This window comes from Flavobacterium sp. Root186 (assembly GCF_001428525.1).
Taxonomy (GTDB): domain Bacteria; phylum Bacteroidota; class Bacteroidia; order Flavobacteriales; family Flavobacteriaceae; genus Flavobacterium.
Genome location: NZ_LMHW01000017.1, coordinates 230,687 through 321,999, shown reverse-complemented (window position 1 = coordinate 321,999; position 91,313 = coordinate 230,687). Strand labels below are relative to the sequence as shown.

The following is a 91,313-nucleotide window of genomic DNA, read 5'->3' as shown; positions in this document are numbered from 1 at the left end:
TTATGAGTGGTGTACGTCTTTCGCGTGCTTACATCGAGCAAATGCTGAAAGCCAATTGGGGGAGGATCATTTTTATCTCCAGCGAATCGGGTGTACAGGTCCCTGCGGAGATGATCCAATACGGTGTTTCCAAGACTGCCCAGATCGGTTTGTCACGAGGGCTTGCCGAAATGACCGTCGGTACGGCAGTTACAGTAAATACTGTTTTACCCGGACCAACATCGACGCAGGCTATCACCAATTTTATGAAAGCAACCGCTGAACAGCAAGGCATCAGCGATACTGAAATGGANCGTAAATACTGTTTTACCCGGACCAACATCGACGCAGGCTATCACCAATTTTATGAAAGCAACCGCTGAACAGCAAGGCATCAGCGATACTGAAATGGAAAAAGTGTTTTTTACAACCATGAGGGGAACGTCATTATTGAAGCGTTTTATCAAACCGGAAGAGATCGCCAATCTGGTGACCTACATTGCCAGCCCCCTTTCAGCGGCCACCAATGGCGCTGCGCTTCGGGCCGATGGCGGGGTAATCAAATCTGCATTCTAAATAATTACTAATAAGCATTTATAAATAAACATCATGAAAACAATTGGAATTATTGGCGCGGGCCATATCGGGCAAGCAATTTCCATGCAAAAGCTGAAAATCAATGTTCCTGTTTTGATCAGCAATAGCAAGAACCTGAAACCATCAAAGCTCTTCATGTGAAATTAAGCAAAGGTGTGAAGCAATGCGAACTACTGAGGCTGCTGTTGCAGATATTGTAGAACTGGCGCTTCTTTGGTGGGAAGTAAAGTCTCTCACTGGGCTGATCAGCTGGAGAAGCAAAATCGTGATCGATATCATCAATGAGTTAATTGAGGGGGTAAAATCGCTGAGTTGGGCAACGCCTCAACTGGGATCGTACTAGAAAAATTACCGTGCGCGCGAATCGTGAAAGCGTTTAATACACTTTTGCTGCAAGAATCGCAGCAGATCCGTTGATTGGTTAAGGTCTTCGTGTCGCTTTTGTCGCCAGCACGTTCGGCATGCAAAAACTGAGGTAGTTGAACTGATCAAATCCATAGGTTTTGCTCCGATTGACTTGTGCACACTTGCTCTTGGAGGCATGCTTACCGAAGTCAAAGGCGTCTTTTCAGGAATTGACTTGGTTAAACTCTAAATTCAAAAATACTGGGGGCACAATTGTGTTCCCCTGTTTTTTAGTTAATTGTTTTGTGTCATCTTTTAATCGGTTTTAAACATACGGCGTATATTTTGCCTTATATAATTTTGAAAGTTTGCTGTCGGACAAAAGGGATATAGCGGCATGAAGCTTCAATTTGGTTTGGTAAATAAATTACCAAGTTGATGTTTAGTCTGGTATTTTAAAAGTCATTCTGTGCTACGATTCTGTCACAAATCCCGTATGGCGAAACTTATCAGCGACAGGATTTTGTGAACAGATTAAAGAAGAAAAGAAAACTCAAATAATGGTCAAAAATAACATTTAGCAAATACTGTCTGAATACACAGATTTTTTGGTTCTAACATGACATGCCTTAAAAAAAAATGCTACAAGAAGATAATAGGCAAAAGATTAAGTCTTTTTCTTTTTTTCTTTTTAGTCTCCCCCCTCCAAGTTTTTAAGCTCGCAAATTTTGGTGTTTTCGTAAAATACATTCCACTCGCAAACAGATTTTAAGATGGGCAATAAAGCCAATCCTTTTTCCGTAAGTGAATATTCAACACGAGGCGGCAGTTCTATAAACTCTTCCCTAAACAAAATTCCATCTTCTTCCAGTTCATTTAATTGCTGTGTGAGTACTTTCCTTGTAATTAGCGGAATGATGGCATCCAACTGTCCAAACCTAATTTTTCTGGTATGGATAGTGTGAATAATAATAGGTTTCCATTTGCTTCCTAACGATACCATAGCCCTGGTCATCGGGCATTCTGCGGCGAAAAATCTTTGATCTCTCATAACACTTTTAATTTTTTGGTTACTTCAAAGTAACTAGTTTGGCGTATTTACTGTTTCATAAAGATACTATCAATAGTATCTTTGTGAAACAAAAGTAATAAAATAGTTTTAACAATTAAAATGTATAAAATGAAAATAGGAATTATCGGTGCCGGAGCTATCGGCACAACGCTCGCAAAACACTTAACCGGAGTTGGTTACCAAGTAATTATCAGCAACAGAAGTGGCGGGAATACGCTTATAGAAAAAATAAAACAAATCGGCGGCAATATTACCGCAGGTTCGGTGCAGGAAGCAGCCCAAGGTGATGTCGTATTTCTTGCAGTACGATGGGAAGACGCTCAGGAGGCATTATCTAACATTTCATTAGAAGGTAAAATCCTGATAGATGTTACAAATGCCAGTTTACCCGAATTTGTATCGGCAGAACCGGGATCGAAAACATCTAGCGAAGTGGTAAGCCAATGGGCAAAAGGTGCAAAAGTAGTTAAAGCTTTTAATACTTTATATGCAAATGTGCTGGCAGAAAATCCACAGGTTGCCAATGGAAACAGGGTGATCTTTTATTCAGGAAATGATGACGATGCAAAAGATGTTGTGTCGGGCATAATTAATAGCATTGGATTTGCCGGCATTGATTTAGGTACCCTGCACGAAGGCGGAAAATTGCAGCGATTCCCCGGTGGATCGTTACCAACATTAAATCTTATCAAATTAAAAAAATAATTTAAAACTAAAATAATGAACAGATTAAAAAACAAAGTAGCCGTAATTACAGGCGGAAATAGCGGTATCGGATTTGGTATTGCCCAGGAATTTAAAAGTGAAGGTGCTAAAGGCGTTATCGTTGGTAGAAATCAGGAAACTTTAGATAGTGCTGTTGCTCAGCTTGGCGATGATTTTTTAGCTATAAATGCAGATGTAACCAACCTTGCCGACCTGGAAAGAGTGTTTAAGGAAACATTTGAAAAATTTGGTAAAATAGACGTGGTTGTAGCCAATGCAGGCGGCGGAACTGTAGGTACTGTGGCAACTATTGGCGAAGCCGAATTTGATAAAACTATTGATTTAAACCTGAAAAGTGTTTACTTCACTGTTCACAAAGCACTACCATATATGAATGATGGCGGTTCTATTATTCTTATCGGATCGAATGCAGCACATCGTGCCTATCCGAACTTTACGCTTTATGGTGCTGCAAAAGCTGCCGTAATCTATTTTGCAAAAGGATTTTCAAGTGATCTTTTAGACAGAAAAATTAGGGCAAATGTTATAACGCCAGGTACAACAGACACACCGGCATTTGACAAGTTTGTTCCCGCAGAACAAATTGAAGCTTTAAAAACACACTTTGCGGGAGAAATGCCAATAGGCAGAATCGGGCAACCAGCTGACATTGGCAAAACTGCGGTATTTCTTGCTTCTGATGATTCCTCGTTCATGCTTGGTGCTGAACTTCTTGTTGATGGCGGTATGACCTATTTGTCTAAATAATTAAAATATTTTTAAAATGAGTAAATTAAAAAATAAAGTAGCTGTAGTTACAGGTGCTTCAAAAGGGATAGGTGCTTCTATCGCCAAACACTTTGCAGCAGAGGGTGCAAAAGTAATTGTCAATTATGTCTCCAGCAAAGAAGATGCTGACAGTGTGGTAAAGGAGATCACCAACAATGGAGGCATAGCGATTTCGATACAGGCAGATGTTTCGAAAGAGGCTGATGTAATCCGACTTTTTGAAGAAACAAAGAAGGCTTTCGGTACTTTGGATATTTTGGTAAACAATGCGGTCTTTCAACAATTTTTACCTATTGAGCAGGCATCACCAGAAGCTTTTCATCAGCATTTTGACGTTAATGTTCTGGGACCTGTACTTACTATTCAGGCATCTTTGAAACTGTTTAGAGATAATGGCGGTACTATCATCAATATCAGTTCGGGTGCAAGTAAGTCACCAATGGCCGGAGTTTCTTTGTACTCGGCAACCAAAGCGGCATTAGATGCCATAACGATTTCCTTGTCGAAAGAACTGGGTGCAAAAAAAGTTCGTATCAATTCTATTTTGCCGGGAGCTACAGAGACAGAAGGTGCAACTAGTGCCGGTGTTACCCCGGGCAGTGAATATGAAAAAATGTTTATTGCCAATACGCCGCTTGGTCGTAGAGGCCAGCCCGAGGATATCGCGAAAGTTGCTGTTTTTCTAGCTTCAGATGATGCGGCGTGGATCACAGGAGAACAAATTTCCGTTTCTGGTGGAATGTATGGGTTTTAAAACCCTATGCTAAAAAATGTAAGGACCGGGAAAGGAATTACCGTTTCTCAATTATTTATGATTACTATTGCCTACTAAAATGTTTCTAAACATAAGTTTTTTTCCAAATCCCTGTTTCTTATTGAAGCAGGGATTTTTTGTTGCATCAAAAGTTTTACCAATATGTAAAAATATGCCTTGCAGTGAAAGTACACAAAGAATACTCGTGAAACTGCTTCATCCGCAATACAGTTATAATAAACAGTTCCATATAAGGAATTGCTAATAAATATGAGGATTTATTGTCCTTTTCGGGTTCTATGGTCTCAAAGGTTGCACTTTCATCCTCATTGTTCTTTAGGGTATCATATCAGTTTCAAATCCCTTTGATGGGTCATTCTCTATAAGGTCCTTTTCTATGTCCTTCACCGTTATGTCTTTGGGGCCGCTTTGGGGTTCCTTATAAGGGTTCTGCGGGTCATAGGGGCTGGGTGTTTTTGGCTGCGGTTTTTGGGTCTTTGATCGGGTTTTGGGAATTAAGGTGGTGCTTGTGGTAATTTTTTGTTGTATGGGAAGTTGTTATTCTATTTTTTTTAATTAGATTATTGGTGTTGTTTTTTTTTAAGGAGGGTATGGGGCAGGTTGGATGGTATTTTTTTTGGTTTAATATTTTTTTCTGGAGCTTTTTCCCGCTATCCATTCCAATCTTTTGTGCCGAACCCCGGCACAAAAGGATTTCCACTGCACACGAGCGAAGCGAACTGGCGAAGCAATCGGGGCTAAAAGGTTAAATCCATTTTTTATTAAGCCTATTGCCCTAATCAGCTGTAATAGCCGTTAGAAGTAGTGCTACCATTTTAAATTTTGCGACCAATCGTCTTCATCGGATATTTTTTTTTCGGAACAATAGTTACAATTATATCTAATTCGAAAATCTGTGATTGGCAATGCCTCTTCGTGGGCATAAGAAAAATAATTTTGCAATTTAGAATAGCGTCTTATAAACGTACCACACTTTGGGCAAAAGTTCGCTAGATATTGGTCACCTGTAATTTTGCTGTGGTACTCACGGATCGCTACACCCTTTTCTCTGGCATAAGTAATTTCTGTCGGACTAAATTTCTCTGGCCCAAATAAAAATTTATTACCTCCATCCTTCATTGCGGCAAACTTCATTGGGCTGTAGCAATTCCAACATTTCCCATCAACTATTGACATAATATATTTTTGCTGAAAATTATCGCAGACATTACATTTTGGGTTCAAACAGAATTTAACCAAATTAGGTTTAGTCAGTTTCTCTTCTATAAGATAGATATCGTCGTCAGATTTAAGATTTATCTGGATTAATATAATTTTGTGTTCAAGATAGTAGTTTAAGACACTCTCAGTTGGCTTATGGGTAACTACAATTTCAATAGCCGCAAAAATCTCATCATTTTCATCTAAAAGCGCTATATCTGGTTTGCAATATTTTAAATCATATTCTAATCTCACCGATTTTAGTTTCCTAGTGAAATTGCCTGTATGTTGCTCCCTACAAAATTCACAACGCCAATTAAAATTAAATGGAACATCAGCTTCTAAGTATTGGTTTAATTTTTCAGCTGCTAAAGTTTTGAATCCAAAATGCAAAGCTGTTTCAGGTTGACAATTTGGCATCAGCGATTTATGCGCAAAATGAGGTCGTTTTGTGCGTGGACCAACTTTTCCGCTTTTTTTGAGTACCAAAACGTTATTACAGTTTACACAATAATACTGGCTTCCTTTTTCAGCGGACAGTGCGGTAAAAAGTTTTCCTTGTGAGTCTTTTGCAATTGTATATAAAATTTCATTCATTGTAACTGTCTTCATAGCATTACTGCAAGCGTCCTTGTACTGCAGCTAGTTTGGGATTAAATTAAGCCCTATCTTTGGATTTGCCACCCGAGATAAGGAACAGGCAAAGCACATCATCACAAATATAAAACCAACTCTGTATTGAGCCAATTACCCAAATTAGCAGTAGTAGTTGATATGGGTAGTTGTTTTAATATTTTATCAAACATCTGTCGGAAGTTCTGGTTCAAATTTATGATAATATGCACGATCATTCCAAGGGAAGATGCTCATCTCGTCACTTGCTAAAAATTCATTTAGACTATAATCTTCATCATGAACAAATATTGTATCAATTCCATTATCTTCATAATTAAAAGTGTAATATGGATATTTATAATCTAATCTTTTAAAAACATTTAAGTCTCCATAGAAATATTTTCTTTTTTCCTCAATTTCATTCGTAATTAAATCTTTAATACAAGAAGCTAAAAGGTCTCCATTTTTATTATACACTTGTACCCCTTTTCTATCTAAAATGCCTTTATAAACTATTGTATATATTAATCAAAAAAAATCCCAAAAAAATTGGATTTTGGAGTTTTTTTTTAAATAAATACTTTAGATCTACAGAATATGCCTCGCTTTTCCAAAACTTTCTATTTCATAATAACGTACATTAAATTCATCTGAGGGCATCTTATTTCGCATTAATTTATAAAAGTTTTCATCATGAGAGGATATTACAATCTGACGATCATATTTTGTAATCATCGTGCGGATTAAATCTATGAAGGAAAGCATATTAATATCACTTAAGTTTTGAATTGGATCATCCATAAATATAGTATCAATCTCGTCACTTTGCTTTTCAAATGCATTTGCTAAAAAAATACTTAGCGACAAGACATTTAGCTGACCAGCACTTAGATATAAAGAGGGATCAAGTTCTTCATCATTACTCACAGCCTTTATATCCAATATAGGGCCTTTATCTGTGACTTTTGGATTAATTTTGATCTCATTAAGATTTGGATGAGGCTCAATTCTGGAATAAATCTGATTGATTACGTCTTGATTAAAATAATTATTAATTTCATTATTAATATATTTTTCTGAAGTTGTTCGAGCGTTTTTAACTTTATCTATCGCCAGATCCAAGGGGCCGATCTTTTCCTGCCATCGTTTAATATCCCGTTCTGTTGAATTTTTTAAAACATTTTTTTCAATAACTTGCAAATTGATTAACAGCTCCTCAAGATCTTTCACTTCAGCTTCAACATTATCAAGATATTTTTGCAGTTTATCTAATTCCTTTGTAAAAAAATCCTCTGTAGGTTCTGATATTTCTGAGAAAGAATTAAAAATTAATTTGTATTTGTTGATTTTTTGATGATTTTCAGCAATTTCATCTTGTTTGGCAAGGCGAAGACCGGGAATGTCCGCTTCCGAAATTTGGACTGAAGATGCATTGATGTTATTTTGTATTTCTAATATTTTATCAATATTTTTCTTTTTTTCATTTTGAAAAGATGTATGTTCTGTTGTAACATCCGACAGCCTGCTATTTAATATTTTTTTATAAAATGTGTCGATAGGCAAATTTAACTCTGACATAATTTGCTCGGCTTCTATCAAAGTAATGTCAGCCCGAGAAATTGCTATAGTATTTTCACTTGTAGAAACCTTGTTTTTCAATATTGAAATTTTATTGTCTAAAGTCGAAATTGCATTATTTCTATATTGTACTATGTTTTCTAACCGTTTGCATTTTATGCTTATTTCTAATAATTTAAGCTGCATATCAGATTTAATCTTTTGAAAATCAAAATCTTTTTTATTATCCGTTTCATCAAGATCGGGCTGTAGCACTGAAAGACTCTTCTTGACTTCGCGCTGTGAATTTTCCAAGCTGTTTTTGGTGTTGCTAATATCAACCGTGATCTGTGCTCTCTGTGTTTGAAGCAAAGTAATTTCATTCTGAAAAAGTTCGAGAGAATGTTTTATATATAGAGCAATTTTTTGGTTTGGAACTGCTAATTTTTCCAAAAGATCTTTTTCACTTGCAAGTGCAGTATTCAGGTCAGCTTTCAATTTATCTGTAGCGGTAACTGCTGATTTTTGTTGTTCAATTTTGCTAATCAAAATAGAGACATCAGTAAATTTTGTTGCGCAAAGAGGACAGTGATCAGCATCGGTATTCTTTACATATTCTTCTCCCCAAGATATTAATCTTTCAAAGGTTTCATCTAAAGATGAAGACTTGTTGAGATCTGAATGAAGTTTTTCTATTTCATTTTTATTTGTGATAATTAATGATAGTATATCGTTGCGCTCTACAAGTTCCTTAGAAAGTTTTTCCTGATCTGTTTCAGGCAAATATTCATAATTTCTTTTTTCTTCAATTGCGTGAAACTGGCTTCTTTTGTCAATTTGAGCACTGATCTTTGCCTCATTTTCTTCAAAAGAATCGTTAAGCTCTTTTAATTTTTTTGTAGTTTTTTCTGTTTCTTCTTTCCAAAAGTTATATTTCTGCAGTTCAGTGTCCCATTCAGATAAGCTTTTGTCTAAGCTGTCACGTTGCGTAATCCAATCTTTGAGTGTGGATTGTAATTCCAGTATTACCCTTCGGGAGCCTTCTAAGTAATGAAAATGTTTGTCAATATCGAGACGGCTGTTTTTTACAATTTCTTTTTGATCCGAAATTGTTTTATAAACGACATCAACAAGATCAATCAATTCGAGTAATCGAGTGAGTTTTTGTTTTGAATTTAAAAGAAAGGATAATTTGGTATCAAGTACTTTACCTGCATCTTTGTGAGATTTAAGATCAGTGTGCAATTTTGCCAATTCAGATAATTTACTGAAATTGTCGTCTAATATTGGTTCGTTTTTTTTCCATAGCAGATAATTTGTGAAATCCTTTTGAAGATTAAGCAAGACAGCGATTTGCTCGCTACTGTTGCGTTCAATAAGTTTAGCACGTTCTATATATGTTTGTGTTGTAGCTAAAATAGCCTGATAAGACTCCTTGTTTACATTATTTGTCAGTTCCTCGATTTTTAATCCTGTTTTTGAGTTCTCTGTAAGATCTTTTATTGATTTATTTAAAGGCAGTATCTGATCTTCGGCATTTAGAAAATCCTTAATTTGTTGTTCGGCCAGGGTTATGCTTCCATGAAGGTCAACTTTTTCCTTTTGCAGCATATTTACATAGCTGTCTAAATCACGCAGAATTGAAATTGCATTCTCTCCTTCTGGCCAAAAGTTCTGCAACTGCAAGAACCGCTGATCTGGCTTAGTATGACGCAGAAACTCATCGATTTGGTCTTGAGTTAAAATATTAGTTTTAACTAATCTGTCCAGTACTGGCTGATCGTAATCAGAAGTTAGATAGCTGACAGTTTTATAATCGTATTTAAAATCTACCCTAACTCCTTTACGTTCGGTGGCAGTTCGTTCAATAACTTTCTGATCATCAGTGCTAATTTTAACAGAGCCACTTCTTCCTTCTTTAAAACTTTGTCTATTGGTAATTAATATCTTGTCTCCGCTCGAATAGTCCCTTCTGTTTATCTCATGGCCAAGCACATCCGTTTCAAATCTTCTTATTTTGCTGGCATAACACCATTCAACAGCATCAAAAAAAGATGTTTTGCCATAACCGTTTGGTGCGTAAATTACCATCAGATTCGATAGCGGTCCGGTACCAGAAAAACTAAATTCTTGGCTTCCTTTATATATGCGAAAGTCGTCAATCTTAATGTTTTTAATTTTGCTCATCAGTTAAGATATTGATTAGATTTTGTAAATTATCCCTATTGGTCATCGTCCCAATTGCTTGTATCGCCTGAGCCACTTCAGGATGATTGGCATTAATGACCTGCTCAAGTTGATCTGTGGATACTTGACGCAGCGGAATTTCGATATCGATTAATGTTTTTCCTATTAAGGATTTTATATAATCATCATTAATTTGATTGTTTTCGATCCTGCATACCATTTTTCGTGCAGAAAATTTATCTTGTAGTATTATCTGTTTAAGCTCTTCAGGTACATCTTCTTTTACCAAATACAGCAAGTATAAATTCCAGCGTTCTGCATGACTATCTCTTTTGCTTTGAAAACTTACTGCAATGTGATCTCTGAGTTCTTTATATTTTTTTTCAAGCTCTGCGGCAGTTTCGTAAATTATTGAGAAGACATATAAATTGATACTTCCGGAAGGTTTTTGCCAGCATTCAGTTCCTGAGGTATTGAAAAAGTCATCAAATTTGGAGAGTTCTTCTATTGTTTGTCTGGATTTAACTAATTGCATCAGTGAAAATTTTCGTTAGGTTATCGGTTATGTCTTCAAGCGATTGACTTGAAGTGACTTTTCTGCTTAGTTCTGTGAAACTGAGTATACCGCAGTATATAGATTCAGCAATATTTAAGCCTGCATCAGGTGGGCCTGCAATATTAAATACAATTTTTTTCTTATCTTCCGGACTAATCACATTAAGGCCAAACATTGTGTTATGTGAATGAAAAATATGGCACTGATTATTTTGTAGCGTACCGGCAAATGATTTTTCCAGAATATACTCTTTAGCAATGTCGAAGTATACCTTTTCTTCAGTAAAATAGAACTGTAATGTCAAGTTTATGTCTTGCGTAATTGGTGTTTCAACTCCTGGAATTAATTTTGAAACTTCAGTTTTAGGAAGAGAGATGCAAATTGCATTTACATTTGAATATTCGCCTTTAAGAAATTGCACGTAGGTCAAAAATTCTAACCATGCTCTCCATAATTCCTGGTTTATTGCTGTCTGGCTTTTCAAATAACCTATAATCTGTTGTAATGTTCCGGAACGTTCCGGTACCATCAGCTTTCCACCGAGTCCTACTGCAATATTTTGCGGAGAAGTTTTCTTTGCAACAGCTTTAGCTTGGGCCTGTCCAAGACCTTTGAAAGGGTCAGATGTGTAATCAAAGGCCGCAGATACATAATTAGTGAAGTCTCCTAGCTCATCATTTTTAATAGCAACATTGTTAAGTATAAGGAAATCTTTAGCTTTTTTTATACTTACCGAGCATAAATGATTTACATCCTTGTACCTAAGTACCGCAGTAACGTATTGATTACAATTGAGAACTCCAGACCCGGAAAACCCTCTAAATTCCTTAAGAAGAGCAATACCATTGGTTTCCAGTACAATATCATGAGTATGTTCAATGTCTATTTTATTAAAAATAGTGCCTGCAATTTTGGACCCCACTTTCGAGCCATCTACTGTTGCAGGAAAACCAAAAGACGACCACTCGGTACTTATTAAAGGATCTTCATCGCATAGAATTACTATATTTTCGGAATTAAATTCTTCGGTAATTAAAATTGCCAAATCATTAATTTTGCAGGAGTCTTTGACGGTGACTTTAAATTTTGCATTTTCCCTATTTTCAATATAAAATGTCTGGTCAGCAAAATTTTCAACTACATGCAATGATGTCAGCAGAAGATTTTCGGAGATAAAAAAAGCTGTGCCTTCTGGAATACTCTCGCTGTTAAGTACTTTCCAAGTACAAATTGCTAAGTGATTAGTCTCTATCATTAAAGATCAATTTTATTAGAAACTTCAGTAGTATAATTTAATTTTTCTTTCAAATTATCATCGAAAATACCTGCCAAGTTTTTTGGAGCATAATTAAAAAACAATTTTCTGCTGGTTAAGTTTTCAGGAAGCGGTCTGTTGATTATAAAAGCAAGTGTCTCTATATCAGGATGAGCATGAGAAGGATGTTCGCCATTTGTTGATATGAGGTATAGTGGACTATCTATGTAATCATAAAGCTTTCGAGGGTTGTTGGCTAAACTGCCATGATGACCCACCTTAACAGCATCAAAGAAAAGTTTGTCCTGACCCGGGTATAAAAGCTGCAACTGCTCTATAATTGGTTCGGCATGGGCATCTGCTAAAAATAATATTTTTTTATGGTCAGCTTCCAAAATAAATGAAATTGAACTTCCATTCCCAACAGTCCTATCTGCTTTATACTTTGCATTTTTAACTATAGATTCAATAATTTCGGGCGTGAAAGAAGAGATTAAAGAACCTGTAATTTCGCCTTGATAATTTTCAACTTCTCCTTTCTCAATCGATTTAATATAAAGCTCGAAAGCATCATCTATAAATTCACTGGCAGATAACGTAACTCCAAATTCTTTCAGTCCTCTTTTAAATGCACTTTCAAGCGCTTGTAATTGTGTTTTATTAGGTCCGAGAAGAATTATTTTGACTCCTTCTTTAATCAATACTTCGGTTTTATGCTCGATACATACTGCCTGGCCTTGGAAATCGGTATTCCAGCTGTAGTCTCCTGACAGTAATTCTTTGCCTAGTTTAGATGCTTGTTTAGCTCCGATTTGGGTTCCTCTAGAAGTATCCTGAGGATTTTGCGAAGCAATAAAATTTTTAAGCGGGCCTTCTTCTAATGGGCTTAGTGGTTTCAGATTCTGTTTTTCAAATTGCAAATGCCTGTAAGCATTATGCCAGACCTGATCAATTTTAATTATCTTAGCACTTGAAGCTGATCCATTATCTTTTATAAGTTTTGCTGCGCTGCTGATATGGTCTTCATCATAATGAGTAATAATGAATCTGTCAATGATTTTTCCCTTTGTATGGTGATCTTCAAGCAATGGGAGCAATCCGGAAGTAAAGTTAAAACCACAGTCTACAAGTATATTTGTATTTGGTTGATTTTCATTTTTAGCAATATCAATTAAAATTGTATCTCCATAAAGAGCGGGTAAAAGATGTATTGTAAGCATTAGATTCAATTAGTTATAGTGGTTGCTAAATGTAGTATTTTTTTTATTCTCCAGCATTTTAAAAAAAAAGTATTTTATTAGAATAAACTTACTATTAAAAGCAATAATGTTAAATAAATGATTAATTATGGCTTGGAAAATTAGATTTGAATTACGTTCTTTAGAAAAAACGATGACCATTATTTTTAGAATAAGTAAAGCATGTTAGTGCAATTCAGGCAGGAGTACTGTAATTAAAATTGAAGTTTATTTTACGTTTTCTTGATTATGTGATGCTGAGTTTTTATTGCCTCGAGTTTTTTTAAAGCAGGCTGCTAAACTTCCAGTAAATTTCAAAGGTTAATTTTATAATCGATTTTTTAGATTATAGATTTTTTAAACTACAGGTCTCACTAATTTTTAAGTTATAAATATTAGTTAACGTTTCTTTTATTAGTTTAAATCATGTAGGTTTTTTTCTTTTTTTCGACTATTTTTAGAACCTCAAAGGAAATATTATGGGAAGGAAACTAACAACAAATTCAAGACTTGTAAATGAATTATTTGCTAATTATATTAGTACGTTTACGGCTTTCAGTGAGCTTATGAATAATTCTATTCACGCAAAGGCTACAAATATTTGGATTGATATCGCATATGCCAGGGAAGATGAAATTACCCCTTCATTGATTAAAAAGTTAGTAATTAAAGATGATGGTATCGGCGTGCACGTAACTGACTTAGAGAGAAAACTATTTGATATCGGTACAACAAATAAAGACGGTGGCAAAGGTATTGGAAGATTTGCTAGTTTTCAATTAGGTAAAGAAGTATCTATAGAGACGGTCGGTTATTCGGATAAATCTAAGAGTTTTACAAAGTCTCTAATACCGTTGCATTTTGATATGTTCGGCAAGAACCTAAATGTGTCTGATATAGATGTAGAGTCTAATGAGCAGGTTTTAGAAGGGAAAAGTCATAAAACATATTATCAGGTCACAATTAATGATTTTTATGATAGTGTCATCACTGATAAAGAGCCAAAAAAGAAAATTATAGATAAATTTCTTCAAAATAATATCCAAGATGCCATCTTTGAAAAATATTCCCTGAAAATTTTTAATAAAGATATTATTTTTCATGTCAATGGGAAAAAGATGGAGCCTTCGCACTTTATAATTGACAGTCCTGTAGCTAAAATATTTCCCTTTACAGATCAAAAAGGAACGGAACATAAAGTTGTGTTTAATTTTATTCAAATAAAAAAGGTTGATAAAATAAAAGTGTTTTTGACGACAAACAATGCTGGTATTCAAACTATTGGCAACGGTTTTGAATTTGATGCACAATGGCTCAGTCCAAAAATAGGAGGATGGTATGTTTACGTGGAATCTAACACACTTCCAACAGATCTTTATAGGAATATTGACTTAGACGAAATGGATGAAGATTGGAAAAATTTTCGTCAATTCGTAAAAGACAGCGTTAGTGAGTTTTATAGAGCACGAAATGCAGAATACGATAATTTCAGTTTAAAGTTAAAGAACGACGAGTTTTATCCTTTTAAAGACAAGTCCAGTAGTTCGAAATCTAAAGAGGTAATCTTTGATAAGCTTGCTTTTTTAGTTGAAGATAAATATCATTTATTAAATGAAAATAATAAACTTAGGGAAATTATATATCCTTTAATTGACCGTACAATTTCGAATGGAGAACTCGATAATATTATAAAAAATATTCTGCATCTCAATTCCAAAACCATAACTAAGTTTACTAATCTTTTAGAAAAGACAGATTTAGAAAGTGTAATTGAATTTTCAGATAAAGTAGCCAAAAAAATTGAAGACCTGGAGTTTCTTGAGAAACTTGTTTATAGTGAAATTTCTAAAAACGTGAAGGAAAGAAAAGAACTGCATAAATTTTTAGAAAAAATGTTGTGGGTTTTTGGGGAGGAATTTAATCAAAATACAAAAGCACTATCCGATAAAAACCTTGAGAATAATTTGTTAAAATTAAGAGAAGATTGTTTGTCATATAAACCATCAAAGAATGACGATAATATTAATACCGAGATTGAAACACCATTACGGTCTATAACTGATCTTTTTTTATATAATGAAAGAATTCTAGATTATAAGAAAAGGGAAGTTCTAGTAGTTGAACTTAAAGCTCCCAGAGTGAAAATTAGTTCAAAAGAATTACTTCAGGTAGAAAAGTATGCACGAGAGATTGATAAGAATAATTCAATAAGTCAAAATGTAAGTTTCAAGATTCTTCTTGTAAGTTCAGCTATTAATTCAGACACCGAATTTAAACTTGAAGGTATAAGGAAAAATAATGATAACCCTTATTTATACTTTCAAAGTTCTACTGGTAAAATTGAAATATGGGTTATGAGGTGGTCTGATTTAATCGAAAATGTAAAAAGAAAGCTGAGCTATATGTCATCTGAGCTGAAAACAAAAGATGTAGACGTGCAGCAAAAAGCAGCTAAAGATTTTGAAGAAGTAGATTTTGGAAAATATAATTCAACACTCAAAAAAGTTTCTGTTAATTAATATCTCTTATGAATAATCTTTGAGGTTTCAATTTCTAATGGAATTTAAAATTAAAAGGATAAATCTTGTTTAAAAAAAATATTTAATGATTTTCTTGTAGTTATTATTGCTTTATGCTGTTAGGTAATGGTAAACTGCAAAATTAGCGTATTATTGCCCTTATTGAATGCTTTTAAAGAGATTAACTTTTTTTTGATTAGTCGAATTATTCTTGAATGCATCTTAGGCAGACTTGCAGCCGGGGCATTTAGGGGCTGGATTTTTTTGCGATCTTTAGTGTACCGGGAAATGTTGCCGGAATCTTATTCGGAGTGATAAGCATTGTTAATTGTGTATAATAATATTTTTTAGGAGGCCTTCCGCTTTACGTTCCAATCTTTTGTGCAGAACCCTGGCACAAAAGGATTCCCACTGCTATCGTTGCTAAGGTTGCGACGAGGACCTATTTGACCATCTAAATAGAAAAACATTTGAGTTCTCCTGCTATTAGACGCTTTTTTCGATTTACTAATTTTAATGTTTAATTCTCTGTACATCAACACCAGTTTTTAAAGCTCATCAATCCTTATCATCTGAATTTTATCATCGTTTATACCAAGCATCTCAATTGCGGTGGATTTAAGATTTAATTTCTCGTCTTGCGAGTAATAGCTAATCTTCCAATTTGTATCTGGTAGTAATTGTTGAACCTTCTTAAAATAGGGCCAGTCAACCTCTCCAAGGGAATGCCCTAAAATAATTACTTCATTAAAAGATTTAATATTATCGAAATAAGTGGAGTTGCTATCTAAAATCGAGGCGGAATTTTTTATTAAAGCATAAAATGGATATCTGGCAGCATTTTCGGAATCCGTAAATAAAGTTTTGTTAGAGTCTCCAAACTCATCAAGCTCTTCTTTTGCAGGATCCTTTTCCTGTAACATACCATGACCAAAAATTAGTTCAGAGGTGTAATCGTTGGCTTTATTATGGATGTATAGAATTTTACTAATAGGAACCGAATAAAGCACCTCTAAAGTATCCGTGTAATTAAAGTTTATAAAATTTGCATCTTCTTTAATTTTAGCCAATCCTTTTTTTTTAGCTGGAAGTTCAAGTTCTTCTATCCATTCTCTAAATGCATCTTTAATATCATCAATCAAATGCTCAACTTCTTCATTTATTTCATCTTCCAAACCAAATACTTCGCTGGGCTTGAAGCTTTCGCTGTGAACATCAATATTGTTTAGGTCACCTAGTAGGTTTTCGTATTGAAATGTCGCTAAATCATTTTCGAAGTTCTTCCATAGATATTTATCGTCTGTTCCGAATAAAAAGTAATTTTCAATTTTATTCTCTAAATCTGGGAAATTTTGAATTACAAAATTGTGAAAATCGGCATAACGTGTTTTAAAACCATTAAATAGGTCAAAGCCATTGCCGATAATATATAAAGTATGCATGTTGTTTATTTTTTGATTAAACAATTAGAGATTAAAAAAAACATGTTTTGATATTACAATTTATCTTTTTTAATAAATGATTTCACAGTGCATTTTCCTAAAGTTAAATTGAAAGTAATATTATCTTTAGACAATCTTTGTTGGCCTGATGGAAGAGTTTGTAATTTCCTAAGAAATTGAAAAATTTCATCCACTACAGGATCGTATAATATTTTTCCTTTTTCAAAATCAAAGGACTCTGTTCCAAATGAAGCAATCAAATTATCTGTTGTAAGATCATAACTTTCGGGATCTGTATTTTGATACTCCTCTAAGATAAATCGTGTTTCAACTCCAATCAGATCATATTTTTCTAAGACAATACTATTTAAAATAGCAATATTGTGACCAAATTTTTTCTTCTGTACACTTGGATAAATTATAGCCTCGATATTATCTTTTGATTGAACTGGATAAAACAAAAATTGGGAGGATAGCTCAGCACTAAAAAGATAATCTCGTGGTCGGCCTCTGGATACTTCAAGACTAAAAACATCGACAAAGAAATCCTCCAAGATGTGGAAGACCTCTTGTAATTGATTTTCAAAGACAGGATTTATAGTTTTATCTTTTTGGATTAAATTACAATTAACCATGGCACCCTCTTTCAGTTTGAAATGAGATAGGGTAATTACATCGCCTTTTTTTGGTTTCATTTCCCAATATGCTTCTGCTTCATTAATACCACAGTAAAGTACTTGCTGTTTGGGTAAATTGCAACGACCATAATTACATAAGTCAATAGGAGGCGCAAGAAGTTGAGAAATATCAGTTAAATAACTTAATTCAGAGTCTTTTAAAATTTGATTATTTATTGAAATGCGAACCATTCTTTCTGGAGGATCTTTTCGATAACTGCCGGGTTTAATATTAAAAAAAGTATGAATGTCATTTTGTAATCTGACAAAATCTACATTTGATAAATCATGGGTTTTGCCTAAAAGGGTTCTATAATAGTTAACTTTCTCAAGAATTTCTTCTGTACTATTTAGATTTAGTTCTTCAGTATTATATTTGTTATTGGCTACTTTTTCTATCATATTCGTTATATTTTCGGAAAGTGAAATAGCATTACTTCGACTTGAATTTTCTTGTCGCCATCGTCAGGTAAAGTAAATTCGTAATTAATGGAATGTTCATATGTGTCCTTGATATGTCTGCTGTAATTTTCGTGCTTAATAATTTCAGTTTTTATTTTGCTTACTACAGCTGTCATTTCTTTTTGGTCGACAAAAAATATTAATGCTGTTTTAGTGTCTCTATGTGTCAAGTAACCTAATAATTGGTCAATGCCTTCAGTTAATTTTTTTTGTCCTTTCCAAAACTTGCATTCAGCAACAAAGAGATTAGTTCCGTCTTTTGCATACTTTAGAAGGATGTCTGTCTTTCCTTTTTTATTGAACGCTTCCCCAACTCCTGTTGCAGCTTCATATCTTGTTTCAAGAAACAACAAGAAAATATCTCGTAAATCTTCTTCATGCTTATCCTTGTAAATTGAAGGTTTTCGTTCAATTGCTTTTCCAACATTATACAAAACTTCTCTAATATCTGCATAAACTTCTTGTTGAAGAATTGGAACTTTTTCTTTTGCGACTGTTTTACTTGTTTCTGTTGCTGGGGTTGGAACTGCTTTCTTTGTAATAGTCGGCGGAAGTAAAAATTCTGTAGATTTTGGATTAACTTTCAGTCCGATTTTTTCGAAAAAATCAAACTTTTTTGATACAACTCCTTTTCTGTTTTCTAAAGCTTGCTGAATTAAATTTTCAAGTCTGTCATTCCAAGGTTTAGTTTCAGCATTTATTATAGGTAAGTTTGTGCTTACAGTGCTGATAATTTCGTTTACTTCTGAAAAATAAGCATTCTCATCAAACTGCGTTAATGTGATTGTCGCCTTAATATTAGAATTACCAATGACAACATTATCCTCAAGATAAACAATCGTGGATCGCGAAGGCATGCAGTAAAATAACTTATAGTTTCCCTCAAATGGAATTGTCACAATAATCTCAAGAACATTCTGATAAATCAATTGTCCCCAAGAATTGTACATTTTTTTGGTTGTTTCTTTTGGCTGTGAAGGTTCTGGCTGCCCTATAGCAATGGGATAAATAGTGAATTCAGATTTTAGCCTTTCAACAAGTTCGGAAATATTCGTATTATCAGTTATTTCCAATTTTTCAATTCGTTCGAAAAGCGATTTTCTGTATTCATTTACAAAATCACCTAAATAATATTTTCTGAATAATTCGCTCATCGTTTCCTATTTTTTATTTGTCTTTATACAATCACTGCTTATTAACTTATAGCAACCATAAAATGGGTCAATATGACTTTTAGCTGGTTTGTATATTAGTAAGATTTTTAAGCGAATATAAGAATAAATACCAAATCTTTTCAGCTGTGCATCAGTGCTTTCGTTAATTAATTCCAGCGGCCTGTTCTACAGTTATAACTAGGTTTAGAGGACTGTTTTTCGAATTCACCCCAGTGCTTACTACTTTTTCTTCCGACTTTTCTTCATCTATAGTATGCCAATTGCTTCCCTTTTGCTTTTTATCAAAGACACGGTATGCTTCTGTTTTTTATTTCAGGAGCAAAGGTAACTCCGTGTCCTTAACCCAAAAGCAAGGCCTAGCCTTTCAGGTCTTGGCAAAAAATCTCCACCCATCCGGGTTGTATTTTTTGCCAGAGCCTTGCTTTTGCCGAACACTCACCTTTTTATGCTCATGAAACAAAACATAGCATACTGCGGCTCTTTAGACGAATAAAAAAAAATGTCAGAAATGAGAATTGAAATATTGAAAAAAGCAATGATGAAACAAAACAGCGCCTGCTCTCATTGCCGAATAAAATTTCAAAAAAAAAGTAAAGTAAAAAAAGTGAAAATCAAAGTAAAAAGTAAAAATGCGGGGCGGGAAAAAGAAAGTAACAATTTAAAAACTTAAAAATCAGAAATCATGAACATTACAGGAAGATTGACAAAAGATGCGAAAGTAAGCACCTTGTCAGACAGCAGACAGGTAGTAAATTTTTCAGTAGCCATCAACGAGAGCTACAAAAACAGAAAAGGCGACAAGGTGGAGCAGACCACCTTTTTCGAATGCGCCTACTGGATAAGCCCAAGGGTTGCCGAGTGGCTGACAAAAGGCACGGTGGTGGAGCTCACTGGCATGGTAAGCGCAAGGGCGTGGACAGGGAATGACGGGGAACCGCGCGCAGGGCTGAACTTCAATACCTCCAATATTAAACTGCACGGGGGCGGGAAGAAATCCGAAGGTGCGCAGGAGGTGAAAACGGGGCAGACTTCAGAGCAGGGAGAAAACAAAAAAGCCACCTTAAAAGAGCCTGAGGACGACATCCCGTTTTGAGCAGGCATTAAAGGGTTCTAAACAATTTTATTTTTTCAAACTTTAAAAATCAAATATCATGGCACATAATATCAATTACAACAGCGAGACAGGAAAGTATTCTTTTTTCAGCGTAAAGGAAAAAGCATGGCACGGGCTCGGACAGATCGTCGAGCAGTACCCGACAAGCGCAGAAGCCATCAAACATGCAGGGCTTGATTACGAGGTGGCTAAAAGCCCTTTATACACAAAAGCATCGGGCATTATCCAAACTAATGAAGGTATTGAAATGGGCAGTACTGAACTGGTAGTACCTGACTGCTTTGCCACTATCCGCACTGACAGCAATGCTGTTTTGGGCGTGGTTGGGAAAGACTACCAAATCGTGCAGAACCGTGAAGCGTTCAGCTTTTTTGATGCCATTGTAGGCGGGGGCGACGGCATACTGTACGAAACCGCAGGGGCACTCGGGCAGGGAGAGCGCATTTTTATCACGGCAAAACTCCCTGATTATATCAGGGTAGGGAACGGTGATGATGTGACCGAAAAATATATATTCCTGACCACATCCCATGACGGAAGTGGAAGCATCACGGCGGCTTTTACGCCCATACGCATCGTATGCCAAAATACCCTTAACGCTTCGCTTCGCTCAATGAGCAACGTGGTGCGCATCCGCCATACCTCGGGGGCAAAACAGCGTTTGGATGATGCCCATAAAGTAATGGGACTAGCGGATAAACTCAGCACTCAGTTAGAGGGCATCTTTAATGAATGGTCTAAAGTAAAAGTAACAGACAAGGAAGTTAAAAAGCTTATTCAGTTGGCTTTATGTCCCAATACCGAAACACTCACTTTAATTAAAAAAGGGGCTGATGATGAAGTGTCTACCGTGTTTAAAAATACCGTTGAGGATGCTTTTGCGTACGCAATGACTAGCGAATCACAGCAGATGCCGACAACCAAAGGCACGCTTTTCGGGGCTTACAATTGCGTGACGGGCTACTATCAAAATGTACGAAAATACAAAGACAGCGAAGCCAAACTGCAGTCCATTGTTATGGGAGGAACAGCCCAGGGAAAAGCCCAAAAGGCATTTGAACTGTGCACGGCTTTTCAGGCAGATGGCGCAGAAATCCTTAGCTTTAATTAGCTAAAAGCAGGCGGTCGCCTTCGTGGCGACTGCCTTTAAAATCAATTTTAAAGGGTGCAAATAATAGATGAAGATTTGCGCAATTGAAATAATACAAAAAAGAAGAATTATGGCAAGGCAGGACAGTAACAATTTTGAGTTTATACTGTATCTCTATAATGAATTTGTCAGCAAACACCGCAGTACAGGCAAGGAAGCACGGGTGTATTGGCATATTTTGGACATGTACGTAGAACTGGGACTTTCAAAAAAAAGCCAGACAGCCGAAAAAAAGTACGCCCAAAAGCTTGTAGCCATCATAAGGGAAGCGGTCGGGGAATGGAACACCCATCTGCTTATCTTAAAAGGGCAAGAGGGAGAAAAGGAATATCAGGAAAATATGAAAAGCTACATCGAACGCCTCTACAGGTTAGGGCACGATGAGAAGAGCGTCATGGAATCAATCATTAAAAAATTAAAATTAAATTATGGAAACGACAACTAATTTTTTCAATCAGATAGCACAGTTGCAGATCATAGGCGATTTGCACATTACAATAGCAAAAGGGACAGAGGACAAGCTTATCGTACTGGTTATGCTCCAAAATGAGACGTGCGGGGACAATGCCAAGCACAGCATACCGCCACTAAACCTAAGAGGAACGGCCGAAGAACTCGACAGCGGTTTTTTTGAGAATATCACTACGCCCATGCAGTCCGCCTCGGGTCTAATGGTGGACATGGAAGGCTATATGAAACAGCTAGAAGATACCAAAAAACAGTCGGCTATGGAAAAAGAGAAAGCCGATAGCAAGAAAAAAGAGCAGGAAGCCAAGGACAAAAAATTCAGTGATGCCATGGCAAAGGCGGACGAACTGGAAAAAGAAGGGAAATTCCGTGAGGCATGGATAAAAGTGCCCGAAATACATGAGTTTCCCTTTAAGGCTGAGGAAATACGCAGACGAAAATCTGAATTATCAGCCCAATTTGCGCCCGATCTGTTCGGCAGTACAACAGAAACCGCAAAGAGCGAACCGCCCCGAGAGGCTCTTTTTCCCGAGTATGCTAATGATAGTAGTGATGCACAGGAGCATGAAACGGACGAGGAAGATACGGACGCAGAGGACATGGAAAACTGGGAAGAAGACCCCGAAGAGGAACGATACTAATCTAAAATACAAATCATGTTATTAGCGACACAATTACAGCGGGTTTTTATACTCAAAGACAAAGGGCAGGAAATCAGGCTTTCCGACCCCGAGCCAAGATGGAGCACCGAAGCGGTACTGAATTTTTATGCCCCGACCTATCCGATACTTACCACCGCCAAAATATCAGCCCCTTTTATCAGGGATGATGCGGTGGAATACCGATTTGAAACGGTAATGGGAACAAAAGGCTAACCAAAAATTTAAAGCCATGAATTATGCAAAAGACAATCCTATCGGGAACAGCGAGACTGTCCGTGCAAAAAAGACAAAAACAGGTTCACGCACAGCTCGCAGGGTTTATGGGTTGGATGCAGAGACCCAAGGACGCAGGCGAGGTGCAGAAAGACAAGCAAAGGTCAGTACCTGCGGGGATGCTACCGATGGTTTTCTAAAGGTTTCATTTCTGCCCAGAATACAAGAGAATAAAACGCTACAGGCTGGTCAGGATATTTCCAAAATGGAAAGTGATTTTTATAGCTCTCTTGACAGTCTAGCAGGGCGTTATAGTATTATGCCGATGGCGACCCGTCATTTTGAATATCCCTATAATATGGCATTGGCTGTATGGGATTTACAGGAAAAGCTCAAAAAAACTGTGGGCAACTTTTCCGAACTGCGTGCAATTCAGGATAGCCACAGAACGTATCTGCTCAGCGAGGAAAAATACACCACAGGCACAACGCTGTATTATATCCCAATTGAAGCGATTTACCAAATGCTCAGAGAACCGAAGCACAAACAAAATGCGCACCTGCTTTTATCGGTCTGCTCGTATCTGTATAATATTGCAGATGTGCCGTATTACAGACAGCAGGGCAGTTATCTGTACTGGCTCTATGAAATGCACAGGGAATGGACAGAAGAGGAGCAGGACAGGGAAGAAAACGAGCGGTATATTCGGGAGTTTGTCAAGGCAGAACTTATCGGGGACTGTATCGAAAAGAAGATTTTCAACCCCATAAATTTAGCCGTGTTTGAAGAGCGTTTAAAAGCGTTTAAAAGCCGTGATGACTTTGATAAGCAGTGTTTGGATATAGGCAAAAAAGCTTTTGCCATATACACCGATTATCCCAACGAGAGCATTTTTCGAAATGCACCAACACGTGACGAGGAGCAAGACGAAGAAACGGAAAACGAGAGTATCGGGATGGAAAAGTACATTTCCTTTATCTCCGATACCAAAGGATGGCTGTATGAAAGCATAGAGGAGAGCATCAACAGCGAGTTTAACGAGTACGGTGCAATGGACGAGCCGACCATTTTAAAATGCTTTGATGGTAGTGAATTGACAGAGAACAGCCTTGATTTTGAAAGCCGTCTGTTTAAAGTTTTGGACGATATGTGCGCTTTACTGTATAACTATAAACAGAACGAAAATGAATAATTCAATGGATAGAACAGAGGATTTCGGGACGCTCTACCACCCGAAATCCGCCCTTGTTTTCTATGAAAGTAAAGGTTTAGATAAAGAAGTATATGTAGAGCATTTTGACATGGATAGAAACGGCACGCCTATCAATGCTCATCCGCTCACAGAGCGTGAAGCAGGAGCACTCGCAAAAGCCCTTATGACCGAAAAGCAGAAGCAGACCGCCTTTTTGAAATCAGGTGGGATTCTGCCAACAAATATCCTGCATATTAATCCGAGCAGGGACAAAGGCGCTGTGATATGGTACACCAAATCCCAAAAAAGACCGCTTTATTTTATAGAGGGCTTGGGGATTCCGAGCGGTCAGGGGTTTGTGCCTCCCATGGTCTGGCAGGCGAGCAAAAACAGCCTGCGGGTATTTGCGCTTTTAAGTAACAGGAGACCTACGGAAAAAACACCGCTGTACCATGCACCATTTTTTAACATTTATGAGGACGGCAGGGTATGTATGGGTTCAGTCAGTATTGAGATAAAAGAATCTGCCTGCGTTGAGGAATTTACAAAGGCGTGGGAGGATTATTTCTTTAACAGCTACTTCAGCCACCTTATGGGAGAGAACAGCCCTGTAAAGAGCAACTGTGTGACCCTGTGGACAGACCTTGTTACATCGGACAGAACCTTTCCTACAGTATTATTGAAAAGCAGTAACAAAACACTTAAAAATTTATTGTCATGAAAACAAGCAAAACCAAAATGCATTTTACAGACGCGTATCTGATTAGCCCCACCAATCCCATTACCGTTAACCTTATTGGTGCAGGCGGTACAGGCTCAAAAGTGCTGACCGCCCTTATGGAAATGAACCACAGCTTTACAGCGCTCGGACATGCAGGGCTGTCGGTACGCCTTTGGGATGATGATATTATCACAAATGCCAATCTTGGCAGACAGCGTTTTGCGCCAAGTGAGGTCGGACTTAACAAATCCGTGGCACTTATCAACAGAGCCAACCGTTTTACGGGCACAAACTGGAAAGCGGAAACCGTAAAATTTGAGAGGGACAGCTTTGGAAAACTGCCCGAAAATGCAAAGGCACCAATTTATATCACGTGCACTGACAGCGTACGCTCCCGTTTTGACATTGCTGAAATATTAAAATACAGCAATCAAAGGTATCACAGGGACGACCCCAAATACTGGATGGATTTTGGCAACAGCCAGTATACAGGACAGGTCATCCTGTCCACTATTGGGGAAATCCCACAGCCCAAGTCCGAAAAATTTGAAACCGTGGAGCGCCTGCCTTTTGTGACAGAGGAATTTGGGGAGCTTTTACAGGAATCTGAAACGAAGGACGACACGCCAAGCTGTTCACTTGCCGAGGCACTAGAGAAACAGGATTTGTTTATTAATTCTGCTTTGGCGCAGATGGGATGCTCGCTATTGTGGAATTTGTTTCGTGAGGGCATGACAGCAAACAGGGGATTTTTCCTGAATTTAAAAGATTTCCGATCACAACCCATTCCAATATAAGCCCGAAATCGGGCGGCAAAAAGACACTCCTTCCTCTCGGGCGGAGCATCTTTTTGCGTTTAAAACGGTGGAGCGCTTTTGCCAAAATGCAGTGCCCGCTATTTTACCAAACCCGCTGCGGTTTTTTTTAAGGGATGTTCAGCATCCCTTTTTTTGTTTTTGGACGGGCTTCTTTTCTTTCCGTCAGCGGCCAAAGAAAAGAAGCAAAAGAAGACCGCCTTATTGTCCTGGCCTTTATTTTAATTGTACAATAGGCTCTTTTTTCCAGCGTGAAAATTCATTAAATAAGTGCTCTATTTTTTCAAACTCGATAAATGCAATGAGTTCTTCTTTGCACTTTGCTTTAAAGCCCCTGATACGTGTAAAATCCTTTAACGGTATATCGGCAAGATCACGAATAGTTCTGATCTCTAAGACTTCCAGTACGCTCTGAAGTCTTCTGCTAAAAGCAAATGAACTGTCGTAAAGCAGTTTCTGCCTTTCTTTTTCCGCTTTTTCTTTTCTGATTTGAGAAGGGGTGGGATTTGGATTTAATTCGTGCTTTAGCTTTTGAAGTTTTTTTTCGTAATGATCGATTTTACACATCAGTTCGGTTGTTGCTTTTACTTTTACTTTATTGCATGTTTTCTCGTAAAGCTACTCCACATACTGGGATGTAACCCCGTATTGTTCTGCCGCCTTGGTCAGGGGCATCTTTTCAACGAGTAGTTTCTGAAGTAAATCATATTCCTTTTCAGAAAGTACCTGCTTGGACATTTCTATATAAAACCTGTTGGTGCGGTCAATAACATTAGGCATAACAATACAAGTTAAATCCTTATTGCCAAAATAGGTTTTGGCTCTTGCAGTTCAATGCTAAGATACTAACGTTAATTGAGTTATGCAATGTATTTGCAGGAAAGGCTTAAGCTCAGGAAACAAAACAGCCCAAAGCAATGCTCCGGGCTGTAATACTTTTTAATTTCTAATTTTTTAATTGTTATTAAAATTTAAGGTGCATACTGTTTATCACCTTGGCTTTTACCAGATCTGAATTTTTAATCTTGAGTGTCTGGTGTCTCCCTCCGTTTTTCTCAAAAATCTCAATTAGCAGCAGTTTGTCATCCGCTATTGTAAATTGGTCAAAGAGAAACACATTTTGGTCTGTGGCTTTTCCGGGAATCTCATCAAGGGTTTTGTAAATGCGGAGCGGCACAATTGGCCTTTGCTGCGAGGCAGTTCGTCTGGCTGTTTTTTTATCTATCACCTTGAAACTCATAAAGTCAATGCTGAAAGGTGCATTGGTTTGGTTTTCAAGCTGCGTATGGAAATAGTATAGGCCGTTGTGAATATAGATTCCCTTTAGGCTGAACTGAGTACCGAAACTCTCCGATGCAATGTGTTTTACGATTCGCTTGTTGTTTTTGTAAATAGTTTCCAGGATCAAACCTGCCAGTGAGGGCGGTGTTTTTCCAAGCTCCTCAAAAAGAACATCGCTTGCACTGACTTTGTCGGAGTTCTTCCGCATCGCCATAAGATCATAGCTGAGGGTAGGCGGGTTGGCGCTGTACTGCACATTAAAATTGTAAAAACGGCCGTCATCTGTAATCACCGAAAAGTTGGTTTCCTCTTCAAAAGTCTTGACCGATGCCTTGACGCGAAGGACGTTTTCAGCATCCTCGGCCTTTGAGGCAATCAGGTATTCACTTCCAAGATCCACGTATCGGATAGCGGACGGGAAAATAAGATGGGAAGTTTTGTCATAAGTAACCTGCATATGGTAGGGCGGTATCGTTCCTAAATCAAGGGTCGTGGCTTCGTTTTCCTGCGCAGACGCAGCCAATGAATATGTTATTAAAAGGGCTGTTGCCCAAAATAGTTTAAATTGATTTTTCATAATTAATTTATTTTAGATTGCTTTTATTTTTTGGAAACCAGATACACCTGATGTCCTGCTTTTAAGGTCACCTTAGGCGTCCTCACTTTTTTGGCGAAATAGCCCGAGATGCCCTGAACCACCCCGCGGCTCAGGTCAGCGGCCACCTGCTGTCCTGCAGACTGTGTCATCATAAGGCTCGTGCCGGACTGTTGGCTCATGTTGCCCGCCATTTCAGTTAGGGCACTTCTTTCGGCAGAATAAGGAACTGGCACTCCCTGCTGGCCGTCAAGGTCATAAATAGTAATGTCTACCGGAATAATGGAGCCCTTCAGTTCGATGGAAGTGACTTTCAACTGCAGGCGGCCTGCCTGTATCTTCGCATTTGCCGTCACTATTGTGCCCGTTGCTATGATACGACCTGATATCCTTGCAGGCTCCAAAAGACGAAGGGAAACACCTGCCTCGCCAATAATAGTTTGTGTTTGGTGCACGCAGGCTTTGACGCTGTTTTTTGGCTGAAGCGTTTCTTGCATCGAACCTGCTGAATTAAACCCTCTGCCCGTGTTCCATTCTGCCATAAAAGTGCTATCGGACGCACGTTGATAAAGCGAGGAGACTTTGCTTTTTTTTTCAGGAACCAGTGCCGAAAAATTCTTCTCTTCTGATTCCGTCTTTGCTACTGCAGTGTTTTTGCCTGCACTCTCGACAGGAGCGGAGCCTGAGGGAAGGTATTTAGCTGCCATCTGATAGGATTTTTCCATAAGTGCCAGCTGGTCATCAACCGTGGCAGCTTTGGGAACTTCCTTTTGCGCGAGCTCCTGCTTCAGGTCCTCGAGCTCTCGGCGCAGTTCCTTGGTTTCTCCGTTGTCCTGCTGATAGAAAGAACCCAGCGTGCTTTGGGCAGTACGGTAAGTGTTTAGCGCCGGATTGTTAGTTTCTTCCGCGTCATCGGGCATTGATTGTTTCTGCTCAGCGTTATCCTCATTCCAGTAATCGGACAGCGTCGTTAAAGCGTTCTTTTTTTGCTCTTCTTTGTCTTCGAGTATTTCCTGCTCATACGCTTTCTGTTTGTCTGCCTGCAGTACAGATCCGCTTGCCTGTGGCACGCTGTCGTTCAGACCAATGCTTTCGATCTGCTTTTTATCCTTCGACGACTTAAAGATCAAATACATACATCCGATACATACAATTCCCATCAGTGTGAAAATTAGCGGTTTTTTAATACGCTCGACAGTTGTCTTTTTTTCATCAGGCAGAAACGAGGAACTGTTTTGTCGAGCCTCTTCTGAGAGAAGGGTTACCTTTTTTTTATTTTCTTTCATAATCCTATTTTTTTTTAATTGGCTTGAGGGAGTCCTGTAGAAACGCCGGACTTTCTTTCCGTGCCGAGGCAGGATTTTCGATATGTTCTACAGCCATATTGTTTCTCGCGTATGCAGTATCGCGGCATACGTTGAAAATGACAACTGCGGTCAGCAGCACGTACGCTGCAAAAAAGTACAGTATTACCTGATGTTGCCTTTTTATTGGCATTGCTTCCCAGTTCCTGTCAAGCCCTTCCAGCCATTGGTTTATATTTGCTCTCAATTTATTCATAACCTTGTTATTTTTGTTCTCAAAGCTTAAAACGCTTTGGACATTTATCTGTTTTTTGGTGCTGTTCATCATTGACCAAGGCGACTGCCTGCGAAGCGCTGGGCGCAGATATAACAGACAGGTTTGTCAGTTCCGTTTTTTTCTGCAGCTGTCCAAATTGGTCCTTCCTTGCCACCTGCATTCTGTTGAGAGAAAATTTACCGTTCAGGTATTTTACCAGCATAATGCATCGTACACTGGGCTTGTCTTCACCTGACCATTGCAGGTAGCCTGTCAGCAGCAAGTCCTCTTTAGGCAAACTGTCTTTTCCATTTTTGCAGTTTTCAAGGTATTCGCTGATGCTGTCTTTTAACTTTCCGGCATGCGCACCCTGCGTATGGAAATAGCCGTTAAATCCTTTTTCAGTCAGGATTCTCGCAAATGTGTCTAAATCTAATAATGCTTCCATAAGATTTTTTTAGCGTTCGATGACTTCTATATCCCTGTTTTCAACCACCGCAAACTTTTCAATATTAAAACCCTGCGGGTTATTGTCCGAGCGCACCGAGTTTACCAGAAGGCAGGATGTAACCAGACTGCGGCTGGTTACATTACTCGAACGTATGATAATTTGCCTTGCATAGCTCCGCACCACATAGGGGTAAGTCTCGAAATTGCAGACCACGCTGTCCATCTCAATACGCTGCTGTACATTGCCTGATATAATCCGGTTGTAATAACCTTTTTCCAAAAGGTCCTTGTAGTAGTTAAAGGCACTTTTATCGGCAAGGCTAAATGCCCTTTTCATATTGCTTTCAATAGCATTTTTGTCCGGGGCGAGAGTAAAGAAGAGCTCGTGAAAACGCCTTACGTGCTCCCGGGCTTCCACAGGACGGTTGATCGAGGCGTCCTGAGCGAGTGCGAGCATGAGCGATTTGCCATTGTCCAACACATAAATTTTCTGGCGCTGCTGCTCGGCGAAACCATACGATCTCCAAAGCGCGTATCCGGTCACTGATGCACAGAGCACGGCAAATACGATGGCATAGAGCCTTATCTGCCGGAAACTGTTTTCTATATTTCTGAGTGTTTTAAATTCCATTTTTATCGAATGTTTATTGGTTACTTATTCATCAGCCTTCCAGCAATGTTGCCTGCGGTCGAACCCGCTCCAGCGCCTGCTATATTTCCGGATTTCATGGCGGTCTGATGGACATTTTTTAAAAAGTTTCCTCCGCCGGTAGAGTGTATCACCCAGCTTGCTACTGTTGGAATGGTAAAATAGCCCACTATGCCGATAATCATAAAAATGATGTATACGGTGTTTGAGGTGTCGGGCACGAAAGTGGGATCGGCAAGCATTTCTATGTCCCTTTCAGTGATAAGGGACTGGATCCTGGCCAGCATCGAGCTGAACAGGTCCGCTACTGGAAGCCAGAGATAAACGCTGACATACCTTGTAATCCACTGCGTGAGAGTTGACTGGAATCCATCCCAGACTGATATGGCAAATGCGATAGGCCCCAGGATGGACAGCACTATGAGAAAGAAAGTGCGTATGGTGTCGATCACCAGCGCTGCAGCCTGAAATAGTATTTCGAGCAGGTTACGAAACCAATCTTTTATTATTTTCTCTATCTGATAGGTCTGCCTGTCCATGTACATTCCGGCCATAGTCCCGATGTCCGAAGGCGACCAGCCCAGCTCGTCCAGTTTCTTGTCGAACTCCGCGTCCGATACCATATAGACGGTTTCGGGATTGCGGATCATCGCTTCATGCTCCAGTAGGTCTTTTTTTTCCTGCAGATTGTTCAGGTCCAATACCTGATCTTCCAGAATGCTATGTGTTCCCTGAACTATCGGGCTTAATACGGCATTGATTGTACCCAGCACGATCGTCGGGAAAAACATGATGCAGAGACCCAGTGCAAAAGGGCGCAGAAGCGGGTAGACATCAATAGGTTCAGCGCGGCTGAGTGCCTGCCAGACTTTCAAGGCCACAAAAAACAGCGCCCCAAGTCCTGCCAGTCCTTTGGCCACCGCCGCCATATCGGCGGACAGTGGCAGCATCTCATCATACAGCGAGCGAAGGACCTCATGAAGATTATTGAATTCCATATTACCAGTATTTTTGGTTTGGGGTGCCATAAAGCTCAAGAACCCTTTTGGTGCTGTTCTGCTTTTTAGCTCGCAGGATACTCACCGATATATTCTTATTGGTGTAGTAGCGCACCAGGCTGTGGTATTCTTTTACCTCTTTGTATACACGGTCGATAATGTCCATTCGCTCTTTATCACTGAGTGACAGGCTCGAGGAGGTGACAATCTGTTTGAGTTCTTTCAAAAGCTCGGTACTCTCTCCCAGCAGCGCCGAATATCCCTTGGCAATGGCGGTGAGTTCTCTTGCCGAAAAGTTTGGATCATTAAGCATCCTTCCGAAATTCTGCACATACATTTCCGATACATCGCCCACCAAAAGGACGGTCTGCTGTACCTTGCGAGCGTCTTTTACCAGATTGTTAATCGCCTGCAGTTTGTCGTAATATTCTTTGCCCTGCTTGTATACCTTTTCGACTTCCTTGAAATTTTTGACCACATTGCTGACTGTTGAGGAAGTCTGTATGATCTCGTTGGCGCTGTTGAGAATCCCCGAGGCTAGATTAGCCGGATCGGTAACCACAAACTGGGCTTTTGCTGGCGCCGAGGCAAGCATAATTGCCGCAGACACCATAAATAGTATTTTTTTCATTGTTATCGATTTTTTAATTGTTATTGATTATTGATTTTCCTGTTCGCGGCGCCTGCTGGCGATCTGCTTGATGGCGAGCTCTACATTGCCGCCAAGTTCAGCGGCAAGCTGTATCACCTCCATTTTTTCTGTTTCTTCTGTCGTGTACGCGAGATATTCCTCAGCGGAAACTTCTGTAGCATAGACAGCCGAGTGCGTCCCTCCAAGCCCGATCCATACTTCTTTGTAAAGACGTGATGCATCGTTGTTCATATTAATGGATAACACCTGCGCTTTTTCCTTGTCTGTTAGTCCGAGCATGGCCTGTATATCATCAAATTTGTTCATGTATTTGCGCTGATCCAGAAGTATCTTGCAGTCCGAATTATTGATGATGCTTTCCTTAACAATAGGGGATTGGATAATGTCATCAACTTCCTGGGTCACCACAATGGCCTCGCCAAAGAACTTCCGGACAGTCTTAAATAAATACTTTATATAATTCGCCATACCTTCCTTTGCAATAGCTTTCCAGGCCTCTTCAATCAGGATAAGTTTTCGAATGCCCTTAAGCCTTCGCATCTTGTTGATGAACACTTCCATAATGATGATCGTTACGATTGGAAAGAGAATTTTATGCTCTTTGATCGCATCAATCTCAAAGACTATAAAACGTTTGGAAAGCAGATCCAGTTGCTTATCGGAATTCAGCAGGTAATCATACTCGCCGCCTTTGTAATAAGGCTCCAGTACATTAAGAAAATTGGCAATGTCAAAGTCTTTTTCCCTTACCTGTTTTTCTATCAGCACGTTTCGGTAATCTCCCTGAACATACTCGTAAAAGCCATTGAAAGACGGAAAGGTGTCATCTCGCTTGATCTTTTCGATATAGCCACTTACGGCATTGGACAGTGCCACTTCCTCGGAGCGGGTGGGAGGCTCGTCATCACGTTTCCATAATGTCAGTATGAGCGTCTTGATACTTTCTCTTTTTTCAATATCGAAAACTCCGTCATCGGTATAGAAAGGGTTAAAGGCAATGGGATTGTCCTCGGTATAGGTAAAATACACCCCGTCTTCGCCTTGGGTTTTTCCATTGATCAGCCCGCACAATCCCTGATAGGAGTTACCGGTATCAACCAGCAGGACATGGGCGCCTTGTTCATAATACTGCCTCACCATATGATTGGTGAAAAAAGACTTGCCGCTTCCCGAGGGACCGAGTATGAACTTGTTGCGGTTGGTAATGATACCGCGTTTCATCGGCAAGTCGGAAATGTCCAGATGGATAGGTTTTCCCGTCAGCCTGTCTGCCATCTTGATGCCGAAAGGCGATGGGGAATTATGGTAATTGGTTTCTTCTGTGAAGAAACACAATGCCGGTTCAATGAAGGTGTAAAAGCTTTCCTCGCTTGGAAAATCTCCTGCATTGCCGGGCATACCCGCCCAGTACAGCGCCGCCGTATCAGTAGTATTGTGCCTTGGCTTACATTCCATAAGGGCCAGAGCGCTCCCACAGTCGTTTTTCAGCTGTTTGACTTCGGACGGGTCGTCCGACCATGCCATGATATTGAAGTGTGCGCGGATTGACGACAGCCCAAAGGAATGCGCTTCATTCAGATAGCGTTCTATCCACTGTTTGTTAATCTGATTGGCACGGCTGTAGCGTGCCAGCGAGTGCATGTTTCGGGCGGACTTCTCAAACTTCTGCAGGTTCTCCTCACTGTTGTCCAAAAACAGATACTGGTTGTAAATGTGATTGCAGTTCAGCAGCAGTCCCACAGGAGCTGCAAAAGATAAACGGCAGTCGCTGCGGTCTGTGGACAGTTTTTCATATCGCGTATCAGCTGATACCGATGAGGGAAGGTCCTCTGTGTCGGAAAGTGTATGAAGGCACAGCCTGTTATTTCCTACGCGTACCTCTTCACTGCCCAGCACAATATCCTGCATCGAGGTACCTGATTCCTTTGAAAGGGTTAGGTACTGTTCCAACAGCCCCGGCCTGCCTTGTTCACCTAAAATATCTTCTTCGCTCATACGGCTGATTTTGACAAATCCGCAGTCGTTTATAATGCGCTCAAACTGAGCGACGGCTTCCATAAAACGGTTAACTGTTTCTTTATCCCTGATTTCTTTTGGTATCAGTACACCTTTGCATAGTGAGGAGAAATTGCTCTGCATCCGCATACGCTCTTTAGTGGTCTTGGTAAGAAACAGATAACAGTAATCGTTGAGGAACGGGCGCTCATTAAAGTGCCGCTGATAAGACCTGGCCAGAAAACTCTGTACATCCTTGTCCATTTCAGGATCATAGTTCTCCCTGATGTACCAATCCTGTTTATGGACAATTGTAAAATCGGGTAGGGTCTTAATAGCCTTATGCCAGGCAGAATGAATCGCTTCATATTCGGCCGAAGCCACAGTGAAGAGTTCAGGCAGACGGACTTCAAAGCAGGCGGTAATATCCGCATCCTTAGAAAGGATGCAGTTGTTCTCTACTGCCAGCAGCGGAAATCTGCTTTCCAGTGTTGTGGTCTTGGCTGCGTTTCTCATACGATGCTGGATTTAGCGGTTGATCTTAAATAACGTGGTACTGGCTTGCGGCAGATGATGTAACGGGGGTGTCTTTTTTTTGCCCCAATTTTCATCAGTCCGTGTTCCCCGTACTTTCTGTTCAGCGAGAAGGTCTGCCAGACAAGTAGCGAGCTGCCGCCTGCGCTGAGAAAAAGACAGATATAGGAACTCGTCCCGGCCATGTATAAAATCATGACCAGGATAAGTATTCCAAGCAGCCCTCCTGCGAAGATGAACAGGTACTGTGCCTTGAGTCCCCTGAACTCGACTGTTCTTCCTATGCCTTTGTTGATGTTGTAAGTATTCATAGGCAAGGTTAAAGGAAGAAGGAGCGAAGGATGGTAGCCGCGACAATAAGGAAGATACAGGCGCCGAACCAGCTCGCCGCGGTTTTTGAGGTGTCGGGATCTCCGCTGCTGAATTTATTGTACACCTTGACCCCGCCGATCAGACCAACCACAGCTCCAATGGCGTAGATGAGCTGTGTAGCAGGATCAAAATAGGAGGTAACCATTTGGGTGGCTTCCGTGATGCCTGCTGTTCCGTTTCCCTGCGCCGATAACTTTAAGGATGACAGTAGTATGATTACTGCCGGCAGGAATTTTTTTCTTTGTTTTTGCATAATGAAACACTTTAGATTGTTACTGTATTCCCGCTCTACGCGGGCTCTGGCAACAAAAGTGTAATGAATATCGAATGCCTGTAGTGAAGTGGCTATCTGTGGAATCAGTTGACTAGCTGTGGCGCTATTCTTAGTGTTTGGGCATAAAAAAAACGTCAGACATTTTAAGTTTGACGTATTTAGTTAAACGAGAAAAGGAGTATGCCCTTTCAGACATACTCCCCAATATCAAATTCATTTAAATTAATGTTCCGCAGATAGGAAGATCTTGAATCCTTTTCAAAAGAAAGGCTCCCGTCCAATAGTTCGGCTATTTTTCGGGAAGCACTTTCTATGGAATTTTCCAGCAGGCTGAATAATTCGGTTCCTTGTATTTTCTGAACTAACGCTATCGCTGTTTCCTGTTGAGAGGGCTCCAATTTATCTTTTTGAAGCAGCATCCCCACGGAGCTTAGTTCCTCGAAGGTAACCCCTTGGGCAAAACCGTCATCTGCGCCGGATATTCCATACCTGTTCCATTCTTCTTCTTCCTGTTCAAAATCAGGCATATTACTGAAAACTTCATCCAGTTCTTCCTGCGGAATTTGAACAACTATGTTTTCATTTTCGTCGTATTCAATGTCAAAATTATGGGGATCCACCTCTGTTTCCTCGATTTGGCTTTCATTGGCATTGTTTGGGACTGAAAGGCTTCTTACAGGCTTGGGCTGACCCATAATATCTGGCAGGTTCGGGTTAACTTTTTCTTTTTTCGGCTGCTGTTGCCTAAACCTATTTTGAATGATAATCTTGTCCTGCATAAGAAGGACTATGACTATTAGCAGGCATATCACAATAACTGTTTCCATAATCAAAGAATTGTTTTTTGTTTTTCAATATGCAGCGTCTCTATATCCTCTCCAAAATCCTGAAAATGCTGCGTTAGTACATTATACATGTAATCTGAGATTGTGATTTTTCCATCGCCGAGAATAAAAACAATACGGGATATCTTCCTGTGAAAATCCTCACTGATATATACCGACTTGCCGTTTCTGGCTATAAATTCTGTTGGTTGTAAAAAAATGTCTTTGTATTGCCCGATTTGTACAGGCAGCTTGGTTTTCTTAAATAAATTTTTCATAATCATAATATTAAAAAATGGGTTTAAACTTTTCATTAAAATCTTCAGTAATTGCTTTCTCAAATATTTCAAAATGATGTTCGAGAATATTGTCGAGATAAGCATACAGCGGTATCTGATCTTTCCCTATTACCTGAACAATGCGGGACAAACGTTCGTGATATTCCTGACGTATGTAAATACTCTTCTCTCCACGCTTGGTCATTGAGTGGGTTTTCAAAAAGTGGCTCCCATAACTTCCGTCAACACTTTTCTTTGCTCGGTTCTTTTCCCTTTGTACAGGTTTAATCGACAGTGACTCTTCCTGTTTTACATCTATCTTTTGTGTCTCTTCCATTGGTTCAGGCGGAAACTGTATCCCTTCTTTTTTAACGCCGTCAACCATCAGGTCCATCATCAATTCTTCATTAATGTCCGGCGGGGTTTTTCTCTTATTTTCCTTTTCCATAAATCTACAATTGAATAATTTTTAAAAATTCGTCTATGAAAAGGTCTAATTGACATGCTTTCATCAAGCGTTCATCTGGAGGCATTATCGTGGAACGGAAAACGGTTTTGCTGTCTGCTTCACTTTCTTTGCGAAAACGTGTGCTGCTTTTGATTTGGCTTTGCATAAGGCTTAAACCTAATTGTTCAATAAGTTGGTTATACACTTTATACAAAGGTGTGCTTTCCCTGCCGTCAACCTGGTTCCAGAACAGGTTAATAGTTTCTATGGAAGTTTCCCCTTTTTTCATAATCACATCCTGCAAAAGCTGTGTGAAGATCAGTGTACTTTCCATTACCACACGGTCGGCCGTGATCGGGCTAAAAATGTGGTGCATTCCTGCCAATGCTTTCAGGATGCCGGGCGTGTTTACGGTTCCGGGCAGGTCGAAGAATACAACATCAACGGGCGTAGGAGAATCATTTACAAACTCTTGAGCTGCTTCCAGTACGCTGTCCGCTTTGTACGGCATAATGGGATAGGCTTTTTTGCTGAGGGTAGTAAACTGTCTATACGCCAGCTTTTTTAAAGCCTCGTTTTCCATTACCATTGCCAAATCCCTTGTCTTCATTTTCACAAGGCTATGCTGTGGAAAATCCGCATCAAATACGGCTACGTTATAGCCCAACCGATAGTGCAGCACACTTGCTAGAAGGGTTGTAAATGTACTTTTGCCAACACCGCCTTTTTGAGAAGAAAAGGCGATAAACAGAGGTTTCTTTTGTGTGTTCATATTTTAGAATTTAAAGTTGATATATAGCAATACAGTTTGGAGGTTACATTGATTTCATATTGACAACTTAGCAGGATAGCTGTAAGGTCGGCCGGCATTTCTGATTGCCCGCTTTTTTTAAGTACAGCATCACTGCATTCACTCCTGTATCTAGTCAGGCGGGAATTCCATCTTGCTTATATTCTTTCAGCTAATCCTTCAGGAATTCAGGATAGTCTCACGTCATGCCGTCACGCTTTCCAACATTACCGCATTGTTGCGATCTTGCATTCTTGCAATCATGAAAACCAGACGATATGCAATCTGGAATGAGCCAAATATACATGTCCTGAAGTACGGGCTGATTGTCCTCCTGCCAACATTCAAACACAAAGGACTAATCATTTTTGTTGAACTGTATGAGTGTGGCATTGCTTGTCGCTTAAAGGAAGTGTTTGGTACTTCTTCATATTACAATCCTTTTATAAACAGGGATTTACTTTGTAAAATGAATTTTTATTAAAGGATTTATGCAACGACTACTGAAAAAACGGAGCATAATGAAACGGCTTCAAGCCGTTTTCCCTGTTACATTTAATCCGTCCCGAAGGGCGGATTTTTGTGTTCACCAGAACACGGCAAGTTGTGTTTTGAGGCACTCTAAACCGAGTTAGTGCCTCAAAACAACTTGCCTTGCCGGGGGCTGAAAAAACCTTCCGAAGTCAGGTTTTTATATAAAATTTAATAATGGATAAATAATGAGGGAGAACAATAACAATAAAAAGCACAAGGGTGGACGCACGCCCAAAAGCGACCCGAGCATCCACCGCCATGTATTTCGTCTGACGGATACGGAAAATGCCAAACTTTTATCGCTTTTTGAAACATCGGGAATTCCCAACAAAGCAAAATTTATCACCTCGCTGTTGTTCAGCAAGGAGATGAAAACGATTAAAATTGACAAAGGAACAGTTGATTTTTATATGCGGTTGACTTCGTTTCACAGTCAATTCCGCTCCGTAGGCGTCAATTATAATCAGATTGTAAAGCTATTGTACCATCATTTTTCCGAGAAAAAGGCGGCGGCTTTTCTCTATAAATTGGAAAAACAAACTGCTGAAATGGCGGCACTATGCCAAAAAATCATAAAGATAACTGAAGAATTTGACGCAAAATATCTGAAAAAACAGCCTTAGAAATGATAGCAAAAATCGGAAGAAGCGCAAATTTATACGGAGCTTTAGCCTACAACCAGCTCAAAGTTGAGAATGAAAAAGGGGAGATATTGTATGGCAATAAGGTAATTGAAACCGCTAGCGGTAATTATTCCGTTGCACAATTAGCCCAATCTTTTACTCCTTATCTCATTGCCAACCGCAATACAGAGAAACATACGTTGCATATCTCGCTTAATCCCGATCCGAAAGACAAAGTAAGTGACGACAGGTTCATGGAAATGGCAGATGCGTATATGCAGGAAATGGGTTATGGACAGCAGCCTTATGTGGTGTTCAAACATACTGATATTGACCGAAGCCATATCCATATTGTATCGGTGTGCGTTGATGAACAGGGTAAAAAGATTTCGGATAGTTATGAGAAAATGCGCTCTATGAACGTCTGCCGTGAACTTGAAAGGAAATATGGATTGATACCTGCAACAGATAAAGAGCATAAACAGATAGACAAAGTTTTCCGTCCTGTAGATTATAAGGCAGGTGATGTTAAAAGTCAGATAGCTTCCATAGTTCGTCATCTTCATAACTACTATCAATTCCAAACTTTAGGAGAATTTAATGCCTTGCTTTCTCTTTTTAATATTACCACAGAAAAAGTGCAGGGCGAGTTGAAAGGAAAAATGCAGCAGGGTTTGTTATATATCCCTTTGAATGAAAAAGGCGAAAGAGCCGGACATCCTTTCAAGGCTTCTTTATTTGGAAAGAATGCCGGACTGCCGGCTCTGGAATTGAATTATGCAAAATACAAAGAAACTTTAAAAAACCACCCGGCAAAGCCGACCATTAAAGCTGCCGTTACCATTGCCCTGCAATTAACAAGTGACGAGGAGGCTTTTAAAAAACAGTTAGTGGAGCAAGGAATTAATGTGGTGGCACGTAGAAATGACACAGGACGTATTTACGGAATTACCTTTATAGACCATAATTCTAAAACAGTGTGGAACGGCTCCAGATTGGGAAAAGAACTATCTGCCAATATTTTTAATGATTATTGGAACAATAATATCTTGCCTGAAATTAAAGGCCCGGTTAAATTGCAATCAAAAATATCCACAGCAAATAATGCAGATCTTCCGCCAGATGAACCTCATCATTTGTTCGACTTCCTGAATACTGCGCAAAAGCACGAAGGCGATTTAATTGATGCATTTGGTACCTTATTGCCAGAAGCCAATGGAGAAGATTATCAGGAACAAGATTTTGCTAATAGAATGAAGAAGAGAAGAAAAAAGAGGGAAGGCAGATAAGGATAGAATCAAAGCTATCCGAAAAGCCGACGGTTTTATCGGATAGCTTAGTTAAAAAGGCTAAAGTAAATTCCAGTTTTGAGCCACAAAATTATTTAGCTGGTCTCTCATTACAATGCTGCTGGCTTCAGATAGTCTTATTATTCTCTCGACCTTTTGAAAACTTGCTTTGGTTTTCGGAACCTGATAGTTCTTTACAAAAGCATCGCAAAAATAGACGACTTCATAGCGTTCTTTTTTATTTACACGTTCTCTGTCACGAATAGCCGTGTAATTGGGATTGTCACCAGTGGTGGTCGTGTTTACATAATCACTATTGACTAAGTCATTTTCATCAAATTCTACCATAATTTATTAATTTAAAATTTCCTAAAATTAAGAGCTTTTAAAAAGCAGTTATTACGGTTTTCCGTAACCTTAAAATTTAAATTTTAACAAATCAGTCAAACACTGCCGCTTGCCGCCATTTTCAACCACTTTAATACTAGCAGTTCTTATCGTATTTAAATTCATGAAACAACATTAAATGTTTTGAGATGCAGGGAGAAGATGATTTAAGAGGATTAGCCAAAATTATGGCTTTTATGCGGGCAGTAAGTATCCTATTGATATTGATGCACCTTTATTGGTTTTGCTACGGTTACTTTATAGATCGGGGCTGGACATTGGAGGTAATCAACAAAATATTAGGCAATTTTCAGCGTACCGTGGGATTGTTCTCGCATACTCTTTATACCAAAGTATTTGCCCTGGTGTTATTAGCATTAAGCTGCCTGGGTTCAAAGGGAGTTAAAAACCAGAAGATAACATGGGCTAAAATTTATATGACTTTAGCAATTGGCTTTGTTCTGTTTTTTCTGAACACACCTTTATTAAGGCTATCAATAACTATCTCCATAATTCTTTATATCCTTAGCACTAGTTTAGGTTATATCGCTTTAATGGTATCCGGCGTCTGGATGAGCCGCTTGCTTCGGAACAATCTAATGGACGATGTTTTTAACAACGAGAACGAAAGCTTTCAGCAGGAAACTAAATTGATGGAAAACGAATATTCTGTCAATCTTCCCACGAAGTTTTATTATAAAAACAAATGGAATGACGGTTGGATAAATATTGTAAATCCTTTTCGGGCAACGATTGTCTTAGGTACTCCAGGCTCAGGAAAATCGTATGCAATTGTAAACAATTACATCAAACAGCAGATTGAGAAAGGTTTTTCAATGTACATCTACGATTTCAAATTTGATGACCTTTCTACCATTGCATATAATCATTTATTGAAGCACAGCGATAAATACAAAGTACAACCAAAATTCTATGTCATCAACTTTGATGACCCCCGAAAGAGCCACCGTTGTAATCCTCTTAATCCTGATTTCATGACGGATATCTCGGATGCTTACGAAGCAGCATATACGATAATGCTGAACCTCAATCGTAGCTGGATACAGAAGCAGGGCGATTTTTTCGTCGAGAGCCCGATTATACTTTTGGCTGCAATCATTTGGTACCTGAAAATTTATGACGACGGTAAATATTGCACATTCCCACACGCGATAGAACTCTTGAATAAAAAATACTCAGACGTATTTACGATTTTAACCTCATATCCCGATTTGGAAAACTATCTGTCGCCTTTTATGGACGCGTGGCAGGGAGGTGCACAGGATCAGTTGCAGGGACAGATAGCCTCTGCAAAAATCCCTTTGTCAAGAATGATTTCGCCTCAACTGTACTGGGTTATGACAGGAGATGATTTTTCATTGGACATCAACAATCCCAAAGAACCTAAGATATTATGCGTAGGCAATAATCCTGACCGCCAAAATATCTATTCTGCTGCGCTGGGATTATACAATTCACGTATCGTTAAACTCATTAACAAAAAAGGCCAATTGAAGAGTTCTGTTATCATAGACGAGCTGCCCACTATATACTTTAGGGGACTGGATAACCTTATTGCAACCGCCAGAAGTAATAAGGTGGCTGTTTGTTTGGGCTTTCAGGATTATTCCCAGCTGACAAGGGATTATGGCGACAAAGAGAGCAAGGTAATTCAGAATACTGTAGGTAATATTTTTAGCGGCCAAGTGGTCGGCGAAACTGCAAAAAGCCTGTCGGAAAGATTCGGGAAAGTATTGCAGAAAAGGCAGAGCATGAGCATCAACCGCAACGATACATCAACTTCAATATCAACTCAATTGGACAGTCTTATACCGGCTTCCAAAATATCCACCCTGACACAAGGCTTTTTTGTTGGTTCTGTATCAGACAATTTTGATGAACGCATCGAGCAGAAAATTTTTCATGCTGAAATTGTCGTGGATAATGTAAAAGTTACTTCAGAAACTAAAGATTATCAAAAAATTCCTGAAATCTTATCTTTTATTGACGAAAACGGGAAAGACAATATAAAACAGGCAATAGAGGAAAATTACAGGCAGGTAAAAACGGATATTATACTAGTTATAGAAACCGAATTGGAACGTATAAAGAATGATCCAAATTTAAAGCATTTGATACAAAAGGATAGGACTAAGAAAAGCGAGTAAAATTAGATGCTAAGTTAAAGTTTTGACCAGGGCCAGGCTTTTCTGTAAGTCCAAAATAAAACAAAACCCTCGAATTATTCAGAGGGTTAATTTATTTAATTGTTCAAAATTTGCAGCATTTTGCCAACCTCAATATCCATTCTTGAAAAGGCAAACCATTTTTTACCCAAATCCTTGAGCGAGGCTCCAATGTGATAGAGTTCCGTATCGTCAATTATCAAAAAACGGTCGTGAGCATCAGAGAAAATTTCGATTTCAATCCTGGGATATTGGCTGTTGTATCGCTGAACATCCAGCCGCAGCTGATTGCTAATACTTTTGGTATAAATAGTTGCGGTGACATCATTGCTGCGTTTACCCAGTAAAGTTAGTACCGTGTCATCGACATAATTATCCAGTAGGATAATTGAGTTTTTGGCATTTCGGATAATATCGGAAACAAAGGCATAGGCATCAAAAATCTGCCCGCTATAGAAAATCCCTTTTTCGCTATGGAGCTTATCGCTTTCCAAAGCCTTAAAAATTTCTTCAAATTTTTGGTTCGCCTCTAATTGTTTGAATTCAATCTTATCTAATCGATGAAAAAGAGAGGCGTTGCTCATAAGTATTCTACGCATTTCTACAAAGGCTTCCATAATTTCTACACTGACCTTAACGGCAATGTGGGAACGCAGTATAGCGGAAGCCATGGCAACACCCTGTTCGGTAAAAACATAAGGTAAATAGCGTCTTCCACCATAACTCAAACCTGAGGTTCCAATTTGGAACCTCAAGATTTCAGCTTCCTCTTCATTCAATTGAAAACAAAAGGATTCAGGAAACCTTTCTATATTCCTTTTTACGGCTTTGTTGAGGTTCTTTGTTTCAACCTGGTATAAGGAAGCAAGGTTGCTATCGAGCATAACCTGCTTTCCGCGTATGGAATAAATCTGATTTCTGATTTCCATAGTGCTAAGGGTAGGTTTATTTTCCATTACTTGGGAAGCTTTTGTTTTTGGCAAATTCAAAGGTAGTTTCGGCATTATCGTTCAGTACGATGTATGCATCGAATTTCTTTCCTGACCTGCTTTTCATTCCTTTAATGAGTGAAGTTGTACCCTTGCTGACAAGACTTTTAATATTGTCCATACTGATTTGCGCACCGCAGACATTGCGGAACTGTATCCAGTTGCAAGTTTCTTCAGGACATTTTACTATTTTGTCACGTATGATAAGTTGTTGGCTTCTACATTTAGGGCAGATGAGGTCTGGCAAGTTGTTTTTGGCAATTGGGGTCTGCAACAATTCATTGGCAATAGATGCAGCGTAATTTTCCGTTTGCTTTTGAAATTTTCCTGCATCTGATTCGTTGTTTTCGATTTTTTCCAATGCAAGTTCCCATTGGGCAGTCATCGCCACATCTGCTATTTTTTTTTCTTTGACCAATTCGTATACCAATAATCCCTTTTCGGTTGGTACCAGAGATTTCTTTTCCCTATTTATGTAATTTCGGGTAAACAATATTTCGATAATTGATGCCCTTGTTGCTGCAGTGCCGATACCTAAATTTTGCAAAACCTTTCGCTCACCTTGATTTTCGATATCATTTCCGGCACTTTCCATAGCTGACAAAAGGCCTGCTTCAGTGTAAAGCACAGGCGGTTTGGTTTTCTTTTCCAGAACGGAAGCTTCTTTTATTTTAAGTTCATCGTCCTTTTTCAGTTCAGGCAAATCCATTACATGTTCTGTATCATCATCGAGGAAACTGCCTCTAATGGAACGCCACCCGGATTCTATAATCTTACAGCCTTTTGATGTAAAATCATAATGCAGTACCTGTAAGTCGACATCAGTTATCTCTTTGATGCAGGGTTGTGAAACGGCTTCGAGTAACCGAAAGGCAATCATATTATAAATCGCATTTTCCTTTGGATTCAGGGCTGATGGCATTTTATCAGTAGTTAATAATCCATGATGGTCAGTGACACGCAAATCATTCACGATATGTTTATTAAAACGGCGCCATTTCATTTGAGATAGGTTTTGTTTAATATTTTCCCTCTTTTGTAAAGCTCTTACAAGATTAGGAATCTCTGCCCACATATCTTCAGGAATGTATTTGCTTGCGGTACGTGGGTATGTGATAAATTTCTGTTCGTAAAGGCTCTGGGAAATGTTGAGGGTTTCTTCCGCAGAAAGGTTTAATTTTTTATTAGCTTCTTTTTGCAGGCCGGTAAGGTCGAACAATAAAGGCGGCTGCTCTGTAACGCTTTTGGTCACTTGGGATGTAATTATTGCCGTTCGGTTTCGCGCAATGGCTTTCAACACATCAGCGGCTAGTTTTTTGTCTTCCCATTTGATTTTTGAGATACTTTTAAAATCTATCATTTCTTTGTTATGGGACAACTGTATCTGCCAGTAATTTTTTACTTTGAAACTCCTGTTTTCCAGATAGCGTTTGCATATTAAAGCCAATGTAGGCGTCTGCACTCTTCCGAGTGAATAAACCCCGTTTGCTAATGCAATGGAGAGCGCTTGTGTGGCATTGATACCCACTAGCCAGTCGGCACGGCTTCTGGCTTGTGCTGCCTGGTATAATCCGTCAAATTCTTTTCCGTCTTTGAGATTATCAAAACCTATTTTAATGGCTTTTTCAGTAAGGGAGCTTATCCAAAGTCGCTTAAAGGGTTTATTGCACTTCAAGTATTCGTATATGTACCTAAAAATGAGTTCGCCCTCACGTCCTGCATCGGTGGCGACAATAATATTATCGCTGTTGTCAAAGAGCTCTCTAATGATTCTTAGTTGTTTTAGCGCTCCTGTATCTACAGAATCTCCTTGATTTTTACTGACCTTTCTGACAGTCAGTAAAAAAGGGTTTGGAAGTATCGGCAGTGATGCTTTGTCAAATCCTGTGATGCCGTAATCTTCGGGCATCCCTAATCCTACAAGATGGCCCAGTGCCCATGTAACAAAATAGCCGTTACCTGTCAGGTAGCCATCTTTTTTTTCGGTGGCTCTGATTATAACGGCTATTTCCCTTGCTACACTGGGCTTTTCTGCAATAATTGTTATCATATTTTATTACATTTTACGCCCTTTTGATTTAGCAGTTGAGTTAGATTCTTCTTGTTGTTCTTGTTGTTTCTTGTCATCAGGATTTGTCTGACCTGATTTTAGTGGCTCCTTTATGTTCTTAGTAGCTTCATTAGTTTTGCCTTCGGTATTGACAGCGGTCTGCGTTTTATGGGCTTCAGAAGGTTTTATCTGTTCTTTGATTTTATCTGGATTTTGAAATGAAAAATCTGTTTTATTGGTTTCCTTGTTGTAGGTGATATATCCATTGTATTCTTTTCCTTTTTTATCCACTAAGCCGCTGATATAAACCGTCTGACCATCTTTGAGCTTTTGGTATTGCTCATTATTGAGTTCCTTATCTCTAAAGTTTTTAGGTGCTCCCTGAGTTTGGTTCTGCTGATTGCCTTGTGTCTGTTTATTAGAATCATTTCGGTCAAAGAGAAATTCAACAAAACGTTTATCTGCATTGAATTGCACAGATGCATCAAAGGCTGTTCCTTTCTTGGAAAACATTCCTTCTAAAGCAAGCGGCTTCCCTTCCAGCAAGGTTTGCTTTTGCTCTTCACTCAGCTTAATTCCTTTAATTTCATCGGGAATTTTAATGAAATCCGTGCGCAGTGCTATCACCTCATTGGTCAGCCTGTCTATACTGATAATGGAGGGCATGATCTCATTGTTTTTCGGATTGGTGAGATCTACTACGCGTCCCATATTGCCCGTTTGCATAAGATTGTCTTTATCTTCCTTGCTGAACTCGTGACCGAAAAAAGGATAATTCAGATTAGGTTCTTTTCGGATGCCATGAATGGCCAATACGACCTGTCCTTCGTCATTGTGTTTAAGAGATAAACGGGCATCCATTCTTGTTACTGCAGTACCAAGATTAAGACTTACCGGTACAAGTTCATTTGTTTTGTATCCTTTGAGTAGCGGATCAAGCAGGCTCATTTTTTCAAGTTTTTCTTTGCTTAAACCCAAATGGTTTAATGTTTCCCAATCGATCTGTTCCGGTTTGTATTTGTATTCACTTGTTTCCGGATTTGTTTGTGCTGTTTCCATATTAATTTCATTTTTTTGATTATAATCTTTTAGTTCGTGCTGCTTCATTAATTGCTCACCTTCAGGTGTAGGATGATCTAAATGTTTCTGCATCTCTTTTGAAGTATCAACAGCCAGCACAGCAGGGATTTTGAAGAACGAAAAATTAGTTGGGTTCTTCAGTTGGCTGAAAAAATTTGAAAAGAAATTTGAAAACACATCCCCGTGCTTGTCTACCCGCATGAACTGATTCTGATTTTTGTGGGTAGGGTCAACGGTTTCCAGATTACCATTTTGGTCAATGCCTTTTACCGCCATGATTTTCTTTTTCTCTTTATCGAATACCAGCAGTATATCTGACAACTCTTCAGGAGTATTTAGTGTATCTTTAATTTGTTCGCTCATGATCTTTAATTTTAAATTCAATTGCGAAATTAAAAGTTGAAAAGTAGCTCACTAAAAGCTGGAATCTATTGGCCTTATTTTTCACTCCTTGGCGTATGTTTTTGGCATTCGGACATTAATACTTTCTCTGATAAACTGGTGTACGTCTGATAGCTTATAATATATTTTTCCACTGATGGTATAGTAGGGGAGCCTGCCGATTGATCGGTAACGCTGGAGTGATCTCCCGCTTATTTTAAGCATCTGCAATATATCCTGATTATCCAATAGCTCTTCGCCGTCAACACTTCCGCGTTTTTTTTCAAGTTCACTGATATGCGCGCTCAAAAGATCAAAACGTTCTATGATTCGTTCCATCCAGGAAATGAATTCCATTCTGTCTATATTCATGACTGTTTGTTTTACATTAGTGATGCAAAATTGCTAATGGCAAAAGTTTTTCATTGCCAATATCAGCCAATGTAAAATGCTGTTTTATGAAAATTTTAACTGAATGAAAAATAAGATGAGTTGCTGATTTACTGGGGGAATTGAGCATATAGAAGTAATTATATACTAGTAGCCATTTGATGCCAATTGCACCTCATTGGCAAGAAAATTGCAAGTTTAAAAAAAATTAGACCTCTTTTTCCATGTGCTGTTTAAGCGATAATTTCAGCTGATCCAGAAAAATGCTTTTGCTGTCAGTCCTGTCTTTCATCCTATGGTAGGCATGATGGACATCGCCGAGTTGGATCCTAAACAGCAGCTGGAAAACCATACTTATTTTGCGAATGCCAGCTTTTCCATGAGAAATACTGCCCGATGCGTGAAGTGCGTAAATTAATTCGATCAGAGCATTCTTTGAATCTGTCCAGAAAAAATCTCTGTTAGCTACGTTTCCGTCTGAAAAAATGGTCGCCTGCTGGGTGTCAGGTTCAATTTTAGAAACGAGGTAACTGTAAAGCAGTTCATTAGCAATTATACGAGCTACCTTATAATCATAATAGGTAGAAAATTGAGTGTCAATTTCAAAAACAAAACTATTAACTCCTTCATGAAGGTCTATTTTTCCCCGACAAAAGAAATGATGGTCCCATTCGGTTCTTCCCGTGCGATAATAGCGATAAAAATCAGTGTTATAAAAGTGCTCTTTATATTCTTGCTTGAGGAGATTAAGCTCATTGGAAAAATATTTATGATGCATTTTACCGGTTACAACCGGACAGGAAGCTTCAATTCGGAAAACTTTATTATAGAAAATCAGTTTTCCCAGTATTTGGGGTTTGATACTTTTAAAAAAATTAATTTCTTCATTTTCATCTGAGAAACCTTTTTCTAACACATTTTTTTTGACCGTACAAAGCAAGTTTCGGAGCACGGTAGTCATGTGGTAGGATTTTTCAATTATATGTTCAGGATCTAAGCTGAATTCCTGTTCTGCTTTTCGAATAACCTGAAGTGCGTTCTCACATGTAGATCTTATCATGGCAACAGAATTTAGATTTATTTGAACAAGGAAAAGCATGGGTATTACTGCCCAGATACATTATAGCGTTACTTTTCGTTGGAAATTAAAATGTATTATATTAGCGTGCGGTATTGGCTTCATTCTGCAGTGTCTGCATGAGTTCCATAGCGTAGTTATCCCGGGCTTGTACGTAAGCAACCTTCGGTATTATAGAAGCTCCAAGTTTTTTCTTCTCAAAACTTGCCGATATGCCGAAATCGATTCGTCCAATTCTAAGTTCTCGTGCTCTTTTGATTGTTTGGTACAAAAGCTGTCTGTACAAGTTGAGGCCATCGCCAGCAATGTAGTTCATGCCGATAAGTTCAGGTACATATACATTTCCTGAATTTTTATAACAGAACATTATCCCAACGAAATTCTCTTCAGGGGCATCTTTGAGGGTCAGGATTATAAACTCCCAGTTTGGACAGCTGTTCATTTTTTTAAACACTTCCCTGCTATATGGAAAAGTATTTATAGCAAGGTTGCGCTCTTTTACATTGCTATACAAACGGTAGGCCCTGTTTAGCTCTTCCTCTGTCAGACAATCTTTTATTTCAACATCATAGAATTTTTCATACGGCAGTATTTCCCGATTAAAATGCTGACGGGAACGAGTGGAAAGTAGTGAACCATAATTCTCAATTTCTGGGAAGTTTTTATTATTGATAACACATGATTCAGGCATATCGATCCTGAAATATCCTTGGTTTCTTATCATTTCATCCCAGCGGAATCCGATTTCAAAATCACGAAGAACGAGCATGTCGGCATCCAGCGAATTGTATGATTCCTCAAGCTTATTTAATAGTATCCTCATTGAATGCTCTGCCAGAGGATGATCTTTATCAATATAGCAGTGCAGTCCCTCAGTAAACAATGAGCCGGTACTTAATACTTTGGAAGTCATATGCATGGTATCTGTTTTTCGAATTTCTTCAAGGTGTCTTGAAACTGATTCTGTAGATAGCATATCATCCTTCCATATCCCGAATGTGCAGAACGTCATTAAAACAACTTGCATGTTTTGGTCCCGGATTATATAATAGAAGAAATCCCATTTGGTGGCGGGATCCTCGCTACCGGAGAAAGTTTGTTCAAGATAATTCATACCGTTCCAATCCAGGATATTATGAGTGCCCAAATATTTGTTCCATTGCTGCTTGTCGATATTCATTATTGTTGTTTGCTCTTCAATATGAAGCAGTGCTATTTGCTGTTTTTTAGCAGGGAGTTTTCTTCTGACATCCATTCTAAAAGCCTGCCGTATTTTTTCATCACTGCTTCCGGTTTCTTCCACGGCTTTCTGGAAGTGGTGATCCATTGCACGGGCAAGTTCTGAAATATCTTCAATTTTATTATGCGCAGATATCGTGATACGGATTCCGGTATTTTTTATAGGAACTGCCGGATAGATACCAAGGTTGAGATAAAAACCTTCTGAATAGAGACGTTTGGTAAAATTATAAGCAGTAGCGGGTGTCCCCATTCCAAGAAAAAAAACGGGAGAGTCGTTATCAGAGACTAGGGGCAGGCTGCTGTTTGAAAGGAGCTTGCTGAAATGGGCTGTTTTTTTGGCAAGTTCAGCTTGGTGGTTATAGATTTCCGCAGAAAGATGGATGTCGCACGATGCGATTGCGGCGGCAACTGATGCCGGTTCAAGCTGAGCCGAGAAGGTTAGAGGACCGCCAAAAGTTTTAATTTTTTCGTGTAATTTACGATCGCTGCAGAAAAATGTTGCACCGCTGGCACCAAATGTCTTGCTCAGCGTGCTGACAACCACAATATTTTCTTGTAACGTTCCAATTGCGTCAAATATAAAACCTGTCCCATTTTTTCCTTTCCAGCTCATTCCATGGACATCATCAAAATAGAGGTGGAGCTGCGGATACTTTCGGGCAAGGTTCAACAGCTCCTGTACCGGCGCGTAATCTCCGTACATAGAATAAACACCGTCCGCTATGTACCAGATTTTGCCCGGTTTACCGCTGAACATTCGAATTTTGTCTTCAAGCATTTGGAGGTTATTATGGCGTATCATCTCCACTGGTATTCCCCTAAGCTTTAGAACCTGACAGGCATTCTGCACACTCCAATGCGCCTGATGGTCTAAAATTACTGCATCTTCATCTCTTATCAGGGTGGGAATGATGGCCATATGTCCAAGGGTACTGTTCTTGGTTATGATTGGCGGTATATCGTACATCTGCTCAATCTTGCTTTCCAATTCAGCATATAAAGGATGCGAAAGATAAGTTTTAGAAAGAGGAAACTGAGTCCCGTAATTACGTATGGCATTTATTGCAGCCTCTTTTAGCCTTTCATCCTGTTCGAGTCCTAAATATCCCGTAGTGCCAAAATGGAGCATTTCGTTTCCGTTAATTTTGATGGTCCGGCCATTTAAGTATTCACCTTCGGTGTATAGCTGTAGCATTCCTTGATCCTTTGCACTAGTAAAAACAGTGTCTACTGTATCGATAAAATTATTGTGTTTGATTTTTGCCATCTCTTATTAAATTTTTAGGTTTAGATCTGTGTTTTTGTAATTGTCTGAAAATTAGATGCCTAAAATTCATTATAAAAATCGAAAGCTCTTTTACTTGCAGATATTTTATTCCCAATTTGGCAAGGGTAATTCCCGATTTGACAACAAATTACAATGTTTTGCAAGAAAAAATCCATATTTGACAATGACAATGTTTCTAAATCTTTATAATTTTGTTAAATTTCAAGTTTAAAAACAAACAGGTCATGATTGCCTCACATGAATCTTTTGAGAATCAAAATGCAAGGTTTTGGATTGAAAAGGGAATCCTCTTTTTCGAATATAAACCTAATACTGCAATAGATTTGCAAGTCGCTATGCGCGTGGTTGCAGACAGGATTGCATTTCAAAATGAAAGGCATCTTCCTGTATTTTGCGATACCAGGGGAATTGCCTCAATTGACAAAGCAGCCCGAGACTATCTTGCAAAATCTGGATCACTGCTTGCAAAAGCAGTCGCTCTCATTGGGAGTGAAAATGTTTCCATGACTATGAGCACTTTCTATCTTGAAATTAGCAAGCCGTCCGTGCCTACGCGAATTTTTACCGTGGAGCAAGAGGCATTGGATTATCTAGCGAATTTCGTTTAGAACTACTCTTAAACAGATAGATACAAGTACTAAATATTAACACAAATGAAAAGCCCTCACAACCGCCAGCGGATGGTATCGATGCACAAGATGTTATTTGAAATGGCAAGGGGCAATTTCAATAACCAAATCCCTTTGAGCAGCTATGACGACGAAATTGAAACCTTGGTTGTCCTTGTCAACATGGTAGCAGAAGAACTTAAGGAGTCCGCTTTTCATTCAGGTTTTGTTAATCCATATATTACTCACAGGATGGTGACACCTGCAACTTTTATCTTAGATGAAAATCATTCTATAAAGGATGTAAATCAAGGGGCTTTGAAAATTTTGGGTTATGATTCGATTGAGATGCTCAGCAGGCCAATACAGGAATTTTTGTTGGACGACTTTACGGAAATGTCTGATTTGGAGAGAAAAGCGCTGGAGGAACTTCTTCTATCAGGTGAAATCATTACGCTAAATTTCATAACATATAAAAAGCTGATAGTAAGTGCCGAATGCTCGGTATCAAGATTATCGGACGGTAAGTTTACAGTACTCAGCTTCATAGCTCCCTTTCTTCAGCTTGATGACGCTGTACCGGAACTATATGAAACAAAGGAGCAAAGGCCGCATAATTTTAAAAAGGCTGATGCGCGCCTGATGCAGCGAGTTTACGATTACGTACTCGCGAATTTGGCGGAGCCTTTGCCTTCAATAAAGGAAATTGCCAGACTTTTTGGGACAAACGATTTTAAACTCAAAGACGGATTCCGGTATTTTTTCCATACAAGTGTCTACAAGTTTTATACTGAACAGCGACTTAAAAGGGCCTACCTTATGATAGAGCAGACCGATATTCCTTTGAAAAATATTTCGTTTATGAACGGTTTTAACAGTTATCCTAATTTTTCTAAATCATTCAAGAAGCAGTTTGGACTTTCCCCAAAAGAAATAGGCCGAAACAAAACAGGTCATTTTTTTATAAGTGAAAAAGATTAATCCTTACTGAGTAATAATCGCTCCCGATAATATAAGTGTTATTGACTTGTAATTCAGAATTTTACATAGTGGAATTTAAATTGCAAAATCATGATATCTAAATTAGAGCCAGCTTTTAAAAAGTACTTCATAGAGGTAGTCTGCTTACTATTTATTCTACTTTTTGTATATGCTGCAGTAAGCAAGCTCATAGATTTTGAAAATTTCCGCGCTCAGATTGGACAGTCACCTCTCTTAAGCCCATTTGCTAATTTCATATCAGTGGGTGTGATTGCGACCGAAATAATTATTTCATTTCTGCTAGCATTTCCAAAGACTAAATATTTGGCGCTTTGGTTATCATCTGCCCTGATGACCATGTTTACGGCATACATTGTTATTATACTGAATTTCAGTTCATTTGTACCGTGCTCATGCGGAGGCATTTTAGAGAAGATGGGATGGGGTGAACATCTTGTTTTTAATATTGCTTTTCTGTTTTTTGCAATGGCAGCTGTAAAGATTTGGTCAGGTAATAATTACGTTTTATTTAAGCTTTTTGGTGTGGCAGCAACCAGTGCCGGCTTGGTGGCGGTTTTATTTGTTTTTTCAGAAGATATAATGGAGAATGAAAATCCTTTTATAAGACGTTTTCCCAAAGCATCCGCTGCAAAGACCAATATGCTTGATCTTCGAAACTATTCCTATTATGTTGCAGGAGTTCATGGTGAAAAAATCTATTTAGGGAATTGGAAAGCTCCTCTCGAGATACTTGAAACAGATTCGAATTTCGAAAAGAAAGTTAAGCATACCATTATCCTAGACCGTGAAAACTTTAGCTATAAAGCCGTGGAGGTTAGAATCCACTATCCTTATTTTTATGTTATGGATGGCACTGTGCCAGTCATTTACAGAGGACTGGTTTCAGACTGGAAGGCATCGGTACTTACAGAGGGAAAGTTCCATTTTTCCAGCATTGTTTTCCTTGGTGCTAATCAATTTGCCTTCCGCACTCAAAAGCCTCCAGCAGGCGAAAATATCATGGGTTATGGAATAGGATATCCAGCACCAAAAATTAAGTATAGTAATGTGGTATTTCAAAAGCAAAAGGATGGAATTTTTGACACAGACGGAACTCTGCAGTACAGCGATAAACTGCAAAAGATAGTATTCACTTATTATTATAGGAACCAGTATATCATTGCTGAGAATAATCTCAAAGTTAAGTCGAGACCGCACACGATTGACACCACGGTGCACGCAAAATTAAAAGTGGTAAAATTAGAAAAGTCTGGAGATATAAAATTAGGTGCGCCTCCTTATACCGTAAACCGAAACACTTCTGTATTCGGAAAACTGCTTTTTGTCAATTCAATGCTTAAAGGAAGATACGAAGATGGTAAGGTGTGGAAAAATGCGACCGTAATTGATGTCTACGATATTGCGAAACAGAATTATGTTCTTAGTTTTTATGTCTATGATCAAAAGCAGAATGTAAAAATGGGAAGCTTTTTTGCGGCAGACTCGGCCCTATATGCCATTTCAGGGCACTATCTGCTCAAGTATGGGTATGGCAAAAGAATTAATTCAAGAATCAAATAGTAAGAAAATATTAAAAATATACCGGCCGGTAGCAGGAGCTTTGACCGAAAACCTGTAGAAAAGAGTAGGTCGCTATTTAATAATTAAATTTTAAATATTATGAAATCAACAATTTTAAAAGCATTTGTTCTGCCTGTGGCAGCATTTGCTCTAGCAAGCGCTGGCGCTGCTAGTACTGGTGATGCGGAAAAAAGTAAAACATCTGCGGTAATTCAGGCTTATATCCACAATCCAGCAGAGGACGACTGTGAGCCTGTAACTGTAAACTGTGAGCCAGGAAACGGACAATTATGTACCAGCGGTTCTTTTGAGGCCTATGGAAAAATTAATGAAAATAGTGATTGTAATGTCCAATTGCGCCGCCTGTAGATGAATCAAATTATTAACAAAAAGTAATGCAGTTTCAAATTGAAGCTGCATTTTTTTATTCGGCTTAGTCGCTGGAAGTTCCTTCTGCAATCCATTCGGCCGTTTTTTTATCTTTTAAAAAATAGTCAAACCACTCCATCATTCTTCTGCTTAAATCTGCCTGATTTTCGTGTTTTTTAAGGTTATGGTCTTCTTTTGGATAGATTAGCATTACCGTTGGCTTTTTCATCCTTCGAAGCGCAAGGTAGTATGACACGCTTTGCGTATACGGAACAACACGGTCTTCCTTGCCTGACCAGAGCAGTAAAGGAGTACTTACTTTGCCGATATTTAAAAGCGGATTATTTTTAAGATAGTTTTCCTTTTCTTCAAAAAGGGAGTTTCTCATTCTGTACTGCTGGCTTTCAAATCGCCACATCTCTGACTGGGCAACTCCATTTTTGCTGATGTTAAAATAGTATGTAATAATGTCGCTGATCCCGGCACCAGATGCTGCTGCGGCAAATAGTCCTGTCTGCGAAATAATGAAATTAGCCTCGTATCCTCCGAAGGAATGCCCATATAGTCCGATTCTGTTACTGTCGACGGAGCCTTTCATTAGGACAGCATTAACGGCGGACTGTACAGATTCCAAGGCTGATATTCCAGGATTTCCCTTTTTATAGAAGATGTCAGGCAGAAGCACAAAGTATCCATTAAGAGTGTAGTTTGTGATGTTAAATCCAATGGTGCTTTGCATGGAAGGATTCTGGTAATTATTCACAAGATTAGACATGTTCTCGTAAATGTACACAATCATCGGATATTTTTTAGAAGGATCAAATCCTGCTGGGTAAATCAGTGCTGACTTGACCTTTTCACCTGTTGTATTATGGTAGTATACCATTTCTGATTTTCCATAGCCGTATTTTTCTTGATGCAGGTTCGATTCAAATAGTACAGAAGGATTAGCATCGCTTTTTTTTAGTTCAATTCGGGGAGGCTTATTATAAGTCTGGGATGTATAGGCAAAAATATTGTTTTGGCTTTGCAGCAGCGCTTCGAATTTTTTGCTTCCAGATACAATCAGTTTTTCCCTTAATTTAAAACTCAGAACATGATACCCTGTCGAATGGTCTTTCATGTTCCTGCTCTGAAGAGTAAAATCTTCCGCCATGGAGAAGGTCTTGTTTAGAGAGTGATTATTTAGACGGAAGGAAATATTTTTTTCGCGTCCTTTTGTCAAACGTCTGCTGTACGAACCGTCAGCCGCGAACAGCCAGATATCGTACTGGTCGTACAATAAAATGTTTTTTCCATCGATGCTCCATCCTGCGTAACCATAGGGACCGAACTGGCTCCTAATTGAAGGTTCGGAATCGTTGTCCCAAGAAATTTTTGCACTTTTTGTGAGGTTTATATGCTGTCCATTAAGCGGATCATAAATCTGCCAGTTTTTCTCACGGTAATATAGAATCCTGTTACTGGAAGGATCAAATTTCATCTGCGCCGGATCTATGGACTGCTTTTTTAGAAATGAAATGGTGCTGCCGCTGTTTAATTTTTTTAAGTAAAAATCCGCTTCTTCATAATATTTATCCTGAAGCCCATAGGGTTTTTTATTGAAGATTACAGCAAAATCCTGTCTTCCGGTTATTCCAAAGGTGAAATGCTCATTGCCATTGAGCTCGAGGAAGGAATCAGTTTCAGGAAACCAGACCGTTTTTTTCGGAGTTTCTGCTCCGTTTTCTGCCTTGCTTCTTGTAGGATAAAGTGATTTATCATTCCCATTCCATACCTCAACTGTTTCATTTTTGCTTTTTGAATCAGCCTCCCTGTTTCGTATTAGCGTAAAGAACACTTTTTTTCCATCTTTAGAAATCTGAAGAGGTAACTTAGGATTGATAATCAGGTCTGTGCCGGGTTTCTTATCATTCAAATTAAATGAAAAAAGACTATTGTCTCGAGCTCTGTAATAATGGAGCTCTGTTTTATTGCTTACTGAGTCCCTTAAAGAAAGAAATACGGCATTACGCTCATTGTCCTGCCAAGTGAGTTTAAAAAGCTTATACGGACTTTTTTCTGTGATAGGAGCACGATTGCACTTGTCGAAATGGAATACGCCGGCTTCATAGCAATTATTCTCTTTGGTCGTGTAGAGCAAAGCGTCACCTTGAGAATTCAAAACGTATTCTGCTATGCCGTCAAGTGTATACAGCACTTTGCCACTATCATTGTATAGAATCAGCAGTCTGCCTTTATTTTGCCTAGCTGAGGACGTAAGAATGAATTTGCCTCCACGGGGAAGCTCATAGTTTGCGACATCTTTCAAAAAGGCAGTTTTTAAAGAATTCAGATTGAAGAGCTGCAGATTAGATTTAGGATCCAGAAAGGCGAAAGTTTTTTCTCCTGCAAACTTCCCGTCCTTTCCTTTTGGAAATGCATAGGTTTTATTTGCTGATGTGTTACAAAGAAACAATGTGTCCATTGCATTTTCATAACGCATTTCAAAGGTGATCCATTTGCCCTTATCTGAAATGCTTTTCAGCTCCAGTGTCCCCCAGCGGTTATAATCGTCTTCTGTGGCATGCATCATTTGCCGTGCCTGTCCCATGCAGGGACAGGCAGATGGCAAAATCCACAAATTCAACAAATTCAAAATAAAAATTCTAAAATGGTTCCGCATCGAATGAAATTTCTTTATTGATTTCTAATAGCCCTGATTTTGTGGATTCAGGTTTGGATTTGAATTTAATTCCAAAACAGGAATCGGCCACAGACGGTCATTTGCGTCCCAGCCGGGTTTTATAGGAGCCAGTACTTCATCGAGTTTTTCAAAGCGTTTCAGGTCAAAGAACCGCTGGCCAAATTCTGTAAACAGTTCAAAACGGCGCTGCTGTAAAATATCGGCTATAATATCTTCGGAAGAAAGGGCAGCTGTATCTGAAAGCCCCGCGGCATATCTGATGATATTCAGATCTTCTTTCGCTCCAGTAAGATCTCCTTGAATAGCTCTAGCTTCCGCACGTATCAAATATTGTTCGGACAGACGAAGCACAATAGAATATTCCATTGAGTTGGCAGTAGGCTGGTCCTGTTTGTACTTATAGGCATAATACCACCTCTGAACACCATTAGTAACCATTGCAGTCCACTGGGACTTTCTTTTGTCGCCAGGCTCAAATGCATTGATGAAATCTTCTCTTAAACCAACAATGGGCGGAGGGCCAGCCTTAAAAATATATAGATCGCCTTCCTGAGTATTGCCGCCAGCAGTTCCAGGCATTATCTGCCAGATTGTTTCGGTGCTGCCCTTTAGAAATATCCTGTCTAAACTGCTTTCTTTTTTATATAATGGGCTATTGATTACTCCAGATGCGGCGCTAGAGGCTTCTGGGTACAATTTCATATACAGATAGAGTCTTGCAAGCAGGGCTATGGCGGCGCTTCGATTAGGCCGGATCCGCTCATTTGAAATATATTTCTCAGTGAGAAGGCCTACCGCTCTAGTAAGATCTTCAATAGCTTTCTGATATATTTGGACTGTAGGAACTTTTGAGATTTTGCTGTTAATTGTATAATCCGTTGTGGTGACATAAGGTATATCACCGTAAATGCCTGTTAAGGTAAAATGTAGCAGTGCTCGAACAAACAGTGCTTCGCCCATCAGCTGATTCTTTTGATCCTGCACTATGGCTGCGGACTTTTGGATCCCTTCAATAATGCTGTTTGCCGCATATATCTGATTATAGCTTTGATTCCAGATGTCGCTTACCTGCGGCGTTCCCGCGGTAAGACTGTTATTATATAAATTGCTTACGCTGTTGAGCTGGTAGTAATTGAATTCATCTGTGAAAAGACCGAGCATGGAGGATAGGCCTGTTGTGCTGCCCGCCAGAATGCCGTTCATTCTCAGTTTCGTGTACAAACCTGCCATTGCTGCATTTGCTGTTTCTGCATCTTCAAATACGGCATCGGAGGTCAGCTGAGATTTAGGCAGGTCAACTTCGACATAATTGTCGCAGGAGTTCAAGAAAGACAATGCTAATAACCCATGCAGTGCCAGCATTATAAAACTATTATTGGTTTTGCAGAAACCGTTCTGCGGAAGTGCTATGTTATTTTTCATGTTTCTGATTTTTAAGTTAAAAAGTTAGCTGAACGCCGGCCGTTAATATTTGTAAAGGAGGCAGATATCCGCTAAATCTAAATTCTGGATCTCCATTTTTGTATGGCGTGAAAGTGAGAAGATTTTGTCCTTGCAGTGATAGCCTGCATTGCACTCCTTTGGTAGTTTCCAGTCGCAGATCATAGCTTAGCGAAATATTTTTCAAACGGATGTAGGAAGCATCGACAATGCCAGCATTACTGTCGGAGTAATTGTAATACGCATTTACAGCAGCGCTGTTCTGGCCAGAGGTATTGATCTGATAAGGTGTAATATCACCCTGATTTTTCCACGCATGAACCATATCGGCCAGCTGGTTTATAAAACTTCCACCAGGGACATAAGAACTGTATTCGTAATTCTGCTGTTTGACATACTGGAGAAGAAAGTCGAGTTGGAGACGCTTATACTGGATGGTATTTTGCAGTCCTCCGTAGTATTCCGGTGTAAGGTCAACTATAGTCTGCCGGTCTTCTATGGATATCATGCCATCTTTGTTTACATCTTCAAACTCATAGATTCCTGTTGATGGATTCACACCATTAAACTGATAGGTCTTTGCTATTGTGGTTGGCCTTCCGATGACGTATTTACTGGAATACGTTGAACCTTCCAGTCCAGAAAATGAAACGAGCCTGTTTCTGGCCACAGTAATATTGAAATTGGTAGACCATTTAAAATTAGGACTGCTGAAGTTGAGTGTTCGCAAGGTAAATTCGAGGCCTGAATTTTCTACAACGGCATCCAGATTTGCACTTACGGAGGTGAATCCTGTCGTGGCAGGAAGCGGTATGCCCACCAGCTGGTTGGAAGACCTGTTTCTGTATCCTGCGGCAGTAAAAAATAATCTGTCGTCGAAAAATCCAGTCTCAAGCGCTATTTCAAGTTTTCTATTAATTTCCCAGCTGAAATTTGGATTGAAAAGCCTTGTAGGATCCATTCCCACAATCCCATTGTATGCGTTTCCAGAGGTTGTATAGGTATCCAGATACTGATAGTCTCCGATTTGGTCGCTTCCGGTTGTGCCGTAGCTTGCACGCAGTTTGCCGAAACTCAGAAAAGAGTCTTCTTCAATAAAACCTTCTTTAGAAAATATCCACGCTGCACCTGCAGCACCAAAAGCGGCAAACTGCTTGCCTGGACCGAACCTGCTAGAACCGTCTCTTCTTGCGGTTAGATTCAGGATGTATTTTTCTTTGAAATTGTAATTCACTCTTCCAAAGAATGCCTGATATTTATATAGAATTTCATCATTTGCAAGTATAGATTTCGTAACTGCAGCAGAGAGGTCAGTAATTTGGCTATTGCTTGCAAAACCTCTGCCAGACTGGTATAGTCTTGCTGTTGACTGCTGCTGTGCAGTCCCACCAAGAAGAATGTCAATGGAGCTGTTTATAAAATCATGAAACCATCTGATCTGTGGTTCCATTATCCAAGACTGCCTTGAGGTAAGATTGGTATAGATGGATGACCTGCTGCTTCCGATGTTTAATGCCGGGTTGTTCATGGTGGAAGGCAACAGACGCTGCTCCGAATTTTTCAAGTCTGTGAAACCCAAATTAGCTTTGATTTCCCAATGCGGTGTTATGTTGTAGCTAAGCACTGAGTTAGCCACCAGATCATTTATCTTGGCAGTATTTATTCCTCGCAGCTGTGCAAGCGGGTTTCTGAAAGTGTTGTTTTCAAAATTTAGATTTCCCTGACTGTCATACAATGCAGGAGCATTAGGGGCCAATGTTCTGGCAATGCGGGTAAGATCGGTTCCAGGCTGCACGTTATTTTGAAAGGTGTAGCCTGCTGAAAAAGAGAGTTTGAATCTTTTGTCCTCGCTGCTGTGGTTCATATTGAAATGCACAGCTCCTTTGTCATATCCGAAATCTCCAGGTAATACGGTGGTTTCGGTTCTGTAGGTGCCGCTTAAAAGATATTGGGTGAGATCAGAGCCTCCTGTAATGGAAGCCTGCAGGTTGGTTATCGCTGAGGTGCCTCCCAATAGCTCTTTCTGCCAGTCGGTGTATCTGTTCTGATCCCATGTGCCGTTAATGTCATAAGCGGTGGCTGGATAGGAAGCAATCCCGTCATTGGAAAAACCCTGTCTTCTCATTTCAAGATATTCGGAGGTATTCATTAGAGGCACCATTGCAGTTATCCATCCCGCGCCGGTGGAGGCGTTAAGCGTAAAGGTGGTTTTTCCTGCTTTTCCTTTTTTGGTTGTGATCAAGACCACTCCGTTTGCTCCCCTTGATCCATAAATGGAAGTGGCATCCGCATCTTTGAGTACCTCTATGCTTTCAATGTCATTTGGATTAATGCTGTTCAGAGGTCCTGTCGAGGTTGGAACTCCCGAATTGGTATTGCTGTATCCTATTATGTCGGAAGAATAAGGGACGCCGTCGATAATATACAAAGGCTGGTTTCCATCTTCGCGCAGACTGTTCATTCCCCTGATTTTAATCTGAAAGCCTGTGCCTGGAGTTCCTGAATCCTGTATTATATCGACCCCCGCCATGCGTCCCTGCATTGTGGCCAGTAAGTTGGAAACAGGCTGCTTTTCAATGTCTTTTGATGATATTTTGGCTATGCTACCTGTTCGTTCGCTTTCTTTGACTGAGTAATATCCGGCATTTATTCGTACTTCCTGAAGTGTTGTAGTATCGTAGGATAGTATAATGTTTGTAACGGAGCGTCCCTGAATGGGAACAAGCGCAGTTTTAAAGCCAATATAAGATACTACAAGTGTATCATTAGGAGAGCAGGTGAGAGAGAACTGACCGCTGTAGTCTGAAATAACGGCAATGCTTTTTTTGTTTTTAATAGTAATGGTTACACCAGGAAGGGGATTAGTGCCATCTGTGACAGCACCCTGAACCTTATGTTGTTGGGGAAATGAAGTGCTATGCCGAGATTGATTTTTGGCAGACATTGGTGAAAAAGACAGTAGGAAGCCTAGAAAAATTAGGCAATAGAGAGCTCTTCCACCCTTTGGAAATGAAAAAATATTCATAATTTTGGGATTGGTTAGTTAAATATGATTTGATTAGCTATGGCCCTCTATTCTAGTTTGATCGCCTGATAGAGGGCCTTTTTTATGTATTAAGTAAACGGCTTAATATAACATAAGTAAGATTTTTTTAATACACAGGCAATGATAGTTTTAAAAGGTTCGACTTTTTTAATGCGAAACTTTTAAAAATAAGAAGAGTGATTTGCTATGAATAATAAGAGAGTTCTGGCCATAAAAAAGGCGCGGAACTCATCTTAAACGCTATCAAGGTACTGGTATACCCACGCACGAATAAGTGAGCCCACGCCATAAGACGTGAGCATCTTACTTATCATCTCGTGCGTAAAAATTACCAGTTTTTGATAACGAGATTCAAAGCGAATGCTTCAAATGTTTTCATGAAGAATCGCAAAATTACATTTTTGGATGTAATTGAAATACAAATATATAAATTTATTTAAAATATGTACTATGGTACATAATATTTTACAAGTTTTTTATGTCACTTTGATTATGCATGAATCACTAGATGAAATAGAAAAATATTTAATCTTAAAAGTAAGAGAAATTAGAGAAACTAAAGGTTTTACTCAAGAACAATTGTCATTATCAATTGGTAAAAACATCACCTTCATATCCCAGATAGAAGCTCGATCAAAAAAGGCTAAATACAATGTGATTACTTTGAATTTAATAGCAAAGGTACTCAATTGTTCTCCTAAAGATTTTTGGCCAGAGAAAGCGATATAAATAAAAAAGATGCCTAGGCATCTTTTTTATTTTAACTCATAGAAATATTAATAAGAAGTTGAAATCATTTACTTTCATCAACAGTGGATTAGAATCAATTACCAGTTAGGTTCAAATCTTCTTCGAACAAATAACAACTTATTGTAATTTAATTATTTGTAGATAATCCTTTTTAAAAGGACATTATAAAATATTTATAGCTAAAAAAAACTAAATTTGCTTTATAAAAAATTGAATTCAATAGATGATAAATAAAGATAATTTTAAAGTTTTATTACAAGCGTTAAATTTTCAAGAGAAAGATAATATTTATTTTAAAAATTATATAGACAATCCAAATGCACATTTAAAAGTTGATTTTAATAAAAGTGAACTTATTTATCCTGAGGAAAGTAATTTTATAATTAATGAAAGACAGACTTGTAATTTTTCTTCTCCCGAGAATTTTGTTGTTTTTGAATGTGTAAATAGACTTTTTGAAAAAGGATACAAACCTGAACATATTGAATTAGAACCAAAGTGGAAAGTTGGTCATGGTGCAAGTGGCGGTCGAGCAGATATATTAATTAAAGATAATACACAAAAATCTTTTTTAATAATTGAATGTAAAACTGACGGATATGAGTTCAAAAAAGAATGGGAAAACACAAAATTAAATGGAGGTCAAATGTTGAGTTACGCAAAACAGGCTGGTTCGACCCAATATGTTTGCTTATATTCATCAGATCTTGACAATAAAAAAGTAATATATAATTCGTATATTATATCACTTAAAGATAATCAAAATTTACTTGAGAGTTTAATAGACAAAAAGCCTCTTTCTTTCGAACAAGCAAAAGCTCTTGATGTTGAAGATATATATTATGCATGGAGATATACTTATGACTTATATTTTGAAACAAAAGGGATTTTTGAAGAGGATATTGAACCATATAAAGTTGGAAAACAAAAGCACAAATTAAAAGACTTAAAAAAGATCGGAAGTAAAGATATTCAAAGTAAGTATCATGAATTTGCCAGTATAATGCGTAGATATAATGTCTCTGGCCGGGAAAATGCTTTTGATAAACTAGTTAATTTATTTTTATGTAAGGTTGTTGATGAATACGAAAATCCTGAGGATTTAAAATTTTGTTGGAAAGGAATTGCAAATGATAGTTACTTTGAATTACAAGATAGATTGCAAAATTTGTATCAAATAGGTATGGACAAATTTTTAGAAGAAAAGATTACTAATGTAAATCGTTCTGAAATTGTTAGTGCTTTTAGGTATGTAAAAAACGATCCAGATTCTACTCAGGAAACAATCTTAAAATTTTTCAGGCAACTAAAATATTTTAAGAATAGTGATTTTTCTTTTATTGATGTGCACAACGAAAGTTTATTTTATCAAAATTCAGTTGTTTTATTAGACGTCGTTAAAATGCTTCAAGATATAAGATTAACTTCTGAAACACAAAATCAGTTTCTAGGCGATATGTTTGAAGGTTTTCTTGATAATGGTGTTAAACAGTCAGAAGGACAGTTTTTTACCCCAATGCCTATAGTAAAATTTATTATTAAATCTTTACCATTAGAAAATATTATAAAAAGTAATGAATTGCCCCCAAAAGCAATAGATTATGCATGTGGAGCTGGGCATTTTTTAAATGAATTAGCTTTGCAAATTAAGCCTTTCATAGATAAAAACACAGATTTTAGTATTGAGGAATATTACGGACAAATAATAGGAATTGAAAAGGAATATAGATTATCAAAAGTGGCAAAGGTCTCTGCTTTTATGTATGGTCAAGATGATATTCGTATAACATATGCAGATGCATTAGGTAAGCATTCAAAAGTTGAGGACGAAAGTTTTTCAATCCTTGTTGCAAATCCACCATATAGCGTTAAAGGATTTTTGCAAACTTTATCAGAGGAAGAACGTAAAAAATTTACTTTATTAAGTACAGTAGATTTTAAAAGTTTAATTAGTAATAATAGCATTGAAACATTTTTTATTGAGAGAGCGAAACAGCTATTAAAGCCTGAAGGTGTTGCTGCCATTATTTTACCTGCATCAATATTAACAAATGATAGTAACATTTATGTAAAAACAAGGGAAATTATTTTAAATTATTTTGATGTAATTTCAATTGTTGAATTTGGTTCTCAAACATTTGGAAAAACTGGAACAAACACAGTGACTCTTTTTTTAAGAAGAAAAATTAATAATCCATCACCTACTGATCATTGGAAGTACCGGGTGGAGAGTTGGTTTAGTAATAATGAAACTGAAAAAAATTATGAAGATATATATAAAATTAGTCAATATTGCAGTCATATTGGGATTGATGAAAACGAATATAAATCTTTATTAATAGGTAAGCCAACTTTAGCTTTGTTAAATACTGAAATTTTTATTGAATATAAGAAGGCATTTGACAATCAGAGTGAAATTAAAAACCTTTTAAAACAACGAACTTTCAAGTCAAAAAAAGTTTACGAACAAGAAACGGAATTAAATAAGAGATTTAATGCTTATTTACACAATATAGAAAAGGATAAGCTTTACTTTTATGTTATTGGGTCTGAAAATAAGCAAAAAGTGCTAGTCGTAAAGTATGGTACTAGCACAAAGGAGCAACAAGAATTCTTAGGCTATAAATGGAGTAATGCTAAAGGTAACGAAGGAATCAAGTATATCAATCAAAATTTTGATTCTTCTGACATTGATGATGATGAAGCAAAAGAAATGATTGAAAAACTCTATGGATTACAAAGTGTTAATACACTCCTTTACAATTCAAATGAGACAAATGATTTTAATAAAATAAACAAATACATACTCGAGAATTTTAATTCAAATGAATTAGAAATTTCTGAAAAATTAACATCACATCTCTCTTATTACAATTTAGTAGATATGCTTGACTTTAATCGTAAAGATTTTAATAAACAAATTAATTTAGCAGCAAATAAAAAAACGGTACTTAACACTCGTTGGGAAATTAAAAGTTTAGGAGAAGTTGCTCATGTAAAAATTGGTGGAACTCCCGCTCGCGGAATTTCCAATTATTTTAAAGGGAATAATTTATGGGTATCTATTTCAGAAATGAAAGGACAAATTATTACAGATACAAAAGAAAAGTTATCACAAGAAGGAATTGAAAATTCAAATGTTAAATTAATTCCTAAAGGAACTACTCTCTTAAGTTTTAAATTGAGTATTGGTAAAACAGCATTAGCTGGAGTAGATTTATATACTAATGAAGCAATTGCAGGTTTGATTCCTATTGATGAAGATGTAGTAACAAATGAATATTTATTTCATTTGTTTTCGGCAAAGATAATTGATTTAGAAAATTCAGGTCTTAAAGCATTTGGTAAAAGTTTAAACAGTGCTTTTTTAAGAGAAGATGTTAAAATTCCAATTCCCAAAAAGGAAATACAAATTAAGTTAGTAGATGATTGCAATATGATTGATCAAGATGTAGAAAGAACAACAAGAGAAATTGAAAAAGCACATATATCAATAGATAATGAAATTAATAAAATATTCAACGCAAAGCATGAACAGGAAAAAATTTCAAATATTGCTATTTTCAATCCATCGAAAACAGAAATAAAACATATTGATGACGAAACAAATGTTTCTTTTGTCGAAATGGCATCAGTAAGTGAAAAAGGTTTTATAGCTAACAAGGTTGATAAAAAAATGAAAGTTTTAAGAAAAGGAAGCTATACCTATTTTAGAGAAAATGATATAATTATTGCAAAGATTACACCATGTATGGAAAATGGTAAATGTGCGTTAGCAAAAGATTTAACGAATGGAATTGGAATGGGAAGCTCAGAATTTCACGTAATTAGAACAGAAGAAAAAGTAGATCCTAACTTTTTATTTGCAATGCTAAATCGTGAATCAGTTCGTAAAGAAGCCGAAAAAAATATGACTGGATCAAGTGGTCATAGAAGAGTGCCATCTTCTTATTATGAAAATATAAGAATACCTCTTCCACCATTGAAGGAGCAAATTAGAATTGTAAAGAAAATAAATGAGTTTGAAAAGATTATTGATGAAAAAAAATTAATAATTGAAAAATCATCTGATTTAAAAAAAATAATTATAAATAAATATTTATAGTACGATTTTAAATTTTATCATGATAAAAAAAAATACTCAATTGTTAAAGAGTTTTATTAAAAACTTAAAGAAAATCTGACCTCACATTTTTTTTATTATAAACTCTAATTGATAAACTCTTCTAACTTTGAAAAATATTAGTTTACAGAACAGAAGAGGGAAATTATAAATTTAATATGACTTTAGAAACGAAAGAAACAGGGAGCAATTTCATCATATTAAAGATTTGCTTTTTGGGCTTAACATTGAAGTTTCTGAACTGCAAGAATTATCTTTTGGAAAACAGAATTACAGCTAACTGAAATTGACAAAGAAAAATAAAAGAAGAACTTGCTGACATAGCAATTTTTCTAATTTACATTAGCAAACATTATGACATCGATTTACTTGAGTCAATATCAAAAAAATTGACAAAATGGTATAAAATATCCTATTTAAAAAAGTAAAAACTCCAATAAGAAATACAATGAATTGTGGAAATTTTGAGAGTTTAAAAATCAAATAATTTATAGCCTCATTAAATTCGAGATCACGCTCTTAATCTTAGATAAATTTTCTACAATAATAATACGAATTTAAATAAATGCCATTTTCTATAAAAAACTTATATGTTAATTTGAAAATTAGTTACATAAATAATTGATTCAAAATTTAAAAAATGTACCAAAATCCAAATATATTTAGCTTTGCTAATAAAGAATTGTCACAAGATGCTGTAATTACCTGGTTGTTAAATTGGTCGGACTTAAAGTATAAAATGGCAAATGAATTAATGCATCAATTAGGTCTGTCTTTTTTGCAATCGCTTCTTTTTAAACAAAATATTATCCTTACTGAAATAGAAAATTTAGTTGTCAAACGACAGTTTCATAAAATTGATGTGTTCGTAAGTTTTCAAATGGAAGGTAAATTATATGGAATTATTATTGAAGATAAAGTGCATGCAGGAGTTCATAATAAGCAATTAGCGAATTACAAAAATAAGATACTTGATTTAAAACTGTGCGATATTCTGGTACCAATATATTTCAAAACAGGTTATCAAGTCAATTTTTCAATAGTAATAGAAAATCAATATCATCATTATTCAATAAAAGACTTTTTATCAGTTTTAAATCCAGTTATAGTAACTCAAATCAATAATGATATACTAACACAATATCATAGTTATTTATTAGAAAAAGAACAACATTTTGATGAAGCTCACCTTTCAGCTGAAAATTATACAATGTTACCACTGAAAGAATGGAATTGGTGGACTTGCGCAAAATTCTTCCATACTTATAAAAAACATTTTGATGCAGGATGGGGAACAGTGCCTAATAATAGAGGACCATTGCTTGCTTTCTGGTTCGGTGGAGAAAAATTTACATTAACAAAAGCGAATAATGAAACAATTAATTTGACACTGTATATGGACATAATATTCAGGGACAAAAGAGTTGAAGTTGCTTACAGATTAAGTTTAGAAGGTAATACACAGACAACGCCCGAAGTCCGAAATCAGGTGTACAATGCTTTTTGTCCTTATTTAAAGTATAAAAATGTAGAATGCAAAAGACCGAGTTTTACAAAAGCCAAAGAAACATTAAAATTAGCTCAAATTACTAATCTAGATTACAATATTCAATATCAGGATTTTGTAAAAAAATTAGAAGAATATCAAAAGATCATAAAACGATTTGCAGCAAATTTTAATCAAGAACTAAGTCCAACTCTCCCAGCTAGTGACTCGCTCGTGAATACTGTTGTGTCTCGTCCTGAAAAAAGTTTACATATTTAGATTTAATGCTAAAATAGATTTACATTTTAAATTTAGTCCTAAAATAGGTTTACAATAATAGGATTTTTTACATAATAATTTTTCCATAGTTTTTCTGTTTTTTTTAAAATAGGTATTTATCAAGCAGAACTTTCAATAAACTCTATCAACTTTATTCTTTATTATTTTTTAAAAAGGTTAAAAACAGGTATTTATACTGGAATCTTTTATCTATCAAAAGAATTAATTTGCTAACCAAAAGATGCTGTTACGGAAATACGTAAAATATAGCAAATGTAGTTTTGTATATTTGGAATTAAATCTTGATTAATCCACAACGCTTTTTAAGAGAGATGAGCTCAATCATTTTATAATAGCAATAGAATATTTACCTATAATTTTAACGAAGAGCAACAAAATAAAGATAAATGAAAACAGGAAAATCAACAATAAAAAACAATTTTTGACGGGATTCAAATTATAGAAAAGCAGGAAAAATTACTGGAGATTTGCTACAAATATGAACATAAAAACAAATAAAAATATGGCCTACGTAATGTATGGAGACGAATACGATCCAGGATTTAGATATGAAGGATTAGCACGATATGCATTTAATTGCAATTCATATGGTGGTCCAAATAATATTGCTCACCAATCGGTTTATAATTCGTTATTCATTCCTGAAACAAATAAAGAGGGTAAACTTGTTCTTGTACAAATTATAGACGCTGTAATAGAAAAGACGGAAGAGAAACAAAAAATTGAGGAATTAATTGAAATAAAAAAGTCTATAACTGAAGGGATGGTTCAAAGAACGGCTATTGATTTAATAGATTATATTATTAAAATAATACAAGAATAATTATGAAGGTCGAAATTTGCACAGTGGATATTAGTAAACATGGGTTAGATGATCAATATACATTTTATGATGATGAATCAGTTATTCACATTTATGACCGGAATAATTATAGACTTGATATTAAAGAAGAGATAACTATTGAAGATATTTCTGATATAAGAAAAGAAAGAATTCTAGAAGCGTGTAAACCGGAATATCTGCTACAGATTAAAGCATTATTTGATAAAAGTAAATAAATCAAAAGGTAAAGTTTGATTGCCTACTATCTTTAAAATACAGAATGATGAGAAATTCAGATAATAATTACAATACAAACTTGGCATCTGAATATTTTGTTATGAGCTTGATGTGCCGTGCTGGAAAAGAAGCATATTTATCTTTAGGAAATAAAAAAGGAGTTGATGTTATAGTAAAGACTTCAAAAGGATCAATGTGTATTGTTGAAGTAAAAGGTGTTAATAAAAGAAATGATTGGCTAATTAATAATTTAGGTAAATTTGAAGTTGCGCCAAATCTTATTTATGCTTTAGTTTGCTATCATGGAAAAATTGAAGATTTGACGTTAACACCTGATTTTTGGATTATTCCTTCTTTGAAATTGGCAGAAGTAAGTGAACATAAAATTTCTAAAAATGAAAAGACTGTTTACGTTTCAAATAAGTATATAAGAGATAATTATGATGAGTATAAGAATTCGCTAAAACATCTTGAAAATTATCTCAGTTCTTTCTAAGTAATTATTACTAATAGTATGGATAATATCAAACAATCTAAGCATTTATAAAAGATGGTAATCCTAATTATTTTAAAATAAACTTATTTTTAAGTTATGATAAAAAAAACAATTGAAGATAATGAAAGTCTTTTTCTAAGTTATGACGCATTTTTAAGATCATTTAAGCGAAATATTGATACACCTCATTCATTTTTGTTAGGTGCAGGAGCGTCAATTACATCAGGTATTCAGTCTGCATATGATTGTATTTGGGAATGGAAAAAAGATATATATTTATCAAAACATTTAAATGCTTCAGAATTTTATAAGAGTCATAAGAATGAATCTGTGCGAAGTAGTATTCAAAAATGGTTAGATAACGAAGGTGTCTATCCAGCTTTGGATTCTTCTGAAGAATATAGTTTTTATGCGCAAATGGCTTATCCGATAGCTGATGATCGAAGAAAATATTTTCACAGTCTATTTGAGAATAAGGAACCTTATATAGGTTATAAGGCATTATGTTTACTTGCTAAGAATGACATAATTAAATCAGTTTGGACAACAAATTTTGATGGACTTACAGTTAGAACAGCTTTCCAAAGTAATTTAACTCCAATTGAGATTACTTTAGATAATGCTGATAGACTGTTTCGCAATCAAAGTAAAAGGGAGCTTCTTTCAATCTCTCTCCATGGTGATTATAAATACAGCACACTTAAAAATACAGAGAAAGAATTGGATTCTCAAGATGGTACTTTTTCTGAGCACCTCGGAAATTATCATGTTGATAAAAATTTAATTGTAATTGGATATAGTGGTAGGGATAAATCTTTAATGAAATCTTTAAATGATGCATTTACTAAACGAGGAACGGGAAGGCTTTACTGGTGTGGTTATGGCGATAAGATTAATACAGAGGTTGAGGAACTGATAAGGAATGTAAGAACCGCCGGACGAGAGGCATTTTATATATCAACTGATGGATTTGATAAAACTCTCATAGATTTATCAAAGTCTGCATTAGAAGATAATTCAATGTCATTAGAATCACTTAATTCTATTTTAAAATTGGCTAATAATGAGGAATTATCTAAAATTGAATTTAGCCAATCTATAACCAGAACCGATAAATATCTAAAAAGTAATTTACATGCTATTGTGTTTCCAAAAGAAATATTTCAATTTGAAGTGGAATTCGGAGATAATAAACCTTGGTCATTTTTAAAGGATAAAACTAATAATACTGACATTTGTGCAATACCTTTTAAAAGAAAAGTTTATGCGCTAGGTACATTATCGGGTATATCAAGTGTTTTTAAAAATGTTTTAAAAAGTGAAATTAGAAGAGTCCCTATTTCAAAGTTCGATATAGATAATGTTAGTTCATTTAGGTCTTTAATGATTCAAACTGTAATTAAACATTTTTTAAGTTATGGAATATTTGATTCAAATTTAAAAGATAAGCTTTGGCTTAGAAATAGTGATAATTCATTTGGGGATAAAAAAATACATAAGGCAATTTACTTGTCGTTTTATTTTGATAAAAGTTCTAAATTTGGTTACATATCTTTTAGCCCTTCAATACATATAACAAGTGACAATGAAATTTCAAAGGAGGTAAAACAACGAATAAGTAAAGAAATTTTAGAGAAATTACGTAACGATAAATTTGATGAAATTTTAGAATATTGGAATACAATTTTGTTTAATTATAAAAACCTAAAATTCGAATATCCATTAAACTCAGGAACTGGTTTTGAATTTCAAATTTCTAGAAATACTGCTTTTGCTGAAATAATGGTTTTAGACCCTAATTATAGAGTTTATAAACCTTCTGATTATAATAATAAATTAACTCAATTTAGAGGTGTTCAGTATTTGGAGCCTCAATTAATATTTCAAAACAGTTTGTCAAATTCTCATACGAAAGATTATCATCCTATGCGTGCTTTGACAAATAATAGACCGTATGATAATAACTTGAATGGAATTATTTATTCTAATGAGGTTAATCTGGCTGTCATTTGTGGTGAAAATTATTCAAAGAATTTGTACGATTTTTTAAATCAACTAAATCTAAAACATCCTACGGATAATATAAATCCAGATTTTTTGATTGAATATCCTGGTTTTGCTTCGGCATATAATCTCCCAATAAATATTCCCTATTATGAAGATGCCGATAAATGGATAAATATTGATTTAGAGAAATCTAATAAGAGTGATAGTGAAAATGCAATCATTGTGGCGAGACTAATAACCTCAAAAATTGAACAAATTATTAATATTCAGAGTCAACATACAATTGTAATTTTCATACCAAAGGAATGGCAGGCATTTGAAAGTTTTCAAGAAAACGGAGAGGATTTTGATTTGCATGATTATATAAAAGCTTTTTCAGCTTCTAAAGGTGTTTCTACCCAGTTAATTAGAGAAGAAACTTTAAGTGATAGATTAAAGTGTCAAGTATATTGGTGGTTATCATTATCTTTTTATGTAAAGTCATTAAGAACACCTTGGGTTTTAAATAATCAAGAAAAGAATACGGCATATGCAGGAATCGGTTATAGTATTAAAAAGAATTCAAATGATACTGAAGTTGTAATCGGTTGTAGTCATATTTACGACTCCAATGGTCAAGGATTAAAATACAAATTATCAAAAGTTGATAATTATATTTTAGATAAACAGTCAAATCCGTTTATGTCTTATAATGATGCATTTCAATTTGGAGTTTCAATTAGAGAACTTTTCTATAATTCATTAGATCGATTGCCTGAAAGAGTTGTAATACATAAAAGGACAAAATTCACAAATGATGAGATTAAGGGGATTACTGCTAGTCTAAATATGGCAGGTATAACAAAAATTGATTTAATAGAAATTAACTACGAAACTGAGGCTCGTTTTTTATCAATGAATGTGTTTAATGGTTTACTAGGTATAGATAAATTTCCAATATCGCGAGGAACGTGTATAATTACAAATAAATATGAAGCCCTATTATGGACTCATGGAATTGTACCTTCTGTCAAAAATCCAATTCATAAGTATTACTTAGGAGGAAGGAGTATTCCGGCACCTATCAAAATTACAAGACATTACGGAGAATCAGATTTGAACACGATTGCAATTGAGATTTTAGGACTAACAAAAATGAATTGGAATTCGTTTGATTTATATTCCAAATTGCCAGCGACTATTAATTCGTCGAATCAGATTGCTCGTATTGGAAAATTACTTGCAAGATTTGAAGGTAAAACATATGATTATAGGCTATTTATTTAGAATCTTAGAATATTTGCTATAGATCAAATTAGCAAAGAATGTTGTCGCTTACTCATCACAATTTCGCCTTACAATATTTTTGGCAATGACCTTAATTTTTTATTTTGTCACTTGGTAAACTATCTCTTAATAACTTCAAAACAAAGTACTTTGTCGTAGTTATATCGACCTAAATTTGGTTATTATTTTTTCGATATCTTTCCTAGCATTGATCAAAGATTCGCGGAAATAGACTTCCTTACAAAGACAAGTACTGCTGATACTTATATTTGAAGCATTTCTGCATTTAAATTACATTTTTATCAATTTTAAAAAGTGTGATTATGGAGAAAGATATTGACTACAGTAATTCAAAGTTGACCCCAGATAAAGCTTTGCAAATGCTTCGATCTGAGGGATTAGATTTAACTATTGAACAAGCAGAGGAAATCTTGTATTTCTTAAGAATAATTGCTAATATCGTTGTGTTGAAACATTTAAATGAAACAAAATGAGCAAGATAGCCGATTTATATATTCGTGTGAGTACCGACGAGCAAGCTGAAAAGGGCTTCTCCCAACGTAATCAGGAGGAAATGCTGAGAAAATATTGCAGTATAAACCAAATACAGATACGTAATGTAATTTATGAAGATCATTCAGCAAAGACTTTTAACAGGCCGCAATGGAAAAAATTTCTAACTGAAGTAAAAAAAAATAAAAATAAAATTAGTTTGGTTCTTTTTATGAAGTGGGACAGGTTCAGCCGTAATGCAGGTGATGCTTACCAAATGATTAATCTGTTAAGGAAACTGGGGGTGGAGCCGCAGGCTATAGAGCAGCCACTTGACCTTAGCGTTCCGGAAAACAAGATGATGCTTGCATTTTATCTGGCGGCACCTGAAGTTGAGAACGACCGGAGGGCACTAAATACATTCCAAGGTCTTAGACGTGGTAAGAAAGAAGGCAGGCATATGGGCATGGCTCCCTATGGATACGCAAATAAAATAACGGAAGATGGGAAAAAATATATTGCCATTGTACCGGATAAAGCTGTAAAAGTTATTTGGATCTTTGAACAGATTGCTAAAAATATTTTTAGTACTGAATCTATTTATCAAATGGCTAAAGAAAAAGGCTTTGCTATCTCTAAGAATAACTTATGGCTTATCATAAGAAATCCACTTTATTGTGGAAAGATTGTTGTTCCTAAGTACAGAGATGAAGAGGAGAAATGGGTCAATGGACAGCATGAGCCAATTATCAGTGAGGGATTGTTTTATCGTGTACAGGATGTTCTTGACAGTAAAGCACGGACATATAGGCCGAAAATTAAGACTATTGAGAATTTTCCTTTGAGAGGTTTTTTTCTTTGTCCAAAGTGCGGTCAGAAGTTAACAGGAAGTAAATGTAAAGGAAGAAATAAATATTACTATTATTATCACTGTGATAAAGTTTGTAAATGGAGAGTGAATTCCGAAATAGCTAACAAGATTTTTAAAGACCATTTAAATAAATTTAAACCTTTAGAAGAAGTTAAGAAATTATATACTGCAGTTTTGCTTGAAGGTTACAGAGAACATACTGGAGTAATAGCTGGCGAAAAAAAGAAGTCCCTTGAGCAGATTGCAGTTTATGAAAAGAAATTATCAGTAGCCAGAAATTTATTAGTTACCGAGAAAATCGATGCTGAAGATTACAATCTTATGAAAATCGAGTACAATGCAATTATTAGTAAATTGGAAAAAGACATTGGAAATGTGGAAGACGATAGAGCCAGTATAGAGCACTTAACGGCGACTGGATTGGAAAATCTTTTAAAGCTAGGTGAAGCCTTTGATGGTGGGACTTTAGCTGATTCTAGAGAAGTAATTGGTTTAATTTTTCCCGAAAATTTCACATTTCAAGAAAATAAAATCCGCACCACCCGAATCAATGAAATGGTCAACTGTATCTATTTGGTAAACAATAGATTACGGGCAAAAAAAAACGGGACAAAAGATGATTTTTTTCTTTTGTCCCGAGTAGTGACCTCGACTGGATTCAAACCAGTAACCTTCTGAGCCGTAATCAGATGCGCTATTCAGTTGCGCCACGAGGCCTTTTTGTTTCATTGAGCTAATTTTTGTAGCTTTGTTGAACGCTGTTTGCGGGTGCAAATATAGAGATAAATGTGAGATAAACAAGCAAAAAAATACAGAAAAATAAAAAAAAATGAAGATTGAAAATTATATACGTGATATTCAGGACTTTCCTAAAGAAGGAATTTTATTTAAAGATATCACTCCGCTGTTAAATGACGTTGAAGCAAGGCAGGAATGCTTATCTCTTTTGGTAAATTCTCTTAACGGACAGAAAATTGATAAGGTAGTAGGTGCAGAAAGTCGTGGTTTTTTCTTCGGAATGTTATTGGCACAAGAACTAAACGCAGGATTTATTCCGGTAAGGAAACCTAAAAAACTGCCTTATGAAACTATTTCAGCTTCATATGAATTAGAATATGGTACAGACAGTCTTGAAATGCATACTGACGCAATTCAAAAAGGAGACCGAATATTAATTCACGACGATGTTCTGGCAACTGGCGGAACTGCAAAAGCGGTTTGCGAATTGGTACAAAAATTAGGCGGCGAAATCGTTCAATGCAATTTTTTAATGGAACTGACTTTCCTTAACGGAAGGGAAAAAATAAAAGAGTTTCCAATTTTTGCAGCGCTGTCTTACTAAACAAACACAATTTTATGTTTAACAGCGTACAAAACTAAACCTATTCTCGTTTTTATCTCTAATTTATCAAACAAACATTCCCTGTAGCCGTCAATAGTTTTGGGACTTAAACACATTTCTGAGGCAATTTCTTTATATGTCATTTCAGTACAGGCATGTTTTATAAATACCAGTTCTTTTTCTTTTAAACTGATTTTTTTATTGTCGCTGTTGACTTTATTGACTAGCATTCCCGAAACCAATTCGGTAAAATAAAAGCCTTTTTCAATAACACATTCAATAGCTTCCTTAAAAATTTCGGGTGATGTATCTTTCAATAAATAACCTTTTGCACCGTTTGTAATCATTTTTATAATGATTTCCTCATCGTCGTTTACAGAAAGTGCAATTACTTTTAAATTAGGTCTGTTTTCCTTAATCCATTTCATGGTGCTTAGACCATCTAAAACGGGCATATTAACATCTAATAATACCAGATCGATATTAGTATCCGGATTTTCCTGTAGGTAAGAAATAAACACCTTTCCGTTTTCAAATCGTTCAATAACATCGTAGTCTCCAAAACTTTTTATCAAAAGTTCTAATGACTGGGAAAAAAGCTGATGATCGTCGACAATAATAATTTTACTTTTAGTATTCGGTTTCATTGGTTGTGGTTAAAGGGTATTCTAAAGTTACGGTTGTTCCTGATGAATCTGATTCCATGATCAATTGAGCTCCAATAAGTTTAGCCCGCAGTTTCATGTTAGTTAATCCTTGTCCGGAATTTGCTTTAAGAGGATCATAGCCAATTCCGAAATCCTTTAATTTTAATTGGAAAAGGTTTTCAGTTGTTACAATATTTACTTCGTATAAATCGCTGTGAGAATGTTTTAAACTATTGTGTAAAGCTTCCTGAAAGATTCGGTAAATGAACAAATCATGTTCTTCGCTTATCTTCGGAATTTCTCCAACTAAATTATAACGGTACTGAATTTTTCTAAGTTTTTTTATACGTATTAAATCCTGTTTTATAGCTTCAATAAAATTGCTTTGCAGTAAATTATCTTTGCTGATAATACGGGATAAAATTCTGAGTTCGTCTAATGCTTTTGCTAAAACATTTTTAAGATCTTTTAATTCTTCAACCTGAATACTTTTACTGCTTATTGACATATTGAGCTGCATAATTCCAACCGATATAATCTGGCCAATATTATCATGAAGTTCTTTACTGATTTCAGAGAGCGTCTGATCTTTAATTTCGATGCGGGTTTTTACCAATTCAGATTGAAAATACATCTCAGATTCCATTTTTTCGACGAGATAGCTGTTCTTTTTCTTTAAAAAATAAAAGAAAAGTACAAGTACAACGGCCAGTAAAGTAAAAAAAACAATACCTAATGAAATTACTAATAATTGTATTTCTTTTCGCTCCATAAAAATCCTATAATGTAGCAGCTATGTGCTAAAAAATTCAAGATAAACAATACGAGACTAAATACTGATTCATCTTGTTTGATAAGAAACCAATTAATAGCCAGCATAAAAGGCGTAAAAGGAACATGAAAAACCAGTATTCCTAAAATGTACCAGAAAAAAACAGATCGTTTGAAATTTAAAATTTTGTCTGAATTAAAAATCTCCACCAAATATAAGCAGGATAATATTAATACTAACATTACACCTATAGCAAAACTGTATGTAAAGGAACGATTTGTATCCTCTTTAAAATAAATAATGTTTAAAAAAAATGAAACAATAAACAGAATTAAAAAGTAAACTGCCGTCATCCTGTAATTTATCTTCGACAAAAGACTGCGCAGCAGTAGTATATAGGCAGAAAAGCTGACAAACATATAGAAATTATAGACATAATAATTTAATAAGCCTGTCAAATAGGTAAAATAATATCCCACTAATTCTATTAGTGCAGAAAAAAAGATTAAAATTACTAAAAATTTAGCTTTATTACCAGGTAATTTATGCATTGAAATTAATCCGATGCCTCCTGATAATAAAGCTAAATAAATGATATACGATCTTAAAAATTCAAACATAGTTTTATTAATAGATTAAGCTTGGCGGTCTTCCGATATTACCGTAATTCATAGGTTCAAGACTTTGAATATCAGCTGGAGCTGATTCTTGCACCATTGCAAAACTTTGAATCTTTGCGGTATTATCTTCAACTTTTTTTCCTGTCGGAACCAAGAATAGGGTTGTTAATCCGGCTTTTTCACCGTGTTGTTCATCATCTGGATATACACCAAAATAAAAACGTATTCCATCTACGTTATATCCGTCTTTTGCGCCATTGGTTTTAATATAGTGAATATAACTTTCTAAAGCTTCTAATGAATACCAAACAGCATTTGCATCTTCTTTTTTAGCACGTTTACCGGTTAAGGATGCCGCTTTTTTAGTGTTGTAGTTAACATTTAATTGCTTTGCAAATTCTTTAGTTATTAACTGATTTGGTTTTGCGGGTGGATTTTTCATTGTTATTTTTAATTTAATTGGTTAATGGTTTAGTTTACAGTTTTTTTAATTGTAGACGACAAAATTATTTGATGCCTAAAAACAATACAAGGGGAAAAATACCCTTTTTTCTTCAGGTAAAATTATCTAAAAAAACGGGTTAAAATACTGCACAATACTATTTTGTAATTAAATAATTTTACGATGTCAATTTTTTAGAGCGAAAAGGGATGCCAAAAGCACGTAAACAGCAGTAAAGAAAATTCTTTCAGCAGAAGAAGTCAGAGTGAAAATTTATAACTAACAATCAATAATTAACAATTTAGATTATGAGTTATTTAGTCAATCAAATGGTAAACACTTTATCTAATAAAGTGCTCCGTCTGGAAAGAGCAAACAGCGACAGAGATTATTCTGGCGGAGGCTGGTATGAAGAAATAAAGTACGCTATTTATTTGTATTCAGATTTTAGTGCAGTTTATTTAAAAGAATCTTTTAGAAGTGTTTCTGGCGGAGGTTTGTATGCACCAAGTGAATCTTCTCAAAAAGAGACCGGGAGATGGAATGTAAGTGAAGAATACGGAAGAATTTATCTTGAAATTATTTTTGATGATAATTCACGTCAAAAATTAGAAACTGAAAATCTGGGAACAGGAATTCAGAAACTTGGAGACCAAATTTGGAATAGATATTTAATTAGTTAGTAAGTTTTTTTTATTTTTTGGTGTTTAAGGTTTCAGGCTTGGCAGCTTGTTAATTAACCTCAAAGTCCGCAAAGGATTACGTAAAGAAAGAAATTTTTTGAAGATGTGGGTCACAAAAACTTTCAAAAGCTTTGTGAAATTCTTTGCGAATTTTATGGTAAAATGATACTCAGGCAGCCACCTGAAACCTGAAACTTGAAACAAAATAAAAAACCCGACAGGTTTATACTTGTCGGGTTTTGTTGTTTAATAACTTTAAGATTTATCTTAAGCTTGCACCAAGTTCAGTTTCAAAAGTCTGTTGTAGTTTAGACATGATTTTATCAATCTGAGCATCAGTAAGCGTTTTTGTATTATCCTGAATTGTAAAGCTCAATGCATACGATTTTTTACCTGCCGGAAGTTTGTCTCCCTGATACACATCAAATAGATTAATGTCTTTTAAAAGTGCTTTTTCCGTTTGTCTTGCCAAATTAAAAACACTTTCGTAAGTAGTTTTTTCATCGATTAACAAAGCTAAATCTCTGCGAACTTCCGGGTATTTAGGAATTTCGGTATATTTAATTTTTCCTGTAATGATTTTTAAAATCAAATCCCAGTTGAAATCTGCATAATAAACATCTTGCTTAATTCCGAAATGTTTTAAAATCGATTTTTTAACCACTCCCATTTCAACTAATGTATCGTTGTTGTAGCAAATAGATGTTCCTTCTGAGAAAACATCAGACTGTACCGGAGCATTCGAAATTTTTTCAATTCCCAAACGAGCAAGAATAGCTTTTACATACCCTTTCAACAAGAAGAAATCAGTTCCTTTTTGCGGCGCTGTCCAGCTTTCTTTATTTCTGTTTCCTGAAATAGACAAAGTTAAATGTTTGTGCTCTTCGTAACCGTTTAAGTATTTGTGATAGGATTTTCCGAATTCAAATAATTTTAGATCAGAATTTCTTCGGTTAATATTATAGGAAATCGCTTCAAGAGCAGAAAACAACAACGATTGACGCATTGTTGCTAAATCACTGCTTAAGGGATTCAGCATTGTTACATTATGCTCTTCTTTTAAAACAGTCGATAATTTTGCATATGCAGCTGTTGTTAAAGAGTTTGCCATCATTTCATGAAAACCTTGTGAGTTCAATTGAGAAGCGATAACATTTTGTACTTTATAATCTTCTGTTCTTGGAGAATTAGCTACCGTTGCGTTGAATTTTTTAGAAAACTCAATATTATTGTAACCATAAACTCTTAGAATTTCTTCGATAACATCAATTTCTCTTTGTACGTCTACACGATATGCCGGAATAGTTAAACCTAAACCGGTATCAGAAACGCTGTTTACTTTAATATCTAAAGAAACCAGGATTTTTTTGATGGTATCTTTTGGAATTTCCTGTCCGATGATTTTAGAAACGTGGCTGAAATTCAATAAAACCGAAAAATCTTCTACTTTTTTAGGATAAACTTCAACAACATCTGATGTGATTTTTCCACCTGCAACTTCCTGAATTAAGATAGCAGCACGTTTTAAAGCATATTCTGTAATAGTTGGGTCAATTCCTCTTTCAAATCTAAAAGAAGCATCGGTATTCAATTGATGTCTTTTGGCAGTCTTACGAACGCTTACAGCATCAAAATAAGCACTTTCTAAGAAAATAGAAGTTGTTCCGTCTGTAACGCCGGATTTTTTTCCTCCAAAAACACCTGCGATGCAAAGCGGGCCTTTTTCGTCACAAATCATTAAATCCTCAGCATGTAATGTTCTTTCAACATCATCAAGAGTCGTAAATTTTGTTCCTTCAGGCAATGTTTTTACAATTACTTTTCCGGTAATTTTTGCAGCATCAAAAGCGTGAAGCGGCTGTCCTAATTCATGTAAAACATAATTAGTAACATCGACAATATTATTTTTTGGAGTTAAACCAATTGCTTTTAAACGATCCTGAAGCCATTTTGGTGATTCATGAACCGTAATTCCAGAAATAGTTACACCGCAATATCTTGGTGCTAAAGCTGGTTCTTCAACATTAACATCAATTTTAAGTGTACGCATATCAACTCTAAAATTGCTTACAGAAGGTGTAATCAGTTCTACATTTACACCTCTTTGAAGCATTCCGGCTCTTAAATCGCGTGCAGTTCCATAGTGGCTCATCGCATCGGCACGATTTGGCGTTAAACCAATTTCGAAAACTTCATCATCTGCAATTTGAAAAACTTCAGAAGCTTTAGTTCCCGGAACCAGATTTTCATCCAAAACCATAATTCCGTCGTGACCAGTACCAAGACCTAATTCATCTTCGGCACAAATCATTCCGTGGCTTTCCTGTCCGCGAATTTTACCTTTTTTAATAGTAAATTCAACGCCTTCTTTATCATATAAAACAGTTCCAATTGTCGCAACAGGAACTTTTTGTCCGGCAGCAACATTCGCGGCACCGCATACAATTTGTACAGGAGCTTCTAAACCAATATTTACAGTTGTAACATTTAATCTGTCTGCATCAGGGTGTTTTTCGCAGGTAAGTACATGTCCTACAACAACGCCTTCTAATCCGCCTTTAATTGACTGGTATTTTTCAACAACTTCAACTTCAAGACCCAAATCTGTCAATAATTCAGATGTTTGCTCAGATGTCCAATCCGTTTTAATGAATTGTTTTAACCAGTTATAAGATATTTTCATGTTAGTTTTATTCTTTTATCAGGATACAAATATAAGGATTGAGAATTGTAGTAAGAAAGAATTTATTTGGTTTTTCTGCCTTAAAACGTTTAGTAAGCTCAAAATTATACGTTATTCTTTTGAGTTTTAGTTTGTTTAAATCAATTCTTCAATGTGTTTTTTGATGTTTTCGGAAATCTTTTTTGTTGGAAGATCATTTTCGTCGTCTCCAAACGGATCTTCAATTTCCTCTGCAATAAGTTCTAAACTCGCTAAAACATAAAATATAAAAACAACAACGGGTGCTACAAAATATCCCAAACTAATAGAATATCCAAACGGAAGCGTCATAGTATAGAAGAAGATAAATTTCTTGATAAAGGCACTGTAAGAGTAGGGAATAGGTGTGTTTTTTATGCGTTCACAGGCTCCACAGATATCTGTAAAAGATTGCAGTTCGTCATTTAAAATGATTAATTGATCACCAGTAATTTTTTTTGCATCATATAAATCATTGATTTTATGATACATGATTTTTTTCAGCTGATTTGGCTTGTGTTTATGGTGGTCTATTTCTAAATCAACATCTTCAAAAAGCTGTTTACTGGTGTCAGCATCTTTTAAATGTTTGTGAAGAATATCAGCATATAATGGGATGAATTTTCTAAAGAAACTCCTGTCGTTTTCGTCTTTTAAAATAGCCGAAAGTTTTATAGCAAGATTACGGCTGCTGTTTACAAGGCCTCCCCAAAGTTTACGTCCTTCCCACCAACGGTCATAAGCGGTGTTTGTTCTAAAAACCAGCAATAACGAAATTACAAAACCAAGCATTCCATGCATAATAGGAATGTTGTGTATGTAATCGTTTTTACCAACTTTAAAGTATTCAACTTCCAGATACCCAACGGTTGCGGAATAAACACCTATAGCAGCCATTATTGGTAATAGTTTTCTAACGGTATCTGATTTATGAAAATGGAATATAAATGTAAACCAGTCTTTGGTATTATAAGAGATCATCTAAGTTTGTTTTAAAACAAAATTAGTTTAAAAATTAATATTTCCTGCTAATTCTTTTAAGGCAATTTCAGATAATTTTGCTTCGTATTGTGCGTTGCTGTAGCGAACTTTTGCATTTACATAATTCAGCTGAGCGGTTCTAAAATCAATGGTTGTGATAGTTCCAATTCTGAATTTATCTAAAGTAATTTCTAAATTTTGTCTGGCAATCGCTTCGTTATTTTCTTCTAAATCAATCAATTCTAAATTGGTTAAATAGGTTTGAAAAGCAGTGCTTAATTGTGTATTCAAAATCATATTTTGCTGATCAATAGCGATTTGAGAATTTTCAATTTGAAGCTTGGCTACTTTTTCATTTCGATGCTGGTTAAATCCGTCAAAAATATTCATAGAAGCATTAAAACCATATGTAAAACCTCTTGAAGAGTTTTCGCTTGTAAATCCTAAACTTGACTGGCTTTCGGCAAAATTATAACCAGAAGTTAAATTTACAGTTGGGTATCGGCTTGCTTTTACTTGCTTCAGCTGTAATTCTGCAATACGTTTATTGATGATTTGTGATTCCAATGCCGGATTTTGTTTTTGTGCTAAATTCATTAAATCGGCTAAAACCAGTTTGTTATCAACAGTAACTAAATCAGTTACTTTGAAATTAATTTTAGGATCACGGGCTAAATATTGGTTCAATAATATTTTAGCATTGGCATACGATTCTTTTTGTCTCAATAAAGTAACCTGATCTGTATTTAAATCGACCTGTGCATTTAAAACTTCTAATTTTGAAGCTTTACCAATGGTGAAACGGTTTTGTGCCAGTTCTACTCTTTGTTTTGAAATTACGATTGTAGTATCTAAAGCGGCCAATTGATGCTGTTGCTGTACCAAATCATAATAAGCAGCATTTACCTGACCAATTTTTACGAGAATTGTTCTTTTTAATTCGGCGTCGCCTAGTTTTTGAAGTTCTTTTAACTGATCATACCTGGCAAACATTCTCATTCCGTCAAAAACTGTCCAGCCCAAACTTACACCGTACGTTAAATTGTTGTTTTTTGCATTGTTTAATGTAGTTGATGTTCCGTCCTGACGAACCTGAGTTGAGTTTGTAACACTGTTGTTGTCTACAATATTAGCTGTTGCTGTTGGCAGAATACCAGCATTTCCTACGGTAACATTTGTTTCGCTTATTGTCGAATTATTTTTGGCAATTTTAATTTCAAAATTATTCTCTAAAGCGATTCTCATTGCTTCTTCAATAGTCAAAACTTCCTGTGCATTTGTTTTAATAATGCAGAAGAACAGAACTATTAAAGTGCAGTATATATTTTTAATATTCATGTTATTTTTCTTTTGCCTCGAATTCACAAACTCTATTAATTAATTCGTGAATTCGTGGCCAATAAATATTTATTTACTTTCTTTTTCGTATTCGTCGATACGATCAAATTCAGGATAATGTTTTCTGGCTTTAGACCACATAAAATAGATTGCCGGAATAACAAAAAGAGTCAGCGCCAAAGAGAAAATTGTTCCTCCCACAATTACAACTCCCATACCAATTCTACTGGTAGAAGCGGCTCCAAGCGACATAGCAATTGGTAATGCTCCTAGTGCAATCGCTAAACTCGTCATTAAAATAGGACGTAAACGTGCTTCTGATGCTTCTAGAATGGCTTCCATTTTTGGTTTGCCCTGTTCTCGTAACTGATTGGCAAATTCGACAATCAAAATACCGTTTTTAGTAACCAGACCAATAAGCATTACGGTTCCAATCTGGCTGAAAATATTCCATGTCTGGTTGAATAACCAAAGCGAAAATAAAGCTCCGGCAACCGCCATTGGCACTGTTAATATGATAATAAACGGATCGATAAAACTCTCAAATTGCGCTGCAAGAATCAGGAAAATCAATAATAAAGCTAATCCAAATGCAAAAGATGTATTAGAACTACTCTCAACAAAATCTCGTGATTCTCCACTTAAATCTGTTGTAAAACTGTCGTTTAAAACTTTGGCTTTAATTCTGTCCATTTCCTGAATACCATCGCTGATACTTTTTCCCGGTGCTAAACCAGCAGCAACAGTTGCAGACATATAACGGTTGTTGTGGTACAATTGCGGCGGATTACTTTGCTCTGCAACATTTACAACGTTGTCCATTTGAATTAATTGTCCGTTTTTGTTTTTCACAAACATCGAAGTTAAATCCAGAGGTTTTGATCTGTCTTTTTGATCAAACTGACCAATAACCTGATATTGTTTTCCGTTTTTAATGAAATATCCAAAACGCTGTCCACTCAATGAAAGCTGTAAAGTTTGTGCAATATCAATAATCGAAATTCCTAAGCTCTCTGCTTTTGCACGGTCAATACTTACGTTAATCTCAGGTTTATTGAATTTCAAGTTAACATCGGTAGTAGAGAAAACATCGCTTTTACCAACTTCATCCATAAAAACAGGAATTTTTTCTTTTAATTTTTCAAAATTCGGGGCCTGAATAATATATTGAATTGGTAAACCGCCACGTCTGTTTACAGCAATTGTAGGCTGCTGTGTTACAGAAGTTTTAGCATTAGGATATTGTTTTGTCCACTTTGTTAATTCGTCTGCAATATCTTTTTGTGATTTTTTTCTTTCCTCGACATCTTTCAAGGTAAGTCTGACTAATCCGCTGTTAACCGAATTTGAGCTAAATCCGGGAGAAGTAATTACTAAACTCACTTTTTTCTCCGGAATTGAATCATCAATCAATTTTGAGATTTCCTGCATAAAACGGTCTGTATATTCGTATGAAGATCCTTCGGGAGTTGTCATACGCATGGTTACAGAACCACGGTCGTCATAAGGAGCTGTTTCTTTTGGAAGAATGGTAAAGAATAAATAAATCAATCCAAAACAAACAATTAAAATCGGGAAACTAATCCATTTTTTATCCATGAATTTGGTTAAAGCCTCAGCATAACCGCTATTCATTTTTTCAAAGAAAGGCTCCGTTTTTATATAGAATTTAGATTTTTTCTGTTCGCCGCCTTTCATTAAATAAGCATTCAGCATTGGTGTTAAAGTCAATGATACAAAGGCAGAAATTAAAACCGCTGCACCAATTACAACTCCAAATTCCCTAAAAAGCCGGCCTACGAAACCTTCTAAGAAAATTACAGGTAAAAATACCGCTGCAAGTGTTACCGAAATCGAAATTACGGCATAGAAAATTTCATTTGAACCTTTAATTGACGCTTCAATTGGCGACATTCCTTCTTCGACCTTTTTAAAGATATTTTCGGTAACTACAATTCCGTCATCCACAACTAAACCTGTAGCTAAAACGATCGCTAATAAAGTTAATACGTTGATTGAGAACCCAAAAAGCCACATAATAAAGAAAGTAGCAATTAACGAAACCGGAATATCAATTAAAGGTCTGAAGGCAATTGCCCAGTCTCTAAAGAAAAGATAAATAATAATGATTACCAGAATAATCGAAATTCCTAAAGTTTCAGCAACTTCAAGTACTGATTTCTTTACGAAAATAGTGTTGTCAAGCGCGATATTCAGTTTAATATCTTTTGGAAGATCCTTTTTTAAAGCATCATATTTTTTATAAAACTCTTTCGAAATGTCTAAATAGTTAGCTCCCGGCATTGGCACAATTGCCAAACCAATTAAAGGAAGTCCTGACTGGCTTAGTTTTGTTTCTAAATTTTCAGGTCCTAATTCTGCGCCGCCCACATCACTTAAACGAACAATTTTATCTCCGTCGGTACGGATAATAATATTGTTGAATTCTTCGGCTTTTGATAAGTTACCGATTGTTTTTACGGTTAATTCGGTATTATTTCCTGTCAGTTTTCCCGAAGGCAATTCGACATTTTGTGCATTTAAGGCATCACGAACTTCGGCAACCGTACAGCCGTAGGCCGTTAATTTTACAGGATCAATCCATAAACGCATTGCGTAACGTTTTTGTCCCCAAATCTGCACACTGCTCACACCCGGGATTGTCTCTAATCGCTGTGAAATAACATTTTCTGCATAATCACTTAATTCTAAAGAACTTCTGGTATCACTTTGAACGGTCATCGAAATAATCGCGTCACTATCAGCATCGGCTTTTGATACAACCGGCGCTGCATCAATATCTTGCGGTAAACTCCTAATGGCTTGCGATACTTTATCACGTACGTCATTTGCAGCTTCTTCTAAATCTTTGTCAAGATTAAACTCGATAGTAATATTACTGCTTCCCTGATTACTTGAAGAGGTTATATTTCGTATTCCGTCGATCGCATTTACAGCTTTTTCAAGCGGTTCTGTAATCTGCGATTCTATAATGTCGGCATTAGCACCTGTGTAACTTGTTCTGATAGAAACCTGTGCCGGGTCGATGGAAGGAAATTCTCGCACACCCAAAAATGTATAACCAATAAAACCGAATAATATGATTAATAAATTCAGTACAATGGTTAAAACAGGTCTTCTTATACTTGTAGTTGATAAACTCATTTGTGATTTTAGATTTTAGATTGTTGATTTTAGATTTCCGATTTATTGCTAAATCTTTCTGCCATCTTTAAATCTATATTCAAGTCTTATGACTTTGGACTTTATGACTATTTTACTATAACTTTAATTGGAGCTTCATTTTTTAAAGACATAACCCCGCTTGTTATTAAAGTATCTCCGGCTTTTAATCCTGATAAAATCAAAATAGAAGCATCAGTTCTTGTTGTTGCATCGACCATAACTTCTTTGGCTTTGCCCATATTTGCAATAAAAACTTTTTTACCGTCTTGTACAGGAACAATAGCCTGAGAAGGTACAACTATAGCATCTTTAATAATGTTTAATGGTAATTTTACATCAGCAAAAGTTCCGGGAAAAAGTTTTCCATCCGTATTATCTGCAATAGCACGAATTTGTAATGTACGCGTTGCAACTGCAATTTCAGGCTCGATTGCGTAAATTTTTGCTGAATAGGTCTGATCAGATCCGGAAACATTAAAATCGATTGATGAACCGGATTTTACCTGCGCCGCATATTTCTCCGGAATTGAGAATGTAATTTTTAATTTTCCTGTATTGACCAATTTTGCTACCAAAACTGTTGGTGTTATATAGGTTCCCGGCGAAATATAACGTAAACCTACTTTTCCTGAAAATGGTGCTTTTACAGAGGTTTTAGATATTTGTGCTCTAATTAACTGACTTTGTGCCTGTGCCGAAGCATAATCTGCTCTTGCTACATCTGCTTCTTCCTGGCTGATGGCTTCTTTTTGAAGTAAAAGTTTTGCTCTTCTTTCGTTTTCGGCAGCCAAGCCTTCTTTGGTTACAGCTTGTCTTAATTGGGCTTTTAATTCGATGTCGTTTACTTTAAAAAGCACCTGACCTTTATTTACATAAGTTCCTTCATTAAAATAAATACCTTCTACAATTCCCGAAACTTCACTATGAATCTCAATTTGTTCGTTTGCTTCGATTGAACCTGATAAAGATAAGTTGTTATCAAATGTAGAAGTTTTAACTACAAGTCCGGTTACAGTTGTCGGCTTATCTTTGTCGCCAAATTTTTTTGATTCGTCATTTTTGCTTTTATTGGATACTATTCGATAGGTAATAAATCCTCCTAAAACGATGATTATCAAGGCGTAGATTAGGTGTTTTAATTTCATAAAATTTAGGTGAATGTTTTTTTGTTGTATGTTTTTTTGCAACTAGCAAATTTAACTTTTTGTACTGAAACCAAAAGGCGTTAGCTTTTATTTAACACTTGGATTACAATAATTTCAAATCGTTTTCATGAGCTTTAATTGCAAAAGTTTGCTTTTAGATATCGTTTTTAAGAAAAGGTTTAACTGCAAATGCCGTTTTTTTTAATAATTCTTAACAATTAGCTTGGTTTTTACGCTATGTATCTTTTAATCAAACAGATGAAATTTTATTCTGTATAGTAACAAAATTTTATGTTTTTAATTTTTATCTTGTTTATCTCCAATGATTGCTAATACTTTGTAATTTTTTCACGTATTTGTCCGATTTTTTTTGCACTTTATCGAATTTATTTGTAACATTACTATCTTAAACAAAATGTGAATTTTACCAATAATACTTATAAAATTAAGTAGGATTATTAGCTAAAATAGTGAGTTAGGTGTGGTTTTTTAGGTTTTTTACAGAAATTATTTAATAATTATATTAACAAGTGTTTATATTTTTTATTCTTAATTACTAAAAAATAATATATGAAGAAAAAAATACTCTTAGCTTTATGGTTTACACTTTTACTATTTTCAATTGGCTATCTTTTTTGGCAGAATGAATTCAAATATAGCCTGCCAACGCCAATTCCGAAGAATTATCATGCTATAGCAATGGGCTCTAAAATTGATTTGTCGCAATGCTGTGCATTTGATAGCAAACCTGTTTTTTTTCACTTCTTTAATCCGGATTGTCCGTGCTCACGTTTTAATGTGCCGCATGTGAGTGATTTGATAAAGAAATATGGCGATAAAGTCAATTTTAAAATTGTTGTTCTAAACAAAAAGAAAACTTTTTCTATAGCAGAAATTCAGCAAAAATTTGGAGCAGAAATTCCCGTTTATTTTGATGAAGGTATAGCTCAAAAATGCGGTGTGATTTCGACCCCGCAGGCTGTTCTTTTAGATGCTGATCATAATTTATATTACCGTGGTAATTACAATAAAACAAGATACTGCACAGACGCAGAAAGTAATTACGCCCAAATGGCGATTGATTCGCTGTTAAAACAAAATATTTCGCCCTCATTTAATGCTTTAGCTCTCAGAGCTTACGGATGTTCATTACCAAATTGCACTAAATAAAATCTATCACTAACTAAAATTTTTAAACCTATGAAAACAAAAGCCAGTTTAAATGAGCAAGATTATCTGCACAGTTTTATGTCGACCATGACACAAAAATCAGATGTCATTATTAATTATGTTCTCGCCGTTTATTTTCTTCTCGGAATCGGATTATCTTTTAAGTATGATACATTCGAAATTGGAGTAGGAGTTGGAACGCTGAATCTTTTGGCGTACTATTCGGCCAAGTTTTTTCTAAAGAATTCCAAATTTTATCAATACGTTTTATCGGTTGTGCTGGCGGTATTTATGGCGCAGTATATTTACCAAATGCACGGTTTATTCGAAATGCATTTTACGGTTTTCATTGCCAGTACGATTTTAATTATTTATCAAAACTGGAAACTGCAGATTCCGTTAACGCTTCTGGTTGTGCTTCATCATGCTGGTTTGGCTTATTTGCAAAACTTTGTTTATAATGACGCAAACGGACTTCAGGTTTATTTTTCGCAGGTAAATTTTGATCTAGAAACGCTTATCATTCATACCGTTTTGGCTGCCGTTGTATTTTTTATGAATGGTTATTGGGCTTATTATTTTAAAGAACACAGCCACAATCATATTTCTAAAATTTCTGATGAATATGAATTAGAAAACATGAAACTGGCTTCTGCCAAATACAGTTCATTGTCGGCAACGAAAGAATATAATGATTTTATTCACAGAACAACTTTAGATTTGAAACTTCCGGTAAATTCTGTTTTAAAACTAATTGATGTTTCAAAAGGACATACAGATAATGATAAACTTTTGACCTATTTAGATATGATGCGTGAAAGTGCCAAAAAAATCGATGATTTAGTAAATGATATTCATGTAAAGTCTACTGATACCAGAAATTAAAAATTGTAAAACCAGTTTTCCAAACAAACATTTTTACATGCACAATCAATCATTTATTAATTATTAGCAGCAAATTTATGGATACGAGATTTAACCGTCCAACGCCTTCTGACAGAGAAGTTGATTGGAATAAAAATAAAGTATTACTTAGTAAAACAGATAAAAACGGAACAATTCTTTATGCCAATGAAGATTTTATAGATGTCTCAGGATATGATGAATTTGAACTTGTAGGACAGCCTCACAATATTGTGAGGCATCCTGATATGCCTAAAGTGATTTTTAAATTCTTATGGGATAGCATTAAATCAAGCGAGAACATTCATGTTATTATAAAGAATATGGCAAAAACCGGTCGTTATTATTGGGTTGTAACCGATTTTAAAATTATTGCCGATGCAGATGGAGATATTGTAGGGTACTTTGGAACCAGAAAATCTGTTCCCGAACCTCTCATTACAAAATTTATTGAACCGCTGTACAAAAAGCTATTACAGATTGAAGAAGCAAGCGGTCTAATTGCTTCAGAAGAATATTTGGTTGGTTTTTTAGAAGAGCGAAAAAAAACATACATGGAATATATTGACCATTTAATTGCTACAGGAAAAGATGATAAAAATAAAATAAGCAAGGGTTTATTCAGCGGTTTATTCGACAAAACTCCGCCCAAAAAATAGCTTAATAAATATGCTTCATTGTGTCGGCGTAATATTCAATCAAAATTTGCTCCCCAACAAATCTAATCACCTGAATATTTAAAACTTATTGATGCAGTGGAGTGTATTTTTTTTGAAGGTACAAAGGTTCAAAGTGACAAAGGGACAAAGTTTTTTTTGTTTTATAAGTCTTCGACTTCGCTCAGGATGACATTCGTCAAGTTAAAACCTCTGAACCTTTGTCACTTTGTATCTTTGTCACTTTGAACTTACGAGATATAATTCCAAATATTTTTCTTCTTCGTCAATTCTATAAATACCATTTTTAGAATAGCATGTTCTGGTTTTTGCAGCGGAGCGTCTTCTTTTAAAACTTTTAAGGCATAGTTTCTAGCCAGAGATAAAATGTCGCGATCTCGCACAATATCTGCTATTTGTAAATTTAAAACACCACTTTGCTGTGTTCCCATTAAATCTCCTGGACCG

General features: G+C 36.6%; 79 protein-coding genes, 1 tRNA gene and 1 pseudogene (1 of these 81 cut by a window edge). 36 read left to right on the top strand and 45 right to left on the bottom strand.

Annotated features, from left to right (window positions below; all coding sequences use genetic code 11):
• Positions 1-2: 2 nt before the first annotated feature.
• The 3 genes and pseudogenes from ASD98_RS23900 to ASD98_RS24500 form a co-directional block, all read left to right on the top strand.
• Positions 3-292, top strand: a pseudogene (locus ASD98_RS23900) (SDR family oxidoreductase); the annotation flags it as partial.
• Between the two features lie 53 nt (positions 293-345).
• Positions 346-555 carry an SDR family oxidoreductase gene (locus ASD98_RS23895; protein WP_056209809.1) on the top strand — a complete coding sequence of 70 codons (210 nt, stop codon included), beginning with the start codon at positions 346-348 and terminating at the stop codon, positions 553-555.
• Positions 556-588: 33 nt separating this feature from the next.
• Positions 589-717: a hypothetical protein gene (locus ASD98_RS24500; protein WP_255357711.1), complete on the top strand. Its 129-nt coding sequence runs from the start codon at positions 589-591 to the stop codon at positions 715-717.
• Between the two features lie 895 nt (positions 718-1,612).
• On the opposite strand, the gene ASD98_RS23620 is transcribed toward ASD98_RS24500, so the two are convergent.
• On the bottom strand, positions 1,613-1,972 hold the full coding sequence (locus ASD98_RS23620) for a helix-turn-helix domain-containing protein (RefSeq protein WP_056209804.1): 360 nt from the start codon (positions 1,970-1,972) through the stop codon (positions 1,613-1,615).
• 120 nt (positions 1,973-2,092) lie between these two features.
• On the opposite strand from ASD98_RS23620, the gene ASD98_RS23615 reads away from it, so the two are divergent.
• Genes ASD98_RS23615 through ASD98_RS23605 form a run of 3 tightly spaced genes read left to right on the top strand, consistent with a single transcriptional unit; the run spans position 2,093 to position 4,241 of the window.
• Positions 2,093-2,698 (top strand): NADPH-dependent F420 reductase, encoded by a 606-nt coding sequence (locus ASD98_RS23615; protein ID WP_056209801.1) that lies wholly within the window; start codon positions 2,093-2,095, stop codon positions 2,696-2,698.
• A 15-nt stretch (positions 2,699-2,713) separates the two neighbouring features.
• On the top strand, positions 2,714-3,466 hold the full coding sequence (locus tag ASD98_RS23610; protein WP_056209798.1) for an SDR family NAD(P)-dependent oxidoreductase: 753 nt from the start codon (positions 2,714-2,716) through the stop codon (positions 3,464-3,466).
• A gap of 16 nt (positions 3,467-3,482) precedes the next feature.
• On the top strand, positions 3,483-4,241 hold the full coding sequence (locus tag ASD98_RS23605) for an SDR family NAD(P)-dependent oxidoreductase (RefSeq protein WP_056209795.1): 759 nt from the start codon (positions 3,483-3,485) through the stop codon (positions 4,239-4,241).
• 828 nt (positions 4,242-5,069) lie between these two features.
• On the opposite strand, the gene ASD98_RS23600 is transcribed toward ASD98_RS23605, so the two are convergent.
• The 6 genes from ASD98_RS23600 to ASD98_RS23575 form a co-directional block, all read right to left on the bottom strand.
• A complete protein-coding gene (locus tag ASD98_RS23600; RefSeq protein ID WP_056209791.1) occupies positions 5,070-6,059 on the bottom strand; it encodes a hypothetical protein in 990 nt (329 codons plus the stop codon).
• 201 nt (positions 6,060-6,260) lie between these two features.
• The gene (locus ASD98_RS23595) at positions 6,261-6,554 is read right to left on the bottom strand and encodes a hypothetical protein (protein WP_056209789.1); all 294 of its coding nucleotides are present in this window, start codon (positions 6,552-6,554) and stop codon (positions 6,261-6,263) included.
• Positions 6,555-6,665: 111 nt separating this feature from the next.
• The gene (locus tag ASD98_RS23590; RefSeq protein ID WP_056209786.1) at positions 6,666-9,821 is read right to left on the bottom strand and encodes an AAA family ATPase; all 3,156 of its coding nucleotides are present in this window, start codon (positions 9,819-9,821) and stop codon (positions 6,666-6,668) included.
• Positions 9,808-10,356: an ABC-three component system middle component 1 gene (locus ASD98_RS23585; RefSeq protein ID WP_056209783.1), complete on the bottom strand. Its 549-nt coding sequence runs from the start codon at positions 10,354-10,356 to the stop codon at positions 9,808-9,810. The genes ASD98_RS23590 and ASD98_RS23585 overlap by 14 nt, the downstream gene beginning before the upstream one ends.
• A complete protein-coding gene (locus tag ASD98_RS23580; protein WP_056209780.1) occupies positions 10,343-11,632 on the bottom strand; it encodes a serine protease in 1,290 nt (429 codons plus the stop codon). The genes ASD98_RS23585 and ASD98_RS23580 overlap by 14 nt, the downstream gene beginning before the upstream one ends.
• Positions 11,632-12,852, bottom strand: a complete 1,221-nt coding sequence (locus tag ASD98_RS23575) for an MBL fold metallo-hydrolase (protein ID WP_056209778.1) — start codon at positions 12,850-12,852, stop codon at positions 11,632-11,634. The genes ASD98_RS23580 and ASD98_RS23575 overlap by 1 nt, the downstream gene beginning before the upstream one ends.
• A gap of 497 nt (positions 12,853-13,349) precedes the next feature.
• Between ASD98_RS23575 and ASD98_RS23570 the strand changes: the two genes are divergently transcribed.
• Positions 13,350-15,389 (top strand): ATP-binding protein, encoded by a 2,040-nt coding sequence (locus ASD98_RS23570; RefSeq protein ID WP_056209775.1) that lies wholly within the window; start codon positions 13,350-13,352, stop codon positions 15,387-15,389.
• Between the two features lie 548 nt (positions 15,390-15,937).
• On the opposite strand, the gene ASD98_RS23565 is transcribed toward ASD98_RS23570, so the two are convergent.
• The 3 genes from ASD98_RS23565 to ASD98_RS23555 are packed head-to-tail and all read right to left on the bottom strand — an operon-like array spanning position 15,938 to position 19,124.
• Positions 15,938-16,831, bottom strand: coding sequence for a bacteriophage abortive infection AbiH family protein (locus tag ASD98_RS23565; protein ID WP_056209771.1), 894 nt, complete (start codon positions 16,829-16,831; stop codon positions 15,938-15,940).
• A gap of 53 nt (positions 16,832-16,884) precedes the next feature.
• Complete coding sequence (locus ASD98_RS23560) at positions 16,885-17,910, bottom strand: hypothetical protein (protein WP_056209768.1); 1,026 nt, start codon at positions 17,908-17,910, stop codon at positions 16,885-16,887.
• Between the two features lie 5 nt (positions 17,911-17,915).
• Entirely contained in the window at positions 17,916-19,124 is a 1,209-nt protein-coding gene (locus ASD98_RS23555; RefSeq protein WP_056209765.1) for a hypothetical protein, read from the bottom strand.
• Positions 19,125-19,827: 703 nt separating this feature from the next.
• On the opposite strand from ASD98_RS23555, the gene ASD98_RS23550 reads away from it, so the two are divergent.
• From ASD98_RS23550 to ASD98_RS23515, 8 genes are all read left to right on the top strand, one after another.
• Positions 19,828-20,238, top strand: a complete 411-nt coding sequence (locus ASD98_RS23550; protein WP_056209762.1) for a single-stranded DNA-binding protein — start codon at positions 19,828-19,830, stop codon at positions 20,236-20,238.
• A gap of 58 nt (positions 20,239-20,296) precedes the next feature.
• Positions 20,297-21,370, top strand: coding sequence for a DUF932 domain-containing protein (locus ASD98_RS23545; protein ID WP_056209759.1), 1,074 nt, complete (start codon positions 20,297-20,299; stop codon positions 21,368-21,370).
• 109 nt (positions 21,371-21,479) lie between these two features.
• Positions 21,480-21,854 (top strand): hypothetical protein, encoded by a 375-nt coding sequence (locus ASD98_RS23540; protein ID WP_128414881.1) that lies wholly within the window; start codon positions 21,480-21,482, stop codon positions 21,852-21,854.
• Positions 21,838-22,518, top strand: coding sequence for a PRTRC system protein E (locus tag ASD98_RS23535; protein WP_056209755.1), 681 nt, complete (start codon positions 21,838-21,840; stop codon positions 22,516-22,518). The genes ASD98_RS23540 and ASD98_RS23535 overlap by 17 nt, the downstream gene beginning before the upstream one ends.
• A 15-nt stretch (positions 22,519-22,533) precedes the next feature.
• Entirely contained in the window at positions 22,534-22,752 is a 219-nt protein-coding gene (locus ASD98_RS23530; RefSeq protein WP_056209753.1) for a PRTRC system protein C, read from the top strand.
• Positions 22,753-22,768: 16 nt separating this feature from the next.
• Entirely contained in the window at positions 22,769-23,944 is a 1,176-nt protein-coding gene (locus tag ASD98_RS23525) for a hypothetical protein (RefSeq protein ID WP_056209750.1), read from the top strand.
• The gene (locus ASD98_RS23520; protein ID WP_056209748.1) at positions 23,937-24,665 is read left to right on the top strand and encodes a PRTRC system protein B; all 729 of its coding nucleotides are present in this window, start codon (positions 23,937-23,939) and stop codon (positions 24,663-24,665) included. Before ASD98_RS23525 ends, ASD98_RS23520 begins: the two co-directional genes overlap by 8 nt.
• The gene (locus ASD98_RS23515) at positions 24,662-25,462 is read left to right on the top strand and encodes a PRTRC system ThiF family protein (protein ID WP_056209745.1); all 801 of its coding nucleotides are present in this window, start codon (positions 24,662-24,664) and stop codon (positions 25,460-25,462) included. Before ASD98_RS23520 ends, ASD98_RS23515 begins: the two co-directional genes overlap by 4 nt.
• A gap of 234 nt (positions 25,463-25,696) precedes the next feature.
• Here ASD98_RS23515 and ASD98_RS23510 read toward each other — a convergent pair whose 3' ends face one another.
• The 15 genes from ASD98_RS23510 to ASD98_RS23445 form a co-directional block, all read right to left on the bottom strand.
• Positions 25,697-26,047: a hypothetical protein gene (locus ASD98_RS23510; protein ID WP_056209742.1), complete on the bottom strand. Its 351-nt coding sequence runs from the start codon at positions 26,045-26,047 to the stop codon at positions 25,697-25,699.
• Between the two features lie 397 nt (positions 26,048-26,444).
• A complete protein-coding gene (gene traN / locus ASD98_RS23505) occupies positions 26,445-27,338 on the bottom strand; it encodes a conjugative transposon protein TraN (RefSeq protein ID WP_056209741.1) in 894 nt (297 codons plus the stop codon).
• 23 nt (positions 27,339-27,361) lie between these two features.
• On the bottom strand, positions 27,362-28,642 hold the full coding sequence (gene traM / locus ASD98_RS23500; RefSeq protein ID WP_056209740.1) for a conjugative transposon protein TraM: 1,281 nt from the start codon (positions 28,640-28,642) through the stop codon (positions 27,362-27,364).
• A 4-nt stretch (positions 28,643-28,646) separates the two neighbouring features.
• The gene (locus ASD98_RS23495; protein ID WP_056209738.1) at positions 28,647-28,916 is read right to left on the bottom strand and encodes a hypothetical protein; all 270 of its coding nucleotides are present in this window, start codon (positions 28,914-28,916) and stop codon (positions 28,647-28,649) included.
• Positions 28,917-28,935: 19 nt separating this feature from the next.
• The gene (locus ASD98_RS23490; RefSeq protein WP_056209735.1) at positions 28,936-29,364 is read right to left on the bottom strand and encodes a hypothetical protein; all 429 of its coding nucleotides are present in this window, start codon (positions 29,362-29,364) and stop codon (positions 28,936-28,938) included.
• Between the two features lie 9 nt (positions 29,365-29,373).
• Positions 29,374-29,997, bottom strand: a complete 624-nt coding sequence (traK, locus tag ASD98_RS23485; protein ID WP_056209732.1) for a conjugative transposon protein TraK — start codon at positions 29,995-29,997, stop codon at positions 29,374-29,376.
• 20 nt (positions 29,998-30,017) lie between these two features.
• On the bottom strand, positions 30,018-31,013 hold the full coding sequence (traJ, locus tag ASD98_RS23480) for a conjugative transposon protein TraJ (protein ID WP_056209728.1): 996 nt from the start codon (positions 31,011-31,013) through the stop codon (positions 30,018-30,020).
• Position 31,014: 1 nt separating this feature from the next.
• Positions 31,015-31,644 carry a DUF4141 domain-containing protein gene (locus ASD98_RS23475; protein ID WP_056209725.1) on the bottom strand — a complete coding sequence of 210 codons (630 nt, stop codon included), beginning with the start codon at positions 31,642-31,644 and terminating at the stop codon, positions 31,015-31,017.
• A gap of 27 nt (positions 31,645-31,671) precedes the next feature.
• Positions 31,672-34,176 (bottom strand): TraG family conjugative transposon ATPase, encoded by a 2,505-nt coding sequence (locus ASD98_RS23470; protein ID WP_056209722.1) that lies wholly within the window; start codon positions 34,174-34,176, stop codon positions 31,672-31,674.
• The gene (locus ASD98_RS23795) at positions 34,173-34,505 is read right to left on the bottom strand and encodes a DUF4133 domain-containing protein (RefSeq protein WP_082577928.1); all 333 of its coding nucleotides are present in this window, start codon (positions 34,503-34,505) and stop codon (positions 34,173-34,175) included. The genes ASD98_RS23470 and ASD98_RS23795 overlap by 4 nt, the downstream gene beginning before the upstream one ends.
• Positions 34,506-34,513: 8 nt before the next feature.
• Positions 34,514-34,819, bottom strand: a complete 306-nt coding sequence (locus tag ASD98_RS23465) for a DUF4134 domain-containing protein (protein WP_056209719.1) — start codon at positions 34,817-34,819, stop codon at positions 34,514-34,516.
• A gap of 209 nt (positions 34,820-35,028) precedes the next feature.
• Complete coding sequence (locus tag ASD98_RS23460) at positions 35,029-35,667, bottom strand: hypothetical protein (RefSeq protein ID WP_056209716.1); 639 nt, start codon at positions 35,665-35,667, stop codon at positions 35,029-35,031.
• 2 nt (positions 35,668-35,669) lie between these two features.
• Positions 35,670-35,942: a DUF3408 domain-containing protein gene (locus ASD98_RS23455; RefSeq protein WP_056209849.1), complete on the bottom strand. Its 273-nt coding sequence runs from the start codon at positions 35,940-35,942 to the stop codon at positions 35,670-35,672.
• A gap of 10 nt (positions 35,943-35,952) precedes the next feature.
• A complete protein-coding gene (locus tag ASD98_RS23450) occupies positions 35,953-36,390 on the bottom strand; it encodes a DUF3408 domain-containing protein (RefSeq protein ID WP_056209713.1) in 438 nt (145 codons plus the stop codon).
• 4 nt (positions 36,391-36,394) lie between these two features.
• Entirely contained in the window at positions 36,395-37,162 is a 768-nt protein-coding gene (locus tag ASD98_RS23445; protein WP_056209711.1) for a ParA family protein, read from the bottom strand.
• Between the two features lie 737 nt (positions 37,163-37,899).
• On the opposite strand from ASD98_RS23445, the gene mobA reads away from it, so the two are divergent.
• Together mobA and mobB are read left to right on the top strand one after the other, a co-directional pair.
• Positions 37,900-38,337, top strand: a complete 438-nt coding sequence (mobA, locus tag ASD98_RS23440; protein WP_056209708.1) for a conjugal transfer protein MobA — start codon at positions 37,900-37,902, stop codon at positions 38,335-38,337.
• Between the two features lie 2 nt (positions 38,338-38,339).
• Complete coding sequence (gene mobB / locus ASD98_RS23435) at positions 38,340-39,626, top strand: conjugal transfer protein MobB (protein ID WP_056209705.1); 1,287 nt, start codon at positions 38,340-38,342, stop codon at positions 39,624-39,626.
• 60 nt (positions 39,627-39,686) lie between these two features.
• Here mobB and ASD98_RS23430 read toward each other — a convergent pair whose 3' ends face one another.
• Positions 39,687-39,974: a hypothetical protein gene (locus ASD98_RS23430; RefSeq protein ID WP_056209702.1), complete on the bottom strand. Its 288-nt coding sequence runs from the start codon at positions 39,972-39,974 to the stop codon at positions 39,687-39,689.
• A 188-nt stretch (positions 39,975-40,162) separates the two neighbouring features.
• Between ASD98_RS23430 and mobC the strand changes: the two genes are divergently transcribed.
• Positions 40,163-42,181, top strand: coding sequence for a conjugal transfer protein MobC (gene mobC, locus ASD98_RS23425; RefSeq protein WP_056209699.1), 2,019 nt, complete (start codon positions 40,163-40,165; stop codon positions 42,179-42,181).
• 95 nt (positions 42,182-42,276) lie between these two features.
• Here the strand turns inward: mobC and ASD98_RS23420 are convergent, their stop codons facing one another.
• The 6 genes from ASD98_RS23420 to ASD98_RS23395 all read right to left on the bottom strand — a co-directional run bounded on the left by ASD98_RS23420 (position 42,277) and on the right by ASD98_RS23395 (position 50,676).
• Complete coding sequence (locus tag ASD98_RS23420; protein ID WP_056209698.1) at positions 42,277-43,155, bottom strand: ORF6N domain-containing protein; 879 nt, start codon at positions 43,153-43,155, stop codon at positions 42,277-42,279.
• Positions 43,145-45,238: a type IA DNA topoisomerase gene (locus ASD98_RS23415; RefSeq protein ID WP_056209697.1), complete on the bottom strand. Its 2,094-nt coding sequence runs from the start codon at positions 45,236-45,238 to the stop codon at positions 43,145-43,147. Before ASD98_RS23415 ends, ASD98_RS23420 begins: the two co-directional genes overlap by 11 nt.
• Positions 45,239-45,244: 6 nt before the next feature.
• A complete protein-coding gene (locus ASD98_RS23410) occupies positions 45,245-46,681 on the bottom strand; it encodes a DUF3945 domain-containing protein (protein WP_056209695.1) in 1,437 nt (478 codons plus the stop codon).
• 81 nt (positions 46,682-46,762) lie between these two features.
• Complete coding sequence (locus ASD98_RS23405) at positions 46,763-47,071, bottom strand: helix-turn-helix domain-containing protein (RefSeq protein ID WP_056209694.1); 309 nt, start codon at positions 47,069-47,071, stop codon at positions 46,763-46,765.
• 226 nt (positions 47,072-47,297) lie between these two features.
• Positions 47,298-48,146 (bottom strand): RteC domain-containing protein, encoded by an 849-nt coding sequence (locus ASD98_RS23400; protein WP_369814805.1) that lies wholly within the window; start codon positions 48,144-48,146, stop codon positions 47,298-47,300.
• Between the two features lie 103 nt (positions 48,147-48,249).
• Complete coding sequence (locus ASD98_RS23395) at positions 48,250-50,676, bottom strand: bifunctional aminotransferase class I/II-fold pyridoxal phosphate-dependent enzyme/GNAT family N-acetyltransferase (RefSeq protein WP_056209693.1); 2,427 nt, start codon at positions 50,674-50,676, stop codon at positions 48,250-48,252.
• Between the two features lie 245 nt (positions 50,677-50,921).
• Here ASD98_RS23395 and ASD98_RS23390 point away from each other — a divergent pair, with 245 nt between their 5' ends.
• The 4 genes from ASD98_RS23390 (at position 50,922) to ASD98_RS23375 (ending at position 54,236) form a co-directional block, all read left to right on the top strand.
• A complete protein-coding gene (locus ASD98_RS23390; protein WP_056209692.1) occupies positions 50,922-51,305 on the top strand; it encodes an STAS/SEC14 domain-containing protein in 384 nt (127 codons plus the stop codon).
• 45 nt (positions 51,306-51,350) lie between these two features.
• Positions 51,351-52,286, top strand: coding sequence for a helix-turn-helix domain-containing protein (locus ASD98_RS23385; RefSeq protein ID WP_082577927.1), 936 nt, complete (start codon positions 51,351-51,353; stop codon positions 52,284-52,286).
• Between the two features lie 90 nt (positions 52,287-52,376).
• A complete protein-coding gene (locus ASD98_RS23380; protein WP_056209684.1) occupies positions 52,377-53,867 on the top strand; it encodes a DoxX family protein in 1,491 nt (496 codons plus the stop codon).
• Positions 53,868-53,966: 99 nt separating this feature from the next.
• Positions 53,967-54,236, top strand: a complete 270-nt coding sequence (locus tag ASD98_RS23375; protein WP_056209681.1) for a hypothetical protein — start codon at positions 53,967-53,969, stop codon at positions 54,234-54,236.
• A 64-nt stretch (positions 54,237-54,300) separates the two neighbouring features.
• On the opposite strand, the gene ASD98_RS23370 is transcribed toward ASD98_RS23375, so the two are convergent.
• The 3 genes from ASD98_RS23370 to ASD98_RS23360 all read right to left on the bottom strand — a co-directional run bounded on the left by ASD98_RS23370 (position 54,301) and on the right by ASD98_RS23360 (position 61,387).
• Positions 54,301-56,829, bottom strand: a complete 2,529-nt coding sequence (locus ASD98_RS23370) for a prolyl oligopeptidase family serine peptidase (RefSeq protein ID WP_056209672.1) — start codon at positions 56,827-56,829, stop codon at positions 54,301-54,303.
• Between the two features lie 96 nt (positions 56,830-56,925).
• Positions 56,926-58,344: a RagB/SusD family nutrient uptake outer membrane protein gene (locus ASD98_RS23365; protein ID WP_056209667.1), complete on the bottom strand. Its 1,419-nt coding sequence runs from the start codon at positions 58,342-58,344 to the stop codon at positions 56,926-56,928.
• A gap of 16 nt (positions 58,345-58,360) precedes the next feature.
• On the bottom strand, positions 58,361-61,387 hold the full coding sequence (locus ASD98_RS23360) for a SusC/RagA family TonB-linked outer membrane protein (protein ID WP_056209664.1): 3,027 nt from the start codon (positions 61,385-61,387) through the stop codon (positions 58,361-58,363).
• A 471-nt stretch (positions 61,388-61,858) separates the two neighbouring features.
• On the opposite strand from ASD98_RS23360, the gene ASD98_RS23355 reads away from it, so the two are divergent.
• From ASD98_RS23355 to ASD98_RS23790, 9 genes are all read left to right on the top strand, one after another.
• A complete protein-coding gene (locus tag ASD98_RS23355; protein ID WP_242412157.1) occupies positions 61,859-62,137 on the top strand; it encodes a helix-turn-helix domain-containing protein in 279 nt (92 codons plus the stop codon).
• Between the two features lie 244 nt (positions 62,138-62,381).
• Positions 62,382-66,263: an N-6 DNA methylase gene (locus tag ASD98_RS23350; RefSeq protein WP_056209659.1), complete on the top strand. Its 3,882-nt coding sequence runs from the start codon at positions 62,382-62,384 to the stop codon at positions 66,261-66,263.
• Positions 66,264-66,921: 658 nt separating this feature from the next.
• Entirely contained in the window at positions 66,922-68,046 is a 1,125-nt protein-coding gene (locus ASD98_RS23345) for a PD-(D/E)XK nuclease family protein (RefSeq protein WP_056209656.1), read from the top strand.
• 499 nt (positions 68,047-68,545) lie between these two features.
• Positions 68,546-68,890: a hypothetical protein gene (locus ASD98_RS23340; protein ID WP_056209648.1), complete on the top strand. Its 345-nt coding sequence runs from the start codon at positions 68,546-68,548 to the stop codon at positions 68,888-68,890.
• A gap of 2 nt (positions 68,891-68,892) precedes the next feature.
• The gene (locus ASD98_RS23335) at positions 68,893-69,126 is read left to right on the top strand and encodes a hypothetical protein (protein ID WP_056209645.1); all 234 of its coding nucleotides are present in this window, start codon (positions 68,893-68,895) and stop codon (positions 69,124-69,126) included.
• A gap of 47 nt (positions 69,127-69,173) precedes the next feature.
• Complete coding sequence (locus tag ASD98_RS23330; protein WP_056209643.1) at positions 69,174-69,623, top strand: hypothetical protein; 450 nt, start codon at positions 69,174-69,176, stop codon at positions 69,621-69,623.
• A gap of 96 nt (positions 69,624-69,719) precedes the next feature.
• Complete coding sequence (locus tag ASD98_RS23325) at positions 69,720-72,896, top strand: SIR2 family protein (protein ID WP_056209640.1); 3,177 nt, start codon at positions 69,720-69,722, stop codon at positions 72,894-72,896.
• Positions 72,897-73,219: 323 nt separating this feature from the next.
• Entirely contained in the window at positions 73,220-73,390 is a 171-nt protein-coding gene (locus ASD98_RS24070) for a hypothetical protein (protein ID WP_157849163.1), read from the top strand.
• Entirely contained in the window at positions 73,387-74,937 is a 1,551-nt protein-coding gene (locus ASD98_RS23790; RefSeq protein ID WP_082577925.1) for a recombinase family protein, read from the top strand. Before ASD98_RS24070 ends, ASD98_RS23790 begins: the two co-directional genes overlap by 4 nt.
• Here the strand turns inward: ASD98_RS23790 and ASD98_RS23320 are convergent.
• Positions 74,903-74,976 (bottom strand) — tRNA-Arg (locus ASD98_RS23320). The genes ASD98_RS23790 and ASD98_RS23320 overlap by 35 nt on opposite strands.
• A gap of 112 nt (positions 74,977-75,088) precedes the next feature.
• On the opposite strand from ASD98_RS23320, the gene ASD98_RS23315 reads away from it, so the two are divergent.
• Positions 75,089-75,601, top strand: coding sequence for an adenine phosphoribosyltransferase (locus ASD98_RS23315; protein ID WP_056209636.1), 513 nt, complete (start codon positions 75,089-75,091; stop codon positions 75,599-75,601).
• On the opposite strand, the gene ASD98_RS23310 is transcribed toward ASD98_RS23315, so the two are convergent.
• The 3 genes from ASD98_RS23310 to ASD98_RS23295 form a co-directional block, all read right to left on the bottom strand.
• Entirely contained in the window at positions 75,598-76,248 is a 651-nt protein-coding gene (locus tag ASD98_RS23310; protein ID WP_056209633.1) for a response regulator transcription factor, read from the bottom strand. The genes ASD98_RS23315 and ASD98_RS23310 overlap by 4 nt on opposite strands.
• The gene (locus ASD98_RS23305; RefSeq protein WP_056209629.1) at positions 76,232-77,020 is read right to left on the bottom strand and encodes a sensor histidine kinase; all 789 of its coding nucleotides are present in this window, start codon (positions 77,018-77,020) and stop codon (positions 76,232-76,234) included. The genes ASD98_RS23310 and ASD98_RS23305 overlap by 17 nt, the downstream gene beginning before the upstream one ends.
• A gap of 627 nt (positions 77,021-77,647) precedes the next feature.
• On the bottom strand, positions 77,648-78,082 hold the full coding sequence (locus ASD98_RS23295) for a hypothetical protein (protein WP_056209620.1): 435 nt from the start codon (positions 78,080-78,082) through the stop codon (positions 77,648-77,650).
• Between the two features lie 308 nt (positions 78,083-78,390).
• On the opposite strand from ASD98_RS23295, the gene ASD98_RS23290 reads away from it, so the two are divergent.
• The gene (locus ASD98_RS23290; RefSeq protein WP_056209615.1) at positions 78,391-78,765 is read left to right on the top strand and encodes a hypothetical protein; all 375 of its coding nucleotides are present in this window, start codon (positions 78,391-78,393) and stop codon (positions 78,763-78,765) included.
• A gap of 262 nt (positions 78,766-79,027) precedes the next feature.
• On the opposite strand, the gene pheT is transcribed toward ASD98_RS23290, so the two are convergent.
• From pheT to ASD98_RS23265, 5 genes are all read right to left on the bottom strand, one after another.
• The gene (pheT, locus tag ASD98_RS23285; RefSeq protein WP_056209613.1) at positions 79,028-81,448 is read right to left on the bottom strand and encodes a phenylalanine--tRNA ligase subunit beta; all 2,421 of its coding nucleotides are present in this window, start codon (positions 81,446-81,448) and stop codon (positions 79,028-79,030) included.
• Positions 81,449-81,583: 135 nt separating this feature from the next.
• On the bottom strand, positions 81,584-82,447 hold the full coding sequence (locus ASD98_RS23280) for a bestrophin family protein (RefSeq protein WP_056209610.1): 864 nt from the start codon (positions 82,445-82,447) through the stop codon (positions 81,584-81,586).
• A 27-nt stretch (positions 82,448-82,474) separates the two neighbouring features.
• Positions 82,475-83,785, bottom strand: a complete 1,311-nt coding sequence (locus ASD98_RS23275; protein ID WP_056209606.1) for a TolC family protein — start codon at positions 83,783-83,785, stop codon at positions 82,475-82,477.
• A gap of 69 nt (positions 83,786-83,854) precedes the next feature.
• Positions 83,855-86,950 carry an efflux RND transporter permease subunit gene (locus ASD98_RS23270; RefSeq protein WP_056209602.1) on the bottom strand — a complete coding sequence of 1,032 codons (3,096 nt, stop codon included), beginning with the start codon at positions 86,948-86,950 and terminating at the stop codon, positions 83,855-83,857.
• Between the two features lie 107 nt (positions 86,951-87,057).
• Positions 87,058-88,116, bottom strand: a complete 1,059-nt coding sequence (locus tag ASD98_RS23265) for an efflux RND transporter periplasmic adaptor subunit (RefSeq protein WP_056209842.1) — start codon at positions 88,114-88,116, stop codon at positions 87,058-87,060.
• Positions 88,117-88,686: 570 nt separating this feature from the next.
• Here ASD98_RS23265 and ASD98_RS23260 point away from each other — a divergent pair.
• From ASD98_RS23260 to ASD98_RS23250, 3 genes are all read left to right on the top strand, one after another.
• Positions 88,687-89,286, top strand: coding sequence for a peroxiredoxin (locus tag ASD98_RS23260; RefSeq protein WP_056209599.1), 600 nt, complete (start codon positions 88,687-88,689; stop codon positions 89,284-89,286).
• 30 nt (positions 89,287-89,316) lie between these two features.
• A complete protein-coding gene (locus ASD98_RS23255; protein WP_056209597.1) occupies positions 89,317-90,171 on the top strand; it encodes a hypothetical protein in 855 nt (284 codons plus the stop codon).
• 77 nt (positions 90,172-90,248) lie between these two features.
• A complete protein-coding gene (locus tag ASD98_RS23250; RefSeq protein WP_056209594.1) occupies positions 90,249-90,848 on the top strand; it encodes a PAS domain-containing protein in 600 nt (199 codons plus the stop codon).
• Positions 90,849-91,096: 248 nt separating this feature from the next.
• On the opposite strand, the gene recG is transcribed toward ASD98_RS23250, so the two are convergent.
• A protein-coding gene (gene recG, locus ASD98_RS23245; protein ID WP_056209591.1) for an ATP-dependent DNA helicase RecG crosses the window boundary here: on the bottom strand, positions 91,097-91,313 show its 3' end. 1,892 nt of this gene lie beyond the right edge of the window; the window shows 217 of its 2,109 coding nt (coding positions 1,893-2,109); the start codon falls outside the window, past its right edge — the gene reads right to left on this strand; the stop codon is at positions 91,097-91,099.

Excerpts from the sequence above, each read along its gene's own strand:
- traM (WP_056209740.1), bottom strand. The coding sequence starts at position 28,642 with ATGAAAGAAAATAAAAAAAAGGTAACCCTTCTCTCAGAAGAGGCTCGA.
- ASD98_RS23470 (WP_056209722.1), bottom strand. The coding sequence starts at position 34,176 with ATGAGAAACGCAGCCAAGACCACAACACTGGAAAGCAGATTTCCGCTG.
- ASD98_RS23495 (WP_056209738.1), bottom strand. The coding sequence starts at position 28,916 with ATGAATAAATTGAGAGCAAATATAAACCAATGGCTGGAAGGGCTTGAC.
- ASD98_RS23250 (WP_056209594.1), top strand. The coding sequence starts at position 90,249 with ATGGATACGAGATTTAACCGTCCAACGCCTTCTGACAGAGAAGTTGAT.
- ASD98_RS23330 (WP_056209643.1), top strand. The coding sequence starts at position 69,174 with ATGAGAAATTCAGATAATAATTACAATACAAACTTGGCATCTGAATAT.
- ASD98_RS23365 (WP_056209667.1), bottom strand. The coding sequence starts at position 58,344 with ATGAAAAATAACATAGCACTTCCGCAGAACGGTTTCTGCAAAACCAAT.
- ASD98_RS23475 (WP_056209725.1), bottom strand. The coding sequence starts at position 31,644 with ATGAAAAAAATACTATTTATGGTGTCTGCGGCAATTATGCTTGCCTCG.
- ASD98_RS23585 (WP_056209783.1), bottom strand. The coding sequence starts at position 10,356 with ATGCAATTAGTTAAATCCAGACAAACAATAGAAGAACTCTCCAAATTT.
- ASD98_RS23895 (WP_056209809.1), top strand. The coding sequence starts at position 346 with ATGAAAGCAACCGCTGAACAGCAAGGCATCAGCGATACTGAAATGGAA.
- ASD98_RS23570 (WP_056209775.1), top strand. The coding sequence starts at position 13,350 with ATGGGAAGGAAACTAACAACAAATTCAAGACTTGTAAATGAATTATTT.
- mobA (WP_056209708.1), top strand. The coding sequence starts at position 37,900 with ATGAGGGAGAACAATAACAATAAAAAGCACAAGGGTGGACGCACGCCC.
- ASD98_RS23580 (WP_056209780.1), bottom strand. The coding sequence starts at position 11,632 with ATGATAGAGACTAATCACTTAGCAATTTGTACTTGGAAAGTACTTAAC.
- ASD98_RS23405 (WP_056209694.1), bottom strand. The coding sequence starts at position 47,071 with ATGAATATAGACAGAATGGAATTCATTTCCTGGATGGAACGAATCATA.
- ASD98_RS23340 (WP_056209648.1), top strand. The coding sequence starts at position 68,546 with ATGAACATAAAAACAAATAAAAATATGGCCTACGTAATGTATGGAGAC.
- ASD98_RS23525 (WP_056209750.1), top strand. The coding sequence starts at position 22,769 with ATGAATTATGCAAAAGACAATCCTATCGGGAACAGCGAGACTGTCCGT.
- ASD98_RS23530 (WP_056209753.1), top strand. The coding sequence starts at position 22,534 with ATGTTATTAGCGACACAATTACAGCGGGTTTTTATACTCAAAGACAAA.
- ASD98_RS23350 (WP_056209659.1), top strand. The coding sequence starts at position 62,382 with ATGATAAATAAAGATAATTTTAAAGTTTTATTACAAGCGTTAAATTTT.
- ASD98_RS23795 (WP_082577928.1), bottom strand. The coding sequence starts at position 34,505 with ATGAATACTTACAACATCAACAAAGGCATAGGAAGAACAGTCGAGTTC.
- ASD98_RS23520 (WP_056209748.1), top strand. The coding sequence starts at position 23,937 with ATGAATAATTCAATGGATAGAACAGAGGATTTCGGGACGCTCTACCAC.
- traJ (WP_056209728.1), bottom strand. The coding sequence starts at position 31,013 with ATGGAATTCAATAATCTTCATGAGGTCCTTCGCTCGCTGTATGATGAG.
- ASD98_RS23295 (WP_056209620.1), bottom strand. The coding sequence starts at position 78,082 with ATGAAAAATCCACCCGCAAAACCAAATCAGTTAATAACTAAAGAATTT.
- ASD98_RS23610 (WP_056209798.1), top strand. The coding sequence starts at position 2,714 with ATGAACAGATTAAAAAACAAAGTAGCCGTAATTACAGGCGGAAATAGC.
- ASD98_RS23390 (WP_056209692.1), top strand. The coding sequence starts at position 50,922 with ATGATTGCCTCACATGAATCTTTTGAGAATCAAAATGCAAGGTTTTGG.
- ASD98_RS23445 (WP_056209711.1), bottom strand. The coding sequence starts at position 37,162 with ATGAACACACAAAAGAAACCTCTGTTTATCGCCTTTTCTTCTCAAAAA.
- ASD98_RS23455 (WP_056209849.1), bottom strand. The coding sequence starts at position 35,942 with ATGAAAAATTTATTTAAGAAAACCAAGCTGCCTGTACAAATCGGGCAA.
- ASD98_RS23510 (WP_056209742.1), bottom strand. The coding sequence starts at position 26,047 with ATGTGTAAAATCGATCATTACGAAAAAAAACTTCAAAAGCTAAAGCAC.
- ASD98_RS23540 (WP_128414881.1), top strand. The coding sequence starts at position 21,480 with ATGGCAAGGCAGGACAGTAACAATTTTGAGTTTATACTGTATCTCTAT.
- ASD98_RS23370 (WP_056209672.1), bottom strand. The coding sequence starts at position 56,829 with ATGGGACAGGCACGGCAAATGATGCATGCCACAGAAGACGATTATAAC.
- mobC (WP_056209699.1), top strand. The coding sequence starts at position 40,163 with ATGCAGGGAGAAGATGATTTAAGAGGATTAGCCAAAATTATGGCTTTT.
- ASD98_RS23605 (WP_056209795.1), top strand. The coding sequence starts at position 3,483 with ATGAGTAAATTAAAAAATAAAGTAGCTGTAGTTACAGGTGCTTCAAAA.
- ASD98_RS23325 (WP_056209640.1), top strand. The coding sequence starts at position 69,720 with ATGATAAAAAAAACAATTGAAGATAATGAAAGTCTTTTTCTAAGTTAT.
- ASD98_RS23620 (WP_056209804.1), bottom strand. The coding sequence starts at position 1,972 with ATGAGAGATCAAAGATTTTTCGCCGCAGAATGCCCGATGACCAGGGCT.
- ASD98_RS23280 (WP_056209610.1), bottom strand. The coding sequence starts at position 82,447 with ATGATCTCTTATAATACCAAAGACTGGTTTACATTTATATTCCATTTT.
- mobB (WP_056209705.1), top strand. The coding sequence starts at position 38,340 with ATGATAGCAAAAATCGGAAGAAGCGCAAATTTATACGGAGCTTTAGCC.
- ASD98_RS23260 (WP_056209599.1), top strand. The coding sequence starts at position 88,687 with ATGAAGAAAAAAATACTCTTAGCTTTATGGTTTACACTTTTACTATTT.
- ASD98_RS23420 (WP_056209698.1), bottom strand. The coding sequence starts at position 43,155 with ATGGAAAATAAACCTACCCTTAGCACTATGGAAATCAGAAATCAGATT.
- ASD98_RS23590 (WP_056209786.1), bottom strand. The coding sequence starts at position 9,821 with ATGAGCAAAATTAAAAACATTAAGATTGACGACTTTCGCATATATAAA.
- ASD98_RS23430 (WP_056209702.1), bottom strand. The coding sequence starts at position 39,974 with ATGGTAGAATTTGATGAAAATGACTTAGTCAATAGTGATTATGTAAAC.
- ASD98_RS23450 (WP_056209713.1), bottom strand. The coding sequence starts at position 36,390 with ATGGAAAAGGAAAATAAGAGAAAAACCCCGCCGGACATTAATGAAGAA.
- ASD98_RS24500 (WP_255357711.1), top strand. The coding sequence starts at position 589 with ATGAAAACAATTGGAATTATTGGCGCGGGCCATATCGGGCAAGCAATT.
- ASD98_RS23410 (WP_056209695.1), bottom strand. The coding sequence starts at position 46,681 with ATGAGCGAACAAATTAAAGATACACTAAATACTCCTGAAGAGTTGTCA.
- ASD98_RS23290 (WP_056209615.1), top strand. The coding sequence starts at position 78,391 with ATGAGTTATTTAGTCAATCAAATGGTAAACACTTTATCTAATAAAGTG.
- ASD98_RS23315 (WP_056209636.1), top strand. The coding sequence starts at position 75,089 with ATGAAGATTGAAAATTATATACGTGATATTCAGGACTTTCCTAAAGAA.
- ASD98_RS23305 (WP_056209629.1), bottom strand. The coding sequence starts at position 77,020 with ATGGAGCGAAAAGAAATACAATTATTAGTAATTTCATTAGGTATTGTT.
- ASD98_RS23550 (WP_056209762.1), top strand. The coding sequence starts at position 19,828 with ATGAACATTACAGGAAGATTGACAAAAGATGCGAAAGTAAGCACCTTG.
- ASD98_RS23545 (WP_056209759.1), top strand. The coding sequence starts at position 20,297 with ATGGCACATAATATCAATTACAACAGCGAGACAGGAAAGTATTCTTTT.
- ASD98_RS23310 (WP_056209633.1), bottom strand. The coding sequence starts at position 76,248 with ATGAAACCGAATACTAAAAGTAAAATTATTATTGTCGACGATCATCAG.
- ASD98_RS23255 (WP_056209597.1), top strand. The coding sequence starts at position 89,317 with ATGAAAACAAAAGCCAGTTTAAATGAGCAAGATTATCTGCACAGTTTT.
- ASD98_RS23360 (WP_056209664.1), bottom strand. The coding sequence starts at position 61,387 with ATGAATATTTTTTCATTTCCAAAGGGTGGAAGAGCTCTCTATTGCCTA.
- ASD98_RS23275 (WP_056209606.1), bottom strand. The coding sequence starts at position 83,785 with ATGAATATTAAAAATATATACTGCACTTTAATAGTTCTGTTCTTCTGC.
- traN (WP_056209741.1), bottom strand. The coding sequence starts at position 27,338 with ATGAAAAATCAATTTAAACTATTTTGGGCAACAGCCCTTTTAATAACA.
- ASD98_RS23395 (WP_056209693.1), bottom strand. The coding sequence starts at position 50,676 with ATGGCAAAAATCAAACACAATAATTTTATCGATACAGTAGACACTGTT.
- ASD98_RS23555 (WP_056209765.1), bottom strand. The coding sequence starts at position 19,124 with ATGAGCGAATTATTCAGAAAATATTATTTAGGTGATTTTGTAAATGAA.
- ASD98_RS23355 (WP_242412157.1), top strand. The coding sequence starts at position 61,859 with ATGGTACATAATATTTTACAAGTTTTTTATGTCACTTTGATTATGCAT.
- ASD98_RS23490 (WP_056209735.1), bottom strand. The coding sequence starts at position 29,364 with ATGGAAGCATTATTAGATTTAGACACATTTGCGAGAATCCTGACTGAA.
- ASD98_RS23265 (WP_056209842.1), bottom strand. The coding sequence starts at position 88,116 with ATGAAATTAAAACACCTAATCTACGCCTTGATAATCATCGTTTTAGGA.
- ASD98_RS23460 (WP_056209716.1), bottom strand. The coding sequence starts at position 35,667 with ATGGAAACAGTTATTGTGATATGCCTGCTAATAGTCATAGTCCTTCTT.
- ASD98_RS23385 (WP_082577927.1), top strand. The coding sequence starts at position 51,351 with ATGAAAAGCCCTCACAACCGCCAGCGGATGGTATCGATGCACAAGATG.
- ASD98_RS23335 (WP_056209645.1), top strand. The coding sequence starts at position 68,893 with ATGAAGGTCGAAATTTGCACAGTGGATATTAGTAAACATGGGTTAGAT.
- ASD98_RS23790 (WP_082577925.1), top strand. The coding sequence starts at position 73,387 with ATGAGCAAGATAGCCGATTTATATATTCGTGTGAGTACCGACGAGCAA.
- ASD98_RS23600 (WP_056209791.1), bottom strand. The coding sequence starts at position 6,059 with ATGAATGAAATTTTATATACAATTGCAAAAGACTCACAAGGAAAACTT.
- ASD98_RS23380 (WP_056209684.1), top strand. The coding sequence starts at position 52,377 with ATGATATCTAAATTAGAGCCAGCTTTTAAAAAGTACTTCATAGAGGTA.
- ASD98_RS23375 (WP_056209681.1), top strand. The coding sequence starts at position 53,967 with ATGAAATCAACAATTTTAAAAGCATTTGTTCTGCCTGTGGCAGCATTT.
- pheT (WP_056209613.1), bottom strand. The coding sequence starts at position 81,448 with ATGAAAATATCTTATAACTGGTTAAAACAATTCATTAAAACGGATTGG.
- ASD98_RS23560 (WP_056209768.1), bottom strand. The coding sequence starts at position 17,910 with ATGATAGAAAAAGTAGCCAATAACAAATATAATACTGAAGAACTAAAT.
- traK (WP_056209732.1), bottom strand. The coding sequence starts at position 29,997 with ATGGAATTTAAAACACTCAGAAATATAGAAAACAGTTTCCGGCAGATA.
- ASD98_RS23465 (WP_056209719.1), bottom strand. The coding sequence starts at position 34,819 with ATGCAAAAACAAAGAAAAAAATTCCTGCCGGCAGTAATCATACTACTG.
- ASD98_RS23575 (WP_056209778.1), bottom strand. The coding sequence starts at position 12,852 with ATGCTTACAATACATCTTTTACCCGCTCTTTATGGAGATACAATTTTA.
- ASD98_RS23535 (WP_056209755.1), top strand. The coding sequence starts at position 21,838 with ATGGAAACGACAACTAATTTTTTCAATCAGATAGCACAGTTGCAGATC.
- ASD98_RS23345 (WP_056209656.1), top strand. The coding sequence starts at position 66,922 with ATGTACCAAAATCCAAATATATTTAGCTTTGCTAATAAAGAATTGTCA.
- ASD98_RS24070 (WP_157849163.1), top strand. The coding sequence starts at position 73,220 with ATGGAGAAAGATATTGACTACAGTAATTCAAAGTTGACCCCAGATAAA.
- ASD98_RS23515 (WP_056209745.1), top strand. The coding sequence starts at position 24,662 with ATGAAAACAAGCAAAACCAAAATGCATTTTACAGACGCGTATCTGATT.
- ASD98_RS23565 (WP_056209771.1), bottom strand. The coding sequence starts at position 16,831 with ATGCATACTTTATATATTATCGGCAATGGCTTTGACCTATTTAATGGT.
- ASD98_RS23615 (WP_056209801.1), top strand. The coding sequence starts at position 2,093 with ATGTATAAAATGAAAATAGGAATTATCGGTGCCGGAGCTATCGGCACA.
- ASD98_RS23415 (WP_056209697.1), bottom strand. The coding sequence starts at position 45,238 with ATGATAACAATTATTGCAGAAAAGCCCAGTGTAGCAAGGGAAATAGCC.
- ASD98_RS23270 (WP_056209602.1), bottom strand. The coding sequence starts at position 86,950 with ATGAGTTTATCAACTACAAGTATAAGAAGACCTGTTTTAACCATTGTA.